The sequence below is a fragment of the Simplicispira lacusdiani genome (assembly GCF_003604195.1).
Lineage (GTDB): Bacteria > Pseudomonadota > Gammaproteobacteria > Burkholderiales > Burkholderiaceae_C > Simplicispira > Simplicispira lacusdiani.
The window spans coordinates 1-107,532 of sequence record NZ_QXGR01000013.1; the positions used below are offsets into that span (position 1 = coordinate 1).

Sequence of the window (107,532 nt, forward strand, 5' to 3'; positions counted from 1 at the left end):
CCGAACCTCTCCTCGTATTCCTCGTAGGCCGCGTAGATCTCCTCCGCGCTCTTGTCCGGGTGGTAGTTCAGCGTGAACAGCAGGTTGTCCAGGGCGATGCGGTAATCCGGCTTCAGCTCCAGTGCGCGGCGCAAGGCCGCGATGCCTTCATCCAGCATGCCCAGCACGTTGTACACGCCGCTGACATAGTTCCATGCAACCGCGAAATCCGGCTGGATGGCGAGCGCTCGCTCAAAGGCCTCGCGTGCCTGGCGCAACCTTCCGGCCTGCGCCAGCGCCAAGCCAAGGTTGCTGTACGCCTCGGCATGCCCGGGATTGAGCTGCACCACGCGCATCAGGACATCAATGGCCTCGTCGGTCCTTCCGTGCTCATACAAGGCATTGCCCAGATTGCTCTGCGCTTCAAGATCATTGGGCAACAGCTGGGCCGCCTTCCGCTTGGCCAGCAGCGCCTCATCGATTTTCCCCAGCGGCTGCAACATGGCGCCCCAGGCCTTCCAGGCAAAGCCACTGTCCGGGAAATCGGCCACCATGGCACGCGCCAGCTGCTCCCCCTCGGCATAGGCGCCACGCTGGAACATCCCAGCCAAGGCCTGCATGGCCTTGCGCGTGGGTGCCTCGGCATGGCGGCGGCTTGCATTCGCCACGGGCTCCGTGCCCTGCGCGTTCTCGGCGGCCTGCGTTACGCCCCCCTCCTGCACGGTGGCAATACGCTCCAGCAAGGCGTTGGTCACCGCACGGTTCAGACCCGCAGCCTGTGCCATGGGCAGCAGTTGCTGCACCATATCGGCATGCCCCACTCTCAGCAATGCATCAAGGTAGCTGAACCAGAATTGCGCATTGGCCGGATTGGCGTTGAGCGCCGCCTCCAAGTGGGGCAACGCCTCCTGGGGGCGCATGAGTTGAACCGCGAGCAGCACCCCCAGGTTGTGGTGCGCATCCGAGTGCTCGGGCGACAGTTCCAGGAGGTCGCGGTAGCAGCGTTCGGCCTCGACATACTCCCAGGCCTTGTGGTGTGCAATGGCACGCGCCAGTATTTCATCGAGAGCGGGGGTTTCTCCCGGTTCTCCGGAAACCAGCGGCAGGGAAGATTCAATCATCAGCGTGGTGGCGGCAGAGTGGCGTATGCCTTGAGAATATGCACTCTGTCGAGCACAGAGAACCGGAGTTGTGGTCTTTTTCCCACTTACCTTCCCCCATCGGCCTGCTGGTACTTCTCCAGAATCGGCACCAACACACTGCCGTTTTTCCAGAATTTCTGGTGATCCGATACATTGGAAGCACGGACTTTGACCCACGACAACCTAATCAGGCGGTTTTGAACAGCGCTTGTTGGCGCCCATCACCACTGCAGACTCTGCCAAAATCACCCCATGTTCGTCATCATTGGTTACATCGTCGCCTTCGGTTGCATCTTCGGGGTGTACATACTGCACGGCGGCAACATCGCGGTGATCCTGAAAGCGTTGCCCTTCGAGACCGTCACCATCCTGGGCGGCGCTCTGGGCGCCTTCGTGGTCAACAACCAGCCCAAGGTGCTCAAGGCAACCATGGCGGCCATTCCCATGGCGCTCAAGGGCTCCAAATACACCAAGGCCCGCTATATGGAGCTGATGGCCATGCTGTATGACATCCTGCAGAAAGCGCGCAAGGAAGGCCTGATGGCTATCGAAAAGGATGTGGAAGCCCCCCATGAATCGGAAATCTTCAAGAAATACCCCACCGTGGGGTCGGACCACCATGTGATCGAATTCATGACGGACTACCTGCGAATGATGGTGTCCGGCAACCTCAATGCCCACGAGATCGAGGCCTTGATGGACAGCGAAATCGAAACCCACCACCAAGAAGCCCATGCCCCGGTCGCAGCGCTGGCCCGTCTGGCGGGTGCCCTGCCTGCTTTCGGCATCATTGCCGCCGTGCTGGGCGTGGTGAACACCATGGGCTCGGTGGGGCAACCCCCGTCGGTGCTGGGCGGCATGATTGGCTCGGCCCTGGTGGGCACGTTCCTGGGCATCTTGCTGGCCTACGGCGTGGTGGAGCCCCTGGGGGGCCTGGTGGAGCAGAAGACCGAGGATGCCGCCAAGGAGCTTCAATGCATCAAGTCGACCCTGCTGGCCAGCATGCAGGGCTACAACCCGGCCACGGCCATCGAATTTGGCCGCAAGGTGCTGTTCTCAGGCGACCGCCCCAGCTTCACCGAGCTGGAAAGCCATGTGAAGGGCAAGAAGTAAGCACAGACCGATATGGCCGAAAAGAAACTCCAGCCCATCATCGTCAAGCGCATCAAGAAGGGCGGTCACGCGGCGCATGGCGGTGCCTGGAAGATCGCCTACGCCGACTTCGTGACGGCCATGATGGCCTTTTTCCTGCTGATGTGGCTGCTCGGTTCCACGGCCAAGGGCGAACTGCAGGGGATTGCCGATTACTTCAACGCCCCCCTCAAGGTGGCCATGGTGGGTGGCGACGGCGCGGGCAACAGCTCCAGCATCATTCCTGGCGGCGGCAATGATCTGAGCAAAGTGCACGGACAGGTGAGGCGCTCCGATTCCGATGTAGATAAACAGCGGCGCATGACACCCGAGCAGATGCGCGCCGAGATGGCCCGCCAGGATCAGGCGCGCATCAAGGCGCTGCAGGCCAAGATCGACTCCATCATCACGGCCAATCAGGTCCTCAACGAATACCGCTCGCAAATCCGGATGGATCTGACACCCGACGGTCTGCAGATCCAGATCGTGGATGACCAGAACCGCCCCATGTTCGACAGCGGCAGCGCCCTGGTCAAACCCTACATGCGCGACATCCTGCGGGGCATCGGCTCCTCTCTGGCCGGCGTGGAAAACAGGATCAGCCTGGCGGGACATACCGATGCCGTGCCCTATAGCAACAGCGATCGGGGTTACAGCAACTGGGAATTGTCCGCCGATCGCGCCAACGCCTCACGGCGCGAATTGGTGGCCGCCGGCATGCCCGACTCCAAACTGGCACGCGTGGTCGGCCTGGCCGCCAGCGATCTGCTGGAGCAGGAAAACCCGCGCGCGCCCTCCAACCGGCGCATTACGATCACGGTTCTGACGCGGGAAGCCGAAGAACGGCTGCTGGGCAAAAGCATCTCAGGCCTCCCTGCGGCACAATTGCCCGAAGAAAAGAGCGAGAATCCCCCCACCGACGGGAAGAGGTAACAACTTGTCACCCTCTTGCTCATCCATGACAATTCACACAGTAATTTCCGACCGAAAGGGTCCCAAGTGACCACAGCCCTTCGCTTCCTGATCGTTGACGACTTCTCCACGATGCGGCGCATTGTTCGTAACCTGCTCAAGGAAAGCGGGTTCACCGAGGCCGACGAGGCCGAGGACGGCGTCGCCGCGCTGAACAAGCTGCGCAGCAGCAAGTTCGACTTCGTCGTCACCGACATCAACATGCCGAACATGAACGGCTTTCAGCTGCTGGGCGAAATCAAGGCCGACGAAAAGCTGAAGCACCTGCCGGTGCTCATGGTCACGGCGGAAGCCCGCAAGGAAGACATCGTTGCCGCTGCCCAGGGCGGTGCCGCCGGCTACATCGTCAAGCCCTTCACCAAGGCGACTCTGGAAGAAAAGGTCACTCTGATCATCAAGAAAGCTGGGCTGTGAGGCGCCATGGACACCGACAACACCCTGCCTGAGTCCGCTCCTCTGCCGGATGGAGATGTTCACCAGAAGATCGGGGCGCTCACGCGCCAGCTCCACGACGCCCTCAAGGAACTGGGGTATGCCGACCAATTGCGCGGCACCATGGGCGAATTGCCCGATGCTCAAAGCCGCCTGTCCTATATCGCCCGCCTGACGGGCGAGGCCGCCGAGAAGGTGCTGACCCGGGTCGAGCATGCCAAGGCCCAGAACGACCACCTGGCGGCGGAGTCCCGCCGAATGATCACGGCGCTGGTCAAGGACCCGGTGGCCGCCGTCGCCAAGGGCGAGATCATGAACTACCTCACCGACGTGGAGCAAATCACCAAGGTTTCGGATGAGCATCTGACGGAAATCATGATGGCCCAGGACTTCCATGACCTGACCGGCCAGGTGATTGCGCGCGTGGTGACCCTGGCAGCGACCATCGAGCAGCAACTGGTGCAGTTGGTGATCCAGACTGCGCCACCAAATGCCGTTCCACCTCCCGTCGAACCGCAGCGCGAGCATCTCGCCGGCCCGGTCGTCGACCCGGAGAAAACCCCCGACGTCGTCACCGACCAGTCGCAGGTGGACGACCTGCTGGCCAGCCTCGGTTTCTGAGCGCCACGCCACCAGCACGGAATAAGAGCGGGCCAGCCCCGCCTTTTCGGGCTTTAGATTCCGGCCCCCCTCGCGACAATGGCATGACACCAGCCGTCATGCCACCATGGAATCGAGCCAAGATCGCAGTCTTCCCGCCACGGAGCGAAAGCTACAGAAAGCACGCTCCGACGGCCAGGCCGCACGCTCACGCGACCTCTCCCACCTGGCCATCCTCGGCACGGGAGCCGCTGCCATGCTGGTCTTTGCTCACCCGCTTTCCGACCAGTTGCTCCGCGCCCTGGAGCAGCAACTGAGATTCGATTCCACCACGGTCCTGGCCACCGGCAGCATGCTGACCCGCCTGCAAAGCATGGCGGCCGTGGGCATCATGGTGAGCGCCGTTTTTGCCTTCCTGACGGGGGCCGCGGCACTGCTCAGCGCCATCGGCGCTGGCGGCTGGGTTTTCAGCTTCAAGCCCATTTCGCCCCAGTTCAACCGCCTGAACCCAATCTCCGGCACGGCCAACCTGTTCTCCAAGCAACAGATGGCCACAGTGGCCAAGATGGTGTTGATGACGGGTATTCTTTCCGCCGTCGCCTGGAAGCACCTGGACGGCAGCATCAGCCAGGTGGCCTTGCTGGTTCTGCAGCCCTCGCCAGCCGCCCTCCAGCATGTCGCGAGCTGGCTGACATCGGGCCTGGGCATGCTGCTCCTGGTGGTGTTCCTCGTCGCGCTGGTCGATGTACCCCTGCAAGCCTTCTTCTTCAAGGACCGCCTGAAGATGTCGCACGAGGAAGTCAAGCAGGAGCACAAGGAATCCGAGGGCAATCCCGAAATCAAGGGCAAGCTGCGCCAGCGCCAGCGCGAGATCGCCGATCGCGCCAGCATCACGGCGGTTCCGAAGGCCGATTTCGTGGTCATGAACCCGACCCACTATGCCGTGGCACTGAAATACGACGACCAGACCATGCATGCTCCCCAGGTCATCTCCCGGGGCACGGATCTGGTGGCCCTGAAGATCCGCGAGATCGCCAAATCGCACAGCGTGCCGGTTCTGGAGTCGCCTGTGCTGGCACGTGCCCTCTACGCGCACGCCGAACTCGACCAGCCCATCCCGGCCACGCTCTACACCGCCGTGGCACAAATCCTGGCCTACGTCTACCGGCTCAAGGCCGCCATGCGCGGCGAAGGCCGCATGCCCGAAGCGCAACCCGATCCCTACGTGCCGCCGGAACTCGATCCGCTGCACAAAGCACCTCACCAAGGTAAGCAGCCATGAACCTCTCCCTGAAATCCGCACAGCAATGGGCCGGCGCCAATGCGTCCGCCGTCCAGGGACTTTCCGCGCCGCTGCTGGTGGTCGCCATCCTGGCCTTGATGGTGCTGCCGATCCCCGCATGGATGCTCGACACCTTCTTCACCATCAACATTGCCGTGGCATTGATGGTGATGATGGTGGCCGCCTACATGCTCAAGCCGCTGGATTTCGCGGCGTTCCCCTCCGTATTGCTGCTGACCACGTTGATGCGCCTGTCCCTCAACGTGGCATCCACCCGCGTGGTGCTGCTCGAAGGCCACACCGGTCCGGGCGCTGCAGGCGCCGTGATCGAGGCCTTCGGCCACTTCCTGATCGGCGGCAACTTCGCCGTCGGCCTGATCGTGTTCGCCATCCTCGTGGTGATCAACTTCATCGTGATCACCAAGGGCGCAGAGCGCATCGCCGAGGTTTCCGCACGCTTCACCCTCGACGCCATGCCTGGCAAGCAGATGGCCGTCGATGCCGACCTGAACGCCGGCCTCATCGACGAAGCCGAAGCCAAGCGCCGCCGCGCCGAGGTGCAGGAAGAAGCCAACTTCTTCGGCTCCATGGATGGCGCCTCCAAATTCGTGCGCGGTGACGCCGTGGCCGGCATCCTGATCCTGCTCATCAACATCGTCGGGGGCTTCGCCATCGGCATGCTGCAGCACGGCTTGTCCGCATCCAAGGCCGCCGACACCTACATCCTGATGGCGGTGGGTGATGCCCTGGTGGCCCAGATCCCCGGCCTGTTGATCTCGGTGGCGGCGGCCATGGTGATTTCCCGCGTGGGCAAGGACTCGGACATGGGGCAGCAGATCGTGCGCCAGCTGTTCACCTCGCCACGCGTGCTGGGCATCACGGCCGGCATTCTGATCTTCCTGGGCCTCATCCCCGGCATGCCCCATATCGTGTTCCTGAGCGTGGGCACCTTGCTGGGCTACATGGCCTGGGTGCTGATGCAACGCGCCAAGGCTCCCCCACCCGTGGAGGCGCCAGCCGCCCCGGTGGGCGACGGCGAGGCCACCTGGGACGATCTGCAACCCGTGGATCTGCTGGGACTGGAGCTGGGCTATCGCCTGATCGCCCTCGTCGACAAGTCCCGCCAGGGCGACCTGCTCACGCGCATCAAGGGCGTGCGGCGCAAGTTCGCCCAGGAAGTGGGCTTCCTGCCGCCCCCCGTGCATGTGCGCGACAACCTGGAACTCAAGCCCAGCGGCTATCGCATCACGCTGCGCGGTGTGGTGGTGGGCGAAGGGGAGGCCTTCCCGGGCATGCACCTGGCTATCAACCCCGGCGGCATCACCACGCCCCTGATCGGCACCCCCACCACCGACCCGGCCTTCGGCCTGCCCGCGCACTGGATCGACGAACGCCAGAAGGAAGCGGCGCAAATGGCCGGTTTTACCGTGGTTGATTCGGAAACCGTGATGGCGACACATTTGTCACACTTGATGCAAGTGCAAGCCGCCAAGCTGCTCAGCCGGACAGAAACCCAGCAACTGGTGGAGCACGTGGCCAAGCTGGCCCCCAAACTGATTGAAGAAGTGGTTCCCAAAATGGTTTCGATCGCAACGTTCCAGAAAGTGCTGCAGCTGCTGCTGGAGGAATCGGTGCACATCCGCGATATCCGCACCATCATCGAAACACTCGCAGAATTCGCCGGCAGCATCTCCGACCCGGTGGAACTGGCGCGCCGCGTGCGCATCGCCCTCTCGCCGGCCATCGTGCAGCAGATCTATGGCGCGACCCGCGAACTCAACGTGATCGCCATCGAACCCGGCCTGGAGCGCCTGCTGGTCCAGGCCCTGGGCAACGCCGCCGGTCCGGCACTGGACCCGGGCGTCGCCGACATCCTGACGCAAAAGGCCGCCGAGGTCGCGCTCAAGCAGGAAGAAATGGGCCTGCCGGCCTGCCTGCTGGTACCCGACCAGATCCGCGGCGCCATCTCCCGCCTGGTGCGCCGCGTGGCGCCCCGGCTCCAGGTGCTCGCCCACAGCGAGATCCCTGAAACCCACACGATCCGCATCGGCCCCATCCTTAAAGGAGCATCGGCATGAACATCAAACGCTTCCACGCTGCCACGTCCCGTGAAGCGCTGGCCAAGGCGCGCATGGCGTTCGGAGAGGGCACGCTCATTCTGTCCAACCGCCCTACCGCCAACGGCGTCGAGGTGGTGGCCACCGCCGAAGACACGCTCGGAACGCTCGACCAGGGCGCAGAAGCCCGCCTGGCGGAGCGCCGCCCCGAGCCCGCCAGCGCACCCGCCGCGCCGCGCCGCTCGCTGCAGGAGCGCGCGGCCCTGGAAACACGCAATCCGGTGAAGGAAGACACCGAGCAGCTGGCCATGAGCACGCTCTCGTTCCAGGACTACGTGCGCGAGCGCATGCTGCGCCGCCGCCATGAAGCCCTGCAGGACACCTCGCCCCTGGCCTCCGCCCTGCAGGAGCGCGAAACGGAGCTCCCGCGCGAACGCGTGGCCGCGCCGCAAGTGGTGCGCCACAATCCACTGCGACCCACCCAGCCCCCCGTCCAGCACGAGATCCCGGTGGCCCGGAGCACGCGCCGGGAGGCACCCGCACCGACCCTGGCAACGCCCGCCGTGCCCCCCCAGGCGCTCATGCAGGAACTCCAGGCCATGAAGGACCTGATCGAGGACCGCTTCAACACGCTCTCCTGGCTGGGCCAGGCGCGCCAGAACCCGATCCAGTCGAATCTGATGCTCAAGATGATCCGCGCCGGCTATTCGCCCTCGCTGGCACGCGCCATCCTGGAGCGCATGCCCGAGGACATGGACGCCGCCGAATCGGTGCGCTGGCTGATGGAAGTGCTGGAGCGCAACCTGCGCACCGATGCCGGCGAGCGCCCTCTCTACGAAGAAGGCGGCATCTACGCGCTGGTGGGCTCCACCGGCGTGGGCAAGACCACCACCACGGCCAAGCTGGCAGCGATGTGCGCACGCATCCATGGCCCCGGCAGCGTGGGCCTGATCACGCTGGACACCTACCGCGTGGGAGCCCACGACCAGCTCCGCACCTATGGCCGCATGCTCGGCATCGTGGCCCATCTGGCCCACGACCGCGCCGCCCTGCAGGACTTGCTGGGCCTGCTCGGCAGCAAGAAGATGGTGCTGATCGACACCACGGGCGTGGCGCCTCGCGACCCGCGCAAGCGCGACATGCTCGACGTGCTGAATCTGCCCCACGTCAACCGCCTGCTGGTGCTCAACGCCGGCTGCCACGGCGATACCCTGGACGAAACGCTCACCGCCTTCAAGACCGACGGCTCGCAGCAGGCCATCCTCTCCAAGGTGGACGAAGCAGTGAAACTGGGCCCCTCGCTTGATGCCCTGATCCGCCACCAGATGGTGCTGCGCGGCGTAACCAACGGCCAGCGCGTTCCCGAGGACTGGGAGGCTGCCGACGCGCACAAGCTCGTCAGCGCCTCGATGCGCTCCCCCGTGCGTTCGGCCTTCGATCCCATCGCATCGGACCTGAACTTCTTCTTCTCGCACACGCCCGACCACCTGCATGAAAAGGGGCTCGTCGATGCTTGATATCGGTTTCCACCAAGGCATCAGCCTGCACAGCCACACGCCGCAGGACGAACTGCGGCTGGTGGCGGTGGCCAGCCCGCAGGACGAGGCATACAGCCTGGAGACACTCTGGCATGTCTGTCTGCACCTGCAGCGGCTGGGCTACCCGGTCGTGGTGCTCGACGGCACGGCCCGCGAGAGCGACGCCACCCCTGGCCTGAAGGACCTGCTCGCGCACGACCCCTGGAGCGTCGGTGCCGGCTTGGGCGGCCAGGGCGACACCTCCACCCTCGCCGTCCTCCCCGCCGCACTGGGGCTGCAGGCCCTGGCCCGCCATCCCCGGCAGCCGGCACAACCGCTGCAGGTTCTGCAGCCGCTGTTCCGCCGCTATGCCATGGTGGTACTGCATGCCCCGGTGGCCACATTGGCTTCTCCGCTGATGGCCGGCACCCTGACCGCCCCCCTGCTCATCATGGCGCCGGGAAAAGCAGGCGTGGTGAACAGCTACCGGCAGCTCAAGCACCTGGCGCTGCATGCCGGCCTCGCAGGCATGGTGGCCTGCGTGACCCATTCCGACACCCCCGGCCAGCGCCAGTTGGCCGACGACAGTCTGCGCTCCCTGCGCCTGTGTGCCAGCCAGCACCTGGGACAGCAGATACGCACATCCTCGATCCAGGCCGGCAGCCCGCAAGATCTGCAGCGTCTGGCCTTGCAACTGCTGGAAAACGCGTGCACCATCAGTGCACCGGGGGCGGCATCTGCGCTACCATCCCATTTCACGGCAGACATTCCCGCGCACATCGTTCAGAGCCATTGAAGTGACATACACAGCCAAAGGCCAGCTTGATCGCGATGCGATGATCCGCCAGTATGTTCCGCTGGTCCGTCGGCTTGCGCACCACATGATTGCCAAGCTGCCGGCCAATGTGGAGTTGGACGACCTGATCCAGGTCGGGATGATCGGTCTGAGCGACGCACTGACACGCTATGAGGTGAGCCAGGGCGTTCAGTTCGAGACCTTCGCCACACAGCGTATCCGCGGCGCCATGCTCGACGAGCTGCGCGACAGCGACTGGATGTCCCGCAGTTCGCGCAAAAGCCAGAAAGACATCGAAAAAGCCGTGCAGCGGCTGGAGCAGAAGCTCGGCCGCAGCCCGCTCGAATCAGAAATTGCCGTGGAACTCGATATGACCCTGGCCGATTACCAGAGCCTGCTTAGCAAGGTGCGCGGGACCCAGTTGGTGTACCTGGAAGACATGTCGCGTGGGAACGACGATGACGAGGGGTTCCTGGAACGGCACGAAGTGGCCGAATCCGGCACGGACCCGATGTCCCTGCTGCGCGACCAGCGCCTTCGCTCTTCCCTCGTCAGTGCCATCCAGTCGTTGCCCGAACGCGAGCAGTACATCATGGGCATGTACTACGAGCACGACATGAATCTCAAGGAAATCGCCGCAGTCCTGGGCGTGACTGAATCGAGGGTTTGCCAGCTGCACAGCCAATCCATCGCCCGCCTTCGGGCCAAGATGCGCAGCCATTGAGACCGCCAGACGGCAGCCCTTCCGGAGACCGACGCCAGCCTCGTGCTGGCGTTCGCATTTCAGCCCGTCGAACGGTAGATGCGTGCGACCGCGCCACCGGGACCCGCCCCGGTCTTGCCATAAGTCGATGCGGTATCCGCCTGGGGCAGGATGCTGGCCACCTGGCGATCCACCAGGGCCGTGACACGGGCCAAATTGTCTCGCTGCACGGTCAGTTGCTCGCTGATGCGCTGGATGCGCGCCGCCATTTCCACGGGCAGCGGCGGCTGGCCATGCATGCCTTCCATGACCCGGGAAAAATCCGCAACCGCCTGGCGCAGTTGCGCGCTGCCTTTTTCCAGCGCCACAGGATCTCCTGCCAGCATGGCGGAAGACACTTCCGCCAGCAGTTTCTCGACAGCTTCCAGGGCCAGATTTGATTGCATGGTATTTGGCGCAATACTCCGATGGTGTCAGTGTACGCCGTTGTCGTGCCTGGAGCGCTGCTGCAGGCGCCCCAGGGGGAGAGGGGCTATTTCAGTCCCGGGCGCGGGACAGGAATTCCTCGGTGTTCGCGAGCATCTTGTCGGCGACCACCTCGGCATTGACCTTGAAGGTGCCGTTTTCGATGGCCGCGCGCACAGCCTTGACCTTGCCGGCATCGAAATCACCCTGGCTACGACTGGTTTGGTCCAGGGCCCGGGCCGCATTCGAGAACGTGACGGGCACACCGGCAGCCGCGGCCGACGCATTGCGTGCCGCAACCCCTTCAGCCGCCGGGGCAGCTATCTTTGCCTGCTTCGCAGGCGCTGTCTGCGCCAATGCGCCTGGCAGCTCCGGTTTTTGTCCAATCTTCATCGCTCTCTCCACTACCCCTTGCAACATGGGGCTCGGTAGCAATGTTTTCGACCCGTCGAGCGCAGACTTTAGCGGTAGAACGCAAAAAAAACCTAGAGATTGATGGTTATTGTCCCATCGTTATTCACAATGCCTGTTACGATTTTCCCATTATCCATTTTCACGCGCACAGTCTGCCCTACAGCCCCCGGGGCCATCGCCTGCCCTGCGGCGCTGATGGCATAGCCCTGACCCTGCGCGATCACCCGCACCTGGGCGCCGGCCTGGAAGACCTGGGGCGCCCGCAGCATGGCCTGGCGCAGCGCCTGGCCAGCCCGCAGCTGCCGTGACGCCACTTGCCCCACCCAGAGAGACGTGTCAGCCAGGATGGGGGATTGCTCGGCAGCCCAATCGACTTCCACCTCGACCGCATCGGCAGCGGTGAGCACGGCTCCCGCGGGCACATCGCCTGCCAAGGCCCAGGCCGGACCGAAAGCCTTGACCGTCACGGGCAGGTAAACGTTCCAGCGCGTCACGCCTTCCGTGCAACGCAATCCCAGGCGGGTGCGCCCCCACAGGCGCGCCCCGGGGGGCAGGTATGGCTCCACACGGGCACAAGGCGCCAAACGCAGCCGTTCGTCCAGCGTTCCGACACTCACCTCCATGCGCAGCGGCGAGGAGCCCACCGGATTGCGTTGCAGCGCGTCATCCAGCCAGCGCTGGGTGACCTGACCGAGGTCCATCTGCGCCCGGGCGGGCGCCAGGGCCAGCAGAAAAGCCAGTCCCAGGACAGCCCGGAGCAACCCAGGAAGACGGCGCGACCCAGCGCCCTGCGGCGAGGCCTGTGGTTCTAAGCGATGGGACGGCATGGCGGACCTCCTGAAACATGCAAGACCTGCGCGCGTGCGACAGGCCATTGAACTATAGGCAGCCAGTACACCACCGAAGCGCCGAACTGCGGGCCAATCCCCGCTTTCTTCCCGCTTTAGAAAAAACCGGGCATTTTCATAATCGAGCCACGCCAGAAGCCCATTCCCGCCCTCTGGCACGAGCAACCCAGGACCTGTGAGGCACCCATGCTTGACAAGATGACCCAACAGCTGAATTTCCACGGTAACGCGCTGGTGCTGCGTGCCGAGCGCCAGCGTGTCATCGCGAGCAACATCGCCAACGCGGACACCCCGGGCTACGTCGGCCGCGACATGAACTTCGCCTCGGCGCTGAAAGAAGCCACCGGCCTGGAATCCGCCAGCCGCCTGCCCGCCTCGGAGAGCGCGGGCATGCGCAGCGGCGCCACCGTCCAGCGCCATATGCCGCTCTCGACCCAACTTCCCAGCAGCAGCCTGCCTGGCAAGCTCGGCTACACCGTGCAGACCCAGCCCGCGCTGGACAACAACACCGTGGACCTGGACCGCGAGCGCGCCAACTTCGTGGACAACTCAGTGCGCTACGAGGCCACCCTGCGTTTCATCAACGGGAACGCCAAAACCATGCTGAGCGCCATCCAGGGCCAATAAGCAGCCATTCCAAGCGAGCATTGCCATGTCGATGTTTTCCATCTTCAACGTCTCGGGCAGCGCGGTCAGCGCGCAGTCCCAGCGCCTGAACACCGTGGCCAGCAACCTGGCCAACGTCGATGCCGTGGCCGGCCCCGACGGCAAGGCCTACAAGGCGCGCCAACTGGTGTTCCAGACCCAGTCCATGGGCCCTGAAAACGCCACCGGCGTGCGCGTCACCGGCATCAAGGAAAGCGAGACGCCCGGACGCCGCGTGCACGACCCCAGCCACCCGGCCGCAGACGAGCAGGGCTACGTGACGCACTCGAACGTGAACGCCGTCGAGGAGATGGTGAACATGATTTCCGCCTCGCGCTCCTACCAGAACAACATCGAGGTCATGAACACGGCCAAGACGCTGTTGCTCAAGACCCTGCAGATGGGCCAGTAATTTTCCAGGACCAGCCACCATGATCAACAGCGCCACCTCCGCCACCTCGGGCACTTCGGGGACGGGCACCTCCACGGCCAAGACCGGCACCGCGAACGACGCCACGGCCGCGCAGGACCGCTTCCTGAAGCTGCTCGTGGCCCAGCTCAACAACCAGGACCCGATGAACCCGCTGGACAACGCCCAGATGACCTCGCAGATCGCGCAGATCAACACGGTCACCGGCATCCAGCAGCTCAACGAAACCGTCAAGGGCCTGGTCAGCCAGTTCTCCACGCAGCAACTGATGCAGAGCAGCGCCATGGTGGGCCGCCAGGTGCTCGTGGAAGGCAATACCCTGGCCCGCGACAGCGAAACCGGCAAGGCCACCGGCGCCTTCGATCTGGCGGGCTCCGCCGCCAGCGTCACGGTCCAGGTGCTCAACGCGGCCGGCAAGGAAGTGGGCACCGTGGAAATGGGCTCGCTGCCCGCCGGGCGCTACAACTTCGCCTGGGACGCATCCAAGTACGAGGGCGACGACACGCTGCGCTTCAAGGTCGTGGCGAACAACGGCCAGACCGCCGTGGGTTCCACGGCGCTGGCCATCGACAGCGTCACCGCCATCAGCATGGACAACGGCACCCTGCAGATGCAACTCTCGCGCGGCGGCATGACCACGCAATCGGGCATCAAGGCCATTCTGTAATTTTCGATCTTCCTCAGGAGCAACACCATGGCTTTCCAACACGGCCTCTCCGGACTGAACGCCGCCAGCAAGAACCTGGACGTGATCGGCCACAACATCGCCAACGCCAACACCACGGGCTACAAGTCCTCGCGCACAGAGTTCGCGGACATGGTGGCCTCCTCCATGGGCGCCGGCGGCGGCAGCAACTACGGCATCGGCGTCGAGGTGGCGGCCGTGGCCCAGCAGTTCTCCCAGGGCAACATCACGGTCACGGGCAACAACCTCGACGTGGCGATCAACGGCAACGGCTTCTTCAAGGTGCAGCAGCCCGACGGCTCGGCCGCCTACACCCGCGCGGGAAATTTCAAGCTCGACAAGGAAGGCGACATGGTGACCAACGACGGTGCCCAGGTGATGGGCTTCCGGGTCGACACGACCACCGGCATCGCCACCTCCGAGCCGCAACCCCTGAGCTTCCCCACGGGCGCGCCCATCCAGGCCCGGCAGACGGGGACGGTCACGGCCACGCTGAACCTGGACGCGCGCGCCAACGACGCCGCGGGCTCCGCAGGCCCACCAGTCATCCCCCCCACGCCGCGCTCGACCTACGGCACCTCGATCAATGTGTACGACACCCAGGGCGTGGCCGTCCCGGTCAACCTGTACTTCGAGAAGAACGGCTCGAATACCTGGGACGTGTACACCCAGCTCGACGACCCCACCGCCGTCCCGCCCGTGGTGGCCGCGCCCATCGGCCAGGTCGTGTTCGACGGCAACGGCGTGTACGACGCCACGGCCAGCACCGTGCCGATGACCGTCACCGTGGACCCCGCCACGACCAACCCCAACAACCCGCCGGCCCCCTGGCCCGTGACGATCGACTTCTCCAGTTGCACCCAGTTCGGCAGCAAGTTCGCCGTGGCCGACCTGTCGCAGGACGGCTATGCCTCGGGCGACCTCACGAGCATCAACATCTCGAACGACGGCATGGTCATGGCCAGCTACTCCAATGGCGTGACCCGTGCCGAAGCGCAGGTCGCGCTGGCCAACTTCCGCAACCCGCAGGGCCTGCTGGCCGTGGGCGGCAACAACTGGGTGGAATCCTTCGATTCCGGCCCCGCCGTGCTCGGCAAGCCCGGCGACGGCAACTTCGGCGTGCTGCGCTCCGGGGCGCTGGAAGATTCGAACGTGGACCTCACGGCCGAGCTGGTCAACATGATGACCGCCCAGCGCGCCTACCAGGCCAACGCCCAGACCATCAAGACGCAGGACCAGGTGATGTCGACCCTGGTGAACCTGCGCTGATAGCCCTTCATTCCTGAACGCCCGGAGCCCCCATGGACCGCATCATCTACACCTCCATGACCGGCGCCAACGCTGCCGCGCACCGGCAGGCGGTGCTGTCCAACAACCTGGCCAACGTCTCGACCAACGGTTTCCGCGCCGAGATGTCGACCTTCCGCTCCGTGCCCATCCAGGGAGAAGGATCGACCACGCGCGTCTTTGCCCTGGAAGCCACCTCCGGCCACCGCGACACGCCCGGCCCGGTGCAGCGCACCGGCCGCAACCTCGACGCCATGGCCATCGGCAATGCCTGGTTCGGCGTGCAGGGGCTCGACGGCACCGAGGCCTACACGCGCAACGGCGGCTTCGAGGTCTCGGCCACGGGCCAGCTGCTCACGACCACCGGCCTGCCCGTGCTCTCGGACGGCGGAGCGCCCATCGACATTCCGCCGGGCGCCGAAGTCTCGCTCGGCTCGGACGGCACCGTCACCGCCAAATCCCCGGGCCAGCCCGCCGCCGCCGTGGGCCGCCTCAAGCTGGCCACGCCCGCGCTGGACGACCCGCTCAAGCGCGGCGACGACGGCCTGTTCCGCCCGGCATCGGGCAACCCCCTGCCCAACGACGCCAACGCGCGCATGCTGGCCGGCGCCATCGAGGGCTCCAACGTGAACCCCGTGGAATGCATGGTCGGGATGATCGCCGCCTCGCGCCAATTCGAGCAGCAGATGCGGCTGCTGCAGACCGCGGAAACCAATGACAAGACCGCCAGCCAGCTGCTGGGCATGAACGGCTGACGCCCCCGGGCCAACGCCAGAAGGAGCCACCATGATCAATTCCCTGTGGATCGCCAAGACCGGCATGTCTGCCCAGCAGACCCAGCTCGACGTCATCTCGCACAACCTCGCCAACGTCTCGACCACCGGCTTCAAGCGCAACAACGCGGTGTTCGAAGACCTGATCTACCAGAACCTGCGCCAGGTGGGCGCCAACACCACCGAGCAGAACCAGCTGCCCACCGGCCTGCACCTGGGCCTGGGCGTGCGCACGGTGGCCACCAGCCGCAACTTCACCCAGGGCACGCACCAGGAAACCAAGAACAACCTGGACGTGGCCATCAACGGCAACGGCTTCTTCGAGGTCACCATGCCCGACGGCACCATCGGCTACACGCGCGACGGTTCGTTCCAGGTCGATGCCCAGGGGCGCCTGGTCACCTCCAGCGGCCTGCCCGTGGCCAACGGCATCACCATCCCCCAGGGCGCCACCAGCGTGAGCATCAGTGCCGACGGCGCCGTCTCGGCCATCGTGGCGGGCAACACCGCGCCCCAGCCACTGGGCAACCTGGCCATGTCCAGCTTCATCAACCCGGCCGGCCTGGAACCCATCGGCCAGAACCTGTTCAAGGAATCGGCCGCCTCCGGCCAGCCCCAGCAAGGCACGCCGGGCACCAACGGCCTGGGCTACATCCGCCAGGGCTTCCTGGAAGCCTCCAACGTCAACGTGGTGGAGGAGCTGGTCAACATGATCCAGACCCAGCGCGCCTACGAGATGAATTCCAAGGCCATCCAGACCTCCGACCAGATGCTTGCCAAGCTCGGCCAGCTCTGAGCCGGCCCAGGACCACCGCACGGGACCCCGCCATGAAACACCTCCTCGCCTCCCTGACCACCCTGCGTGCCGGCGGCATCGCCTTGGCGGCGGCGCTGCTGCTGCCCGGCTGCGCCAGCCTGTCGCCCGCGCCCCCGGTCGACATCCTGCCCACCACGCCCCCACCCCTGGCGACAGCCCCCCGCATGGCCGCACCCGTCACCGGCAGCCTGTACAGCCAGGCCAGCTACCGCCCGGCCTTCGAGGACCGCCGCGCCCGCATGGTGGGCGACAACGTGACCATCATGATCGTGGAGAACGTGACGGCGAGCCAGAAGTCCTCCTCCACGGTGGACCGCAACTCCGAAGTCTCCGCCGGCATCACGGCCCTGCCCTTCGTGAGCAAGACCTTCACCGACAAGACCGCGCTGGGCGCCAACTCGGCCAACACCTTCGCCGGCAAGGGCGGCACGGAAAGCGCCAACACCTTCTCTGGCTCGATCACGGCCACGGTCGTCGACGTGCTGCCCAACGGCCACCTCGTCGTGACCGGCGAGAAGCAGATCGGCGTGAACCAGAACGTCGATGTCCTGCGCTTCTCGGGCACGGTGGACCCGCGCACGCTGCAACCTGGCAGCATCGTCAACTCCACCCAGGTGGCCAACGTGCGCGTGGAATCGCGCGGCCGCGGCGCCCAGAACGAAGCCCAGGTCATGGGCTGGCTCGGACGCTTTTTCCTGACCCTCCTCCCCTTCTGAGATCCGGGGCCCAGCCCAGGCCCCAGGACTCTCATAAAGATAGCACCTAGCGCTTGCCAGATAAGCGCTAGGTGCCATTTTTATCCTCAATCCATCGGGACCAGCACCGCCATCCAGGCGCCGCGCGCGGTCCGCTCCGGCGCAGGCAATAGACCGGTGAACCCGCCGCTTTTCGGGTTTTATTTCCCGCCGGCTGCTCCCACAATGGAGGCCATGAAAGCCTCGTCCCATTCCCTCTTGCCACGCGCGCTGCGCATCTTCTGGTCCTTGCTGGCCATGGCGATGCTGTGCGCGGCGGGCCCGGCGCATGCCCTGCGGATCAAGGAAGTGGCGGCGGTGCAAGGCGTGCGCAGCAACCAGCTCACGGGCTATGGCCTGGTGGTGGGGCTCGATGGCACGGGCGACCAGACGACGCAGATGCCCTACACCACCCAATCCATGCAGAACTATCTGCAGAACATGGGCATCACCCTCCCGGCGGGCGCGACGAGCCAGCTGCAGCTCAAGAACGTGGCCGCCGTGATCGTCACGGCGCAGCTCCCGGCCTTCGCCCAGCCGGGGCAGATGATCGATGTGAACGTCTCGTCCATGGGCAACGCCAAGTCGCTCAAGGGCGGCATGCTGATGGTCACGCCCTTGCGCGGCGCCGACGGCGAGATCTACGCCCTGGCCCAGGGCAACCTGGTCGTGGGCGGCGCGGGCGCGTCTTCGGGCGGCAGCAAGGTGCAGATCAACCACCTGAGCGCCGGCCGCATCCCCCAGGGCGCGCAGGTGGAGCGCTCGGTGCCCACCCCGCTGCACGAGGGCGACTCGATCACGCTGGGCCTCAACGCCTCCGATTTCCAGACCGCGCGCCGCGTGGCCGACGCCATCAACACCCGCATGGGCGCGGGCCGCGCCACGGCCCTCGACGGCCGCACCGTGCAGGTCCAGGCGCCCACCGCGCCCGGCGCGCGGGTGAACTTCATCGCCGAGCTGGAGGAGCTGCCGCTGGAGTCCATGACGCCCTCGGCCAAGGTGGTCATCAACGCCCGCACCGGCTCGGTCGTGCTCAACCAGGCCGTGACCCTGGGCCCCTGCGCCGTGGCGCACGGCAACCTGTCCATCGTCATCAGCAGCCGCCCCGTCATCAGCCAGCCCAACCCGCTGTCGCAGGGGCAGACGGTGGTGTCGCAGCAGAGCGACATCCAGATCAACCAGGAGCCAGGCAACATCATCCAGGTGCCGCCCTCGGCGCAGTTGACCGACGTGGTGCGCGCGCTCAACGCGCTGGGCGCCACGCCCCAGGACCTGCTGGCCATCCTGCAGGCCATCAAGGCCGCCGGCGCGCTCAACGCCGAGCTGGAGGTCATCTGATGTCCGCCCCCCGCCCCACGCTCGCGAAGCCCCTGCCCAAGGAGTGCTGAACCATGGCCCTCTCCCTGCCCGCCGCCAGCAGCACCAGCACCACCAACGCGCTGGCCGCCGATGCCCGCTCGCTCAACCGGCTCAAGCTCGACGCCAGCCAGAACAGCCCCGAAGCCACGCGCGAGGCCGCCAAGCAATTCGAGTCGCTGTTCATGCGCGAGATGATCAAGAGCATGCGCGAGGCCACCATGAAATCCGGCCTGCTCGACGGCGCGCAGGGTGACCTGGGCACCGACCTGCTGGACCAGCAGCTCTCGGTGCAGATGGCGGGACGCCCCGGCGGCCTGTCGGAGGCCATCGCGCGCCAGCTCTCCCAGGTGATGGCGGGCGGCGAAGTCAACCTGGCCGCCCCTTCCACGCTGAGCCTGGGCCAGGCCGCGCCCCGGACCGCGCCCGCTCCGGCGGTGACCGCTCCCACCGGCCCGGCCCCCAAGGGACGCGACGACTTCGTGCAGTTCCACAGCAATGCAGCCGAACGCGTGGCGCAGGCCAGCGGCATACCGGCCAGCTTCATGCTGGGCCAGGCCGGACACGAAACCGGCTGGGGCAAGAGCGAGATCAAGAATGCCGACGGCTCCAGCTCGTTCAACCTGTTCGGCATCAAGGCCGGCAAGGGCTGGACCGGCAAGGTCGCCGAGGTCACCACCACCGAATACGTGGACGGCGTGCCCCGCAAGGTGGTGGCGAAATTCCGGGCCTACGACTCCTACGAGGACTCGTTCCGCGACTATGCCCGCCTGATCAACAACAACCCCCGCTACGAGCAGGCCCGTGCCAAGACGCATTCGGCCGTTGCCTATGCCGCCGAACTGCAGAAGGCCGGCTACGCCACCGACCCGCAGTACGCCCGCAAGCTCGGCGGCGCCATCCAGAGCGCGCTGCGCGCCATGGCCTGAAACCGGGAGCTGAACCATGAGCCTACTCAACGTCGGGTCCCGGGCCCTCCTGGCCAACCAGGTGGCACTGCAGACCGCGGGCCACAACATCGCCAACGTCAGCACGCCCGGCTACTCGCGCCAGAACGTGGTGCTGCAGACCGTGCAGGGCCAGTTCACGGGGGGCGGCTACATCGGCAAGGGCGTCGATGTGCAGACCGTCCTGCGCAACCACAGCGAACTGCTCACGCGCCAATCCACGGCGGCGGCCTCCGTGGACGCGGGCGACACCGCCCGCATGGCGCGCCTGCGCCAGTTGCAGGACGTCTTCAGCGGCGGCTCCAGCGGCATCGGCGCCTCCATCAACGACATGATGAACGCGCTCTCCGACGTGGTGAGCGCCCCCACCGACCTCACCGCGCGCAGCGTGGCCCTCACGCGCATGGACGAAATGGCCGCGCGCATGCGCGACGCCTCGCAGCGCCTGGACGAGATCGGCTACACCGTGGCCGAACAGCTCAAGGGCAGCATGGTCGCGGTCAACAGCCTGGCCAAGAACATCGCCGGCATCAACGAGCAGATCGCGCGCGCCAAGGGCAACGGCCAGCCCGCCAACGACCTGCTCGACCAGCGCGACCAGCTGATCCGCGAACTCAACCAGCACATCCAGACCTCCCAGGTGGCCGCCGACGACGGGACCGTGAGCGTTTTCGTGGCCGGCAGCCAGCCCCTGGTGCTGGGCAACAAGGCCGCCACGCTGTCGATCGACGACCCGGCCGATTTCGGCGCCGGCAGCGGCCAGAAGGTGCTGAACTTCCTGGCCCCCGGCTCCGCCACCAAGGTGGAACTCAACGAAAGCATGCTGGGCGGTGGCGAGGTCGCCGGCCTGCTGCGCTTCCAGAACAGCGACCTGGCCGAAGGCCGCAACCTGCTCGGCCGCATGGCGGTGGCCATCAGCGAGTCCATGAACACGCAGAACCGGCTGGGCCTGACCCTCGACGGCCAAGTGGGCGAAAACCTGTTCGCGCCCATCAGCCTGGGCGACGCCGTGCGCAGCAACTTCAACACCTCGGCCGTCACCATGGGGCTGACGGTGACCGACCCCACGGCGCTGCAGGCTTCCAGCTACACCGTCAGCTTCACCGCCGCCGATGCGGGCTCGGTCACGCGGCACTCGGACGGCAAGGTCTTCACCTTCGATGGCTCGGGCCTGCCCCCGGTCACGGTGGCGGACGTCTTCACGGCCCAAGGCCTGGGCGTCACCCTCTCCGGCCCGCCCAATGCCGGCGACCAGTTCATGATCACCTCGCTGCAGGGTTCGGCGGCGGAGCTTCAGGCGTTGCAGTATTCGCCGGTGGACTTGGCGGCGGCCAACCCGGTCAACGCGGCCATGGGCCCCAACAACTCGGGCACGCTGCAGATGGTCGGCCTCAAGGCGCTGACCAACCCGCCGGGCGCCACGGCCCCCGTGACCATCACCTTCACCGGCCCGAACACTTTCACCCGCTCGGACACCGGCGCCGTGGTGCATGCCTACACCTCGGGCCAACCCATCAATTACGACGCGCTCACGCCTCCCACGGGCTGGTCGGTCACCGTCAGTGGCGCGCCCAAGGCGGGCGACACACTGACCATCGACAACGCCCTGGCGCCCGCCTACGGCGACTGGTACAAGCGCGACGCCGGCAACGCCAGCGCGCTGATGGGTTTGCGCGACGTGCCCATGTTCGACGGCGCCACGCTGTCCGACGGCTTCGCCGGCGCCATGGCGCAGATCGGCACGCGCACCCAGAGCGCGCAGTTCGCGGCCGAGCTGTCCTCGGCCATCGCCGCCAACCTGGAGCGCGATCGCACGGCCGTCTCCGGCGTCAACCTCGACGAGGAGGCGGCGCGCCTGATCCAGTTCCAGCAGGCCTACCAGGCCTCGGCCAAGATGATCCAGATCGCGCAGAATATCTTCGACACCCTGATCCAGGGGCTGACGCGCTGAACGACTGAACGGAGTCCGCCATGAGCAACGCACTCTACCGGCTGAGCACGGCCAACCAATACGACATCGCGCTGCGCAACATCGGCCAGCGCCAGACCTCGCTGTCCAACCTGCAGGAGAACCTCACCTCGGGCAAGCGCGTGGTCCGCGCCAGCGACGACCCGGTGGCCGCAGCCCAGGCCGAGCGCGCCATCACCCGCATGTCGCGCAACGAGACCGATCTGCGCGCGCTCGACATGCAGCGCAACACCATGGCCCTGGCGGAATCCACCCTGGGCGAGGCCGGCGATGCCATGCAGGCGTTCCGCGAACTGGTGGTGAGCGCCGGCAACGGCACGCACACCCAGACGGAACGGGACGCCATCGCACAGCAGCTCATGAGCCTGCGCGACCAGATCATGAGCTACGCCAACCGCAAGGATTCCAACGGCCTGCCGCTGTTCCAGGCGCTGGGCAGCGCCCAATCGCCCTTCGCGGGCGCCGCGCCCACGCTCAATTTCGCCGGATTGCCCGGGCAGCACGCCAGCGGCAACACCCAGATCGCCAAAGTGCTCGACGGCGAGGCCGCCTGGATGAGCGTGCCTACGGGCAACGGCGTGTTCGAGGTATCGCTGGGCGCCGCCAACACCGGCAAGGCCTGGGCCGACGTGGGCCAGGTCACCAACCCCTCGGCCCTGACCGGCAACGACTACAGCATCACCTTCTCCGTGGTCGGCGGCGTGACCACCTACGATGTCGTGAACACCACGACCGCGACCCCCGTGCTCTCGGGCCAGCCCTACACCACGCCGACCACCATCGCGTTCGACGGCATGTCGCTCAAGATCACGGGCGCGCCCAACAACGGCGACAGCTTCGACATCGCCCCCAGCCAGCAGACCAACGTCTTCCAGGTGCTGGAAAACGCCATCAGCACGATCCAGAACGGCGGAAACATCGACGGCAGCACCGACTACGGCAGCCTGACCCACGGCATCACCCGGGGCCTGACGGAACTCGACTCGTCGATGAACCGGCTGCAATCCTCGCGCGGCCTGGCCGGCGACCTGCTCAACCGCGCCGACCGCATCGAAGGAGAGATGGACATCCGGGGCGTGCAGCTCGAAGACGACCGTTCGCGCGCCGAGGATCTCGATATGATCAAGGGCATTTCCGACTTCCAGAACCAGCAGGTCGGGTACGAAGCCGCGCTGAAGTCCTATGCCCAGGTGCAGCAACTCTCATTGTTCAAATTCATCTAAGGAACCTGTGAACAGGTTCTAACGCGTCATGGTCCAATCCGTCCTGGGCAGTCTGGTTCTCGGCTACCGTCCTCTCTGGGGCCGCTCGCGTTCCCTGGCCGGCATCCAGCTGTATGTGCGCGGCGAGGGCGTGGCCCAGGTCGATGCCCCCCACCTGCTGCGCACCCTGCAGGAAATGTGGACGGCCAGCTCGCCACCGCTGCTGATCTCCCCCCAGACCCGGCAACTGCTGTGCGACATGCTGGAGCATGCCCCGCGCGGCACGCCCTGGATCGACGTGCCGGGCGACTGGCTCGCCGATTCCGCCATCTACTCCCGCGTGCAAGCGGCCCACCAGCGCGGGCTGCGCCTGGTCTGGCGCGGCGAACTGGGCCGCCTGCCCGAGCCCGAGATCGCGCGCTGCTTCGACAACAGCCTGTTGAGCCTGCGCCCCGAGGACGCCATGGCCGCCCTGCAGGCCGCGCCCCCGTCACGTCCGGGCAGCGCCCCCGTTCCCGCGCATGGCACCAGCCCGGTGCTCGACGGCCAGATGTACGAGAACATCGCCAGCCGCGCCCTGGTCTCGCACTGCCTGGACCAGCACAACGCCGTGGCCGTGGCCGGCTGGCCCACCGAAGACGTGCTCTACAGCCTGCGCCACCAGCCGCTGCAGCCCTCCCACGCCATACTGCTCAAGCTGCTCAAGGCCATCGAGGCCGAGCAGTCGCTCGAAGCCTTCGAGGACATCATGGGCGAGGACCCGCTGCTGGCCTACCGCTTCATGGTCTACACCAACTCGGCCTCGCTGGGCCTGCGCACCGGTATCGACTCGCTGCGCCGGGGCTTGGTGATGATGGGCTACGGCTCGATCAAGCGCTGGCTGTCCGACCAGCTACCGCACGCCAGCACCGAGATGGACCTGCGCCCGGCGCGCGAATCCATGGTGCTGCGCGCCCGGCTCACCCAGCACCTGCTCGAATCGGGCCTGCAGAAAGACCTGCGCAGCGAGGTCTACCTGTGCGGGCTGTTCTCGCAGCTCGACGACCTGATGGGCGAGCCCATCGGCAACATCCTGCACCGCATCCCGCTGTCCGAGCGCGTCTACGACGCCATCGTCACGCGCACCGGCCCCTACGCGCCCAGCCTGGAGATGGCCTGCGCGCTCGAAACCGACGACGCCAGCGCCATCCGCCAGTTGTGCGAGGACAACGAACTGGACCAGGAAGAAATCAACCGCGCGCTGCTGCGCGTGCTCTCCAGCCTCGAAGTGGCACGACCCGCCCACTGATCCGCAGCAGACGGTCCACCGCCACGCACTTTGCAAGCGGGCGCGGCCCAGACCAGCGGCCACCGCGCAAGGGCCGCCCCGCCGCGCTGGTGGCGTCCCGCATCGCGCAGCGATGCGAGAGAGGGGAAGGCGCGCAGCGCCACAGGGGGAGTCACTTCACCTGCTCGCGCACCCGCTCGAACACCCGCCAGAACGCCGCCTCCTGCGTGGTCGTGAAATTGATGCGCATGAGCGTGCTGGGCTGGCGGCTGGCATGGAACAGCGCGCCCGGCGCCAGCAGGTAGCCCTCGTCCAGCATGCGCTGGGCCAGCACGTCGGTGTCCACGCCCACGTCCACCCAACCGAACAGCCCCGCCGGTTCGGACACGAAACGGCAACCCGCCTCCAGCGCCAGCTGCACGCTGCGCGCGCGCGCCTGCGCCAGGCGCAGGCGCATGCGCTCGGCGTGGCGGCGCAGCTGGCCCTGGTCGATGCACAGCGCCATGGCCTTTTCCAGCACCGAGGGCGTGGTCAGCGTGGACAGCAGCTTGGTGTCGAGCAGGCGCTCCACCAGGTCCGGCGGCGCCGCCAGAAAGCCCACGCGCCAGCTTGGCGCCAGGATCTTGGCGAAGCCACCCACGTAGATGGTGCGGCGCAGGCCGTCGAGTGCCGTCAGGCGCGTGGCATGGTCGGGCGCGATATGGCTGTAGGTGTCGTCCTCGACGATGTGGAAGCCGTGCTGCTGCGCCAGTTGCAGCACCTGGTGCGCGCTGCCCGGCGAGAGGCAGTAGCCCGTGGGGTTGTGCAGCACGCTCACGCTGACGAACAGCTTGGGCGCGTGCACTTCGCAGTAGCGCGCCATCACCTCCAGGTCGGGGCCGTCGGCGCGGCGCGGCACGGGCAGCACGCGCATGCCCAGGGCATCGAGCCGGGCGAACTCCACCGACCAGCCCGGCTCCTCGACCATCACCGGGTCACCGGCCTGGAGCAAGGTGCGGCTCACGATGTCGAGCGCCTGCGTGGCCCCCACCGTGGTCATGACCTGCCCGGCGCGCGCCGGCACGTTGAGGTCGGCCAGGCGCCGCGCCAGCGCCTGGCGCAGCCCGGCGTCGCCCATGGGCTCGCCGTAGTTGAGCGCGCCGTCCTGCAGCGCGCGGCTGCCCACGATCTTGCGCAGCGCCGCCGGCATGAAGCGCGCCTCCTCCAGCCAGGTGGCCGGCATCACGCCCGCGCCCGGCTGCGGCTGGCTGGATGCCTGGTGGAACATGCCCCGGATCAGCGCCGTGGCGTTGATGTGCGAGCCCGAGGGCAGCGGGCCATCCAGCGAGCCCGCTTCGCCCTCTTCTTGCGCTATGTTTTTAGTAGCTGCCTCCGCGCGTCCATATTGCCCTGGATGCTCTTTTTGCATCACATCCCGCACATAGAAGCCGCGCTGCCGGCGCGACTCCACCAGCCCCTGCGCCAGCAACTGGTCGTAGGCCGCCACCACGGTGTAGGGGCTCACGCCCTGCTGGCGCGCGCAATCGCGCACCGAGGGCAGGCGCGCGCCCGCGGGCAGCAGGCGCGAGCGGATGCGCTCGGCGAAGCGGTCGGCCAATTGCTCGGTCAATGTGCGGTGGGCGGTGCGGATCAGCATGGCGCGGCATTCTCCGGGTGTACCGATGACTGCACCAGCACAGTTTGTGTGTTTGTCGGATTCACTGTATTGGCACTGTAGCGGAAATCGCCCGTACAGTGGCTGCAATACCGCGAACACCCGCCTGCATTCCCCACCCGCCATGCCCTTCGCCGAATTCACCGCCCTGCTGCTGCTCGCCACGGTCATGAGCTTCTCGCCCGGCCCGAACACCACGCTCTCGACCGCGCTGGCCGCCAACCGGGGCCTGCCGCACGCCATGCGTTTCGTCTGCGCCGTGCCCGTGGGCTGGTCGGCGCTGCTGCTGCTGTGCGCTGGCGGCGTGGGCGCCCTGGTGGTGGCCGCGCCCCTGCTGCGCCTGGCGATCAAGGCCGTGGGCATCGGCTACCTGCTGTGGCTGGCCTGGAAACTGAGCCAGACCGCGCGCCTGGCCGAGGCCGATGGCGCGCGCCTGAACGTGGGCTTCTGGCAGGGCACGCTGCTGCAGTTCGTCAACATCAAGGCCTGGTTGCTGGCATTGACCATCGTCGCGGGCTGGATCGCCGGGCGCGGCGACGCCCTGCAACGTCTGGCCGTCGTGCTGCCGGTGATGCTGCTGTTCGCGTTTTTCAGCAACCTGGCCTATGCCGCCACCGGCGCGCTGCTGCGCCAGTGGCTGGCCCAGGGCCGGCGTCTGCTGTGGTTCAACCGCGCCATGGCCGGGGTGCTGACCGCCACCGCCGCCTGGATGACGACCGCCTGACCCTTTCCGCCCCACCACCGTCCGGAGCCCGCCCATGAGCACCTCGCCCCCCGCCAGCGCGCCACTGCGCCCCGGCCCCGCACCCGGCCTGCACCGCCAGGAAACCCGGGGGCTGGCCCTGGGTCTGCTGGGCGTGGCGATCTTCGCCCTCACCCTGCCCATGACGCGCCTGGCCGTGGGCACGCCCGAGGCGCCGCAGATGTCGGGCCTGTTCATCGCCATGGGGCGCGCGGCCGTGGCGGGCGTGCTGTCCGCGCTCTTGCTCATCGCGCAGCGTGCGCCCTTGCCGCGCCGGGCCGACTGGGGGCCGCTGGCCCTCACGGCGCTGGGCGTGGTGTTCGGCTTTCCGCTGCTCAGCTCCATCGCCATGCGCAACGTGGGCGCCGTGCATGCGAGCGTGATCGTGGGCGCGCTGCCGCTGGCCACCGCCGCCGTGGGCGCGCTCTTGCACCGCCAGCGCCCCTCGGGCGCCTTCTGGGCCTGCGCGCTGCTGGGCTCGGCGCTGGTCGTGGGTTTCGCGCTGCTGCGCTCGGGCCAGTCGGGCCTGGCGCTGCACCCGGCCGACCTGCTGCTGCTGGGCGCCGTGCTGTGCGCCGCCGTGGGCTATGGCTACGGCGCACGGCTGTCGCACCACATGCGCGCCGACGCCGTGATCTGCTGGGCGCTGGTGCTCTCGCTGCCCGCCACGCTGCCGTTGGCATGGCTGTCCTGGCCCCAGGCGCCGCTGCCAGGCACGGCCTGGGCCGCCTTCGGCTATGTATCGGTGTTCTCGATGTGGCTGGGCTTCTTCGCCTGGTACCAGGGCCTGGCGCTGGGAGGCACGGTGCGCGTGAGCCAGGTGCAGCTCATCCAGCCCTTCCTGGGCATGCTGTTCGCCGTGCCGCTGCTGGGCGAGCGCCTGGACGCGGTGAGCCTGGGCTTCGGCCTGGCAGTGATGGCAACCGTTTTGGCGGGAAGACGCATGCCCGTGCGCGGCAAACCCTGAGCCGGAAAACAGACCGGGAGGTTAAGCTATTGGCCCGGCGCCCGACCCCGGGCCGCCGCCCGGCCACACAATGGCTTTTCATAGGAAACTGGCTGCGCCCCACCCCCTGCGCACACATTGGAGAAGACTGGAAATGACGAACTGGACCCTGGCCGCACGCGCCGCGAAGATGAACCCCTCGGTGATCCGCGAGATCCTCAAGGTCACCGAGAAGCCCGGCATCATCAGCCTGGCCGGGGGCCTGCCCTCGCCCAAGACCTTTCCGGTCGAGGCCTTCGCCAAGGCCTGCGAAGTGGTGCTCGGCCACGACGGCGCCGCCGCCCTGCAATATGCCGCCAGCGAGGGCTATGCCCCGCTGCGCCAGGCCATCGCCGAACACCTGCCCTGGAACGTGGACCCCGACCAGGTGCTCATCACCACCGGCTCGCAGCAGGCGCTGGACCTGATCGCCAAGGTGCTGATCGACGAGGACAGCCGCGTGTTGGTCGAAACCCCCACCTACCTCGGCGCGCTGCAGGCCTTCACGCCCATGGAACCCCAGGTGGTGAGCGTGGCCAGCGACGACGAAGGCGTGCTGATCGACGACCTGGCCGCCAAGGTGGGCAGCGGCGCCGGCAAGGCGCGTTTCCTCTACGTGCTGCCCAACTTCCAGAACCCCACGGGCCGCACCATGAGCGATGCGCGCCGCGCCGCGCTGGTGGAAAAGGCCGCGCAGCTGGGCCTGCCGCTGGTCGAGGACAACCCCTACGGCGACCTGTGGTTCGACAACCCGCCGCCCGCCCCCCTGACGGCACGCAACCCCGAGGGCTGCATCTACATGGGGAGCTTCTCCAAGGTGCTGGCGCCGGGCCTGCGCCTGGGCTACGTCATCGCGCCCAAGGCCGTGTTCCCCAAGCTGCTGCAGGCCAAGCAGGCGGCCGACCTGCACACCCCCGGCTTCAACCAGCGCATGGTGGCCGAGGTCATCAAGGGCGGCTTCCTCGACCGCCACGTGCCCACCATCCGCGCGCTCTACAAGCACCAGCGCGACGCCATGCTCGAAGCGCTGGAGCGCGAGATGGCCGGCCTGGGCGTGGAATGGAACAGCCCGCAGGGCGGCATGTTCCTGTGGCTGCGCCTGCCCCAGGGCATGAACGCCATCGAGCTGCTGCCCGAGGCCGTGGAGCGCAACGTGGCCTTCGTTCCCGGCGCCGCCTTCTATGCCGACAATGCCGACGTGCGCACGCTGCGCCTGTCGTTCGTGACGGCCAGCGCCGCGCAGATCAACACCGGCATCGCCGCGCTCGCCGCCGCCATCCGGGCCCGCCTGGGCCAGGGCTGACCGCCATGCTGCGCCTCTGGGGCCGGATCACCTCGATCAATGTGCGCAAGGTCGTCTGGACCGCGCAAGAGCTGAACCTGCCCCTGCAGCGCACCGACGCCGGGGGCGCCTTCGGCCTGGTGCGCGAGCCGCGGTACCTCGCGCGCAACCCCAACGGACTGGTGCCGCTGATCGAGGATGGCGACGTGGTGCTGTGGGAATCCAACACCATCGTGCGCTATCTCTGCGCCCGGCATTCACCCGGCGGCCTCTACCCCGAGGCCCTGCCCGCGCGCTTCGTGGCCGAGCAGTGGATGGACTGGCAACAGACCGCGCTCAACCCGGCCGGGCGCGGTGCCTTCATGCAATGGTTCCGCACGCCGGCCGCGGAGCGCGACGCCGCCCAGATCGCCCGATCGGTCGCGGCCACCGAGCCGCTGCTGGACCTGCTCGACGCCCACCTCGCCCAGCAGCCCTACCTGGCGGGCGAACACTTCACCATGGCCGACATCCCCGCCGGCTGTGAAATCCACCGCTGGTGGGGCCTGCCGCAGGAGCGGCCGCACCGCCCGCATCTGCAGCGCTGGTACCAGGCGCTGTGCGACAGGCCCGGCGCGCGCGGCGTGCTGGACCAGCCGCTGGCCTGAGCACCTTTGAACCGGGAGCACCACCATGCACGCCCGCCCCTTCCAGCAGATCGACGTCTTCAGCCGCCGCCCCGGCGACGGCAACCCGCTGGCCGTGGTCCTGGAGGCCGACGACCTGCAAGACGCCGACATGCGGCGCTTCGCCGCCTGGACCAACCTGTCGGAAACCACCTTCCTGCTCCCGCCCACCGAAGCCGGCCTGGCGGGCGGCGCCGACTACCGCGTGCGCATCTTCACGCCCGGCGGCGAACTGCCCTTCGCCGGACACCCCACGCTGGGCACCTGCCACGCTTGGCTGCAGGCCGGCCACGCGCCGCGCGTGCCCGGCTGCATCGTGCAGGAATGCGGCCTGGGGCTGGTGCGCATCCAGCAGCAGGACGACCTGCTGGCCTTCGCCGCCCCGCCGCTGCAGCGCAGCCAGCCCAACCCAGCCCTGCTGGCCCTCGTGACCGGCGCCCTGGGCCTGCGCCCACAGCAGATCGTGGCGGCCCAGCTGCTCGACAACGGGCCGCGCTGGCTGGCGCTGCTGCTGCCCAGCGCCGAGACCGTGCTCGGCCTGCAGCCCGACCATGCCCGCCTCAAGGACCTGGGCCAGGACGTGGGCGTGGTCCATGTGGCGCCCACGGCCAGCGACATCGGCCAGCCCGGCGTCACCGTGCGCGCCTTCGCCGCGCCCATGGGCAACCCCGAGGACCCGGTCACCGGCAGCCTCAACGCCAGCCTGGCGCAATGGCTCATCGCCGAGGGCCTGGCGCCGCGCCAGTACCTCGTGGCGCAGGGCGAATGCCTGGGCCGCGCGGGGCGCGTGCACATCGCCCAGGACGACGATGGCCAGGTCTGGGTCGGCGGCCAGGCCGTCACCTGCATCCAGGGGACGGCGCTGCTGTGACCTCCTGACCCCCCTCCACTGCCAGGCATGGCCCCAGGCCAGCCCCCGGCGTGCCCGTTGATCTTTGTCACCACAGGAGTTTTTCATGCGCCAGCGCCCCTTCCAGCAAGTCGATGTGTTCACCGCCACGCCCTACCTCGGCAACCCGCTGGCCGTGGTGCTCGACGGCGAGGGCCTCTCCACCGAGGCCATGCAGCAGTTCACCAACTGGACCAACCTCTCCGAGGCCACCTTCGTGCTGCCGCCCACGCCCGAGGGCCGCGCCGCCGGGGCCGATTACCGCGTGCGCATCTTCTGCCCGGGGCGCGAGCTGCCGTTTGCCGGCCACCCCACGCTGGGCACCTGCCACGCCTGGCTCGCCACGGGCGGCCAGCCCCGGGTGCCCGGGCGCATCGTGCAGGAATGCGGCGTGGGCCTGGTGCCGCTGCGCCAGGACGGCGAGCGCCTGGCTTTCGCCGCGCCGCCGCTGATCCAAAGCGGCCCGCTGGCCGAGGACGACGTTGAGCGCATCGCGCGCGGCCTGGGCGTGGCGCGCGCCGACATCCTGCAGCACGCCTGGTGCGACAACGGGCCGCGCTGGCGCGGCGTGCTGCTGCGCTCGGCCGAACAGGTGCTGGCGCTCAAGCCCGACCCCGCCGTGCTGGCCGGCCTGGACGTGGGCGTGGTGGGCCCGCGCGGCAAGGTGGGCGTGGTGGGCGCGAGCGATGCCGAAGGCATTGCCTTCGAGGTGCGCGCCTTCTTCCCCGGCAACAACGGCCTGGCCGAAGACCCGGTCACCGGCAGCCTGAACGCCGCGCTGGCGCAGTGGCTCATCGGCGCGGGCCTGGCGCCCACGCGCTACGTGGCCAGCCAGGGCACGGCGCTGGGGCGTGCCGGGCGCGTGCATGTGGAACAGGATGGCGAGCAGATCTGGATCGGCGGCAGTTCCGTCACCTGCCTGCGCGGCGAGGTGCGGCTGTGAGCAGCCCGGCGCCCTGCGTGGACCACCTGGTGGTGCTGGCCGCCGACCTCGCCAGCGGCGCGGCCTGGTGCGAGCGCACGCTGGGCGTGGCCCCGGCGGCGGGGGGCGAGCACCCGCTCATGGGCACGCATAACCGGCTGCTCAACATCTCCAGCCCCGCCCACCCGCGCGCCTACCTGGAAATCATCGCTATCAATCCAGGAGCTATTCCCGCAATACCCACGGGCCACAAACGCTGGTTTGACATGGATTCCGAGGCCCTGCGGGCACAGGTGGCGCGGCACGGCCCCCAGCTCATCCACTGGGTGGCCGCCGTGCCCGACGCGGCGGCGGCCCACGCAGCGCTGGCCGCGCAGGGGCTGGAGCGCGGCGAGATCCTCCGCGCCAGCCGCGCCACGCCGCAGGGTCTGCTGCAATGGCGCATCACCGTGCGCCCCGACGGCCAGCGCCTGCTCGATGGCTGTCTGCCCACGCTCATCGAATGGGGCGAGCACCACCCCTGCGACACCCTGCCCGCCAGCGGCGCCACGCTGCAGTCGCTGGCGCTGCAGCACCCCGACGCCGCCGTGCTGGGCGCCGCCTGCCAGGCGCTCGGACTGGGGCAGCTGCCCGTCGGGCCCGGCCCGCAGCCGCACATCACCGCCACGCTGGCGACGCCGCGCGGCCCCGTCACCCTCCTGTCCTGAACCCGGAAAACCAGCCCATGACCGACCTCCTCCCCTCCCTTGCCGACATCGAAGCCGCCGCCGAGGTGGTGTACCGCGACTTCGCGCCCACGCCGCAGTACCGCTGGGGCCTGCTGAGCGAGCGCCTGGGCGCCGACTGCTGGCTCAAGCACGAGAACCATACGCCCGTGGGCGCGTTCAAGATCCGGGGCGGGCTGACCTATTTCGACCAGCTCGCGCGGCGCGGCCAACTGCCGCGCGAGGCCGTCAGCGCCACGCGCGGCAACCACGGCCAGAGCATGGGCTGGGCCGCGCGCCGCCACGGCGTGGCCTGCACCATCGTCGTGCCGCGCGGCAACTCGGTGGAAAAGAACGCCGCCATGCGCGCCCTGGGCGTCACGCTGATCGAGCACGGCGACGACTTCCAGGAAGCGCGCGAACATGCCATGCGCCTGGCCCAGGAACGCGGCGCGCACATGGTGCCCAGCTTCCACCCCGACCTGCTGCGCGGCGTGGCCACCTACTGGTGGGAATTCCTGCGCGCCGTGCCCCAGCTCGACGTGGCCTACGTGCCCATCGGCCAGGGCTCGGGGGCCTGCTCGGCCATTGCCGCCAAGCGCGCGCTGGGCCACGGCGTGCGCATCGTCGGCGTGGTCAGCCGCCACGCCACCACCTACGCCGACTCCATCGCCGCCGGCCGGGTGATCGAAGCGCCGGTGACCACGCAACTGGCCGACGGCATGGCCTGCCGCGTGGCCGACCAGGCCGCGCTCGACATCCTGCGCCCGCACCTCGACCATGTGGTGCAGGTCAGCGACGCGGAAGTGGCCGCCGCCATGCGCCACCTGTTCACCGACACGCACAATGTCGCCGAGGGCGCAGGCGCGGCGGCCTTCGCGGCGGCGCTGCAGGAAAAGGACCGGCTCGCCGGCCAGGCCGTGGGCCTGGCCTTGACCGGCGGCAACGTGGACGCCCCGGTGTTCGCCGGGGTGTTGGGCGCGCGCGACTGAGCTACATTTTTGATAGCGCCCGTCGCCCGCGTGACAAGCGGCAATGGCGCCCTTTGGCCACAATCGCGCCCATGGGAACCCTCTACCTTGTGCGCCACGGCCAGGCCTCGTTTGGCGCGGACGACTACGACCAGCTCAGCCCCCTGGGCCGCCAGCAGGCGGTACGCCTGGGCGAGTACTGGCGCGAACGCGGCCAGCGCTTCGACGCCGTGCTGCTGGGCACGCTGCGCCGCCACGGGCAGACGCTCGAAGGCATCGCCGAGGGCCTGCCGGGCCTGCCCGCACCCATCGCCCTGCCCGGCCTGAACGAGTACGACAGCCACGCGCTGATCCGCGCCATCCACACCGAGCCGCTGCAAAAGCCCGACACCCCCGAGCTGTACCGCCACCACTTCCGCCTGCTGTGCGACGCCATCGCGCAGTGGATGGCCGGCGTCATCAGCCCGCAGGGCATGCCGAGTTGGGAGGATTTCGCGGCCGGCGTGCGCGGCGCGCTCGACAAGGTGCGCCACGACCACGCCGGCCAGAACGTGCTGCTGGTGAGCAGCGGCGGCCCCATCTCCACCGCCGTCGGCGAGGTGCTGGGCACGGCGCCCGAGGTGACCATCGCGCTGAACATGCGCATCCGCAACAGCGCGGTGACGGAGTTCAGCGTCAACCCCAAGCGGATGATGCTGCAGACCTTCAACACCTTGCCGCACCTCAACGAGGCGCAGCATGCGGGGTTGATCACGCATGCCTGATTTCCGTCCCTCCGCCTGACGGTAAAGCGCTTCTAGCTATTGTTTTTGTAGTTACCGGCTGTGCTTTGGTTGAGGCCTTAGGCCGGGATGTGCCCCCGGCGGGGCACCTTCTTTTCTTGTCTCGCCAAGAAAAGAAGGCAAAAGAAGGCGACCCCAAGTCTGCGACCCCTGCGCGTTGCGAAGGGGCAAACCTGCGCCGGTGCGCTTGGGGGCCGAGCGCAGCGATGGCCCGTAGGGCTGTTCGATGGGTTCCCTTCTGGCCGTGCCGAGAAGCGCAGCGCAGGGGGTGGGCATGCGTGCCGCAGGACACGCATGCTTCGTCAACTGACTCGCCGTGGTTGTTCGAGCGCAGCGCGCCAGCGCGTAGCGAGTTCCACGGCGCGCCCCCTGCGCGAGCATCGCAGGTTGCCCCCACGCGCAGCGTGGGGGACACGGACAGCAGGGTCGCCTTTCTTTTGCTTACTTTTCTTTGGCGAAGCAAAGAAAAGTGAGTCGCCCGCCGGGGCGACATCCCGGCCTCCGCCCTTAGCAAAAGCCCTGCGTTAACTATAAAAAAGATAGCTATCAGCGCTTGACCAGCAAGCAAAATCCCGCAAATTCAGGAGAAATCACCCTTCCCCACCACCGTCCCCACCGGCAACGCACACAACTCCTGCAACAGCAGCGCCAGTTGCACCGCCGCCGCCTCCACCACCGCCTGCCCTTTCTCCGCCGTCGCCCCGGCCGCATTGCCCACGGCCCCGGCAGGGTGGTAGTCCTGCATGGCCCAGCCCATCTTGGCGCTCTTGCCGTTGCCCAGCAGGGCGTAGCGCCCGGCGCGATCCTGCGAGGTGGAGCGGAAGTCCTGCGCATGCTCCATGCGCACCGTGGCGGGCGCCAGGTGCAGCATCATCGAAGTCTCGATCTCCCCGGCGTGGATGCCGAAACGGTGCTCCTCGGCGCTGAACAGCGCCTGCACCGCATCAGGCAGCGGCAGGCTGAACCAGCTGCTGCTGTAGGTCAGCAGGCCATGGTGCTGGCGCAGCTCGCGCGCCACGATGTCCATCACGCTGACCTGACCGCCGTGGCCGTTGAGCAGCAGCAGCTTCCGCACCCCGGCGCGCGCCACGCAGGCGCCGATCTCGGTCCACAGCGCGACCACCGTGGCGGGCGCGAGCGACAGCGTGCCGGGATAGGCCAGGTGCTCGGTGCTCAGGCCCACCACCTGCGGCGGCAGGAACAGCGCGGGCAGATCTGCAGGCAGTTGCGGCAGCGCGGCATCGACCACGCCCTGCAGCAGCGTGGCATCCACGCTCAACGGCAGGTGCGGCCCGTGCTGCTCGATGGCGGCCACGGGCAGCACGGCCACGGCCTGCGCGGCCAGGGGGCTGTCCCGCAATTGCGCGAAGTCGCGCGTGGTGAGGTCGGCCCAGAAGCGCGAAGGCAGGGAGAAGGCGGCAGCGGTCATGGCCGCCATGGTAGTGCAGGCGTGCCACGGCAGGCCAGCCCCGAAGCGCCGTCAGCGCTGCAGCCAATACAGCAGGTGCCCGGCACCCAGCGCCAGCAGCAGCCCCAGCGCCCAAGTGCTGGAGCGCGTGCACAGACCCCGGCGGCGCTGAAGCGCCGCCAGCACCACGCCCAGAAGCAGCACGGCAGCCCACAGCCCGGCCAGCACCACCCAGACCACGCCCACGAAGGTGCAGCCAAAGCTCTCGCAGCGCATTTGCCAAGTGCTCCAGGCCAGGATGGCCAGGCCCACGGTGGCGGCCAGCAGCCCGCTGCCCGCATGGCGCAGCACCCCGGTCCAGGCGCGCTGCGCGCGGGACGGTGGGGGGGCCGCGATGGCCGGATCGGTCGCCATGCTCAGGCCGGGAGAACGATTTCGTCCTGGTGGTTGGCGATGTGGAAGGCGTGCGCCCGGGCGTACTGCGCCTTGTCCAGCCGCCCATAGGCAAAGTGCGGCGCCAGCGCGCCACCATGGCCCTCGAAGCGCGTGATGGCCGCGCGCAGCCGCGCCGTGGAGGCCGCCAGGTCGCCCGGCAGGGCCAGCGCGGGCGCGCCGGGGATGGGCTCGTCCAGCCCGTGGCTCATGCGGCCGCGCCACTGGAAGACGGCGAAGGCCGCCGCGCCCACGGTGCTCTGGAACAGCGCACCGCGCGGCTGGGGATAGCCGTCCAGGCTCATCTCGATGCTTTGCGCCAGGTGCTCCAGCACGGCTGGCAGGGGCCAGGCGCCGATGGCGCGCGCCTCCTTGGCGGCGGCCACGCGGTCGAGCCAGCGCAGCGCGTCCTGCAGGCTGTCCACCTTGGGCAGGTCGGCCCGGGCTGCGAGAGGAGTCAGGGCCAGCGGCGCCTGCAATAGGGTGCGTCGTTTCATGCCGCGCATCGTAGGGCTTCGGGCCATTTCCTGCACGGAATGCGCGCATCAATTAATGTCGTCTTTCATCCTCTGCAGATGTCTAAATGCGCGATCCAAGCTTGGAGAACTTTGTTTTGCTCGCTCAACGCTCCAAGAGGACTTAACAAAATTGCATAAATGCAAGTTGTACCCTGGGCCTTGCCGTGCTTGATTTGTCCGCGACACCGCTTCATCTCTAATCTGTCTCTGCTTTGATTTCGCCAACGCTTGCAAAACGGCGCTCTTTGCATCGAGAACTTCATCCGGCAGACGGGGCAGCTTTCGCTTCTCAACATGCAGCCCAGCCGCAAATCCTTCTTGATCCGCCAAGAGCCAACTCTCAGCCTCATTAACTGCCAATCGCAAAAGCAAATTCTTGTGGCTGCGCACTGGGGCATGCATCTGAAGCCACTCTTTGACGCATCGTCCATCAGTGTCAGCGATGCACAACACAGGCTGAACATACTGAGCTTGCTCTACATAACGAGGTAGTGCCGGTATGAGCTTGGTGACACCCTTGGTGTCTATCGATGGCCCGGCCATTGACCATCCCGGTAGCGCTGCTGCCACGAGTTTTTCACCCAAAGCACAACACAACGCATCCTCGCCGACGACAAGGATACGCATCACACCAACAACCCCAACTGCTGAATCCCTTGAGGCCTGGTTTTTGGGAGTAGCACTTCTGCGGGAGTCAATCCATGCTGCAGTTGTTCAAGCTCATGTTCGCTGGGCTCCCGAACTGTCGACCCGTTCTCTCCTGGCTCGATCAGCAGCGATTGACTGTCACCATCCACGTTCTGGAGCAAGATATCGCTGTGCGTGCTAATCACAACTTGTCGCGAAGAGACTCGCCGCTTGCGGTCACGCAGTACACGATCGATCAATAGCGGAATGTGTGCAACGATAGCGTCGTTCAGGGATTGCTCCGGCTCTTCCAATAACAAGAGTCCCCCTGCATCCTGCAGCGCCCAAAGCAATCCAATCAAACGCAGCGTTCCATCCGACAACTGGTTTTCGCGCTGCCAAGAACCGTGGACTCGCCAGTGCGTGAAATTTGCCTCTAGGTGCCATAGACCCGATACTTGGTCCTGTTCAAAGCGCAATTCCGAAAACAACGGTACGGCACTCGAAAGGGCCTTTTGAATTCGTTTCAAACGAGCATCTCGCGTTTTCCTTGGCGTTTGAGCGATGCGCTGCATCAGTCCTTGCCCAAAAGGGTCGCTCTCAGGTATACGCGCACCGATCTCATCCCCATGTTTCAACAACTGCGGCACCAAATGCAAATAAGTTGTAGAAGCAAAAAACTCAGCAAGAGCACGGAAAGACAGATTGCTTCCAATTTGCTCCAAATGAGTCTGAGTCAATCGCTCAGGGTCACCTTCGTCTTCCGCATTGTTCGGACGGTCGAGCAGTAGCCTGCCGTTTTTTTCTACACGCTCCTCTGACACCAACACGCGTTGCTGTCCCTTTCCTTCGGACTTTAGCCCCAGCACATAACGCCACCGCGTTGGTGTTGCTCCGCTGTCATCTATCAGTTCCAATTCAATACGCACCTCTGGATCACGGCGAGCATGCAGGCTCCGCAGTTTGGTCAAACCGCCACGATCTTTGAGTGCCTTTTGTACGCCACCGCCGTCGGTCTGGGCTACGGTTCTGAGGAAGCGAAAAACGTCCAGAAGATTCGACTTCCCTGACGCATTTGCGCCAAGGACATGAGTACGGGCGGCCAGAGGAATGTCCGCTTCACGAAAGTTGCGCCAATTTTTTAGCTTCAGGCGTGTAATCTGCATAGCAATCTCCAACCGCAATCTGGTCAGGCAGCAATCTTATTCGCACGACATTGATCCATGACTCACGACCTCTTTCGACAAGACGCTTACCTGCGCGAATGCGGCGCGCGCGTCACCGCCGCGTCCGAGGCCGGCATCGAGCTCGACCGCACCGTGTTCTACCCCCTGGGCGGCGGCCAGGCGGGCGACAGCGGCGCGCTGGTGCTGGACGATGGCGCCCTGCTCGCCATCGCCGACACGCGCAAGGCCAAGGACGCCGAGGGCCAGCCCACCGGCGGCATCTTGCATGTGCCCGCGCCGGGGCAGGAGGCGCTGCTGGCGCGGCTGGCCCCCGGCCAGGCCGTCACCGCGCGCATCGACGGCGAACGCCGCCACCGCATGATGCGCCTGCACACGGCCAGCCACCTTCTGTGCCATCTGGTGCCGCACCTGGTCAACGGCTGCTCGATCACGCCCGACTACGCGCGCCTGGATTTCGCCACGGCCGAGCCCATCGACAAGGAGCAGCTCACCGCCGGGCTGGCCGCGCTGGTGGCGGCCACGCACCCGGTGACGGTGGCGTCGATCAGCGACGCCGAACTCGACGCCAACCCTCAGCTCGTCAAGAGCATGAGCGTGCAGCCGCCGCGCGGCACGGGGCGCATCCGCACCATCCGCATCGGCGCCGAGGGCGGAGCGCTGATCGACCTGCAGCCCTGCGGCGGCACGCACGTGGCCCACACCGCCGAGATCGGCGCCGTGGCCGTGACCAAGGTCGAGAAGAAAAGCGCCACCACGCGCCGCGTGGTGCTGGGCTTCGTGGCCTGACCGACAATACGGCCTGCGCCACGGCGGGCCCTCCCCTGCGCACAGCCCCGGAACCAAAGCGCGCCGCCGCGCTCCCACAGGACGACCATGTCCCGCTCCAGCCTCCACCGTTTTTTCAACGCTCTTGTTTTCATAGCTGCCGCCGCAGGATGGACAAGCGCCAACGCCCAATTTAGCAATAACCCTGCCGCCGCCACGGGCAGCGTGGTGACCACGCCCCAGGTGCGCGCCGAACTGCTGGCCCACGCGCCCGAGGGCGTGGCCCCGGGCCAGCCCGTGTGGCTGGGCCTGCAGCTCACGCACCAGAAGGACTGGCACACCTACTGGAAGAACCCCGGCGATTCCGGCCTGCCCACCGAGCTGACCTGGCAGCTACCCGCCGGCCTGGACGTGGGCGAGACCGCCTGGCCCGTGCCCCAGCGCATCCGCGTGGGGCGCCTGGCCAACTTCGGTTACGACGGCCAGGTGCTGCTGGCCGCGCCGCTGCAGGTGCCCGCCGGCTTCAAGGCGCCCGCCAGCGGCCAGGTCGAGATCCGCCTGCGCGCCACCTGGCTGGCCTGCCGCGTGGAGTGCATCCCCGAGGAAGGCAGTTTCATCCTCCAGTTGCCGGTGCGCGGCTCCACGGCCATGCACGGTGCCGCCTTTGCCCAGGCCCAGGCGGCCCAGCCCGCGCCGCTGCAGGGCCAGAGCCGCCTCACCGTGGACGGCGAGCGCCTGCAACTGAGCGTGAGCGGCCTGCCCGACAGCGTGCGCGGCCGATCGCTCGAAGTCTTCGCCGAGACCCCGGCCGTGCTGGCCCCCGCCGCCGAGCACGGCAAGGACTGGACGCAGGCCTGGCAGGGCGACACCTGGACGGCCAGCCTGCCGCTCTCGCCCGACCGCGGCCAGAGCCTGGCGCAACTGGCGCTGCTGGTCGCGCCGCTGCCGGGCCAAGGCAGCCCGCTCCCACCGGGCACGCCGCGCGGCTGGCACACCGTGGCCGCCATCGACGGCCAATGGGCCCCGGCCGCGCCGGGCGCTGGTGTCTCGCCCGCGCTGGCGGCCGCGCTCGAAGCCAACCAGGCGGGCGCCGGCCCCACGGCGGTGACGGGCTCGCTGCTCGCGGCCCTGCTCGGCGGACTGGTCGGCGGGCTGCTGCTCAACCTCATGCCCTGCGTGTTCCCGGTGCTGGCCATCAAGGTGATGGGCTTTGCGCGCCACGGCAACCACCAGCGCGCGCAGCGCCTGGGCGGCGTGGCCTACACGGTGGGCGTGGTGCTGTCGTTCCTGGCGCTGGGCGGCCTGCTGCTGGCCCTGCGCGCGGCGGGCGAGCAGCTCGGCTGGGGCTTCCAGCTGCAGTCGCCCGCCGTGGTGGCGCTGCTGGCGGCGCTGTTCACCCTGATCGGGCTGAACCTGGCGGGCGTGTTCGAGTTCGGCCAGTTCGTGCCCGGCCGCCTGGCCACGCTGCAGGCGCGGCATCCGGCGGGCGACGCCTTCCTCACCGGCGTGCTGGCCGTGGCCATCGCCTCGCCCTGCACGGCACCTTTCATGGGCGCGGCGCTGGGCTTCGCCATCGACATGCCGGCGCCGCAGGCGCTGGCCGTGTTCGGCGCCCTGGGCGTGGGCATGGCCCTGCCCTACCTGCTGGCCGCCTGGGTGCCCGGCGTGGCGCGCGCCCTGCCGCGCCCCGGCGCCTGGATGGACACCTTCCGCCGCGCCATGGCCTTCCCCATGTTCGCCACCGTGGTGTGGCTGGTGTGGGTGCTGGGCCAGCAAAGCGGCATCGACGGCGCGGGCGCGCTCCTGGCGCTGCTGGTGGCGGCCAGCAGCGTGGTGTGGTCGCTCACGCTGCGCGGCCGCACGCGCGCCATTGTTGCTTCTGTTTTGATAGCATTCGGCGCTTGGTTGACGGCCGCCATTGGCCCGAATGTGCTCAAGCCCGTGGAGGCACCCATGCCCATCGCCGGGGCCGCCGGCGCCACCTGGCAGCCCTGGTCGGCCCAGCGCGTGCAGGAGCTCACGGCCGCCGGCAAGCCGGTGTTCATCGACTTCACCGCCGCCTGGTGCGTGACCTGCCAGTACAACAAGCGCAACGCGCTGCAGGATGCCAGCGTGCTGGCCGACTTCGCGAAGAACGAGGTCACGCTGTTGCGCGCCGACTGGACGCGCCGCGACAGCGCCATCACCGCCGCCCTGGCCGAGCTGGGCCGCAACGGCGTGCCGGTGTACGTGCTGATCATCCCCGGCCGCGTGCCCGTGGTGATGAGCGAGATCCTCAGCGTGTCGGAGCTGCGCACGGCGCTGGCGGCGCTCTGACCCGGCCGACAAGCCCCCAGCGTCCCGCAGGGTCTTGTATTCAGTCTGTCACACCCGGTTGGTGCAATGGCGGCAAGCCATCGGCGCCCTCTCTCGCGAGGGTTTCGGTGCGCTTGCTTTTTCAACACCACCGGAAATGTTCCCATGAAAAAATCCCTGATCGCCCTGGCCGTGCTCGGCATGGCCGCGGGCATCGCCTCGGCCCAGTCCAATGTTTCGCTGTACGGCCGTATCGACGCCGGCCTGGGCAAGGCCTTCGGCGGCAAATCCCAGATGCAGAGCAGCTACAAGGAAAGCACCATGTGGGGCGTGCGCGGCCAGGAAGACCTGGGCGGCGGCCTGAAGGCATCGTTCAACTTCGAGCAGGGCGTGAATATCGAAGACGGCTCCCTGACGGGCGGCGCCAGCGGCGCCTGGAACCGCGCGGCCTGGCTGGGCCTCGGCGGCGGCTTTGGCGAATTCGCCATGGGCCGCATGACGACGCCGCAGAACCGCGCCATGGGCGTGTTCGACCTCAACGGCACGGCCAACACCACCTCGGCGCTGAAGAACCTGGGCCTGGAAGCCGATGGCTCCCTGGGCGGCTCGCGCGCCAACAGCCAGTTCCTGTACACCTCGCCCAATCTGGGCGGCTTCCAGGCCCGCGCCTCGGTGATCCTGAAAGAAGACAAGGCCGCGCCCGCCGCTGGCGCCGCCGACACGCGCAAGGCCTCGTACCAGCTGGCCGCCAGCTACAAGACCGGCGCGCTGAACCTGGGCGCCGTGGTGCAGAGCAAGATGGCCGAAGGCGCCAACAACCGCACCGGCTATGCCCTGGGCGCGCGCTACGACTTCCCGTCGTTCGCGGTGAGCGCGCTGTACACGCAGGATGAGTCCAAGAGCACGGGCAAGGGCTTCGGCCTGGGCGTGGTCATGCCCTTAGGCGCCTGGGTATTGGGCGCCCAGGTGGCCCGCGTGACGGACAACCCCAACCCCGCCCGCGACGGCGCCACCGCCTACGAACTGTTCGCCAATTACTATCTGTCCAAGCGCACCATGCTCTACGCGGGCTACGGCGGCCTCGACAGCGCCGGCAAGGTGGTCAAGGGCACGACCGGCTCCAACACCTTCGGCCTGGGCCTGGTGCACAAGTTCTGACGCCGGCGGCCCGCCGCGCGGACAAAAAAAGAGCGGCTCCACAGCCGCTCTTTTTCCTTCACTCGCGATGAAAGGCCGGCCCGCGCCGCATGCACCCGCAGCCCTCCACCAAGAGTGCCCCGTGCCTCGCGGCCCGCCTGCCGCCGCCATGGTGCGCCCGGCGCGTGACAGAGCCATGACCTTCACCCCCAGCGCGTGCACTTCACCGCCACCGCCGTGGCGATGCCGTAGAGCACCATGGCGGCCGCGACGAGCAGGAAATAGCTTCCCGCACCCTGCTGGCTGCCCGCCAGCCACGCGCCGATGGCCGCCACCAGCAGCAAGCGCACGCTGCCCGCCAGCACCGGCCCGAGCACCTTGCCCGAGCCCTGCGCGGCGAAGTACAGCGTGAGCCCGAGTCCGAAGAAGGGAAACGCCGGGCCGGCGGCGCGCAGGTACTGGCGCGCATGGCGCAGCACCTCCTCGTCGGCGCTGAACAGTCCCGCCCAGAGGTCCGGCGCCACGGTGACCACCAGGCCGATGAGCCCCAGGTTGGCCGCCGACAGGCCGGCCGCCGTCCAGGCGATGCGCCGCGCCCGCGCGATGTCGCCCGCGCCCACCGCCATGCCCACCATGGGCACCGCCGCCACGCCGATGCCGAAGGCCACCGGGATCAGCAGGAATTCGAGCCGCTGACCGATGGAATAGCCCGCCAGCGGCAGCACGCCCAGGTGCGCGACCAAGCCGGTGACCACCAGCACCGTCAGCACCGACTGCACGGGCGAGATCAGCGACACCGCGCCCACGCGCAGGATGTCGCCGAACATGGCGCGCTGCACCGCCACACCGCGCAGGCGCAATGTGAGCCGCCCCTGGCCGCTCACCAGGAACCACAGGAAGAACAGCACGCTCGCGGCCGTGGCGATGATGTGGCCCACGGCCACGCCCACCATGCCGAACGAGGGCACCGGCCCCCAGCCCAGGCCGAGCGCGCCGCCCAGCACGATCTGCAGCAGCGCCGCCGCGACGATGGCGATCGACGGCACGCGCATGTTGCCCGTGCCGCGCAGAATGGAGGCCAGGGTGTTGCTCAGCCACACCAGCAGCGCACCGCTGAACAGCACGGCCGAATAGCGCGCGGCCTCGGCCAGCACCGCGCCCGTGCCGCCCAGCCAGCGGTAGAACAGCGGCCCCCCGGCGAGAAACACCAGGCTGTAGGCCAGCCCCGCGCCCGCGCCGATCAGCAGCGCATGGAAGGCCAGCGCATTGGCGCGCGGCACATCCAGCGCGCCCAGGGCACGGCTGACCGCCGACGACACGCCGCCGCCCATGGCGCCGGCCGACATCATGCCGGTGAGCATGGCGAACGGGAACACCAGGGCCATCGCGGCCAGCGGCGTGGTGCCCAGCCGGCCCACGTAATAGGTCTCGGCGATGCCCACGAGCACCGTCATCGCCATGGCCAGCACGTTGGGCAGCGACAGCCGCACCAGCGTGGAGAGGATGGGGCCTTGCTGCAGGCGGATGATGTCTAACGATTGCATATGCAATGATTGTATATGCAAACAAAAGAGCACGTAGCACCGGCCCGCGCTTGCGTACACTGGCATGCATGAGCCGCACCCCCGACACCATCAGCACCCTACGCGACGTGCTGGCGCGCTGCCGCACCATCGCGGTGGTGGGCCTCTCGCCGCAGTGGCACCGCCCCAGTTTCTTTGCCGCCAAGTACATGCAGGCGCATGGCTACCGCATCGTGCCGGTGAACCCGGTGGTGGCGCGCGAAGGCGGCCACATCCTGGGCGAGCCCTGCCACGCCAGCCTGCACGAGGCCGAGCAGGCCATCGCGCGCCAGGGCGGGCGCATCGACATGGTGGACTGCTTCCGCAAGAGCGAGGACATCCCGCCGCTGGCCGAGGAGGCCGTGGCCATCGGCGCGCGCTGCCTCTGGCTGCAGCTCGGCGTGGTCAACGAGGCCGCCGCCCAGCGTGCCGAGGACGCGGGCCTGCAGGTCATCCAGAACCGCTGCGTGAAGATCGAGCACGCACGCCTGTTCGGCGGCCTGGGCTGGATGGGCGTGAACACCGGCGTCATTACGGCCAAGCGGCTGCGTCAGCTCCCTTATTGATAGCTACAAGCGCTTTACCAGCAAGCGCTGGAGCCACTTTTGACTCATACATCATGGCCCACACCCCTTCTTCCGGCGACCACGCCTACGGCTTCGGCACCCGTGCCATCCACGCCGGCGCCCAGCCCGACCCGGTGACCGGCGCGCGCGCCACGCCCATCCACCAGACGACCAGCTTCGTCTTCGACGACGCCGAGCACGCCAGCAGCCTGTTCAACCTGCAGACCTTCGGCAACGTCTACAGCCGCATCAGCAACCCCACGGTCGCGGTGCTGGAGGAACGCATCGCCAACCTGGAGGGCGGCCGCGCCGCGCTGGCCTGCGCCAGTGGCATGGCCGCGCAGATGGCGGCGCTGCTGGCCATCCTGAAGGCCGGCGACCACATCGTGGCGGCAAGCACGCTCTACGGCGGCACGGTGGGACAGCTCGGCGTGGGCTTTTCCCGCCTGGGCATCGAGACCACCTTCGTTGATCCGTCCGACCCCGCGAACTTCGCGCGCGCCATGCGCCCGAACACGCGCGCCGTGTACGGCGAGACCATCGGCAACCCGCTGGTCAACGTGCTCGACATCGCGGCGATCGCCGACGTGGCGCACGCGCATGGCGTGCCGCTGGTCATCGACAACACCGTGGCCAGCCCCTACCTGTGCAACCCGCTGCAGTGGGGCGCCGACATCGTGGTGCACAGCGCCACCAAGTACATCGGCGGCCACGGCACCACCATGGGCGGCGTGGTGGTGGAAGGCGGCAAGTTCCCCTGGGACAACGGCAAGTTCCCCGAGATGGTGGAGCCCAGCCGCGCCTACCACGGCGTGAAGTTCTACGAGACCTTCGGCGACTTCGGCTACACCATGAAGGCGCGCATGGAGGTCAACCGCACCTTCGGCGGCGTGCTCTCGCCGCTCAATGCCTGGCTGCTGCTGCAGGGGGCCGAAACGCTGCATCTGCGCATGCGCGAACACTGCCGCAACGCGCTCAAGGTGGCGCAATTCCTGCAAGGCCACCCCCAGGTGCGCTGGGTCAACTACCCCGGCCTCCCCGGCTCGCCGCACCACGCGCTGGCGCACAAGCAGTTCCGCGCCGTCGATGGCGCGCCAGGCGCCTCGGGCATCCTCACCTTCGGCATCGAGGGTGGGGCGGCCGCAGGCGAGAAGTTCATCGACGCCTGCGAGTTCCTGAGCCACCTGGCCAACATCGGCGACGCCAAGACGCTGGTCATCCACCCTGCATCGACCACGCACCGCCAGCTCAGTGAAGAGGAGCTGGCCCGCGCAGGCGTGAGCGCCGACATGGTGCGGCTGAGCGTGGGCATCGAGGACGTGGACGACATCCTCTGGGACATCGACCAGGCACTGGCCCGCGCCACGGCATGAAGCAACACCCCCTGGGCCGTGCCAGTGCCATGGGCCCCGGACGATGCGACGCACCACGCAGCGGAAAGCCCCACTCGATTTCCTGGAACCGCCTCTGAGACAATGACGCCCATGAGCACCTCCTTCGCCCCCCTCACCAACGACACCTTCCTGCGCGCTTGCCGCCGCCAGGCCACCGACTACACCCCCCTGTGGCTGATGCGCCAGGCGGGCCGCTACCTGCCCGAATACAAGGCCACGCGCGCCCAGGCGGGTAGCTTCATGGGGCTGGCGATGAACGTGGACTTCGCCACCGAGGTCACGCTGCAGCCGCTGGAACGCTTCCCGCTCGACGCCGCCATCCTGTTCAGCGACATCCTCACCGTGCCCGACGCCATGGGCCTGGGCCTGTCGTTCGCCGAGGGCGAGGGCCCACGCTTCGCCAAGTCGGTGCGCAACGAGGCCGACGTGGCCGAGCTGGCCGTGCCCGACCTGGACAAGCTGCGCTATGTGTTCGACGCCGTCACCAGCATCCGCAAGGCCTTGAACGGCCGCGTGCCGCTGATCGGCTTCTCGGGCAGCCCCTGGACGCTGGCCTGCTACATGGTCGAGGGCAAGGGCAGCGACGACTACCGCCTGGTCAAGACGCTGATGTACAGCCGCCCCGACCTGATGCACCGCATCCTGGCCGTGAACGCCGACGCCGTGGCCGCCTACCTGAACGCCCAGATCGACGCGGGCGCCCAGGCCGTGATGATTTTCGACAGCTGGGGCGGCGTGCTCGCCGATGGTGCTTTCCAGGACTTCAGCCTGGAGTACACCCGCCGCGTGCTGGCACAGCTCAAGCGCACGGGCGTCGATGGCCAGGACGTGCCGCGCATCGTCTTCACCAAGGGCGGCGGCATCTGGCTCGACGACATGAAGGACATCGACTGCGAGGTGCTGGGCCTGGACTGGACGGCCAACCTCGGCAAGGCGCGCGCCATCGTCGGCGGCCAAGTGGGCGGCCCGGGCAAGGCGCTGCAGGGCAACATCGACCCCAACGTGCTGTTCGCCCCGCCCGCGCAGATCGTCACGCAGGTGCACGCCGTGCTCGACAGCTTCGGCAAGCCCCACACCGACCGCAGCACCACCGGCCCCACGCACATCTTCAACCTGGGCCACGGCATCAGCCAGTTCACGCCGCCCGAGCATGTGGCCGCACTGGTGGAGGCCGTGCACAGCCACTCGCGCGCGCAGCGCTAGGCGTGACACGGGGCCCGCGCCCGGGCCCACTTATGCACACAACCGCTGCCGCCGGCCCCCCTCCCGCGGCAGCGGGCGCCTGGCCCCGCATCGGGTCCCTCGCCTTGGCAGCCCCTTGCAAGTACCTGATTCACAAGGATCTTTTGGGTTGCCGTTTTGCCGTGCAAATTGTCGAAAGCCCGTGTTTTCAAGGGCTGGCGGGCGCTGTGCAGCGGATATCAACAAAGTTATCCACAAGAAACCGGGATGATTTCAAAAAACCCATCCACGGCAAGCACTTGCGGCCGATTGCCAAAAAAGTGAGTGAACTCAAACATGGGGATGACGTAAATCCAGCAAACTGCCGCTGGCTGACGCTTGCGCCACCACCCCACTTGTGCACACCAACGGTGCCACCACCTCCAGGGCCTTTGTCAACCCGCCTGGAAGCCGCATCGCCTTGTGAGAACCTATTGATTCCAAAGGTTTTTTTCGCAATATCGCGCGACCGTCGCCGCACCGGGACAGCGGCGCGACCCAGGCCCGGCGGGCGCTCCGGCAAGGATGTCAACAAAGTTATCCACAGATGGCCGGGGGAAAATGCGGAAAATCAAGCCCGGCCCTCCCGAACCTGAACCCCGCCCCTCGCCGTGACACCCTCGCCCTCCACCGTGCAGGTCGCCGTGCACACCCCCTCGCACAGCGGGGTGGGTGACCTGCTCGACTACGCCAGTGAGCGCCCGCTCGCGCCGGGCACCTTGGTGCGCGTGCCGCTGGGCCCGCGCGAGGTGCTGGGCGTGGTGTGGGAGGGCGCCAGCGCGCCGCCGCCCCCAGGCCGCGCCCTGCGCCCCGTGGCCGCCGTGCTGAACGGCATCGCGCCGCTGGACGCGCCCTGGCGCCGCCTCGTCGCCTTCGCGGCGCGCTACTACCAGCGCAGCCTGGGCGAAATCGCGCTCGCGGCCCTGCCGCCGCAGCTGCGCGACCTCGGCCCCGAGCAGCTGGCGCGCCGCCTGCGCCGCCCGGCCCAGGAGTCCGAGCCCGCATTCGCTACATTTTTGATAGCGCTTAGCGCAGAACAGGAAAGCGCCCGGACCGAAATTCTTTCCAAACCCGGCCCCTTCCTGCTTTTCGGCAGCACCGGCAGCGGCAAGACCGAGGTCTACCTGCGCTGCGTGCAGGCGGTGCTGGAGCAGGACGCGAATGCCCAGGCGCTGGTGATGGTGCCGGAGATCAACCTCACGCCGCAGCTCGAAGAACGCTTCACGGCCCGCTTCGGCGCGGGCGCCGTGGTCTCGCTGCACAGCGGCATGACCAACCCGCAGCGCCTCAAGGCCTGGCTAGCCGCGCACAGCGGGCAGGCGCGCATCGTGCTGGGCACGCGCATGGCGGTGTTCGCCTCGCTGCCGGGCCTCAAGCTCATCGTCGTGGACGAGGAGCACGACCCCAGCTACAAGCAGCAGGAAGGCGCGCGCTACTCGGCGCGCGACCTGGCCGTGTGGCGCGGCCGCGAGCAGGGCGCCAAGGTCATCCTCGGCTCGGCCACGCCTTCGCTGGAGAGCTGGCACGCCAGCCGCCCGCCCACGCCAGACGACCCCGAGGGCGGGCGCTACCAGCGCCTGCTGATGCCCAGCCGCATCGGCGCCGGGGAACTGCCGCGCGTGCGCCGCGTGGACATGAACCACCAGCCCCGGCGCACCGTGTTCTCGGCCCCGCTGCTGGCGGCATTGCAGGAGCGGGTGGAACGCGGCGAGCAGAGCATGATCCTGCTCAACCGGCGCGGCTACGCGCCCGTGCTGCACTGTGCCGACTGCGGCTGGAAGAGCGACTGCCCGCACTGCAGCGCGCACCAGGTGTTCCACAAGCTCGACCGCACGCTGCGCTGCCACCACTGCGGCTTCACGGTGCGCGTGCCGCGCGCCTGCCCGGGCTGCGGCAGCCCGGACATCGTGCCCATCGGCCGGGGCACGGAGCAGCTCGAAGAGCAGCTCGGCGAGCTGCTCGCCGCCGTGCGCCGCCCCGACGGCAGCCCCGTGCGCATCGCCCGCATCGACGCCGACACCACGCGCGCCAAGGGCGCGCTGGAAAGCCAGCTCGCCCAGGTGCACGCCGGCGAGGTGGACGTGCTCGTGGGCACGCAGATGATCGCCAAGGGGCACGACTTCCGCCGCATCACCCTGGTGGCCGCCGTGCAGCCCGACGGTGCCCTGTTCAGCAGCGATTTCCGCGCGCCCGAGCGCCTGTTCGCCCTGCTGCACCAGGCCGCCGGCCGCGCCGGGCGCGACGCTGCCTACCTGGCCGCGCAAGGCACGCGCTGCGAGATGTGGGTGCAGAGCTTCCACCCCCAGCACGCGGTGTTCGAGGCCCTGCGCACGCACGACTACCCGGCCTTCGCCGCCCAGCAACTGAAGGAACGCGAGGAGGCCGCCATGCCGCCGTTCGCCTTCCAGGCCCTGGTGCGCGCCGATGCCCGCACGCAGGCCGTGGCCCAGGGCTTCCTCGCCGCCGCGAGCAGCGCCGCGCACGCCCACGGCCTGCCGGGGCTGGACCAGGTCTCGCTCTACCCGCCGGTGCCGCTGACCATCCAGCGCGTGGCCAACGTGGAGCGCGCCCAGATGCTGCTGGAAAGCGGCAGCCGCACGGCGCTGCAGCGCTTCCTGGCCCACTGGCAGCCGGTGCTGCAGGCCACGCGCGGCCAGCCCGAGCACAAGGGGCTGGTGCGCTGGCTGGTCGATGTGGACCCGCTGACGATCTGATCCCACGCCCGCCCCTGCGCTTGCGGCGTGCACGGCCCACACCAGCGGCCACCATGCAAGGGCCGCCCCGCCGCACCGGTGGCGCAGCCACTCAGGGGGGAGTTCCCAGCTCCCGCTCCATCTGCACCACCAGATGGGCCTCGTAGCGGTCCCACAGCATGGGAATAACGAAGGGCGCGGCGCCGCTGGCGGGCGGCATGGCGGCGTCATCGGGCGAGAGCACGCGCGGCGGCGAGATGTCCAGCGCATCGCCGAAATGGCGGCGCGCCTGGCCCGACATCTGGTTGGCGATCTCGCCCACGATGTCGCGGTGGCTGGCGTCGGTGTAGTCGCTCTCGCCGATGGACAGCAGCACATGCGTGAGCAGGCCGCGCGGCGCCGAGAACGTGACACTGCCCCGGTAGCGCCCGGCCAGCTCGATGCGGCCCTGGAAATCGTTCCAGACCATGGGCTCGGCGCCATCGAGCAGGTAGGCGGTGCGCACGGCGGCCTGGTGCCCGGTGGTCTGGGCGAAGAAGCCCAGGGCCGCGTCGGAGAACACTTTCACGTCCTCCACCTGGAGACGGTTGCCGCTCATGCCATCAGCTCCTGCAGGGATTCGACCATTTGTTCATCGGAAAAGGGTTTGAGCAGAAAGCCGTGCGCGCCCCGGGACAGGGCACGCAGGGCGGTGGCGCGGTCGCCCAGGGCCGACACCACCAGGATGCGCGCGCCCGGCAGCACGGTGCGCAGCACCTCCAGACAGGCCGGGCCGTCCATCTCGGGCATGGTCAGGTCCATGGTCACGAGGTCGGGCCGGTGCTGGCGCGCCAGCGCCACGGCCACGCGGCCGTTCTCGGCCTGGGCCACCACCCGCACGCCGCCCAGGCGCGCGTCGCCGGCCAGGCGGGCGATGCGGCTGCGGAAGACCTGCGAGTCGTCCACGACCATCAGCGTGGCGCCATTCATGCCGCCTCCGCGCCGAAACGGAGCACGAACTCGGTGGACACGCTGGGCCGCGTCAGCACCTTGAGGCGGGCGCCGGCCCGCTCCACGGTCTGGCGCACCACCGACAGGCCCACGCCCCGGCCCGCGTGCTCGGTGACCTCGGTGGCGGTGCTGAAATGCGGGTCGAAGATATGGCCCAGCACCTCCTGGTCGCTGAGCTGGGCGGCGTCGCCGCGCAGTTGCGCGATGCGCTCGCGCAGCTGTGGCACGACGATGCCGCGCCCGTCGTCGCTCAGGCGCACCTCGATGCCGCCGCCCTCTTGCGCGCAGATGTCCAGGCGCAGTGCGCCCACGGACGGCTTGCGCAACTGCGCGCGCTCCTGCGGCGACTCGATGCCGTGCACCACGGCATTGCGCACGAGCTGCGGCAGGGCCTCGCGCAGCGCGCGCTCGACGCCGGCCGGCAGCGCGCCCTCGGGCACGCGGGCCGTCAGCTCCACCTGCTTGCCCAGCGACAGCGCCACGCGCTGCGCCAGCGCGCGCAGGTTCTCCACCATGGCGCCCAGGGTGCCGCTGTCGCGCGGCGCCTCGCGGCCGCCCGCCGTGGGCTGGCCGATGCGCAGGAAGAAGCGGTGCAGCCGCTCCACCTGCTCCTGCAGGCGCGCCAGCTCGACCACGACGGGAATCAGCGCCTCGCCGCCAATGCGCGGCTGGCGCCGCAGCGGCGCCAGGGCGTTTTCCATCTCGTGCGCCTGGCGCGCGATGGCGGCCGAGCCCAGCGCGGCGGCCTCGCCCTTGATGCCGTGCACCAGGCGCGCTGCATCCTCGACCAGCGCCTCGCAGGCGCCGGGCTCGCGCCCCACGTTGCGCAGGGCCTGGTTCAGGTCGGCCAGGCGCTCGCGCGCGCCGAGCAGGAAGTCCTGCAACAGCAGCGGCTCCTGCTCCAGCACCACGAGCAGGTCTTCCACGTCGTTGCGCGCGGCCTGCTGCGTGGCCGAAAGCTCGCGCTCCAGCCGCACCTTCTGCGTCACGTCGAACACGGTCACCAGCAGCTCCTTGATGCGGCCCGCCTCGCGCACCTGGCTGATCTGGAAGGTGAGCCAGCGCGGCTGTGCCAACGGGTCGTCCACGGGCTCGATCGGCACCTCCTGCAGCGGATCGAGCTGGGTCAGCAGCGCGGGCTTGACCTTGGGGTCGAACAGCAGGTCGAGGTAGCTGAGCGCCTCGTCGGCGCGCGCGGGCTCCAGCATGCGCCCGAGCAGCTGCCGGAAGTCGTCGCCCGGGCGCACCGGGCGCATGAACAGGCGCTGCGTGGCGGCCGAGATCTGGGTGCCGATGCGGCCGTCCGCGCCCACCAGCAGCAGGCCTTCCGAGACGGTTTGCAGGATGTCGTCGGTCTCCTGGCGCGCGGCGTCGGCCACGCGGTCGGCGGCGCGCAGACGGCGCACGAACTTGAAGACGATGAAGATGAAGTTGAGCAGCGCCAGCACGATGGCCGCCACCTGGATGGAGCGCATCAGCCCGGTCTTGTGCCGCGCGGCGGCCTCCACGGCGCCGGCCAAGTCATCGCTCAGGCCCATCAGGCGCACATTGCGCGCCACGGCCTTGGTGGAGGCGAACTCCACGTCCTCCAGGCGCGGCGCGGGCACGGTGAGCACCGGCGCGATCGCCTCGTCGAGCGGGCGCCACTCGCCCTCCAGGCGGCGCAACAGGGCACGCAGCGGCTCGGGGTCGAGGCCGAACAGGCGCAGGTCGCCCTCCGAGGCCATGGACTTGCGCAGCGCCACCAGCCCCTGGTTGAAGGCCGCCGTGCCCTGGCCCAGCTGCGCCATGCTGGTCTGGACCAGCAGGCCGTCGCGGGTCTCGATCTGCAGCGTCAGCAGCGACTTGGTGATCTGCTGCGTGAGCATGCGCAGCTCGCCAGCGGTGTTGATGCGGCTGGCGTCGCGCTCCAGTTGGATGGAGGCCAGGAAGTTGAAGAACAGAATGCCCAGGTCGAGCACGATGAACAGCAGGATGGCCAGCAACAGGTCGCGGTACTTGCCCAGGCCCAGGGATGCTTTCATGAAAGAAACGCATGAGTGGAGACCGTGTCATGCTGCAGCGCAATAGTGACGGCCGCGTGACGCAACCCTGTCGCGGACAGAGGCTTGGCGATGACCGCTCCGCGCATGCGTCCGGCGCGGCCGCCTGGATCGAGCCCCATCGCGGACCGGCCAACCGTTCAGGCGCGATCTACGGCAGTGGCGCGGCGTGCCCGCCTAGAGATGGAAATCGCCCGCTGCCTCCGGCTGGTACAGCACCTTCTCGATCCGGATATGGCAGGTCCGGTTCGGAATCCGCCAACTGAAGGCATCGCCCTCCCTGTAACCCAGGATCGCGGTGCCGATGCCGGAGCAGACCGACAGCTTCCCGGCGCGGTCGTCCGCATCCTCGGGGTAAACCAGCGCCACTTCCAGCGCCTCGTCGTCCACCTGCAGCAAGGCCTTGGAGTTCATGGTGACGACATCCTCCGCCACGTTCCATGGATCGACGACGATGGCCCGCTCGATCTCGTGCTCCAGCTCAAAAACATCCGAGCCGCGTTCGACCTCGACCAGGCTCCGAAGCCGGGCCTTGTCGATCTCGGTGATGTAGATGTCTGCGGCGTGCACCGCTGGGCTTTCGCGCAAGAGCCTGAGATAGCGCTCCGAGGGCATGGCCAGCGACTTCATCGCCGGCGTCTCGCTGTCCAGCAGAAAGCCGCTGTGCAGGAAGGCCTTCAGCGATCGGTCATTGTCCGGGTGGATCTTGGCGATCAGCTTCTCGGCCCGCATGTCGAAGAAGGCGAGCTTCATGCCTTCGCGGATGGCGCTGGCACCGAGCTTGCGGCCCCAGTTGTCGCGGTTGCCGATGACCAGGACCATTTCGCAGTCCGGGCCCGACTTGACGAGGCGCACGAAGCCGACCGGCACGTCATGCTGGTCGTAGGCCATGAAGAAACGGCCGCCCTGGTTGAACAGATGGGTCAGGATCGGCAACTGGACGCGCCCGATCACCTGCTCGATGAAACGGGAGACATGGCGCGAATCGCTGAGGTAGCGGGTGACGTCCTCGTCCTCCAACCAGTCCATCAGCGTCAGCGCGTTGGCCCGGGTGATCTCCGGGCACAGAGCAATGAAAGGCTTGTTCATCTTCACCACCTTTGGTTTCAAGAATGAAAGCCTTTCATGGCCACGGCCACGACGGTTCTTTCGGCTAGAGATTCATTTTAGGTCAGCAGCGCCACCGCCCCCGAGAAGCTCAGGAACGCCAGCGCGGTGGACACCAGGATGATGCGCGCCACGCGCCCGTTGTTCGCGCCGAACTTCTCGGCCAGCAGCGACACATTGCTCGCGCTGGGCAGAGCCGCCAGCAGCACCAGCACCGTGAGCGCGAACGGCGTGAGCGGGACGCCCAGGGTGATGGCGGCCGTGCCCGCGCCCCACACCAGCAGCGGGTGCAGCAGCAGCTTGGCCAGGGCCACGGGCACGTAGTCGCGCACGGCCACCTGCTCGTGCTGGTTCATCTGCGAACGCGCCAGCACCGCGCCGATGGTGAACAGCGCCACGGGCGAGGCGGCGTCGGCCAGCATGGCCACCGTTTTGTCCACCGGGCCGGGCAGCTTCACCTGCAGGGCCGAGGCCAGCGCGCCCAGGCCGATGGCCCAGGGCATGGGGTTGGTGGCCATGCCCCGGAAAGCCTGGCGCAGCGCCACGCCCACGCCGTGCGTGCCCGCGCCATCGAGCCGCGAGAGCGCGATGCACAGCGAGGTGGTGATAACCATGTCCACCACGATGGTCACGATGGCCGGGCCCGCGCTTTGCGCGCCCAGCAGCGCCACCAGCAGCGGTACGCCCATGAAGCCGGTGTTGGGGAAGGCGGCCACCAGGGCGCCGAAGGCCGCGTCGTTCCAGCCCATGCGCGGGCCGCGCGTGGCAAGCACCGTGCCGGTCACCATCACCAGCGCGCACAGCAGGTAGACGCCGGCCACGGCCGGGTCGAGCAGCTGCGCGATGGGCGTGCTGGCACCGAAGCGGTAGAGCATGCACGGCAGCGCGAAATACAGCACGAAGGTGTTGAGGCCCGGAATGGCCGGCTGCGGCAGCACGCCGCGCCGCGCGGCCAGGTAGCCGCAGAGCACGAGCGCGAAGAACGGAAAGGTGACGAGCAGGACGGAGAGCACGGAGCCCATTGTGACGCCCGCCCGCGCGGGCAGGCTTGCAGGGGGCTGGCAGCGTGCCAAGGTGCGGCATGCCGCCGCTGCACATGGCGGGGCGACCGTGGACGCATGCCTAGCATGCCGGTACCGCCCCACCGGTCCAGCCTGGGCGCGCTGGCGCCATGCCAGGGGCGCGGTGCATACTGCGCAGGTTTCGCCCTGCTGCACACCCATGACATTTTCCGACGCTTCCCTCCGGTCTCCGACGTGGGCCGCCGCCGCGGCCGCCGTGGCGAGCCTGCTGGCCAATGGCATTTGGCAGACGTGGTTCTCCCAGGCCGACGGCATGACGGCCTTTGTGCTGATGTTCGCCTGCCTGCTCGGCTGGCCGCTGACGACGGGGCTGATCCTCATGCTGCTGGAAGGCGTCATCAGGCTCTGCGATGACCGCACCGTGCTGCGCCTGGCCTTGCTCTCGGGCGTGCTCGCGGCAACCCTCGCCGTTTACGGCATGCCCCGCCTGTGGAACCTGCTGGTGTGCGCCGCCGTCGCCATCACCGTGGGGCTGCGCGTGCAGCGCGCCGCGCAGGACGAGGCCGACCTGGAGAGCCTTTGAATGGCCACCCGGGAAGCACCGCCGCCGGGGCTGCTCGACGGCTTTTCCGCGCCACTGTGGGAGCGCCTGCGGCTGGACCGGTTGCGGCCGCTGTCGATCGTGCGCGGCCAGCACCGCGGCCATGACTGGATGGCCATCGATCTGGAGCACGTTGCCACGGGTCTGTTCTCTACCGGCAGGCCAAGGACCGACACCACCACCGTGTTCGTGGTGCGCCTGCCTCGCAAGTCGTCCGGGTGGTATCTGCCGGACGACCGCATCACGGCCACGCAGCAGGTCTGCGTGGACGATGGCCATGTCTACGCCGCCGCGCTGGGCCAGCGCCCGCGCGTGCGCGACTGGCGCCGCTGGCTGGACACCGCCATCGACGCAGCCGAGGAAGTGGTGCGCACCGAAGGCCAGCGCCCGGCGGCGGACACCGCCCAAGCCGCGCGCCCCTGGAACCCGCACGACCAACGCTGGGTGCTGTTGTGGGCAGTGTTGACGGTGCCCCTGGCTTTCATGGTGCTGGCGGTGCTGATGCACGCCTTCCAGGAATGGCGCAGCCTGGGCGCCATCGTCTGGTGCGATTCCCGCACGCACCTGGGCTCCACGCTGCGCGGCTGGAAGGCAGCGGCCTGCTTCGGCCTGCTGCTGCTGCCACTGGCGGGCCTGTTTCAGCTCGCGCGGACCAGCGTGGCGCACATCCATACACCGGGTTTCGCACTTCGGCTGAACCTGCAGGGCGTGGCGCTGGCCGGTGTGTCGCTGCTGGCGCTCTATGCGCTGCAGAAGCTGTTGGCATCGGCGAGCGGCCCGTGCTGAGCTGACCCTTTTTTAGGCGTTTTTGAGCCAAAGAGCTTACGGGACATACGCCGCTAGCTATTGAAAAAATAGCATCCGAACCGGCGGCGCGGTGGACACCGGCATGGTGCGCGCACGGGAACGCTGAGGACGCCCGCCCGGGCAGGCTTGCAGGGGGCTGGCAGCCGCCCCCCGGGGCCGGGGAGTCAGCGGAGCTTGAGCGCCTCGGCCGCGCACTTACGCGTGGCGCCACGCCCGCTGGCGCGCAGCATGCGGATCGTGCCCGGTACCCCACGGGGGTTTGCCGCCATGCGAAAAACAGTCGCCGGGGGCGCCGGTATCATTGCGCGCTCCGTTCCCCCTCCCTCCCGCTTTTCCCCTCCCCCATGTCCGCAGGTCTCAACCTCGCCCAGCTCCAGGCCGTCCATTACACCGAGGGGCCCTGCCTCGTGCTGGCCGGCGCGGGCTCGGGCAAGACGCGGGTGATCACGCACAAGATCGCGCACATGATCGAGCGCGGGCTGGAACCCCGGCGCATCGCGGCCATCACCTTCACCAACAAGGCCGCAGCCGAAATGCGCGAGCGCGCCAAGGGCCTGATCGGCCGCGCCGCCAAGGACGTGCTGGTGTGCACCTTCCACGCGCTGGGCGTGCGCATGGTGCGCGAGGACGGCAAGGTGCTGGGCCTCAAGCCCCAGTTCAGCATCCTCGACCAGGACGACGTGACCAGCATCCTCAAGGACGCCGCCGGCGGCACCACCGACGCCGCCACCGCGCGCCAGTGGCAGTGGACCATCAGCCTGTGGAAGAACATGGGGCTGAACGCCACGCAGGCGCTGGCCCAGGCCAAGGACGACCATGAGCGCAGCATCGCGCTCATCATGCAGCGCTACGAGGAGCGCCTGGCGGCCTACCAGAGCGTGGACTTCGACGACCTGATCGGCATGCCGCTGAAGCTGCTGCGCGACTTTCCCGAGGTGCGCGCCAAGTGGCAGGCAGCCCTGGGCCATGTGCTGGTGGACGAATACCAGGACACCAACGCCACGCAGTACGAGCTGCTCAAGCTCCTGGTAGGCGAGCGCGGGCGCTTCACCGCCGTGGGCGACGACGACCAGAGCATCTACGGCTGGCGCGGCGCCACGCTGGACAACCTGAAAAAGCTGCCGGTGGATTACCCGCAGCTCAAGGTCATCAAGCTGGAGCAGAACTACCGCTCCACCTCGGCCATCCTGCGCGCGGCCAACAACGTGATCGGCCCCAACCCCAAGCTGTTCCCCAAGACGCTGTTTTCCGAACTGGGCGAGGGCGAGCCCGTGCGCGTGGTCGACGCCGACAGCGAGGAGCACGAGGCCGAGCGCGCCGTGGCGCGCCTGCAGGGCCTGCGCGCCGCCGCCAACCCGCCGCCGGACTGGAAGAGCTTCGCCATCCTGTACCGCGCCAACCACCAGGCCAAGCCGTTCGAGAAGGCGCTGCGCAAGGCCGGTATTCCCTACAAGGTGTCGGGCGGCACGAGCTTCTTCGACCGCGCCGAGATCCGCGACCTGTGCGCCTGGTTCCGCCTGTGGAGCAACCAGGACGACGACCCGGCCTTCTTGCGCGCCATCGCCAACCCCAAGCGCGGTATCGGCCACACGACGCTGGGGCAGCTCGGCGAGTTTGCCACCCAGCACAAGAGCAGCCTGTTCGCCGCGCTGTTCTCCCCCATGCTGCCGGCCGCCCTGCCCCGGCGCGCGCTCGACGGCCTGCACGAGTTCGGCCGCTATGTGAACGACCTCGAATACCGCGCGCGCCAGACTCTTGGAGCAGAGAACGCCCGCGCCTTCCTCACCGAATGGCTGCAGGAGATCGGCTACGAGAAGCACCTCTACGACGGCGAGGACAGCGAGAAGGTGGCGGCCGCGCGCTGGAGCAATGTGCTGGAGTTCTGCGACTGGATGGCGCAGCGCGCCGGCGGCCAGATCGACGACACCGCCGGCGCCACCACGCAGATGGAAACCAAGAGCCTGCTGGAGGTGGCGCAGAACATCGCCCTGCTGTCCACGCTGTCGGACCGCGAGAAGGAGCAGGACGTGGTGACGCTCTCCACGCTGCACGCCTCCAAGGGCCTGGAGTGGCCGCACGTCATCCTGGCCGGCGTGACCGAGGGCATGCTGCCCTTCAAGCTCGACGACGACGGCGGGCGCCAGCAGAAGGTCAGCGATGAAACCCTCTCGCGCCTGCAGGAGGAGCGCCGCCTGATGTACGTGGGCATCACGCGCGCCCAGCGCTCGCTGGCCGTGAGCTGGACCAAGAAACGCAAGAAGGGCCGCGAGATGGTGGCCGCCCAGCCCAGCCGCTTCATCGCCGAGATGGCGCTGTCCGCAACCACCGCGCGCGAGGACCCGCGCGAAAAGCTCAAGGCCCTGCGCGCCGAATTCGCGCGCAAGGCCCAGGCCGCGAATACCGCGCAGCCGACCTGATTTTGCTACTGTATCCATAGCTTGCAACGCTTGACCAGTAAGCGCTGCAAGCCGATTTCATACCAAACCGCAGGATTCACCATGCCCCTTCGCTCCCTGCACCGCACCGCCACCCTCCCCGCCGCCCTGGCATGGGCCCTGGCGGCCCCGCTGGCCCAGGGCCAGACCCCGGCCGCGCCCGACGCCGCCTGGCGCCGTTGCGCGGCCCTGGGTGACGACAGCGCGCGCCTGGCCTGCTTCGACCAGTGGGCCGGCCAGCAGGCCTGGCAGGCGCCGGCGGCCAGCGGCACGGTGGCTGCACGGCAGCCCGCGCCGCCATCCGCCGAGGCCTCGGCGCCCACCACGCCACCAGAGCAGGAGGCCCAGGCCAGTGGCTGCCGCTCGCCACGCTATTCCAATCTCTCGCGCTTCTGGGAGCTGGAGCCGGGCAGCGACTGCGGCACCTTCAGCTTCCGGGGCTACCGGCCCATCACCGCCTCGGTGGTGGCATCGAGCAGCGTCAACCGCCAGCCCTCCTCGGCCACGCCCGACCACACGCCCGCGCAAGCCACGCCCTACCGCGACACCGAGGCACGGCTGCAGCTCTCGGTGCGCACCAAGATCGCCCAGGGCCTGCTCACGCATTCGGAATCCCGGGGCAAGGATTCGCTGTGGTTCGGCTACACGCAGCAGTCGTACTGGCAGGTGTTCACGCCCACGCTCTCGCGCCCCTTCCGCAACACCGACCACGAGCCCGAGGTGATCTACGTCTACCCCACGGACGCGCAACTGCCCTGGGGCTGGCGCTGGCGCTACAGCGGCATCGGCGTGGTGCACCAGTCCAACGGCCAGAGCCTGCCGCTCTCGCGCAGCTGGAACCGCGCCTACCTCATGACCGGCATGGAGCTGGACAACCGCTGGGTGGTTGGCGCCCGCCTGTGGAAGCGCATTCCCGAAGACGCCAGCAGCGACGACAACCCGGGCATCAGCGACACCGTGGGCCGGGGCGAGCTGTCGGTATTCTGGAACCCGAACAAGGACCACACCCTGGGCGCCACGCTGCGGCATTCGCTGTCGTCCACGGGGCGCGGCTCGGTGCGGCTCGAATGGCTGCAGACGCTGGGCACCGGCCTGGGCGGCGGCAAGAGCAACCTGCGCCTGCACACCCAGTTGTTCAGCGGCTACGGCGACAGCCTGGTGGACTTCAACCGCCGCCGCACGGTGTTCACCGTGGGCCTGAGCCTGGTCGATTTTTGAGCCCGGACAACAAACCGTTACTTAAATCGCCCCTGGTTTCTTGAACTTGTAACAGGCAGCCGCGACAATGGCAGCCGCACCCCGGTGCGGCTGCGCCAGACCGCGTGAAACACCCCCGGAAAAGAGCCTGTTTCACGCCGTTTTCCCCGGCATTGCCGCCGTGGCATCGCCTCGACAATGCCGCTCAAGAGGAAGACAACCATGGACATGCAATACCAACTCAAGGCCGGCAGCTACTACCTGTACGACATGCGCGAAGCGCCCAGCGTCGTCACGGGCGAGCGGCGCTTCAAGCTCAAGACGGATACCGTGGCCATCGCCTTCGACCTGCACACCGGCGAGGTGCACCAGCATGGCAGCCCCACGCGCATCCAGTCGTGGGCGGCCAACACGCGCCGGCGCCTGCGCGCCGCGGGCGCCCAGGACGTGGCCAACGACATCGTCGTGGTATCGGGCCCGCTGCCCGTGGACGAACTGAACAAATGCCTGTGGATCAGCGGCTACGTGCGCCGCATGTTCAAGCGCCTGGCCACGCTGCCGCACGGCAAGCTGCAGCGCCCCGCGGAACCCTTCCGCAAGGCCGCCTGAGCCAGCCTGCCCTGCCAGCCGGCCGCCGCGAGGCGCGCCGGCTTTTTTGCGGTCAAGCCGCAGGCTCTTCTTCCTCGCCTTCGTCAAACTCGACCACCTCGGCGTGCTTGACGATGGTCACCGGCACCGGGCTGGCATGCACCAGCTCCTGCGACACCGAACCCAGCAGCGCGCTGCTCAGCGCGCCCTGGCCGCGCGCGCCGATGACCACCATGTCGCAGCCCGTGCTCTCGACGATGTCCACCAGCGTGTGCGCGGGGTCGCCCACGCCCACCTCGGTCACGTAGTCGAGCCCGGCCGCGTCGAGCAGGGCGCGGGCCGGGGCCATCAGGTGCTCGCCGGCCTCGATGCTGGCGGCGGCGATCAGGTCGGGGTCGCGCGAAACCACCAGCTCGTACAGCGAGGCCGGCTCCTGCACATTGGCCAGCACGAAGTCGGCCTGCAGGCCGTCGCGCGTGAGCTGCACGGCGTGGTGCACGGCATCGAGCGCGAGTTCCGAGCCATCGACGGCAATGAGGATTCGGGGCATGGCAGTTCCTTTTGTGATGTGTTTGGCCCAGTGTAGCGGCCCCGGGCGGCCCTGGAACGCCTGCGGCGCGGCCGCGCCCATCTGGGACAATCACGCCCATGCTGCAGTTCCAGATCCTCACCACCGACCCCTCCAGCCACGCCCGGCGCGCCACCCTCACGCTCAACCACGGCGTGGTGCAGACACCCATCTTCATGCCCGTGGGCACCTACGGCACCGTCAAGGGCGTGATGCCGCAAAGCCTGCACGACATGGGCGCGCAGATCATCCTGGGCAACACCTTCCACCTGTGGATGCGCCCGGGCCTGGACATCATGCAGAGCTTCGGCGGCCTGCATGCCTTCGAGCAGTGGAACAAGCCCATCCTCACCGACTCCGGCGGCTTCCAGGTGTGGAGCCTGGGCGACATGCGCAAGATCACCGAGGAGGGCGTGCACTTCGCCAGCCCCGTGAACGGCGACAAGCTCTTCATGTCGCCCGAGGTGAGCATGCAGATCCAGACCGTGCTCAACTCCGACATCGTGATGCAGCTCGACGAGTGCACGCCCTACGAGACCAAGGGCCACCTCACCACCGAGCGCGAGGCACGCCAGTCCATGGAGATGAGCCGCCGCTGGGCGGTGCGCTCCAAGGCCGAATTCGAGCGCCTGGGCAACCCCAATGCGCTGTTCGGCATCGTGCAGGGCGGCATGTACGAGAACCTGCGCCAGGAGTCGCTCGAAGCCCTGGTGGAGATGGATTTCCCCGGCTACGCCGTCGGTGGCGTGAGCGTGGGCGAGCCCAAGGACGAGATGCTGCGCATCATGGCGCACACGCCCCACCGCCTGCCCGCGCACAAGCCGCGCTACCTCATGGGCGTGGGCACGCCCGAAGACCTGGTCGAAGGCGTGGCCCAGGGCGTGGACATGTTCGACTGCGTGATGCCCACGCGCAACGCGCGCAACGGCACGCTGTTCACGCGCTACGGCGACCTGAAGATCCGCAACGCCCGCCACAAGGCCGACCACCAGCCGCTGGACACCAGCTGCACCTGCCACGCCTGCGCGGGCAAGGACGGCGTGGCCTGGGACGCTGGCGGGCGCGGCGGCTTCTCGCGCGCCTACCTGCACCACCTGGACCGCTGCGGCGAGATGCTGGGCCCCATGCTCACCACCGTGCACAACCTGCACTACTACCTGAACCTCATGCGCGAGATCCGCGAGGCGCTCGAAGCCGGGCGCTTCAGCGAGTTCCGCGCGCAATTCAAGGCGGACCGGGCGCGCGGCGTCTGAGCCTTTGCGCGCGCCCGGCGGGCCACGCGCAAGCCGGTGATTACCCCATGGCCCGCCCGTCGGGCCCTGGGCAGAATCAGCCGCCATGCACGACTCCCCCGAACTGCGGCAGACGCTGGAGCTGGCCTTCAACCTGGCCCCGGTGGGCATGTGCGTGTCGCGCCACCGCACCATCGAGATCTGCAACGAAGCCTTCTCGCAGATGTTCGGCTTGCCCCAGGACCGGCTCATGGGCCAGTCCATGGCCTGCCTCTATCCTTCGGTGGAGGAATTCACCCACATCGGCAACCTGGGCCTGCCCGTGATGAAGGCCACGGGCAGCTACAGCGACGAGCGCATCATGGCCCGCTCCGACGGCTCACTGTTCTGGTGCCATGTGGCCGGCCGCGCCCTGGACCGTGCCGATCCCTTCGCCCATGCGGTGTGGATGTTCGAGGACATCTCGCAGCGCCGCCCGGTCAGCGCGGACCTGACGGTGCGCGAGCGCGAGATCGCGCAGCACATCGTCACCGGCGCGACCAGCAAGCAGATCGCGCGCATCCTGAACATCAGCCACCGCACCGTCGAGGCGCACCGGGGGCGGCTGATGCGCAAGCTGGGCACGACCACCACCGGGGAACTGGTGGCCATGCTGCTGGGCAACCCCGCCAGCTGAGGCCGCTCCAGCGGCAACGCTCACTTCATCAGGCGCCCCGAGCGTCCGATGACCGTCACCTCCACATAGCGCGAGCCCACGCGGTTGCTCGGCGAGAAGTTCACGGTGATGCCACCCAGGTCGTATGGCCCCAGGGTTTCCAGGGCCTTGAGCACCTTGGCGCGCGTGGGCGCCGGGCCCGCGCGGCGTAGCGCCTCCACCAGCACCTTGGCGCCCAGGAACTGCTCAAAGCTGGTGTAGTTCACATGCTCGTCGGGCGCGTATTTCTTGAGCAGCGCCTGGTATTCGCGCACCACCGGCAGGTTGGGCAGGTAGGGGAAGGGAACCACCTGGCTGATCCCCAGGCCGTGCGCGTTCTTCAGCCCCGCGAGCTTGACGATCTCGGCCGGGTCGACCACCGAGATGTTGTAGAGCTGCGCCCCGCCGCCGGCCTCGCGGTAGCGCTGGATGAAGGCCGAAGCGGGCTTGTTCACCGCGATCATGATCACGGCCTGCGCGTCGGACTGCATGATCTTGGCCACGGCGCCATCCACCTGGTCGGTGTTGCGGTCGTAGGGAGCGGCCGCCGAGAGTTCCAGGCCCCGCTTCGCCAGCGCCTTCTGCACGCCTTCGAGCCCGGCCTTGCCGAACCCGTCGTCCTGGTACATGACGGCGATGCGCGCCATGCCCAGCGTGGTCACCTGCTGCACCATGTGCTCGGCCTCGTCGGCGTAGCCCGCGCGCACATGGAAAATCCAGGGGTTGAACGGGTTGCGCAGCGGCTCGCCCCCGGTGTACGGCGCCACCAGGGCCGCGCCGCCCTGCTCCAGCACGCCATCGCTCAGCAGCTTGCCCACGTTGGACGTGCCCGCGAAGCCGTACAGCGCCACCAGGTCCGGGTTGGACAAGAACTCACGTGTCAGGCGCACGGTATCGTCCACCCGGTAGCCATCGTCGGCCACCCGCACCGTGATCTTCTGGCCGTGCACACCCCCCGTGGCGTTGACATGGCGGAAGTACAGGCTGCCGCCCAGCACCATCTGCTTGCCCGTGCTGGCCAGCACGCCCGACAGCGGCGCGATCTGGCCGATGACGATGTCCGCCGCCTGTGCCGGAAGCCAGGGCAACGCCAGCGCCAGGACGGCCAGGCATGCGCGCCCTGCATGGCGCACGGTCCGGCGCAGCCGGGACCAGGGAGGGGAGTCGTTCGGGGCGCGGGTGGTACGCAAAGTCCATTCGTGGTGCTGGCTCATCGCTGTCTCCTGTGACTGGGGTGCGAGAGCCTATGACGCCTCACCCGGACGGCGCCATTCGTGCAGTTACTTCATCGGGATTGCCTGCATGTAGTTCCACGTATTGACCGGCAGCGGTCACGCCATCACGACGCGGTTGCGTCCCAGGGCCTTGCCTTCGTAGAGAGCCTCGTCGGCGCGCCGGACCGCCGCCTCCACGGACTCACCCGGCCGGCAGACGGTGGCGCCAATGCTCACGGTCACCCCGGCCGCTCCCTCGAAGACGGCCGCCCAGGCGGTGGTTTCGACCCGGGCACGCAACCGCTCCAGCACCTCGCTGGCTTGCGCTGCGCTGGTGCCCGGCAGCACGAGCAGGAACTCTTCACCGCCGTAGCGCCCCACGCCGTCCGTGGCGCGGGCCTGTTCCCGCAGCAGGGTGCCCAGCGTCCGCAGCACGCGGTCGCCGCTGTCATGGCCGAAGTCGTCGTTGATGCGCTTGAAATGGTCCACATCGAGCAACGCCACGCTCAGGGGCAGGCCCTGGCTCTCGGTCTGCGCATGATGCCAGCGCAGGGCTTCCATGATGCCCCGGCGGTTGGCCACGCCGGTCAGGTCGTCGCTGCGCACCAGGTCCTCGATGCGGGCCAGCGCCTGGCCCAGCCGGTACTGCACGCCCCGAAAGTAGGTCACTAGCCCGATGCAGCGCGCCACCGCGCCCAGCACCACGCCCACGGTCAGCAGCTGACCCGCCAGGGTGGTGGTGGGCATGCGCATCTCCGGCCCCATCCAGACGATGCCCGCGCCCGCGCAGGCCAGCGTGAGCACCCAGGTCACGGCGAAGCTGGTGCGGCTGCGCGCCAGAAAGCCGTCGGCGCTGAACGCGATCAGCATCACCAGCGCCTGGAACGCCAGTTGCGGCGCCGCCACCAGCAGGCCCAGCGCGCCGAGGATGGAAACGCCCTGGTGCACCACGAACAGGCCGGGATCGCGCTGCCGATGGTTCCAGCCGCTGGCATAGGCCCAGGTGATGAAGCCCATGCCGGCACCCACCCAGGCGCCATACAGGGCTATGACCCGCCATGGCGCATAGCCCGCCCAGCTGTAGCCCACCAGCAGCGCGAAAGCGTAGAGGTGGCTCAGCAGCACCGATTGATGCAACTGCCAGGTACGGCGATGCCAGCGCTGGCGGTGCGCGGCGCCGTCGGCGTGCGCGGAGGGCGGTGTGGGTGCCCACAAGTGCGGGGGCTGGCTGCTGCGGCGTTCCATGGGCGATACGGCGGCGGGGGCACCACCCGGGGCCCCGATGGATAAAACACCCATTCTCCCTGTTGGGATGTCGTCCTTCATGGCGGAAACATGCTGGGCGCCATACGCGATCCATTCTGCGCGCTGGCGCCATGGACCGGGCTCTTGTGACAAAGGCGCGCACGCTGGCTTGCGCACCCGGGCGGTCAAAAAAAAGCCCCCGCCATGCGCGATGGCGGGGGCCTGTGGCGCGCGGCGCGGATCAGTCGCGCAGCTCGGGGGGCAGCGTGCCGCCATTGGCGGCGATGCTGCGCATCACCTGCTTGTGCAGCCAGATGTTCCAGGCCGCGGAACCCGGCTCGTCGCTGCCGCTGTACAGCAGTTCGCTGGCCAGCTCCTTGCGCGCGGCCAGGCTGCTGTCCAGGCCCAGCAGCTTGAGCAGGTCCACGATGGAGGTACGCCAGTTCAGCCCCTTGGCGCCCGGCATGGCGTCCAGGATGGGGGCCACGTCACCCAGGGGGATAGGCGGTGGTGCCACGGGGGCTGCGGGAGCCCCTGCCGCGGACGGTGCGGCAGGCGGTGACGCCACCACGACTTCAGCGGCTTTGGCCGACGGAAATATCTTGGCAAAGATGTTGGAAAAGAAACCCATATCTGCTCCCGAAGTGATGTTGGGGTGGGGTGCGAACACTGGCCCCCGGGGCATGATCCCGGGGACCAGCGGCCTTTGTATCACGTCGGTGTGGCAGGCTCTGTAGGCGCGGGCGCCGCCTTCTGGCTGGACGCGCCGCACGCATGGCAGAACCGCGCGAACGCGCTCTTGCGCGTGCCGCAGGGCCCGCAGCGGTCGAACAGGCCGATGCCGCAGTGCGGGCAGAAGTCGATCTTGTCGTTCTTCAGGTCCACGGGACGCTCGCAGCCCGGGCAGACGTTCTTGGCCAGGCGCGCCAGCGCCACGTCGTAGCTCAGCTCCTTGCGGCGCTCCTGGTCGGGCAAGGATTCCGCCTGCTTCTGGCGTTCCAGGTAGCGGTTGAGCGCCAGGATGGCATAGCGCCCCACCAGCACCGTGATGCCGATGCCCACCACGTAGCGCACATAGCCGCCGTAGCTCGGCAGATAGGGCACGAGTTCGACGAAGAAGGCGAACAGCGCGAAGAAGATGAAGCCCCAGACGAAGGGCCAGTAGGTGCCCTTGCGCTTTTTCACGAACAGCCAACCCGCCGCCACCAGCAGCGGCAGCGTCAGCGCCAGGCGGTAGAGGAACACGCGCAGCTCGACGCGGCGGCGCTCGGTGGTAAGTTTTTCATAGGCCGCCGATTCGAGCTTGTTGAGCTGTTGCTGCGCCGCCGTGGCCGCCTGGCGGGCGTCGAGCAGCGCCTGCTGCTGGGCCTCGACGGCCTGCTGCGTGGCGCGCTCGGCCTGCTTGAGCGCATCGAGCGCCTGGGTGCGCGCCAGCACCTCGGGGTCGTGCTCGGCGCGCTGCGTCACGCTGCGCGCGGCCAGCCAGTTGTTGAAGGTTTCGCGCTCGGCTTGGCTCTCGCTGCGCGCCTTGCTGCGCTGCAGTTGCGCCTGCTCCAGCGCGGTCTGCGCCTCCTGCTGCGCCTGCTGGCTGCCCTGCACCCGATCGCGCAGGGCCTGGGCCACCGACTTGTCGAGGAAATCGTCCACGCGCAGCGGCGCCTCGACCTTGGGCAGATCGCCCACGATGGTGCCGCCCAGGCCGATCAGGAAGCCGGCGAACACCACCGCCACCAGCCACAGGCCACGGTGGAACCACTTCTCGGACAGTCGCAATGCTTTGCTCATGATTTCCCCATTGGTTGGATCACTACCAATTTGATAGCTGATAGCGCTTGACCGTCAAGCGTTAGAGGCCGATTTGATTCAATATTTCACGGAAAACACCACGGGCTTGGACGCCAGCCGCGCCCGCTCCAGCCAGGCCAGCACCGAATCGACGGTGACGGTTTCGATGCGGTCGGCAAAGCGCTGCTCGCCGGGGTGGTCGTCGAACGCGATGTTGGCCGCGCCCATGCGCCCGCCCAGCCGCGTGAGCGCGCCGATCTTCAGCACGCTGGGCTGGTAGCCCTTGAACTGCAGCCAGGCCTGGGCCTGGTCGCGCGTGCGCACGCTGTCGGGCTCCATGGCCAGGGCCAGGGTCTCCAGCGCCCACTGGTTGGACTGCTGGTACTTGCGCCCCCAGGCGTAGCTGACCATGCTGTAGGGCGCATGCTGCAACGCACGGACGCGCGCGCCATCCTCCAGCACCGGCAGCAGGCGCTGCTGCACCTCGGGCGTGGGCACGGCCCAGACGGCCTCGTAGCGCCACAGGTCATCGAGGAAGAACTCGCCCAGCCCCTGGCGGTACAGGTGGCCCACGGCGCTGCCGCACTCGTTGAGCTTGTGCACCACGCGCCAGGGCCCCTCGGGCGTCTTGTAGGCCCAGCCCAGGTGCGAGTAGCGCAGGCCGTACTTGCCCAGGTCCTGCCCGGCGCGGCCCAGCACCACCACGCGGGTGCCGGTGCGCGCGTGCTCGGCGTCGAGCGCGGCGGCCGTCTGCTGCGCCAGTTGCATGCCGCGCTCGATGAGCTGGGGCGTGGGCTTGCGCGCCTCGCAGGAGCGGCCCGCATGGGCCGGCGCGGCGGCCAGCATCAGCGCCGCCAGGGCGAGCGCGGTGAGGGGGACGGTGCTACGTGCCATGGCAGTGCTCCTCAGAGGCGTTCGTTGTGCAGCAGGGCGCGGCCCAGGGCGTTGGGCACGAAGGCCAGCACCTCGCCCGCCACCGACAGCACCACGCCGGTGCCGATCACGCTGCAGGCCACCACCGTGCCCACACCGTAAGCGGAGGCCGCCACACCGCGCCCTGCCACCTCGACGCTGACGCGCGCACCGTCGGAGGCGCGCTCCAGCACATATACCGTGCCCACGGCCGAGGCCTCAATGGACTTGACGGTGAGCACCGCCCCGGCCACCGACAGCGCCGCCGGCAAGGCAACCACCGCGCCGGACGCCGCAGCGCCCACCGAGGCCGTGCCCACGACCGAGGCCACGGGCAACAGGGAGAGCGCGGCCGAGGCCTCGCTCTGGGCCCGCGCCGGGGCTGACACCAGGGCACAGGCCAGGCCCGCCGCCAGCAGCAGGCGGGCCAGGGTTTTGTTCAGCAATGCAGTCATGGTTCACTCCTTGGGTTCGTACACATCATTCGGCACTGGCGGCGGTGCGGGTGGCCTCGCGGCGGCCCTGCAGACGCGCTTCGAGCAGGTCGGCCTCGTGGCGGTCGCGCAGCATCTTGGCCAGCGTGAAGGCGGTGGTCACCAGGTACAACCAGCTCACGCCGAGGAAGGCCTTGTAGGTCGCGTTGATGTCCATGCCCCACAGGCCCCAGCCGGTCAGGCCCATGGCGACGGCGAAGCCGCCCCAGACGACCAGCTTCCACAGCGGGGTGTCTCCCGCATCCCGGCGACTGCCTGCGTTGTCGCGCACGAACTTGGCCAGCGCGAACACGGTGGACAGGCAGAAGACATAGCCCATCACCATGAACACCTGCTCCAACGGCTCGCCCGGCAGCCAGGCCAGGCCGACGGCGCAGAGGAACACGGCGATGCCGAAGGAAACCCAGACCTGGAGCTGCCAGGCACGGGTATCACGCTGGACGACGATGGGAGCGGAGGACATGGCGGTCTGGGCACTGGGGCCGTGGTGGAACATGGGCCGCATGGTGCCGGTGCGGCGCCGCGCTGTCCGTGTCTGGATGACAAAGCGCTCCCGTACAACCCAATAAGTATCGTTTTTCGATACTTTTCTTCCACTCGCCTGGCGCAAGACCCTGGACCCCAGACGGCCGGCGCGTGCGCGACACCCCTGCGCCGCGGGCCTCTTTCACAATCGCCGCTCGCGCGCCCCGCGCGCAACCACCCGAGAAAGAGACATGCCATGACCAAACCCTTTGACCTCGTCGTCCACGGCGCCACGGGCTTCACCGGCCGCCTGGTGGTCGAATACCTGCTGCAGCGCTACCCCACTGGCAGCGGCCTGCGCTGGGCCATGGGCGGGCGCAGCGCCGAGAAGCTCGCCGCCGTGCGTGACGAACTGGGCGCTCCGGCCGACACGCCGCTCGTGGTGACCGACACCGGCAACCCCGCCAGCCTGCAGGCACTGATGAACAGCACCCGCCTGGTGCTGACCACCGTGGGCCCCTACCAGCTCTACGGCAACGAACTCGTGGCCGCCTGCGCGGCTTCCGGCGTGGACTACGTGGATCTGTGCGGCGAACCGGCCTGGATGCGCCGCATGATCGACGCGCACGAGGCCACGGCGAAGGCCAGCGGCGCGCGCATCGTGTTCTCGTGCGGCTTCGACTCGATCCCGTTCGACCTCGGCGTGTTCCTGCTGCAGAGCGAGATGCGGACCCGCTTCGGCCAGCCCGCGAGCCGCGTGCGTGGCCGCGTGCGCAAGATGAAGGGCACCTTCTCGGGCGGCACGGCCGCCAGCCTCAAGGCCACGCTGGCCGCCGCCGCCAGCGAGCCGGGCGTGCTCGACCTGCTGCGCGACCCGTTTGCGCTCACACCCGGCTTCACCGGCCCGCGCCAGCCCTCGGGCAGCAAGCCCATGGTGGACGAGGCGCTGGGTGCGGACATCTGGGTGGCACCGTTCGTCATGGCGGCCATCAACACGCGCAACGTGCACCGCTCCAACTTCCTGCTGGGTCATGCCTACGGGCAGGACTTTGTGTACGACGAGATGCTGGTCACCGGCCCCGGCGCCAAGGGCGAGGCCTTTGCCAACGCGGTGGCGTCCGACAAGTCGCTGGGCTCGGACAGCGGCCCCAAGCCGGGCGAAGGCCCTTCGCGCGAAGAGCGCGAGGCCGGGCACTACGACGTGCTGTTCCTCGGCGAGGATGCCCAGGGCCACCGCCTGCGCGTGGCCGTGACGGGCGACCGCGACCCCGGCTACGGATCGACCTCCAAGATGATCGCCGAGGCCGCCGCGTGCCTGCTGGAGAACCGCGGCACGCCCGGGGGCATCTGGACCACCGCCCCGGCGCTGGGCCAGGCGCTGATCGATCGGCTGCAGGCGAATGCCGGACTGACGTTCAGCGTCGAATAACTCACGCCTGCAGCAGCCCCGCCACGCGCGCCTGCAGGGCCTCGGGCTGCGCCTGTGCGGGCGGCACGGGCGCGCCCACGTTCAGCCCCACGCGGTTGAACAGGCCGCGCCGGAACGGCCGCACCATGGCGCCGCCCTGCTCGATGCGGCTGAAGTACGAGCCCCACAGGTTGGTCAGCGCCATGGGGATCACCGGCACGTCCAGCCCGTCGGCGCGCGCGCGGTCCAGGATCTTGACGATGCCGCCCTTAAACGGCTGCAACTGCCCGTCGCGCGTGATGCCGCCCTCGGGGAAGATGGCCAGCAGATCCCCCTCGCGCAGCACCTGCGCGGCGCGCTCGAAGGCGGCCTCGTAGGTCTTGGGGTCCTCCTTGTAGGGCGCGACCGGGATGGCCTTGGCCAGCTTGAACAGCCAGCCCAGCACCGGGATGCGGAAGATGCGGTGGTCCATCACGAAGTAGATGGGGCGCGGGCTGGCGGCCATGAGCAGCACGGCATCGACAAAGCTCACATGGTTGCAGGCCAGCACGGCAGAGCCTTGCGCGGGCAGGTACTCATCGCCCTGCACCTTGAAGCGGTAGACGAAGCGCGACAACACCCAGGCCACGAAGCGCAGCAGGTACTCGGGCACGAGCAGGAAGATGTAGAACGCCACCACGGCGTTGGCCAGCCCGGTGAACAGGAAGATCTGCGGCACGGTGAAGCCCGCACCCAGCAACGCGCCCGCGATCAGCGAACTGGCAATCATGAACAGCGCGTTGAGGATGTTGTTGGCCGCGATGATGCGCGCGCGGTGCGTGGGCTGGGCGCGCATCTGGATCAGGGCGTACATGGGCACGCTGTACAAGCCTGCGAACAACGACAGCAGCGCCAGGTCCAGCATCACGCGCCAGTGCGCGCCCTGCTCCAGGAACGCCGCCAGGCCCATGATCTCGGCGGGCGGCAGGCTGCGCGAGGCAAAGTACAGGTCGATGGAGAACACGCTCATGCCGATGGCACCCAGCGGCACCAGGCCGATCTCCACATGCCGGCGCGAAAGCACCTCGCACAGCAGCGAGCCGATGCCGATGCCCACCGAGAACACCACCAGCAGCAGCGAGGCCACCTGCTCGTTGCCGTGCAGCACCTCCTTGGCGAAGCTGGGAAACTGGCTCAGGAACACAGCGCCAAAGAACCACATCCAGCTGATGCCCAGCAGCGAGCGGAACACCACGAGGTTCTGGTGCGCCAGCTTGAGGTTGCGCCAGGTCTCGCTCACCGGGTTCCAGTTGACCTTGAGCCCTGGGTCGGTGGCGGGCAGCGAGGGGATGAACTCGGCCACCACCCGCCCCACGATGGCCGCGCCCACGCAGGCAAAGCCCACATGGTGCGCGCCGATCTCGGGCACGGCGATGATGAGCCCGCCCGCCACGTTGCCCAGCAGGATGGCCACGAAGGTGCCCATCTCCACCATGCCGTTGCCGCCGGTCAGCTCGCGCTCATTGAGCACCTGCGGCAGGTAGGCGAACTTGACCGGCCCGAACAGCGTGGAGTGCAGCCCCATGAGGAAGGTGCAGCCGAGCAGCACCGGCACGTTCTGCGAGAAGAAGCCCCAGGCGGCCAGCGCCATGATGGCCATCTCCAGGCGCTTGACGAAACGGATCAGCACCTTCTTGTCGTACTTGTCGGCCAGTTGCCCGCTGGTGGCCGAAAACAGCAGGAACGGCAGGATGAACAGCGCGCCGATCACCAGCCCGGCCATGGCGGGCTGCAGCCAGGCCACGTTGATCTGGTAGGTCACCATCACCGTGAAGGCGAACTTGAACAGGTTGTCGTTCGCGGCGCCGGAGAACTGCGTCCAGAAGAAGGGCGCGAAGCGCCGCTGGCGCAGCAGGGCGAACTGGTTCGGGTCCTCGTGCGCGCTGGCGGGGGCGCCGGTGCGGGGGGTGGCGTGGCTCATGCGTTGCTCCTCGGTTCCATCGTGGTGATCGGGCTCGCCTGCGGTCATGCGCAGGCCCGGCCCATTTCTTCTGGCTGGCCTGGGGCGCCATTCTGCACGGGCGCCGTGACGGCCCCGCGCAGGGCCGCCAGCACGGGCAGCGCCGCGCCGGCCGCGCCCAGGTGTTTGAGGGTGTGGCCCGACACCCATTGGCCGGTGGCGGCGAACACCGCGTGGTCGGCCGCCTCGAACAGCTTGGCCGCGCCGTACCAGGCGATCACGGCAAGGAGGTTCAGCGCCAGCGCGCCTGGGCGCCGGGGCAGACAGGCCAGCACCAGCACCACCAGCATGCCGCCGAGCTGCACCACGGCCCAGGGCAGCAGGTCGCCGGCATGCGCCCACCAAGCCACGGCCAGCGGCCCGGCCAGCAGCACCACCACGGCGCAGGCCCGGCCGGCGCGCGGACTCACGCGGCCGGCCGCCGCCAGGCCCAGCAGTCCGGCGAAGGCCACGGCCATGCCCAGCCGGTCCCACAGCAGGCCGGCATCGTCGGGCCGGCCGTGGTACCAGGCCGAGCCCAGGGCGGTGCACAGCAGGCCCCCGCAGAACAGCGCGGCCAGGGCGCGCGTGGTGCCATCGAGCGAATCGCCCTGGCGCCGCAACAGCGCCAGGCCCCAGGCGCCCGCCACGGCGAACGGCAGGTTGCTCAGCACGTCGAGCGCGCAGGGCAGGCCCCACAGCGTGCGCTGGTCGGCAAAGCCATGCTGGTGCGGGCTAGCGGGCAGCACGGGGCCAAAAACGGCCAGGGCCAGCAGCGCCAGGGCGGCCCAGAGCAGGCCGGTTTCGGCGGGGGTGCGGCGGCGCCGGGGGGAGGAGGAATGGGACATCGGATGCGGCATGGGGTCTCCGGGTGCAGGGGTTGGCATGGGCGCAGTCTGGTCGCGGCACCGGATTCGCCCCCCTGAAAAGTTGCAGCAGACGCCACCACATCCACTTTCGGTATCCGTATTCGATACCAAACCAGCATGGCGCGGGTGGCCCACCGACGGCCGATGTCCGGCGGAGGCATGATGTGGGTCAAGGCAATACTCCCCCGGAAATCCGTACAGTCCCTCCCTATGCACACCTTCCGAAACCTCCGCCTCCTGGGCTCGCTGGCCTTGCTGCTGGCCGCTTTCACCGCCCAGGCCCAGACCCTGTCCTGCCCGTCGCAGGAGCAAATGCGCCAGGTCAACGCCTGCCCCACCGAGGAGCAGTTGCGCGCCAACTTCCACGGTTTTTGTGGCGACGACAGCAAGGCCTACCAGGGCCAAACCGGCCCCTGCAGCGACTACCAGGTCTTCCGCCGCCTGAAGAACACCGCGCTGTGGGAGTCCGCCGATGGCGCCTTCGACGGCTACCTGTCGTGCGAAGCCCCCGCCCCGGTCATCGCGAAATCAAGCCTGACGGCCCTGCGCGTGGCGAAGAAGGGCCCCATCACCGCCGTGGTCTGCCACTACGGCCCGGACGTGCAGCTCACGCACCGCACGCGCAAGGCCTGCACCGTGCCGGCCTCGTGCGCCAGCGATCCGGCCCAGTGCCAGGCCGTCTGCGAATGAAGGGCTGACAGGGGCGGTGGCGGGTCTCCATAATCGGTGCCCATGAGCACCACCGCCGACCTCGTCACGGCCCTGAAGAAGGAACTCAAGGCCGCCCAGATGACCTACGCCGACCTGGCGCAGCAGCTCGGCATGGCCGAGTCCAGCGTCAAGCGCATGCTGGCCAAGGGTGACATGCCGCTGTCGCGCATCGACGCGATCTGCCGCGCCCTGGCGCTCGATTTCGCTGACCTGGCGCGGCGCGTGGCCGACAACCAGCCACTGCTCCAGGAACTGACCCAGGAGCAGGAAAAGGCCGTGGTCAGCGACAAAAAGCTGCTGCTGGTCGCCATCTCGGTGCTCAGCCAGTGGACGCTGGAGCAGATCGTGGCCACCTACCGCCTGAGCGAGGCCGAGGGCATCAAGTACCTCGCGCAGCTCGACCGCATCGGCATCATCGAGCTGCGGCCGCTCAACCGTTACCGGCTCAAGCTGGCCAAGACCTTCCGCTGGCGCCCGCACGGCCCGGTGATGAACTACTTCCGCGAGCATGCGCTGCTCGACTACTTCGCCGGCGGCTTCGACGGCCCCGGCGAAGGCGTGCTGCTGGTGCACGGCAGCATCAGCCGCGCCTTGGCGCCCGCCTTCATGGAGCGCATGCAGCGCGTGGCCCAGGACTTTGCCCAGCAGCACCTGGCCGACCAGCGCCTGCCCCAGGCCGAGCGCGAGGGCTACACCCTGCTGCTGGCCCTGCGCAGCTGGGAATTCGAGGCCTTTGCCCACATGCGGCGCTGAGAAGCCCTGCGCCTACGCCTGCATGCGCCGCCACTAGCTATTATTTTGATAGCTTTTGGCGCTTTACCCATGGGCCTCAGAGGCCAAAAATACCTGAAAATCGCGCCATTTCCGTGCCTGCGGCGCCCTTGCGCGCGCCCCTTGACGCCACAAACAGAAATAACTATTCTTTAAATAACAATTTTTGTTAACTTAAAGATAGCAAATGAAAACCACCCGCCAGCAGCAGGAAGCCACGCGCCGCCAGATCGTGGTCAGCGCGGTGGATCTGATGACCCGCCAGGGCTTCGACGGCACGACGATGAAGGACATCGCACGCGCCGCCGGCATTGGCGACGCCACGATCTACAAGTACTTTCCCACCAAGGACCGCATCGTGCTGGGCTACCTTGACGCGGTGGTCCAACAGGCGCTGGCCGACACCCTGCAGACGCCCGGCTTCACCGACTACCAGTTGCAGGAAAAGCTCCAGCGCCTGACCGACGCCGTGCTCGAACACCTGCTGCCCGACCGCGAGTTCGTGGCCCAGGTGCGCGCGCTGGCCCGGCGTTCCCCCTTGACCCTGCTGGCCGAACCCCTGGCGGCGCGCCAGGCCCTGCGCGAGGCCGTGACCAGCTTCCTAGAGGCCGCCGAGGCGGCGGGCGAGATCGAACCCTGCGACTTCAAGGGCATGGCCGGGGGGCTCTACACCGACTACCTGGTCGGGGTGGTGAGCTACTGGCTGGCCGACACCTCCGACGAGTTCGCCGACACCGCACAGCTGGTGGACCTGTCGCTGGGCGTGCTGGTGCAGACCCTGCGCAGCGGGCTCATCAACCGCGTGCTGCAGTTGGGCGGCTTCGTGCTGCGCAGCCAGATGGCGCGCCTGGCCCAGCACGGCAGCGGCTTGCTGGGCGTTCTGCACATGGCGCAGCAGGCCATGGGCAGCCCCCCGCGCACAGCCACGGCCCCCACCGCGTCGCCCCAGGCCGCGCCCCCCCGTGCACCGCGCAAGCCGCGCGCCACGGCCGCAGCGGGCACCCCTGCCACCCCGCGCAGAAAGAAGGCCGCATGAGCTCCCCCGCCACCGTGAAATCCATCGCCATCCCGCCCGGCACGGCCATCCACGCCGCCGTGTCCGGCGCGCAGTTCTTCGATGCCTACGAGGTGGCCGATCGCCATCCGGCCCGCACGGCGCTGCAGACCTGGCTGGACGTGGTGGCCCGCACGCCGCGCTGGACGCAGCAGCTCATGGCCCTGCGCAACCGGCTGGTGCGCCTGGTGGGCCTGAAGGACCTGGGCCAGTTGCACGACACGCACCCGCTCGCCAGCGGCCGCATCCCCAGTGACGCGAGCAGCTACCGCGTGGGCGACCGCGTGGGCATCTTCCTCATCCGCCACCTCAGCGACACCGAGGTGGTGCTGGGGCAGGACGACAAGCACCTCGACGTGCAGGTGTCGCTGAGCAAGCACTGCCGGGGCGATGCGCCCGCCACGCTCGCGGTCAGCACCGTGGTGCACATCCACAACGCGCTGGGGCAGGCCTACATGGCGGTGGTCACACCCTTCCATCGCCGCATCGTGCGCGCCATGCTGCAGCGGCTGGCGGACCATGGCCAGCGCTGACGCGCCGCGCACCAGCCGGCTCGCGCGCGGCGCCATCACGGGCGTAGCGGCCGCGCGCATCGGCGCCGCCCACCTGGGGCAGCGCCTGCGCACGCCGTCGCCCCAGGCACAGGCCGAGCACGAGGCCGCCGTGGGCCGCATCCTGTTCGGCGCACTGGGGCAGTTGCGCGGCACCGCGCTCAAGGTCTCGCAGCTGCTGAGCATGCACCCCACACTGCTGCCCGAGGGCGTGCGCCACGAGCTGGCGCGCGCCCAGCACCAGGCGCTGCCGCTCAACCGCGCCCTGGTGGGGCGCGTGTTCCGCCAGGCCTTCGGGCAGGAGCCCGAGGCGCTGTTCGCGCAGTTCGAGCCCACCGCCTTCGCCGCGGCCAGCCTGGGCCAGGTGCACCGCGCGCAATTGCCGGGCCAGGGCCTGGTGGCGGTGAAGGTGCAGTACCCCGGCATCGCCGCCACCATCGCCAGCGACATGCGACTGGCGCGCGCCACGCTGCGCGCGCTGGCGCGCACCGACCTGCCCCTGCCCGCCGACCGTGTGGTGGACGGCGTGATGGACGAGATCGAGGCCACGCTGCTGCGCGAGGTGGACTACCTGCACGAGGCCGAGCAACTGCAATGGTTCGCCGAGCACGCCGCGCTGCCCGGCGTGGCAATGGCGCGGCCCGTCCTGTCGCACACCAGAGCCCAGGTGCTCACGCAGCAGTACCTGCCCGGCCTGCACCTGGACGCCTGGCTGGCGACCGAACCGGCCCAGGCGCTGCGCGACCGGGCCGGCCAGCACCTGTGGGACTGGTTCATGCACTGCATCTTTGGGCTGGGCCGGGTGCATGCCGATCCGCACCCCGGCAACTTCCTGTTCGCGCCCGATGGCACGGTGGGCGTGCTCGACTTCGGCTGCACGCGTGAACTCTCGGAAGATTTTCGGACACAGGTGGCACGCGCCTGGTCGGCGCTGCTGCGCCCTGCGGCCGACCCGCAGCGTGATGCCGTGGTGCTGCAGGCCTACCAGGCGCTGGGGCTGGTCGGGCCCGACCTGGCGCTTGCAACCTACAGCGCCGAGCTGGCCCCTGCCTTGGCCGACATGCAGGCCTGGCAGCTGGAGCCCTTCACCCAGGCCGTCTTCGACTTCAGAGCCAAGCGGCCGCCCCCCATCACGCCGCCGGAGCACCAGCGCGTGCTGGGCCGCCACCTGGCGCAGGTGCCGGGCGAGATGCCCGCGTTCGATCGCATGTGGATGGGACTGATGCACCTGCTCACGCGGCTGGGTGCCCGGGTGCGCACCCGCACCGCCGCCATCCCTGGCACGCCCGCCGAAAGGACATCGCCATGACCCTCCCGCCGTCCGCCCCCCGGCGCGGGGCCGTGCCCCGGCGCCGCGCATGGAAAGGCCTGTGGCTGGTGGCCGTTGCGGCGGTGCACACCGTCTTTGCCGCCATCGTCTTTCTGCCCCAGTGGCAGGACATCGTGCGACGCGGTGTGTTCGACAGCGTGGGCAGCGACCCGCTGCGGGGGGCCGTGGCGTGGTTCGGCCTGTTCGGTGCCGCCCTCGCGCTGCTGGGCTGGGCCATCGTGCTTCTGGAGCGCTCCCCTGCCCCTGCACCCACGGCCCTGCGACCGCTGGGCATGGGCGTGCTGGCGCTCACGCTGCTGGGGCTCGTGCTCATGCCGGCGTCGGGCTTCTGGCTCGCGCTCCCAGCGGCCCTGGCACTGTGCCGACGCACGCCCCAGGCTTGGCGTTCATGATCGATGGAGAACCCCATGAACCATCCCCTCCTGCTGGCAGCCGCGGGTCTCGCGCTGATCGGCCTGGTCCATTCCGTGCTGGGCGAAATCCTGGTCTTTCGCACGCTGCGCACTCGCGGGGTGGTGCCCACGGCCGGGTACCCGGTGTTGCGCGAGCGGCAGGTGCGCATCCTATGGGCCTCCTGGCATCTGGTGACCGTGCTGGGTTGGGCCCTGGGCGCACTGCTCTGGCGCCTGGGGAGCGGCCCCTGGGAGAAGGGTCTGGCGGCGTGGGTCGCCAACACCACGACGCTCGCCGTGCTGGCCTGCGCGCTGCTGGTGGGTTTCGCCACCCAGGGCCGGCACCCGGCCTGGTGCGCCTTGCTGGTGGTCGGTGTCTTGGTGGGCTGGCGCTGACGCAATGTGCGAAATATCACGGCAACGCCGCCGGATCGCGCCACGGGATACACGCCTACACAACTCTTCGCCAGACGGCTACATTGGCTTTACGCAATTCCCGCACGATAGAGCTTCCGGTTCCGCGAGGAATCCTTTGTGAGGAGATCTCCATGGCACGCACCACCCTGGCCGCCGCTTCCATCGCCCTGCTGGCGCTCTGCGCATTCGCGGCCCCCGCGCAGGCCAGCACCACCGCCACCATCGTCATCCAGACGGCCCCACCGCCACCACGCTACGAGGTGGTGCCAGCGCCCCGGCGCGGCATGGTCTGGGTGCCCGGCCACTGGGAGTGGCGCGGCCACCACCATGTCTGGGTGGACGGCTACTGGCTCAAGGCCCGCCCCGGCTACCGCTACCACGCGCCCGTGTGGGTGGAGCAGGGCGGCCAGTGGCATCTGCGCCCCGGCAGCTGGGACCGCGACCACGACGGTATCCCCAACCGCCACGACCCGACGCCCGACGGCCGCTCCATGCCGCAGCGCCCCTACGCCGACCGGGACCGCGACGGCGTGCCCGACCACCGGGACCGCGACCGCGATGGCGACGGCATTTCCAACCGCCACGACCCGACGCCCGACGGCCGGGGCCGCCACCGGGGCGACCGCGACCGTGATGGCGTGCCCAACCGCTATGACCGGGACCGCGACGGCGACGGCATCTCCAACCGCCACGATCCGACACCCGATGGCCGGGGCCGTCCGCGCGGCGACCGGGACCGCGATGGCGTGCCCAACCGCTACGACCAGCGGCCGGGCAATCCCTACCGCAACTGACGCACCGCGTGGCGCGCGCGGCCGGCACTCCATAAGCATCTGTTGTGGCGCATAAGCCAGCGCGCGCCCCTAGAATGGCCGCTGCAGGAGAGCAGGCGGCGCGAGCCGCCTCACCGAAGGCGCAAACTCCCATACACGCTCAGGTACCGTACTGCACCATCATCAAAGCCGTCTGGAGAGCCGCCACGCCCGTGGCGCACCGAAGGAGCAAGCCCCGCGCCGTGTTGGCGCGGCGTGAATCTCTCAGGTAACAGGGACAGGGGGAGCGGCAGCTTGGCAGACGCGCCAACTGCACGCTATGAATACAGTAGCTGCTCACGCACGCCCACCAAGCGCTAGAACCCTAAAAGGCTCTAAATCATGCGCGTGATCGTTCTCGGCGCCGGCTTGCTCGGCGTCACCTCGGCCTACTACCTGCAGCAAATCGGCCACGAAGTGACCGTCATCGACCGCCAGGCCACGCCCGGCGCGGAAACCAGTTTCGCCAACGGCGGCCAGATCTCGGTCAGCCACGCCGAGCCCTGGGCCAACCCCAGCGCTCCGCTCAAGGTGCTGCAGTGGCTGGGCCAGGAAGACGCGCCCCTGCTGTTCCGCCTGCGCGCCGACATGCGCCAGTGGCTCTGGGGCCTGCAATTCCTGCGCAACTGCACGCCCGCGCGCACGCGCCACAACATCGAGCAGATCGTGAGCCTGGGCACCTACAGCCGCGGCGCGCTGCAGCAACTGCGCCGCGACACGGGCATCCAGTACGACCAGCGCACGCAGGGCATCCTGCACTTCTACACCGACCCCAAGGAATTCGACGGCGCCCTGGCCCCAGCCGAGCAGATGCGCCAGCTCGGCTGCGAGCGCCAGGTCATCAGCGCCGACGAGGCGGTGCGCATCGAGCCCGCGCTGGCCCACATCCGCCCGCAACTGGCGGGCGCCACCTACACGGCCGAGGACGAATCGGGCGATGCCAATCTGTTCGTGCGCGAGCTGGCCCGGCTCTGCGAGCAGGCCGGCGTGCGCTTCCAGATGGGCGCGCACGTCACGGCGCTGCGCACGGCGGGCGGCGGGATCGACCATGTGGAGCTGACCAACGCCGAAGGCCGCTTCGAGCGCGTGCGCGGCGACGCCTACGTGCTGGCCATGGGCTCGTTCAGCCCGCTGCTGGCCCAGCCGCTGGGCATTCGCCTGCCCATCTACCCGGCCAAGGGCTATTCGGTCACCATGCCGGTGAAGGACGCCCGTCTGGCGCACCAGGTGAGCCTGACCGACGACGAATTCAAGCTGGTGTTCTCGCGCTACACCTCGGCCAGTGGCGACCGCCTGCGCATTGCCGGCACGGCCGAGCTGAACGGCTACGACCGCAACCTGAACCCCGCGCGCTGCGAGGCCATCGTGCGCCGCGTGGAGCAGCTCTTCCCCGGCGCGGGTGACACAACCCAGGCCGAGTTCTGGACCGGCCTGCGACCTGCCACGCCCAGCAACGTGCCACTGATCGGCCGCACGAAGCTGCCCAACCTGTTCCTCAACACCGGGCATGGCACGCTGGGCTGGACGCACTCCTGCGGTTCGGGCAAGGCACTGGCCGACATCGTGAGCGGCCGCGTGCCGGAAGTGGACTTCGCCTTCACCGGCATGCCGCAACAGCCCCAGCCCCGGCTGCTGCCCGCGACCTGAGGCTGGGCCAGGCCACGCTCACAGCGTCTGCGCGGCCTGGCCGAGCTGCGCACGCATGAAGCGCTCGCAGTCCGGCCCGGTGAGGGGGCGGCTGTACAGGTAGCCCTGTATCTCGTCGCAGCCCTGCGCGCGCAGAAATTCCTTCTGCTCCTCGGTTTCGACGCCCTCGGCGATGGTCTTGAGGCCCAGGCGGGCCGCCATGCCGATGATGGCGCCGATGATGGCCTTGTCCTCGGCCACGACGATGTCGTGCACGAAGGATTTGTCGATCTTGAGCTTGTAGACCTGGAAGCGCTTGAGGTAGCTGAGCGACGAGTAGCCGGTGCCGAAATCGTCGATCGACATGCGCACGCCGCGCGCATGCAGGTCGGCCATGATGGCGATGGCGCGATCGGGATCGTTGCTGGCCACGCCCTCGGTCAGCTCCAGCTCCAGGCATTCGGGCGGCACGTCGGCCTCGTCCAGGATCTGGGTCACCAGGCCCGGCAGGTTGGGGTGCCGGAACTGCACCGCCGAGATGTTCACGGCCATGGTGACCGGTGGCAAGCCCGCGGCGATCCACTGGGCGAGCTGCTGCACGGCGGTGCGCAGCACCCATTCGCCGATGGGCAGGATCAGGCCGCTCTTTTCCGCGATGGGAATGAACTCGGACGGCGAGATCCGGCCCAGTTCGGGGTGCTCCCAGCGCAGCAACGCCTCGACGCCGACGGTGCGCCCCGTCTTGAGGCTGCGCTGGGGCTGGTAATGCAGCGCGAGCTGGTCGCGCTCCAGGGCCCGGCGCAGCGCGCCTTCGAGCAGCAGGGTGCGCGCGGAATGCGCCTGCATGTCGGGGGAATAGAAGCGGTAGGCATTGCGGCCATCCTGCTTGGCGCGGTACATCGCCACGTCGGCGTGCTGCGACAGCGATTCGAGGTCGAGCCCGTCGTCGGGATAGATGGCGATGCCCAGCGAGGGCGTGACCATCAGCTCGTGCTCGCGGATCTGGATCGGCGCCGCGATGGAATCCAGCAGCTTGCGCGCCAGGTGCGCCGCGCCGTCGGCGTCCGTGCCGGGCAGAACGAGCACGAACTCATCGCCGCCCATGCGCGCCACGGTGTCCTGCTCGCGCACCTGCTGGCGCATGCGCCGCGCCACGGCGATCAACAGCTCGTCGCCAATACCATGGCCCAGCGAATCGTTGATGTTCTTGAAATGGTCGAGGTCCAGGAACATCAGCGCCAGCGATTCGTCGTTGCGCTGCGCCATGCTGACGTCGTGCGCGAAGCGGTCGCTCAGCAGGGCGCGGTTGGGCAGGCCGGTCAGCAGGTCGAAGTGCGCCATCCAGCGGATGCGCTGCTCGTCCGCCTTGCGCTGGCTCACGTCGGAGAAGATGGCGATGAAATGCGTGGCCTCGCCCTCGGCATTGCTGACGCGGCTGATGGTGAGCCACTGGGGGTAGATCTCGCCGTTCTTGCGCTGGTTCCAGACCTCGCCCTGCCAGAGATTGTCGGAATGGATGCGGCGCCACATGGCGGCGTAGAACGAGGCATCGTGCCGGCCCGAGGCCAGGATGCGGGGGTTGCGGCCGCGCACTTCCTCGGGCGTATAGCCCGTGATCGTGGTGAAGGCGGGGTTCACCAGCAGGATCTTGTGGTTGGCATCGGTCACCATGATGCCGTCGTTGCTGTGCGAGAACACCTCGGCCGCCAAACGCTCCTGGGCCTCGGCCTCCTTACGCCGGATGGCGCTGCCCATGTAGCGGCAGAGCATTTCCAGCAGAGCGATCTCGTGGGCGCCGACCTCGTCCTTGCGCCGGCGGTGCACGTCGAGCACCCCCAGGAGCTGGCGCGTGTCCGACAGGATGGGCAGGGTCCAGCAGGTCGTCAGGCCGGTCTGCCGCGCCATCGAGAACAGCACCGAGCGCAGGTGGCTGTTGGCGAGCTCGGGCGCGTCCTCGGCGGGCGCGCTGAATTCGATCAGGCCCCAGGGTCCGTCGCCGATGTCGACCGGCAGCACCTCGCGCGCATCGTCGAGCAGGCCCACCATGGCATTGGCCACGCGTGGCACGATCTGTCCCGTCTGCGGATCAATCAGCCAGACAACACCCCGGTCGAACGGCAGCAGGTCTTCGAGTTTGGTCACCAGGCGCTGCAGGATCTGGTCGATGTCGAGATCGCTGGCGATCAGCTCCAGGGCGAACGATCGCAGCGCCTCCCGCTGCTGCGCCTGCTGCTGCGCGGTCAGGTCCATGATGGTGCCCGTCACGCGCACCGCGCGCCCCGCGCTGTTGCGCGAGACGAAACCACGCGAGAGCACGGGCACGTAATACCCTTCCTTGTGGCGCAGGCGCAGCTCCTGCACCACCACGTTGTCATCGGAATGCAGCACCCGTTCGTAGATCTGCCGAACCCGGGCCAGGTCCTGCGGGTGGATGCGGGACTCCCACTGCACGGCGCCGCGAGGCATGTCCTCGACGCCGTAGCCCAGCATGTGCCAGCCCTGCGGGGAGTATTCGAGGCGCTGCTCCACCAGGTCCCAATCCCAGGGGGCGTCGGTCGATCCCTTGAGGGCCAGTTCCAGCTGCAGCTGGGAATGGCGCAGCAGTTCCTCGGTACGCTTGCGCAGAGCCTCGTGCTCGAAGTAGCCCAGCGCGAAATCCACGTCCGAGGCCATTTCGGACAGCAAGGCCCGTGCATCCTGGTCGAAGGTGCCGGCTTCGCCCGCCACGAGCACGAAAACACCCGTCACCTCGCCGTTGCGGTGCAGGGGGATGGCCACCGTGGGCGCGGCATTCGGAATGTCGTGGATCCAGACCGGCCGGTCTTCGCGGATGGCCGTGCAGGCGCTGCCCATGCCCGGCATCTGGGCACTGTGGATCACCCCCGTGCCAAAGGAGGCCGCCACGGCCACGCCGCCAGCCGCGTCCCGGGTGCCGATCCAGGCCGCGAGCATGCCACCGAGGGTGACCGCCGTCTCGCAGATGCGCGAGAACAGCGCCTCCTGGGTATTGCACTGGACGATGGCCTGGTTGCAGGCGCTCAGCGCCGCATACAGCTGGGACTGGCGCTTGATCTTGATCTCCGCCAGACGGCGCTGCGTGATGTCCTGGAGCATGACGATGCAGCGGCCCTCACCTCCATCGCCGTCCAGCGTGCGCAATTGCAGGTTCACGAAGGCCTCGGCGCCGTCGCCGCGCCGGATGCGCCGGTCCACGGTGTAGGCATCGATCTCGCCACGCATGAGGCGATCGACGCCCTGCAGGTCCTGCGCCAGATCGACCGGGTCGACCAGATCCGCCCAGCCCAGCTGCTCCAGTTGCTCGGCGGAATAGCCGACGATGCGGCAGAAATGGGTGTTGAACCGCCCCCAGCCCGGCCGGCTCAGGTCGGCCGTGGCGATGCCGATGAACGGCAGCGAATAGAAGCGCTCCATGAGCTGGTCCGAGCGCGCCTGCTGCGCCAGCGTCTCCAGCTGCTGGGCCCGCCGCACCTGGCGCCAGAACAGGCTCAGCACCACGGCCAGCGCGATGATGGCCAGGGTCGTGACCGCCGTGACCCACCAGGCCAGCACATGCACCGATTCCAGCACCTCGGCCCGGTCGATCTTGGCCACCACGCGCCAATCGGTGCCGGCCACGGGGCGGTAGGCGGCCAGCACCGGCACGTCGCGGTGGTCCCGGCCCTGCACCAGCCCCGGTTCGCTCGCGCGCAACGCGATCGCCGCCGGCAGCTTTTCGCTGGACATCGGCAGGCGCAGTTTCATGGCGGTGCCGCTGCGGTGGCGCAGTTCGTTCATGAACACCGCCTGGTCGTCCTCCCGGTTGACCAGCAGGGTTTCACCGCTGGGGCTGGAGGTGGGCCAGGTCTGGATCACGGGAAACAGGAAGCGGTCCGGCGAGATGCCCATGAGCACCATGCCCACGAGCCGGCGCTCCGGCCCGCTGACATCGTGCACCGGCAGCAGCCAGCGCAGTTGCGCCTTGCCCTGGGCGTTGGCGAACAGGTCCAGGCGCACGGCCTGTCCCCCCTGCTGCAGCCGGGACACCAGGGCTTCATGCTGCGCGACGACCCCCATCTGCCCCTCGATGGATGCCCAAACCTGGCCATCCAGGCCCACCAGATCGATGGTTTCATAGTCGAAGGCCGTGCGCAGCAAGGCAAACCGCTGCAGCACGGCCGCCTGCTGCGCGGCGCTGTGCGCCGGATCGGCGATCAGCTGCACCACATGCTGTGCGAACACCGCATCGGCGGCCAGCACCTCCGCGTTCTTCTGCCGCTCACCCAGCCAGCTTTCGATCTGGTCGGTCTTGAGCCGCGCGATGGCCGCGAGGTTGGCGTAGGCCTCGTCCTCGGTCTTGGGGCCCTGGATCTTGACCACCATCCAGCCGGTCAAGGGCAGCAGCAGGGCCAGGGCGGTCAGCAGCAGGACGAACTGTTTCGTCGCTGCCGTGCCCGCGTTGCGTATGTTCATGGACAGGCGCTGGCTCAACGGTTACCTGGCCTGCGAGCCATCGGCCGACAAGGACAGGGGCGGCGCCGTGGTCGGCAAGGCGCTGGTGGCGGCCTCCATGCGGCCGAGCTTGAACACATCCACCCCGGCCACCAGGTCCTGGGCCTGCAGCTTCAGGCTGTCGGCGGCGGCGGCCATTTCCTCGACCAGCGCGGCATTTTGCTGCGTGACCTGGTCCATGTGGGTGACGGCCTCGCCCACCTGGGCCACGCCCAGGCTCTGCTCGCTGCTGGCCGCGCTGATCTGGCTCATGAGGTCGGTCACGCGCCGGATGGCCTCGACCACCTCGGTCATGGTGTTGCCGGCCTCGTCCACCTGCGCCGTGCCCTGCTCGACGCGCTGCACACTGGCGTTGATCAGGTCCTTGATTTCCTTGGCGGCCTCGGCCGAGCGGCTGGCCAGGCTGCGCACCTCGCTGGCCACCACGGCGAAACCCCGGCCCTGCTCGCCCGCGCGGGCCGCTTCCACGGCGGCGTTGAGCGCCAGGATGTTGGTCTGGAAGGCGATGGAGTCGATCACGCCGATGATGTCGGCGATCTTGCGCGAGCTGTCGTTGATGCCCTTCATGGTCTCGACGACCTGCGACACGACGGTGCCGCCCTTGACGGCCACCGTGCTGGCGCTCATGGCGAGGCTGTTGGCCTGGCGGGCATTCTCGGCGTTCTGTTGGACCGTGGAGTTGAGTTCCTCCATGGAGGCCGCCGTCTGCTCCAGGGCGCTGGCCTGGCTTTCGGTGCGCGAAGCCAGGTCATGGTTGCCCTGGGCGATCTGGATACTGGCCGTGGCCACGGCGTGCGAGCCCTGGCGCACATGGTTCACCACCGCGCCCAGCTTCTGCTGCATTTCGATCAGCGACTTGATCAGCATGCCGATCTCGTTGGTGCCGTAGACATGCATCTCGGTCGTGAGGTCCCCGGCCGCCACATGGTGGGCCATTTCCACGGCCTCGCGCATGGGCACGGTGATGCTGCGAACGAACACGAAGACCATTCCGCAGGCGCCCACCACGAACAGCATCAGCAGGCCCAGCGTGCCATAGGCCAGCCACTGCGCCTGCACGACCCGGTCCTGGAGGGAGCGCTCCAGCACCTCGGTCGCCTGGCTGTTGAAGGCGTAAATGCCGTCGATCGTGCGCGTGAAATCGTCGAAGTACGCCTCGGCCGTGAGCTTGAATTCCTGGGCATTGATGAGCCCGTCCTCGGCCATCTTCAGCGTGCGGTCGATCTGCTCGCGCTGCTTCTGCGACGCGTCCTGCAGCGCCTGGCGCATGGCCGGGCTGGCATCCGTGGCCTTGGCCAGGTTGCGGAAGAAGTCGGCCTGCGCCTGCAGAGCCTGCCGGTGCAGGCCCTGCATCGCGGCGCGGCCCTCGGGCGGAAGGGCGCCCTGGGTCAGGAAAGCGGCGCCGCGCGCGCGCATCTGGCCCATGTACTCGGTCAGCACCATGGCCTTGACCAGCGTCGCCTGCGTGAGCATGTGGGTATCGAGGCGAGAGTCGAGCGACAGGCCGAACCCGTCCATCACGGCCTCGCCCACCAGGAACTGGCGTGAGATCAGTTCGGTGTGGCGGCGCGTGCTCTCGGCGGCCTGGATCTGCTTGCCGGCCACCCCTTGCTCCAAGGCCACCCATTCCTGGCGGCGCTCAGCCCAGAGCGCGGACACCTGCTGCGGCGCCTTGGCGTCCTTCAGTCCCTGGTCGACCTTTTCCACGGCCTGGGCCAGCGTCTGTGCGATGCCTGGGCGGCGCTGCGCCAGCTTCTCATTGCCGCTGAGCGCACTGGCCGACAAGCCACGGTGCGTCTGGGTGAACTGGATGACGCGATTGATCGCGCCGAGCACCTTGCCGCCTTCGACCTGGCGCTTGGCCTGGGCGACGTCGTCGAGCGCGTAGCGCATGTACAACCCCGTGGGGATCGCCACCATCACGAAGGCCACGAAGCCTTGGATGAGGAATTTCTGAGCCAGGCTCAGGCGGTGCAGTAAAGACATGGGATGTATCGGGGTTAAGGATAACAACACCGGTTGGCCGAAGCACCGAACAAGGCACCAGGGGAGGATCACCCGGAGATTGGTATGGCACTCTGCAACCCGTCAAGGTTGCGCTGTGCTGTGGGCCCACCCTTCATGCCAAAACCAATTGTTACTATAAATAAGAACTCCTCTTACCACAACGCCTAAAAATTGGTATCAGGAATACCTGTAAACCGGTAGCCCGCCCGACAGGGTTCTGCAAGCCCTGCCGCGACGGCACGGAAGCGGCCGGGACTCAATGGCGCTCGCCGCGTTCGTTGTTCACCACATAGCGCGTGAGCGCCGCCACGCTGTGCCGGCCCAGCTTGCGCATGATGTTGCGCCGATGCACCTCCACGGTCGACGGCGCGATGCTGAGCATCTCGGCGATCTGGCCCGAGGTGCAGCCCTCGGCCACGAGCTTGAGCACCTGGCGCTCGCGCGCGCCCAGCACCGCTGTCGGCTTGGCCAGGCCACCCTGCCCGACCAGCGCGCCCGTGACCACGCCCGCCACGTCGGGACACAGATAGGTCCGCCCCCGCAGCACGGTACGGATGGCGCGCAGCAACTCCTCGCTGGCCTCGGCCTTGGTCACGTAGCCACTGGCTCCCGCATTGAGCATGTCCAGCACATACTGCTGGTCGGAATAGGCCGACAGCGCCACCACCTTCACCTGTGGCAGCACGGCCCGGAGCCTGCGCGTGATTTCCGTGCCGTCCATGCCCGGCATGCTGATGTCCATGCAGACAATCTGCGGGGCGGTATCGCGCGCCAGGTCCATCACCTGCGTGCCGTCACCCGCCTGCCCCACCACTTCCATGTCGGGCTGCGAATGCAGCAGATGGCACAACGCCTCCCGGAACATCTGGTGGTCGTCGGCCAGGAGAACGCGTACCTTGGGGGTGGAAGCACTGTGCATGGGGTCAAATTTCAACACAGATCCGCGTGCCGTGGCCGGGCACGGACTGCAGGGTGAAGCGCCCGCCCGCGAATTCGGCCGTCTCGCGCATGTTGATCAGCCCCAGGCCCGCCGTGTGCCGCGACTTCATGGCCTGCTCCACGTCGAAACCCACGCCATCGTCGGAGACGATCACCAGCAGCGGGCTGGCATCGAACTGCAGCAACACCGTCACGGTGCGCGCCTGGGCATGCTTGGCGCTGTTGGTCAACGCCTCCTGGACGATGCGGAACAGCGCCAGTTCCAGATCGTGCGCCAGGCGCACCTCGCCGTGCGGACACTCCACGTTCACCTGCAGACCGGTGCGCCGGGCGAACTGCTGCGCGTAGCTCTGCACCACGCCCAACAAGCCGCCGCAGTCGATCGCTGGCGGGTGCAGTTCGGCGCAGATTTCCCGCACGCTGATCGTGGTGTCCTCGATCAGCGCCTGCGTGTCCTCGACGCGTCCCGCGAACTCCGCCGTGGAGCGCTCGGCCGGCGTGGCTTTCGTGATGATGTCCAGGTTGATGCGCAACGCCGCCAGGTTGGGGCTGGTGCGGTCGTGCAGCTCGCGCGAGAAGCGGCGCCGGATTTCCTCCTGCGACTGCACCATGCGCCGCGACAGCTCCTCGATATGCAGCGACAGCCGCAGCCGCTCCTGTTCCAGGCGCTTGCGTTCGGTGATGTCGGTCCCCACGCCACGGTAGCCGCAGAAACGTCCCTGGACATCCAGGATGGGGGTCCCGCTGACCGCCCCCCAGCGCTCCTTGCCATCGGGCCCCAGGCGCAGGATCTCGAAATCACGGAAGGGCTGGCGCGCCTCCAGAATGGCGCGGTGGCGGTCCCAGTCGGCCGGCGTCAGGTTGAGCGCGGGCAGTTCCCAACGCGTCTTGCCCACGTAGTCCTCGCCTGGAATGCCCGTGCCATCCAGCACCCGGCCATCGAAACGCACGAAGCGGTAGTCGGCATCCTGCTCCCAGTACCAGTCCGAGGACAGGTCGGCCAGGGTACGGAAGCGTGCCTCGCTCTCACGCAACCCCGCCTGCGCGCGATCGCGCGCATCGAGCATGCCGTTGAACTGCTGCGCCACGGCCCACAGCTCCCGGGGGCCCGAGGCCATCTGCACGCGGGTGGCGGTCTGGCCCGCGGCCACATCGGCGGCGGCCCGGCTCAGGGCTTCGATGGGCCGCACGATCCCCCGGCCGATGCGCAAGGCCAGCGCCAGCGCCAGCGCAAGGATCAGCAGCGCCAGCAGGCTGCCTGCCGTGAAAGCGGCATTGGCGTCTGCGAACACATCCGCCGTGGGCACGCCGGCCACCACCGTCCAACCCGCCTGCTCCACCGGTGCGAAGGCAAACAAGCGCTGCACGCCATCGGCGCTGGTGGCCACGGCACCCTCGACCGAACGCGCCGAAGCGAGAGGGAACCACTCGGCGGGCACGGGCCTGCCGATCCAGTCCTGGCTGTCGCGGGAGCGCAGCAGGATGCGGCCGCTGCGGTCGTACACCACCACCAGCGCACCCTGGGGCAGCCCCCCCAGCAGGCGCTCGCCCAGTTGCACCAGATCCATCGGCAGACTGATCAGCCCGGTGGCGCGGCCACCGGCATCCTTGACCGGATGGAACAACACCGAGATCCAGCGCCCCGACAGCGGGCCGAGAGTGCCATCGCCCACGGTCATGCCATGGCTGCCCACCGCTTCGTGGAAGCCGGGAATCGCCCGCAACTGCTCACGCGTGATCTTCTTGTCCAGGAAAGAACAGTCGTTGTCACCCGCGAGGTCCTGCACGACAAGGTTGGTGAACTCGGGATACAGCTTGACGAACTCGCCGATGATGGGATCGCAGGACTGCGCGTCGAGCGCCATGACCATGGGTCTCTGGGCGATCCGCCCGAGCACCGCCGCATGGTCGCGCAGCAGGTTGCCCAGGCTGCTGGCCGTGGCATGGGCCATGATGCGCACCCGCTCGGCGGCGAAGTGGCGCGCGGCCTGGCGGCCATTTTCCAGATGGTAGAGCAGGACCCCCAGCACGGGCAGCAGCACGGCCACCAACAGCAGCATGAGCTGCATACGCACCGACAGACGGTAGAAACTCCGCACCAGCACCCACTCCCATTCGGTTGCCCAGACAAGGGGTAGGAGTATGCCCGCATGGCAACCCCCACGGCCGGGCGTGCGCCGGGTGTCAGCGCTCGGCAGGCAGGGGGGCGCCGCCCGTGGCGTGCGCGACGAAGCTGGCCAGCGCGCGCAGGTCCTGCTCGCTCAGCCGGTCGGCAAAGGACGGCATGACACCGATACCCGAACGCAAGGCGCGCAGGACACGCGCGGCATCGGGCTTGAGATCGTCCAGCACCGGACCGATCTGCCCCTCGGAGCCGGCCGCCGCCAGGGTATGGCACACGGCGCAGGCGGGCTGCACGGTTCCGAACAGCACCCGGCCGCGCTCCAGCTCGGCCGGCCCGGCGGCCTGGGCTGCGCCGCAGGCCGCCAGCAGCAGGCCCGGCAACGCGGGCGGCATCGCGCGCGCCACCTCAAGCCACCGTGACGGTGACAGCGTGGTCGCGCCAGCTCGTGTTGTTGTAGCCACCCAGGTTTTCCTCGCGCTCGGCCGGTTGCACATTGCCCGCCGCGTCGGTGGCGCGGCTGGCCAGCACATGGGTGCCCGCCGCCAGTTGCACGGGCAGGACGAACTGGCGCCAGGCAAAGCGCCCGAGGTCCGGCCCGACGAGCTGGGCCTTCTGCCAGGTCTTGCCGCCATCCGCGGAGACCTCCACACCCTGCACCGCGCGCGTGCCGCCGAAGGCCACGCCGTGGACCTGGACCAGGCCGGCCTTCACGGGCCCCTGTTCGGACAGCGGGCCGTTGATCCAGGACTTGACCGTCATCTCCCAGACCGAGGGCTGCTCAGGGCTGGCCTTGGTGCCGGGGGGCGACATGCGGTAGCCGTGCGACATGATGCGCGCCGCCGACTGCTCGCGCGTCAGCGCCAGGCGCTTGACGTACTTGATGTTGTTCACGCCCTGGTAGCCCGGCACGATGAGGCGCACCGGACCGCCGTGCGCCAGCGGAATCGGCTCGCCATTGAGTTCCCAGGCCAGCACGGCGTCTTCGAGCGCCTTGATGGGCACCGAGCGCTCGACCAGCACGCTCAGCGGATCAACGCCCTCGGGCAGCTTTTCGCCACCGGTGCCGGTGAGGTAGGCCATGCCCTCGGCCGCGCCGCCCAGCGCCGCCACCACCTGGCGCACCGGCACGCCGCTCCAGAGCGCGCAGCCGGCCGCGCCCACGCTCCAGGGCGTGCCGCTGGGCTTGCTCGGGAAGAAGCCGCGCCCGTTGCCCGAACACTGCAGCACCGTGGCCACGGTCTCGACACCGAGGGTCTTGAGCTCGGCCAGCGTGAGCACGCGCGGATTCTTCACGCCTTCGATGGCGACCGTCCAGGCATCGCGGTTGTCGAGGATGGCAGCGTCGGGCGCGGGCAGGTTGTTGCGCACATAGAGCTGGCTGGTGGGCGTGATGACGCTGGTGCCGAACGCCGAGCGGCGCGTCTCCAGCGTGCTGCTGCTGTGCACGATCAGGGCCTTGGGGTCCTTCCAGCCCGCATACGCCGGCAAGGGCTTGGCGGCCACCTGGGCACGCGCCAGGCCACTCCAGCTGGCCATGCCCAGGGCTCCGAGGGCGGCGGCGCTTCCCGCAAGCATGTGGCGGCGCGGCATGGACAGGGCGTTTTTCATGGTCGTTCCTTCAGGTAAGGGGCACAGGACTGGTGAAACCCGGCGCGCGGCGGCTACGGCCTCGGCGGGAAGAGCGAGGCCATTCTGTACCGCCTGAAAGTTCAGCAAAACATTGATGGCTGTCAAAAAATGTAAGAGTTGCGAGAGCAAATGAAACATCGGTCGCGTCCATGGCTGGCTGGTGCATATTCAAAGGCATCGAGGTCCCGGCCGGCAGTTCTCTGCAACGGTCCTGTCCTGTCGAACGCTCCTGCGGCCCCGCAGGCGGCGGACCGGGGCCGCGCCCCGACCGCCTACCGCAACGCCCTGGAACGCCCATGAACACCAGCCCTGGCTTCTTTTCCTTCCGCACCGCCCTGGCGGCCCTGTGCCTGCTGGGCGCGGTATCCCTGGCACGGGCCGAGATCACGGCCATCGTGGCCGTGGAGCCCACCGCCCGCAAGGCCGCGCACACCATCCTGCGCAGCGCCATGGAATCCGGCCTGGCCAAGGCCGCCGCGCAGAACGCCGTGGTCACGACGAGCGACGATCTGGCCGACGTGATGCGGGCCACGCGCAGCGCGGGCTACGACATCTTCATCGGCCCGGCGCAGGTGGCGGCATCGGCACTGCAGCGCGGCTACGAGCTGGTGGGCTCCACGCACAAATCCGAGCAGTACCTGCTGGTCGGCACGCCGCAGGTGACGGCCGTTGGCGCCATGAAGGAGCGCCGGATCTACCTGCCGCAACAGGACTCCCTCTACACCTACATGGCGCGCGGCATGCTCAACGAAGCGGGCTTGTCGTTCAAGGACCTCAAGGCGGTGCAGCACGAGAAATTTCCGCAGGCCGGACTCACCGCCATCACGCTGGGCTCGACCGACGCCACCGTGGTGCGCGCCGATGAATGGGCCGAATGGCTGGCCGCCCATCCCGGCGGCGCCCATGTGCTGGCCACCAGCCAGCCCGTGCCCGGGGGCTTCACCGTGGTCGTGAAGAAAGACCTGCCCGCCGAGGTGCGCGCCCGGCTGGCCCAGTGGTTCGGCAGCGCCAGCCTCCAGGCCGGCCTGGCCGCCGTGGCCCTGCGCCCCGAAGCCAAGGAGTACCAGCGCGTGGCCGAACTGGGCCTGTTCACGCCGTCGAGCCTGCCGGGCGTGCGGCGCGTCACCGCCAAGGAAGCCCAGCAGCTGCAGGGCCAGGGCGCCGTGATCGTGGACACGCGCACCGAGAAGGAGTTCAAGGCCAAGCGCATCAAGGGTGCGCTCTGGGCCGCCTACGTGGAGAAAAGCCTCAAGGACGTGGCATTCAACGCCAGCCAGGACGATTTCAGCGCGCTCGCCAAGCTGCCCCAGGCCGGGCCCGGCCAGCCTGTGATCTTCGCCTGCAACGGCGCCGAATGCTGGAAGTCGTACAAGGCCGCCAAGGTGGCCGCCGCCAAGGGCTACAAGACGGTGTACTGGTTGCGCGGCGGCCTGCCCGAATGGGACGCCGACGGCCTGCCCACCGAGGGCGGCTGACCACCCGCCGGCCGCTCAGTCGGAGCAGAACACCGTCAGCACGCCCGTGTAGCCATACAGATGGCGGTGGGCGATCTCGCCCCCGGCGAAGAAACCGGCCAGCGGCACATCGCCCAGCGCGTGGCGCACGATCTGCAGTTCGGCGCCAGGCCCGCCGAAATGCGGCCCGCCGCGGCCGGAGCAGCTCACGTAGAGGGCGCCCACGATGTGGCGCGGCCGCGGGGGCGGGCCGGGCGCCAGGTCCTCGCCGGCACCGGCGGCCTGGGGTTCCCGCTCCACGTCCAGTTCCTCGCGGATCTCGGCGCAGATGCGCACGAGGTCCGCGCGGGCGGCCGCCACGTTGCGCTGGCAGAACGCCAGACGCATGCCGGGCTCCACCATATCGGCCAGCGCCACGCCGTGGCGCGCACCGTCCAGGCCGATGATGTGGCGCACCCGCGTATCGGTACCGAAATGGCCTGTGCGCCCCCGGGCGGGCGTGGCGTCGGCGTCCATGAGCCCGGCCAGCGTCGCGCGCACCCGGTCGATGGTCTGCTGCGGCACCCCCTCCAGCGTCACGCCCAGCGTGTGCAGCAGCACATCGAGCGCGGGCTCGCCGTCGAGCTGCAGCACCACGTTGTCCTTGGCCGCCGTGATACGGTGCGTCGGCCCCACGGGCTGGCAACCCTGGGTCACGCGCGACAGCAGCGCCACGCCGGAACCAAAGGCCACGCCCGAAAGCCCGCCGCCGAACACGCCGCTGGCCGCGCCCTGCCCGGCCAGGTTGCCATCGCCCCCCACGGCGAACTGCACGCTGGCACCCCGGCTGGCCGACAGGCCGCCGAACACATAGCCGCTGGTGGTGCGCTCGGCCATCTCGGCGATCAGGCCCGCCACATCGGGGGTGCCGCCGTCGGCATGCACCAGCGCCGTGTGCGCCACGAAGCCGGAGCTGCCCGAGCGCGGCAACGGAGCCACGCCGGAGAACACGCGGTACTGGTCGCCAGGCAGCTCCAGCAGCATCACCACCAGCGCCGGCTCGTCGAAATACTCCGCATTGCTGGCGCACACCCCCACGCCCACGGTGCCGCTCCAGTCGGTCACCTCGGGCAGTTCCGCGCTCAGATGGTCGAGCAGGGCCTGGGCCTCGCCGGCATAGTGGTCCGTGATGTAGAGCAGGCCCAGCGTGGGAGCCTGCGCGTAGCCCGGCAGCGCCATCTGCGCGCGCAACTGGGCCAGCGCCAGGGCGGCCGCCATGCGCCACTGCGGATGGGTGGCATGGCCGGTGGGACAGAGTTTCATGGGCAGCCTCGCCTGCTGCGGCCGACGCGCGCCGGCTAGCGCGCCGCGCCCGCGCGCGTGGCCGTCTTGCGGGGTGCCGCCTTCTTGGCCGCAGCCTTGCGGGCCGGCGCCTTGGCGGGCGCCTGGGGTGCGGGCGCCTGGGGTGCGGCCGCCTTGGGCGCGGCGCGGCGCGCGGCGCCCTGCACGCTCTGCACGCCCTTGGCCGCCATTTGGCTGGCCATGCCAGTGGCCGTCTTGAAAGCCTCCTTGGCCAGACCGGTGGCCATGTGCCGGGTGGTGTCGAGCGCGGTCTGCTTGGCCGCGTCCTTCATGGCGGTGGCGGCGATCTGCTGGAACTGCTGCGTCAGCGCGCCCCACCACTGCATGGGATCGACGATGCTCGCGGGCGCGCTCGCGGCCTTGGCCTTGCCCTTGGCGGTGGTCTTGCGCGCAGGCTCGGCGGCCGGCTCCGGCGCGGCCTTCTCGGCCACGCGGCTGGCGGCGCCGGAGACGGCCTGGGCCGCACTGGCCAGCGTTTCGCCGGCCTTGTGCACCCCCTCCATCACGGTGTCGGCCGTCTTGAGCTTGAAGGCGTTGGCCACGTCGCCCATGCTGAAGTTCATGCCCTTGAGCGTGGCCAGGGTCATCTTCTGCACTTCCAGGGCCTGGATGGTGGCGGCCAGCGCGCGCGAGTTCTGCTCCAGCCAGAACTGCACGGCCTTGAGCTCCTCGATGCGCTTTTCCAGCTCTTCCACGCTGATGGTGGGCGCCACCCAGTTCGACAGGTTAGGTAGCTGCGGGATGCTGCCCGAGGCGCCCTTGGCCAAGTTCTGCAGGAAGTCGAAACCGGGCACGAATTTGCCGAAACCGATGGGGGATGTGTCGCTCATGGCCGCTCCGCTGGGTTGGGTGTCAACAAGGATGCGGACAGCTTACTCCAACCACGGCCGGCCGTGGTGCGCGAGACGCCCGGGTTCAGTGGCCGTGCTGCATGCCGGCGCCATGGCCCCCATGCGCCATCGGGGCCTGCGCGGCCACGGGCACCTGCAGCTGCAGCTTGCTCTCGGCGCCCTTGGCATCCTTGAACACCAGGGTCAGCGGCACGGTGGAGCCCTTGGCCAGGGGCGCCTTCAGGTCCATCAGCATGACGTGGTAGCCGCCGGGCTTGAGATCCACGGCCTTGCCTGCGGGCAGGTCCAGGCCGGGAACGGCGCGCATCTTCATGACATCGCCTTCCATCTTCATCTCGTGCACCTCGGTCACGCCAGCGGCGGGCGACTCGGCGCGCACCAGGCGCGTGGCCTCGCTGGCGGTCAGGCGCATGAAGGCGCCGGTCGCTTTCTGGCCCTGCACGCTGGCGCGCGCCCAGGCGCCCTCGGCGGCCACGGGGGCGGTCTGGGCGTGGGCGGCGCCCGCCAGCAGGGCGGCGGCGAACAGCAGGGGGGTGGTGATGCGTGGCAGGAACATGGTTTTCTCCGGTGAAAAAAGGGGGGAACTCGTGGTGAAACACAGGGTGCCTGCCTGCGCTCGAAGCGCCAGGACACCACTGGATTCAAAGTCAAAATCGGTGCTGACGCCCGTCTACAAAGCGTCAGAAGCTATAAAAACAATAGCTTACGCCACGGGAGGCCCGCGCGCCGGCAACGGCGCGGCCGGGCCACCGGAAGCGCCCGACACGGACAGCGGCACGGGCTCCCGCGCGACCAGGCCCGGGGCAACCAAGGCCGGCAGCAGAACAGCCGGGGGAGCAGCGGAGGGGGTGCACAAGGGGCAATCGAGCGCATGGCCGCCGGACGGCAACGCACCCAGGTCGCCCTGCACCATGTAGCGCACCTGGCCCGAACCCGAGCAGATGCGCTCGGCCGAAGAAGAAACCACGAAAGGCGAAGCCACCGCGGCGCCGGCCGACAGCGCAAACCACGCCAGCATGCAGCAGGCGAGCCAGCGGAGGCGGCGCAAGGGGTCCATGCGGCCATTGTAGGAGCCGCCCCTGCCCATGGGCCACCCACGCCGCCAATGCTTGACTTCCATCAAACCACGTTGTCCCCGGCATCCAGCCGCCCGCGCAGGCCGCTGGCACGCTGGGTGCGCTGCGCCACGGCCTGGGCCAGCAGGCCAGGCTGTGCCGCCGCCAGCGTGAAGGCCTGGCGCGCGCGCGTGATGCCGGTGTAGACCAGCTCGCGCCCCAGCACGGCGCCCGCGCGCGGCGGCAGCACGAGCACGGCGTGCTCGAACTCCGAGCCCTGGCTCTTGTGCACCGTCATGGCGAACGCGGTCTCCACATGGGCCAGCCGCGCCACGCCGACCGAGCGCAGCTGCGGCCCGTCGGCGAAGTAGACGCGCAGGCCGCCGCCCGGCGCGGGCAACACGATGCCGATGTCGCCGTTGAACACGCCCAACGCCGCATCGTTGCGCGTGACCATGACCGGCCGCCCCGCGTACCACTCGCCGCGCGCGCCCAGCAGGCCCGCGCCGCGCAGCGCGGCCTCGACCGCCTGGTTGAGCCCGGCGGCACCCCAGGCGCCCTCGCGCACCGCGCACAGCAGGCGGAAGCGCTCGAACGCGGCAAGCACGCCCAGCGCCCAGTCGGCATGCTCCTGCGCACCCTCGGCACCGCGCGCCATGCAGGCCAGGTAATCGCGGTAGCTGGCCGGCGCACCGGGCCGGCCGTGCAGCGCCAGGTGCACCACGGCGTCGGGCGCCACCCCTTCCAGGGCCTGCAGCGACTGGGTGGCATCGTCGGCCAGGGCGCGGCGCGCACCCAAGGCGTCGCCCCGGTTCACCGCCAGCGCGAGCTGGCCGATGGGGCCGCCGAAACGCCGGCTCTCGCGCAGCATCACCGTGTGCTGGGCCAGCGCGGGCGCGGTGCCGCTGGTGTCCAGATACTCCGGCGGCAGCACTTCGCCGGCCGCCACGCGCGCGAAGCGCGCCGTCTCCGCGCCATAGCGGCCGGCCTCGGCGTCACGGCACAGGTCGCCCAGCACGGCACCGGCCTCGACCGAGGCGAGCTGGTCCTTGTCGCCCAGGAAGACCACGCGCGCTCCCGGGGGCAGCGCGTCGAGCAGCGCGGCCATCATCTCCAGGTGCACCATGGAGGCCTCGTCCACGATCAGCACGTCCACGTCCAGCGGGTGTGCGGCATCGTGGCGGAAGGCGCGCGTGTCCGGCCGCGCACCCAGCAGCGCGTGCAGGGTGCGCGCCGCGCCCATGCGCTGGGTGAAGGCGTGCAAATCCAGGTCCGCGCCCACGCGCTGTTGCAGGCTTTCGAGCGCGGCGTCGATCGATTGCTTGAGCCGCGCGGCCGCCTTGCCCGTGGGCGCGGCCAGGGCCACGCGCAAGCGCTCGGGCTGCGGGTCCATGGCCACCAGCAGGGCCAGCAGGCGCGCGGCGGTGTAGGTCTTGCCGGTGCCCGGCCCGCCGGTGATGACGGCCAGGCGCGAGCGCAGCGCCACGGCGCAAGCCAGCTTCTGCCAGTCCACGCCGCGCGCCGGCGGCGCCGTACCGGCGGCCGGTGCGAACAGCCGGTCGAGCCACTGGCGCACCAGGACTTCGTCCACGGGCAACGGCGCGGCCGTGCGCTCGGCCAGCGCATGCGCCACATGGGTTTCATAGCCCCAGTAGCGGCGCAGGTAGAGCAGCGGTGCCTGCAGGCTGCCACCCAGCACCAGCGGCTGGCCGCTGTCGGCGTCCTGCGCGGCATGGCGCACCACGGGGCTGGCCTCCAGCGCGGCCAGCCAGTCCGGCAGCCCGCGCGGCAGCGTGGCCCAGAAATCCTGCAAGGCGCCTTGCGCCTCCTGCGGCCAGCCCAGCACGGCGCCAGGCTCGCGCACCAGCGGAGCCAGCGGCAGACAGGTGTGGCCACGCCCCTCCATGTGCGCCAGCAGGGCCGTGGCCACCAGCAGCGCGGGCGACGCCCGTGGATCGAGTTCGGCCACGAAATCGGCCAGCGCGCTGTCGAGCCGGCGCAGCCAGCCGGCCTCGCTCCATGCGCGCAGGGTATCGAGCGTCGCGTTCATGCGCCCTCCTCCGCGCTCTCCAGCAAGGCGTCAAGCGCGTCGAGCAGCGCCAGTGGCGGCGCCACATGGCGCACGCCCCGTTCAGGGCCATCGATGCCGCGCAGGAAGAAATACAACGCGCCACCGAGGTGCCGCTCCGGCGCATAGGCCGCGCCGAGGCGCGCGCGCAGCAGCCGGTGCAGTGCCAGCAGGTACAGCGCGGCCTGCACGTCGTAGCGGTGCGCGGCCATGGCGGCGTCGAGCGCCTCCCGGGTGTAGGCCCCGCCGTGATCCCCCAGGTGGTTGGACTTGTAGTCGAGCACCCAATAGCGCCCGCCATGCTCGAACACCAGGTCGGCGAAGCCCATGAGCATGCCGTGCAGCTCGCGTTCGGGAAGACGCGGGCGCTCCAGGCCGCCCAGCAGGTGCGCGCGGCACAGCACATCGACCTCGGCGGCGCGCAGACGCTGGGCGGGCAGCCAGAACTCCATCTCGGGCAGCAGGGTGCCGAGCGCGCACAGGGGCGCGCCCACGCCCGCCAAGGGCGTGGCAGCCACCGCCGTGAGCCACTGCACGACCTCGTCGGCGCGCTCGCCATGGCCCGCATGCTCGCAGCGGCGGCGCAGGCGCGCGGCCAGCGCGGGGGCGTCCGCCAGCGCGAAACCCTCGCCCGCCAGCCATTCCAGCTGCTCATGCAGGAAGTTGCCGGCCAGCGCGCCGCGCGGGAAGCGGTGCCAGGCCGGCATCGGCGCGGGTTCGGCGAACAGGTCGCCGGTGCGGCCCGGGGGCAGGTCTGGCACGGCCGGGCGCTCGGGCAGCGGCGTGGTGCCCGGCTCCGGCGCGGCCCCCAGCCCGGTTTCGTCGTCCGCCGGGCGCGGCGCCTGCGTGGGCGATAGCGGCACGGCCTCCTGCGCGGCCGGCCGCACCAGCTGCGAGAAGCTGCCGATGCCCCAGCGCCGCTCGAACGTGGCGGCGTAGGCGGGCTGCTCCCGCAACGGCGCCGGCTCGTCGCGCGCCGCCAGCGGCGTGCGCGCCACCGCGTCCGGCAGGGCGCGCAGCACGATCTGGGGTTGGTCCTGCGCCAATGCCTGCAGGTGCGCGAGCCAGTCGCCGGCCTGCGTGGGCGCGGCACCGCCCATCAGATAGCCGGCGGCGCTCCGGTGCGTGCGGCACTGCGCCGCATTGCCCACCTGCAGCGCGGCAAAGCCCAGCCACAGCGCATGGCGCGCGCGCGTGAGCGCCACGTAGAGCAGGCGCAGGTCTTCGCGCAGGCGCTCGCGCTCGGCCTGGGCCAGCACGCCATCGTCGAGCCGCAGGTGCAGGGCGCGCCGGCCCTGTTCGTCGGCCAGGTGCACATGGGCCGTGGTCCGGCGCGACACCTCGCGGAAGCTGTAGGCGAACGGCAGGCAGACCACCGGGTACTCCAGCCCCTTGCTCTTGTGCACGGTGACCACCTGCACGAGGTCGGCGTCGCTCTCCAGGCGCACGACTTGCTCGTCACCGCCGTCGCCGCCCTCGTCCCTCTGGGTCTGCAGCCAGCGGATCAGCGCGTGCTCGCCGTCGAGCTGCGCGCTGGCACCTTGCAGCAGCTCGGCCAGGTGCAGGACATTGGTGAGACGCCGCTCGCCGCCGGCTTCGCCGAGCCAGCGCGCGGGCAGGTCGAACAGGTGCAGGGTCTGGCGCAGCATGGTCAGCACGCCCTGGGTCTGCCAGATGGCGTGGAGCTGGCGCAGTTGCAGGCTGCGCGCGTCGAAGGCCTCGTCGCTGGTGGCCAGCCAGGCCAGCTCGTCGAGCGACAGCCCCAGGGTGCGCGTGGCCAGGCCGGCGCGCGCCTTGCGCACATCGAGCGGGTCGGCCACGGCGTGCAGCCAGTAGAGCAGGTCGCGCGCCTCGTCGCTGGCGAACACCGAATCCTTGTCCGACAGGTAGACCGAGGCCACGCCCCGCCGCCGCAGCTCGCGCCGCACGGCCTCGGACTCCTTGCGGTCGCGCACCAGCACGGCGATGTCGGCCGGGCGCAGGCGCGCGAAGGGCTGGTGCGGCCGCGCGAAGCCGGCCTGGCCATCGTTCAGCCAGGCGACGATCTGCTCCGCGCACAGCGCGGCGAAGCGCTGGCGGTGCCCGGGCGCGCCGCGCAAGGCCAGGTCGTGGTGGATGGACAGCGCGGGCACCGGGCCCGCGGCCGTCTGGAACTGCTCGGCACGGCCGCGCGCGCCCACGGCGACGAAGGGCAGCGGGTTGTCCTGCGCGGCGTCGCCGCGGAACTGGAACGCCCCCTCGCCCGGGCGCGCCTCGGCGCGCTCGAAGCAGTGGTTCACGGCCGCCACCAGCGCGGCGGTGGAGCGGTGGTTGGTGCCCAGCACATGGTGGCGCCCGGCGGTGGCGCGGCGCGCGGCGAGATAGCTGTGGATGTCGGCGCCCCGGAAGCCGTAGATCGACTGCTTGGGGTCGCCGATGAGCAGCAGCGCGGTCTGCGGGTCGTTGTCGGCCACGCGGTAGAGCCGGTCAAAGATCCGGTACTGCAGCGGCGAGGTGTCCTGGAACTCGTCGATCAGCGCCACCGGGGTCTGCGCCGTGATGCGCGCGCGCAGGCGCTCGCCGCTCGGCCCCGCGAGCGCCTGGTCCAGCCGCTGCAGCATGTCGGCGAAGCCGAAGGTTCCGGCCTGGCGCTTGAGCTGGGCGGTGCGCGCCTGCACGCACGCGGCGGCATGCAGGCGCAGGGCCGTCGCGGCATCGGGCAGGGCTTCTTGCGCGGCCTGCAACGTGGCCAGCGCCGCGAAGTGCGGGGGCAGGGGTGCGGGCAGCGCACCGCCCTTGCGGGCATCGCGCAGGCCCTCGGGGTCCAGGCGGTTCCAGGTCGCCGGGGTCCATTCCAGCAGGTCGGGCTCGGGGCCGCCGGCCCAGGCGGCGAGCTGGTCGAGCCACTTGGTGTAGTTCGCGGGTTTGAGCTTGGTGCCGTTCCAGTCGGCCTTGCAGCGGGCCATCTGGTCGTCGAGCCAGTGCTGCATCTCGCGCGCGCGCTCGCTCCACCCGGCCTTGAGCGCGGCGATGGCATCGCGCCGCGCCTGCCGCTGGCGCTGCACGCAGTCGGCCAGGCTGCCCTGGCCCGCGCCCTCGGGCAAGTCCTGCGCCGCCAGGGCGCGCATGTCGGCGACCAGCGCGTCCACGCCGCTCCAGACGCCGAGCACCGCGTCGAGCACCTCGCCCGCGAGCGGGTAGCACTGCTGGCGCCAGTAGTCCTGCGCGGCCTGGGTCTGCACGGCGCGCTCGTCGGCGGCGAGTTCCTCGTCGAACAGGTTGCCGCTGTCGAAGGCGTGCTCGCGCAGCATGCGCTGGCACCAGGCGTCGATGGTGTGCACGGCCGCGTCGTCCATGCCCTCGGCGGCCAGTGCCAAGCGCCAGGCGGCCTGGGCGCGTTCGGCGCCCTCGGGGTAGTCCGCCAGCAGCCGCGCCAGGAAAACGTCGTGCGCTGGCACGGGCGCCTCGCCCCGGAAGCAGCGCGCGGCCTCGATCAGGCGCGCGCGGATGCGGTCGGACAGCTCGCGCGTGGCGGCGCGCGTGAAGGTCATCACCAGGATTTCGTCCGGACGCAGCGCGCGCGGAAAGCCCTGCGCGCCACCGTGGCCCAGCACCAGGCGCAGGTAGAGCGCGGCGATGGTCCAGGTCTTGCCCGTGCCGGCGCTGGCCTCGATGAGCTGGCTGCCATGCAGGGGAAAAGTGATCGGTTCGAGCGTGGCGGGGATCATGTGCCGGCCTCCACGGCGGGTTCGGGATGCGGCTCGGCGCGCACCTGCCGCGCGGCCCAGTCGGCCAGCGGCGCGCAGACGGCCTGCGCCAGCGCCTCGAAGCGGCCGTCCTCGGCCAGGGTCTCGAAGTCGGGGTAGAAGCGCGCCAGGCCGGGGTCGGCCGCCTCGCCGTCCAGTTGCCAGCCGCCCTCGTAGGCGCTGGCGGCATCGTTGCCGGACACCCAGGCCAACCCGGTGCGCGGCGCCAGGGGCAGCGGGCCCTGCATGCCCTCACGCCACACGCGCAGCAGTCCGCCCAGCGTGGCACGGGCCTCGTCCACCGCCAGCGGCGGGAAGTGCAGCGTGGCATCGCGCCCCACGAGCAGGCCGCGCACGGCACGGCCGCTGGCCGCCGCAGCCAGGCTGCGCAGCCAGGGCACGAGCAGCGCGTCGGCGCGCGGCAGGCCCTTGCGCGCATCCTGCAGCAGGCGCGAGGGCGTGCAGTCGATCCAGACCGGCAGTCCGTCGCCGCCCTGGCGCAGGTGCTCCAGCCAGTCTTCGAGCAGCACCGCGCCGGCTTCGGGCGAATTTTGATCAAAAATGGCCATGGCGCCCGTATTACCTGCGCCATCAGCTACCGTTTCTATAGCACCACCCTGCACCTCCACCCCGCAGCGCAGCGGCAGGCGCTCGGCGGCGGCAGGGTGCTGCGCCTGGGCCTGCCGCCAGGCCTGCAGCAGGGGCAGCAACTGCCCGGCCAGCCGCGCCTGGGCACGTTCGCCCAGACCGCCCAGCGGCAGACGTCCGGCGCGGTGCAGGCGTTGCAGGCGCTCCAGCAGCAGGGGCTCCAGGGCGCTCTCGGCGTGTTCCTGCAGGTCGGCCTGCACACCATCGAGCAATTCGCGCAGCAGGCCGTATTCGTCCAGCCCGGCGAGGCCGAAGGATTCGTGGTCTTCGCCCTCCTCCTCGCCCGGATCTAACACCACGCCCAGGCGCTCGCGCAGGAAGGCCTTGGCCGGGTTGCGCAGGAAGGCCGCGAGCTGCGCCACGGTGAGCGGCACGCGCGGGTCGGGCACGAAGGCGGGCACGGGCGGCACGGCCTGCGGCACATCGCCACCGCCATGCGCGGCGCGCCACTCGCGCGCGTGGGTGAAGAGCCGCGCGTCGCCCTCGAAGTAGCGCCGGCTGAAGGGCTGCAGCGGGTGCTCGGTGGTGCGCTGGGCCAGCACCCCGCCGCTCCAGCCCGCATCCAGGTAGTCGCGCAGTTGCGAGACCAGCACCGAGGGCGGCTGCGCGCTGTTGTCGCGCACGCTGCGGCCGGTCCAGCTCACGTAGAGCACGCGCCGCGCGGCCAGCAGGGCTTCGAGCATGAGCTGGCGGTCGTCGCTCTGGCGCGAGCGGTCGCCGGGGCGCGCCTGTCCGGCCAGGGCCATGAGGTCGAAGTCGCTGCGCGGCGCGCGGCGCGGGTAGTCGCCGTCGTTCATGCCGAGCAGGCAGACCACCTCGAACGGGATCGCGCGCATGGGCATGAGGGTGCAGAAGGTGACGCCGCCGGCGCGGAAGCGCTGGCGCGGCGCGGGTTCTTCCAGCGCCTCCAGCCAGGCCTCGCGCGCCACGGACAGCGGCAGCTCGCCCGCGAAACCGGCCTGCGCGCAGGCCTCCTGCCAGGTGGTGAGCGCGGCGTCGAGCGCCTGCAGCACCTGGCGGTCGGTCTCGTCGGCGGGCCGGGCGATGCCCGCGAGCAGCGCGCGCGCGCGCACGGCCCAGCCTTCGGGCGTGGCCGGCGTGGCCGAGGCCAGCCACCAGTGTTCGAGCTGGCCCAGCAGGCCCGCGAGCGCGCCCGCGAGCCCGGCATCGAGCCCGCCAACCTCGCCATGGGGCTCGATGCCGGCGAAGGCGGCATCCCCGCCCGCATAGCCCAGCAGCATGCGGCGCAGGCCGAAGGCGGCGGTGTTCTGGTCGCCGCAGGCGTCCAGGCCCAGGTCCGCGCGCTGCGCCGCGTTCAGGCCCCAGCGGATGCCGGCGCCGGCCATCCAGCGCGCCAGCAGCTCGCGGGCCTCGGGCGCGACGCCGAAGCGCGCCGCGATGGCGGGCACGTCGAGCAGATCGCGCAGCTCGCTCAGGGTGCAGCGCTGCTGCGGCAAGCGCAGCAGCCATTCGAGCGCGGCCACCAGCGGGTGGCTGGCGCGCGCGCTCAGGTCGGCGATGTCGAACGGAATGTGGCGCGCGTCGCCGCGCGGGTACTGGCCGAAAACGGCGCGGATGGCGGGCGCCACGGCGTCGATGTCGGGCGCCATGACGACGATGTCGCGCGGGCGCAGCGGCGCACCGCCCGGGGGCTGGGCCAGCAACTGCAGCAGCTGGTCGTGCAGCACCTCGACCTCGCGCAACGCGCTGTGCGCGATGTGGAAGACGATGGAACGGTCCCGAGGGTCGGCCGCGCGCCGGTCGTGCTCGGCCAGCGGCACCAGGTCGCGGATGCGGTTCTGCACCTGCGCCAGCAGCGGCGCATCCGGGGCCTCGTCCTCGTCGAACAGGTCCACGCGCGGCACGGCGAAGCGCGCCATGGCCTGCCGAGCGTCGTCGAAGGCGTCGAGCTGGCGCACGAAGTCGCGCCCCTGGCGGCCCCAGGCCGCCAGCAGCGGGTGCGCATGCAGGTGCATCTGCTCCAGCGGCAGCGCGGCCAGGTCCAGCCCGCCGCGCAGCGGATGGCGGCGGCGCGCCAGGCGCAGCAGCTCGCGCCCGTCCATGATGTCGGCCCAGTGGAAGCGGCAGGGGTTGGGAATGGCCAGCAGCACCTGGCTGTGGCCCGAGAGCGCGGCCAGCAGCTCCAGCACCGGCAAGGGCACATGCGCCATGCCGAACAGCACGATGCGCCGCGCCACCGGGCGGGCGGGCGCGCCGCCCGCCTGCAGGGCGTCGAGCGCGCGCTGGTGGATGGCGGGGCGGATGGCGGCGTGCTCGCGCTCGTCCAACGTGGCCAGCACGGCGCGCCACAGCAGGGGTTGCCAGCGCTGGTCGGGCGGCACGTCCAGGTCGGGGCGGCCGGGGGCGGCCAGCCGGTCGCGGCCCAAGGCCCAGTCGCCCAGCCAGTCGGGCCGGTAGACTTGGTACTGGTCGAACAGGTCGGCCAGGCGCGTGCACAGTTGCAGCAGGCGGTCGGGGTCGCCGGGCCGCAGGAAGCCGGCCACGGGCTCGAAGCCGGGCTCGTCCAGCAAGCCGGGCAGCAGGCGCAGCAGGCGCCAGGTGAGCGGCGTCTTGTCCACGGGCGACTGGGCCGGCACCTGGGCGCGGCCCAGCACCTGGCGGTAGGTGCGCCAGAGGAAGCGCGAGGGCAGCTCCACGCGCGTGGCCGCGCAAATGCCGCCCTCCTGCGCCAACGCCATCTTGAACCACTCGGCCATGCCGTTGCTCTGCACCAGCACCACGTCCTCCTCCAGCGGCGCCAGCGGATGGCGGCGCAGCCACGCGGCCACGGCATCGGCCAGGCGCTCGGTGCGGTTGCTGTGCAGGGCGAGCAGGCCGCTCTGCAAGAAGGGGGCGGGGTCCAGGGGTTCGGTCATCGCATCGGTGCGGCATTCACGGAGCGACAGTATTGCATCCGTGCGCCGAGGCCCGTCGCCGGCCACGCTTTCAATCCGCCACCATGCGCACCTGGTTGCGCCCCTGGCGCTTGGCTTCGTACAGGCCCGCGTCGGCCCGCTTGAGCACCTCTTCCGGCGAGGTGTCCGAGGCCTGGAACTCGCTGAGCCCGGCGCTGATGGTGGCCCCGGGCCCGGGGCCACCCAGCTCGGCCAGGGCCAGCGCCATCTGCAGGCGCAGCCGCTCGGCGATGTCGGCGGCATCCTGGGGCCGGGTGTAGGGCATGAGCACGACGAACTCGTCGCCCCCCAGGCGCGTGGCGATGTCGGTGGCGCGCAGCTCGCCCCGGCAGACCTGGGCCGCCAGGCGCAGGGCCTCGTCACCGCAGCCATGGCCCTGCTCGTCGTTGATGCGCTTGAAGTGGTCGATATCGAACAGCAGCACCGAGGTGGGCGTGCCGTAGCGCACGAAAGCCTCGTGGTGGCTGGCCAGGGTTTCCATGAGGCGGCGGCGGTTGGCCAGGCCGGTCAGTTCGTCGGTCTCGCTGAGCTGGCGCAGGCGGTGCTCCAGATCATGCCGCTCGGTGATGTTGCTGGCCACCCAGAGCACCGCGCGCTCGCCGCGCACGGTGAACGCCAGGGGCTGGACGCGCCCCTCGAACCAGATGGTTTCCTGCGGCCCCTCGGCGGGCAGGCCCTTGATGTCGCGGCCGCTCAGGCCGTACTCGACCACGTGCAGCCGTCCGCCCGCGAGCGTCTGGTGGATTTCCTGCAGGAACCAGGCGGCCTTGTCGGGCGCGAGCACATCGGCCATGCGCTGGCCCACGAGGCCCGTGCCGTCGTGGTAGTAGCGCGCGTCGGTGCCGCCGAAGACGGCCGCGTAGAGGCCGCTTTCCGTCAGCACGAACGCCGGGTCGGGGAGCGCCGCGAGAAGCGCCGACATCTGCTCGATGGAAAAGCCTGGCACGTTCACCCTTGCAATGCATCACTTGCCCGCAGGGTAGCGGAAAGCCGTTTCCGTTGCAGCCCACGGGCTCACATGCCCGAATAGTTGGGCCCACCGCCCCCCTCGGGCGTCACCCACACGATGTTCTGCGTCGGGTCCTTGATGTCGCAGGT

The 107,532-nt window shown here is 69.1% G+C and carries 96 protein-coding genes and 1 riboswitch; of the genes, 55 read left to right on the forward strand and 41 right to left on the reverse strand.

The features are described from left to right. A partial coding sequence (locus tag D8S75_RS15520) for a tetratricopeptide repeat protein (RefSeq protein WP_119967265.1) occupies nucleotides 1-1,100 on the reverse strand: 1,100 nt, incomplete at its 3' end. 273 nt (nucleotides 1,101-1,373) lie between these two features. Here D8S75_RS15520 and motA point away from each other — a divergent pair. The 9 genes from motA to D8S75_RS15565 all read left to right on the forward strand — a co-directional run bounded on the left by motA (nucleotide 1,374) and on the right by D8S75_RS15565 (nucleotide 10,632). Then, nucleotides 1,374-2,234 carry a flagellar motor stator protein MotA gene (gene motA / locus D8S75_RS15525; RefSeq protein WP_119967266.1) on the forward strand — a complete coding sequence of 287 codons (861 nt, stop codon included), beginning with the start codon at nucleotides 1,374-1,376 and terminating at the stop codon, nucleotides 2,232-2,234. Between the two features lie 12 nt (nucleotides 2,235-2,246). Continuing rightward, complete coding sequence (motB, locus tag D8S75_RS15530; protein ID WP_119967267.1) at nucleotides 2,247-3,185, forward strand: flagellar motor protein MotB; 939 nt, start codon at nucleotides 2,247-2,249, stop codon at nucleotides 3,183-3,185. 66 nt (nucleotides 3,186-3,251) lie between these two features. Continuing rightward, nucleotides 3,252-3,638 carry a chemotaxis response regulator CheY gene (gene cheY, locus D8S75_RS15535; protein ID WP_119967268.1) on the forward strand — a complete coding sequence of 129 codons (387 nt, stop codon included), beginning with the start codon at nucleotides 3,252-3,254 and terminating at the stop codon, nucleotides 3,636-3,638. Nucleotides 3,639-3,644: 6 nt separating this feature from the next. Continuing rightward, nucleotides 3,645-4,277, forward strand: a complete 633-nt coding sequence (locus tag D8S75_RS15540) for a protein phosphatase CheZ (protein WP_119967269.1) — start codon at nucleotides 3,645-3,647, stop codon at nucleotides 4,275-4,277. Between the two features lie 106 nt (nucleotides 4,278-4,383). Next, nucleotides 4,384-5,538 (forward strand): EscU/YscU/HrcU family type III secretion system export apparatus switch protein, encoded by a 1,155-nt coding sequence (locus D8S75_RS15545; protein ID WP_119967270.1) that lies wholly within the window; start codon nucleotides 4,384-4,386, stop codon nucleotides 5,536-5,538. Beyond that, the gene (gene flhA, locus D8S75_RS15550; RefSeq protein ID WP_119967271.1) at nucleotides 5,535-7,616 is read left to right on the forward strand and encodes a flagellar biosynthesis protein FlhA; all 2,082 of its coding nucleotides are present in this window, start codon (nucleotides 5,535-5,537) and stop codon (nucleotides 7,614-7,616) included. Before D8S75_RS15545 ends, flhA begins: the two co-directional genes overlap by 4 nt. Further along, nucleotides 7,613-9,112, forward strand: coding sequence for a flagellar biosynthesis GTPase FlhF (flhF, locus tag D8S75_RS15555; protein ID WP_119967272.1), 1,500 nt, complete (start codon nucleotides 7,613-7,615; stop codon nucleotides 9,110-9,112). The genes flhA and flhF overlap by 4 nt, the downstream gene beginning before the upstream one ends. Then, a complete protein-coding gene (locus D8S75_RS15560; protein WP_119967273.1) occupies nucleotides 9,105-9,908 on the forward strand; it encodes a hypothetical protein in 804 nt (267 codons plus the stop codon). The genes flhF and D8S75_RS15560 overlap by 8 nt, the downstream gene beginning before the upstream one ends. Before the next feature lies 1 nt (nucleotide 9,909). Then, nucleotides 9,910-10,632, forward strand: a complete 723-nt coding sequence (locus D8S75_RS15565; protein ID WP_269814005.1) for an RNA polymerase sigma factor FliA — start codon at nucleotides 9,910-9,912, stop codon at nucleotides 10,630-10,632. 59 nt (nucleotides 10,633-10,691) lie between these two features. Here the strand turns inward: D8S75_RS15565 and D8S75_RS15570 are convergent, their stop codons facing one another. The 3 genes from D8S75_RS15570 to flgA form a co-directional block, all read right to left on the reverse strand. After that, on the reverse strand, nucleotides 10,692-11,057 hold the full coding sequence (locus D8S75_RS15570) for a hypothetical protein (protein WP_119967274.1): 366 nt from the start codon (nucleotides 11,055-11,057) through the stop codon (nucleotides 10,692-10,694). Nucleotides 11,058-11,148: 91 nt separating this feature from the next. Next, on the reverse strand, nucleotides 11,149-11,469 hold the full coding sequence (gene flgM / locus D8S75_RS15575) for a flagellar biosynthesis anti-sigma factor FlgM (protein ID WP_119967275.1): 321 nt from the start codon (nucleotides 11,467-11,469) through the stop codon (nucleotides 11,149-11,151). A gap of 92 nt (nucleotides 11,470-11,561) precedes the next feature. Further along, on the reverse strand, nucleotides 11,562-12,317 hold the full coding sequence (flgA, locus tag D8S75_RS15580) for a flagellar basal body P-ring formation chaperone FlgA (protein ID WP_119967276.1): 756 nt from the start codon (nucleotides 12,315-12,317) through the stop codon (nucleotides 11,562-11,564). A 207-nt stretch (nucleotides 12,318-12,524) separates the two neighbouring features. Between flgA and flgB the strand changes: the two genes are divergently transcribed. The 12 genes from flgB (at nucleotide 12,525) to D8S75_RS15640 (ending at nucleotide 24,471) form a co-directional block, all read left to right on the forward strand. Further along, nucleotides 12,525-12,965 carry a flagellar basal body rod protein FlgB gene (gene flgB, locus D8S75_RS15585; protein ID WP_119967277.1) on the forward strand — a complete coding sequence of 147 codons (441 nt, stop codon included), beginning with the start codon at nucleotides 12,525-12,527 and terminating at the stop codon, nucleotides 12,963-12,965. A gap of 25 nt (nucleotides 12,966-12,990) precedes the next feature. Continuing rightward, nucleotides 12,991-13,395, forward strand: coding sequence for a flagellar basal body rod protein FlgC (gene flgC / locus D8S75_RS15590; protein WP_119967278.1), 405 nt, complete (start codon nucleotides 12,991-12,993; stop codon nucleotides 13,393-13,395). 19 nt (nucleotides 13,396-13,414) lie between these two features. Further along, a complete protein-coding gene (locus tag D8S75_RS15595) occupies nucleotides 13,415-14,080 on the forward strand; it encodes a flagellar hook assembly protein FlgD (RefSeq protein ID WP_119967279.1) in 666 nt (221 codons plus the stop codon). 27 nt (nucleotides 14,081-14,107) lie between these two features. Continuing rightward, the gene (gene flgE / locus D8S75_RS15600) at nucleotides 14,108-15,367 is read left to right on the forward strand and encodes a flagellar hook protein FlgE (RefSeq protein ID WP_119967280.1); all 1,260 of its coding nucleotides are present in this window, start codon (nucleotides 14,108-14,110) and stop codon (nucleotides 15,365-15,367) included. 32 nt (nucleotides 15,368-15,399) lie between these two features. Next, entirely contained in the window at nucleotides 15,400-16,140 is a 741-nt protein-coding gene (gene flgF / locus D8S75_RS15605; protein WP_119967281.1) for a flagellar basal-body rod protein FlgF, read from the forward strand. A gap of 31 nt (nucleotides 16,141-16,171) precedes the next feature. Then, entirely contained in the window at nucleotides 16,172-16,954 is a 783-nt protein-coding gene (gene flgG / locus D8S75_RS15610) for a flagellar basal-body rod protein FlgG (protein WP_119967282.1), read from the forward strand. Nucleotides 16,955-16,986: 32 nt separating this feature from the next. Beyond that, nucleotides 16,987-17,691 carry a flagellar basal body L-ring protein FlgH gene (locus D8S75_RS15615; protein WP_119967283.1) on the forward strand — a complete coding sequence of 235 codons (705 nt, stop codon included), beginning with the start codon at nucleotides 16,987-16,989 and terminating at the stop codon, nucleotides 17,689-17,691. Nucleotides 17,692-17,904: 213 nt separating this feature from the next. Next, nucleotides 17,905-19,047 carry a flagellar basal body P-ring protein FlgI gene (locus tag D8S75_RS15620; RefSeq protein ID WP_198673226.1) on the forward strand — a complete coding sequence of 381 codons (1,143 nt, stop codon included), beginning with the start codon at nucleotides 17,905-17,907 and terminating at the stop codon, nucleotides 19,045-19,047. A gap of 53 nt (nucleotides 19,048-19,100) precedes the next feature. After that, nucleotides 19,101-19,994: a flagellar assembly peptidoglycan hydrolase FlgJ gene (flgJ, locus tag D8S75_RS15625; protein WP_119967285.1), complete on the forward strand. Its 894-nt coding sequence runs from the start codon at nucleotides 19,101-19,103 to the stop codon at nucleotides 19,992-19,994. A 16-nt stretch (nucleotides 19,995-20,010) separates the two neighbouring features. Further along, nucleotides 20,011-21,963, forward strand: a complete 1,953-nt coding sequence (flgK, locus tag D8S75_RS15630; protein ID WP_119967286.1) for a flagellar hook-associated protein FlgK — start codon at nucleotides 20,011-20,013, stop codon at nucleotides 21,961-21,963. Nucleotides 21,964-21,983: 20 nt separating this feature from the next. Next, nucleotides 21,984-23,204 (forward strand): flagellar hook-associated protein FlgL, encoded by a 1,221-nt coding sequence (gene flgL / locus D8S75_RS15635; RefSeq protein WP_119967287.1) that lies wholly within the window; start codon nucleotides 21,984-21,986, stop codon nucleotides 23,202-23,204. Nucleotides 23,205-23,232: 28 nt separating this feature from the next. Then, on the forward strand, nucleotides 23,233-24,471 hold the full coding sequence (locus D8S75_RS15640; protein WP_119967288.1) for a YuxH family protein: 1,239 nt from the start codon (nucleotides 23,233-23,235) through the stop codon (nucleotides 24,469-24,471). Between the two features lie 151 nt (nucleotides 24,472-24,622). Here D8S75_RS15640 and D8S75_RS15645 read toward each other — a convergent pair whose 3' ends face one another. Next, on the reverse strand, nucleotides 24,623-26,086 hold the full coding sequence (locus D8S75_RS15645; RefSeq protein ID WP_119967289.1) for an aminotransferase-like domain-containing protein: 1,464 nt from the start codon (nucleotides 26,084-26,086) through the stop codon (nucleotides 24,623-24,625). 142 nt (nucleotides 26,087-26,228) lie between these two features. Here D8S75_RS15645 and D8S75_RS15650 point away from each other — a divergent pair, with 142 nt between their 5' ends. The 9 genes from D8S75_RS15650 (at nucleotide 26,229) to D8S75_RS15690 (ending at nucleotide 34,028) form a co-directional block, all read left to right on the forward strand. Beyond that, a complete protein-coding gene (locus D8S75_RS15650) occupies nucleotides 26,229-26,828 on the forward strand; it encodes a LysE family translocator (protein ID WP_119967290.1) in 600 nt (199 codons plus the stop codon). A 34-nt stretch (nucleotides 26,829-26,862) separates the two neighbouring features. Then, on the forward strand, nucleotides 26,863-27,813 hold the full coding sequence (locus tag D8S75_RS15655; RefSeq protein ID WP_119967291.1) for a DMT family transporter: 951 nt from the start codon (nucleotides 26,863-26,865) through the stop codon (nucleotides 27,811-27,813). 133 nt (nucleotides 27,814-27,946) lie between these two features. After that, nucleotides 27,947-29,134, forward strand: a complete 1,188-nt coding sequence (locus D8S75_RS15660) for an aminotransferase-like domain-containing protein (protein WP_119967292.1) — start codon at nucleotides 27,947-27,949, stop codon at nucleotides 29,132-29,134. A gap of 5 nt (nucleotides 29,135-29,139) precedes the next feature. Beyond that, on the forward strand, nucleotides 29,140-29,760 hold the full coding sequence (locus D8S75_RS15665) for a glutathione S-transferase family protein (RefSeq protein WP_119967293.1): 621 nt from the start codon (nucleotides 29,140-29,142) through the stop codon (nucleotides 29,758-29,760). A gap of 25 nt (nucleotides 29,761-29,785) precedes the next feature. Next, nucleotides 29,786-30,649 (forward strand): PhzF family phenazine biosynthesis protein, encoded by an 864-nt coding sequence (locus D8S75_RS15670; RefSeq protein WP_119967294.1) that lies wholly within the window; start codon nucleotides 29,786-29,788, stop codon nucleotides 30,647-30,649. Between the two features lie 85 nt (nucleotides 30,650-30,734). Next, nucleotides 30,735-31,610 (forward strand): PhzF family phenazine biosynthesis protein, encoded by an 876-nt coding sequence (locus D8S75_RS15675; protein ID WP_119967295.1) that lies wholly within the window; start codon nucleotides 30,735-30,737, stop codon nucleotides 31,608-31,610. Then, nucleotides 31,607-32,296 (forward strand): VOC family protein, encoded by a 690-nt coding sequence (locus D8S75_RS15680; protein WP_232829071.1) that lies wholly within the window; start codon nucleotides 31,607-31,609, stop codon nucleotides 32,294-32,296. The genes D8S75_RS15675 and D8S75_RS15680 overlap by 4 nt, the downstream gene beginning before the upstream one ends. Before the next feature lie 17 nt (nucleotides 32,297-32,313). Further along, nucleotides 32,314-33,285 (forward strand): threonine dehydratase, encoded by a 972-nt coding sequence (locus tag D8S75_RS15685; RefSeq protein ID WP_119967296.1) that lies wholly within the window; start codon nucleotides 32,314-32,316, stop codon nucleotides 33,283-33,285. 71 nt (nucleotides 33,286-33,356) lie between these two features. Next, entirely contained in the window at nucleotides 33,357-34,028 is a 672-nt protein-coding gene (locus tag D8S75_RS15690; RefSeq protein ID WP_119967297.1) for a histidine phosphatase family protein, read from the forward strand. A 598-nt stretch (nucleotides 34,029-34,626) separates the two neighbouring features. Here D8S75_RS15690 and D8S75_RS15695 read toward each other — a convergent pair. Genes D8S75_RS15695 through D8S75_RS15715 form a run of 5 tightly spaced genes read right to left on the reverse strand, consistent with a single transcriptional unit; the run spans nucleotide 34,627 to nucleotide 38,197 of the window. Next, complete coding sequence (locus D8S75_RS15695; RefSeq protein WP_119967348.1) at nucleotides 34,627-35,475, reverse strand: creatininase family protein; 849 nt, start codon at nucleotides 35,473-35,475, stop codon at nucleotides 34,627-34,629. Nucleotides 35,476-35,526: 51 nt separating this feature from the next. Continuing rightward, nucleotides 35,527-35,868: a hypothetical protein gene (locus D8S75_RS15700; protein ID WP_232829072.1), complete on the reverse strand. Its 342-nt coding sequence runs from the start codon at nucleotides 35,866-35,868 to the stop codon at nucleotides 35,527-35,529. Between the two features lie 2 nt (nucleotides 35,869-35,870). Beyond that, a complete protein-coding gene (locus D8S75_RS15705) occupies nucleotides 35,871-36,383 on the reverse strand; it encodes a DUF1569 domain-containing protein (RefSeq protein ID WP_119967350.1) in 513 nt (170 codons plus the stop codon). Nucleotides 36,384-36,431: 48 nt separating this feature from the next. Beyond that, nucleotides 36,432-37,031, reverse strand: coding sequence for a hypothetical protein (locus D8S75_RS17520; RefSeq protein ID WP_157982667.1), 600 nt, complete (start codon nucleotides 37,029-37,031; stop codon nucleotides 36,432-36,434). Continuing rightward, nucleotides 37,031-38,197 (reverse strand): AAA family ATPase, encoded by a 1,167-nt coding sequence (locus tag D8S75_RS15715; RefSeq protein WP_119967299.1) that lies wholly within the window; start codon nucleotides 38,195-38,197, stop codon nucleotides 37,031-37,033. The genes D8S75_RS17520 and D8S75_RS15715 overlap by 1 nt, the downstream gene beginning before the upstream one ends. Before the next feature lie 57 nt (nucleotides 38,198-38,254). Here D8S75_RS15715 and D8S75_RS15720 point away from each other — a divergent pair, with 57 nt between their 5' ends. The 3 genes from D8S75_RS15720 (at nucleotide 38,255) to D8S75_RS15730 (ending at nucleotide 42,436) form a co-directional block, all read left to right on the forward strand. Next, the gene (locus tag D8S75_RS15720; RefSeq protein ID WP_119967300.1) at nucleotides 38,255-39,004 is read left to right on the forward strand and encodes an alanyl-tRNA editing protein; all 750 of its coding nucleotides are present in this window, start codon (nucleotides 38,255-38,257) and stop codon (nucleotides 39,002-39,004) included. An 87-nt stretch (nucleotides 39,005-39,091) separates the two neighbouring features. Beyond that, complete coding sequence (locus D8S75_RS15725) at nucleotides 39,092-41,299, forward strand: protein-disulfide reductase DsbD family protein (RefSeq protein ID WP_119967301.1); 2,208 nt, start codon at nucleotides 39,092-39,094, stop codon at nucleotides 41,297-41,299. Between the two features lie 144 nt (nucleotides 41,300-41,443). Next, nucleotides 41,444-42,436 (forward strand): porin, encoded by a 993-nt coding sequence (locus D8S75_RS15730; RefSeq protein ID WP_157982668.1) that lies wholly within the window; start codon nucleotides 41,444-41,446, stop codon nucleotides 42,434-42,436. A gap of 182 nt (nucleotides 42,437-42,618) precedes the next feature. Here D8S75_RS15730 and D8S75_RS15735 read toward each other — a convergent pair whose 3' ends face one another. Continuing rightward, on the reverse strand, nucleotides 42,619-43,959 hold the full coding sequence (locus tag D8S75_RS15735) for an MATE family efflux transporter (protein ID WP_119967303.1): 1,341 nt from the start codon (nucleotides 43,957-43,959) through the stop codon (nucleotides 42,619-42,621). Between the two features lie 68 nt (nucleotides 43,960-44,027). Between D8S75_RS15735 and D8S75_RS15740 the strand changes: the two genes are divergently transcribed. The 4 genes from D8S75_RS15740 (at nucleotide 44,028) to priA (ending at nucleotide 49,872) form a co-directional block, all read left to right on the forward strand. Continuing rightward, on the forward strand, nucleotides 44,028-44,543 hold the full coding sequence (locus tag D8S75_RS15740; protein WP_119967304.1) for a CoA-binding protein: 516 nt from the start codon (nucleotides 44,028-44,030) through the stop codon (nucleotides 44,541-44,543). A 53-nt stretch (nucleotides 44,544-44,596) separates the two neighbouring features. Beyond that, nucleotides 44,597-45,916: an O-acetylhomoserine aminocarboxypropyltransferase/cysteine synthase family protein gene (locus tag D8S75_RS15745; RefSeq protein WP_119967305.1), complete on the forward strand. Its 1,320-nt coding sequence runs from the start codon at nucleotides 44,597-44,599 to the stop codon at nucleotides 45,914-45,916. Between the two features lie 111 nt (nucleotides 45,917-46,027). Beyond that, nucleotides 46,028-47,140, forward strand: a complete 1,113-nt coding sequence (gene hemE / locus D8S75_RS15750; protein WP_119967351.1) for a uroporphyrinogen decarboxylase — start codon at nucleotides 46,028-46,030, stop codon at nucleotides 47,138-47,140. A gap of 629 nt (nucleotides 47,141-47,769) precedes the next feature. Beyond that, on the forward strand, nucleotides 47,770-49,872 hold the full coding sequence (gene priA, locus D8S75_RS15755) for a replication restart helicase PriA (protein ID WP_119967306.1): 2,103 nt from the start codon (nucleotides 47,770-47,772) through the stop codon (nucleotides 49,870-49,872). 91 nt (nucleotides 49,873-49,963) lie between these two features. On the opposite strand, the gene D8S75_RS15760 is transcribed toward priA, so the two are convergent. The 5 genes from D8S75_RS15760 to D8S75_RS15780 all read right to left on the reverse strand — a co-directional run bounded on the left by D8S75_RS15760 (nucleotide 49,964) and on the right by D8S75_RS15780 (nucleotide 55,003). Next, nucleotides 49,964-50,449 (reverse strand): chemotaxis protein CheX, encoded by a 486-nt coding sequence (locus tag D8S75_RS15760; protein ID WP_119967307.1) that lies wholly within the window; start codon nucleotides 50,447-50,449, stop codon nucleotides 49,964-49,966. Continuing rightward, nucleotides 50,446-50,820: a response regulator gene (locus D8S75_RS15765; protein ID WP_119967308.1), complete on the reverse strand. Its 375-nt coding sequence runs from the start codon at nucleotides 50,818-50,820 to the stop codon at nucleotides 50,446-50,448. Before D8S75_RS15765 ends, D8S75_RS15760 begins: the two co-directional genes overlap by 4 nt. After that, nucleotides 50,817-52,865, reverse strand: a complete 2,049-nt coding sequence (locus D8S75_RS15770) for an ATP-binding protein (RefSeq protein ID WP_119967309.1) — start codon at nucleotides 52,863-52,865, stop codon at nucleotides 50,817-50,819. Before D8S75_RS15770 ends, D8S75_RS15765 begins: the two co-directional genes overlap by 4 nt. 195 nt (nucleotides 52,866-53,060) lie before the next feature. Next, nucleotides 53,061-53,972, reverse strand: a complete 912-nt coding sequence (locus D8S75_RS15775) for a bifunctional GNAT family N-acetyltransferase/nucleoside diphosphate kinase regulator (RefSeq protein ID WP_119967352.1) — start codon at nucleotides 53,970-53,972, stop codon at nucleotides 53,061-53,063. 77 nt (nucleotides 53,973-54,049) lie between these two features. Beyond that, the gene (locus D8S75_RS15780) at nucleotides 54,050-55,003 is read right to left on the reverse strand and encodes an AEC family transporter (protein ID WP_119967353.1); all 954 of its coding nucleotides are present in this window, start codon (nucleotides 55,001-55,003) and stop codon (nucleotides 54,050-54,052) included. 208 nt (nucleotides 55,004-55,211) lie between these two features. Here D8S75_RS15780 and D8S75_RS15785 point away from each other — a divergent pair, with 208 nt between their 5' ends. The 5 genes from D8S75_RS15785 (at nucleotide 55,212) to D8S75_RS15805 (ending at nucleotide 60,661) form a co-directional block, all read left to right on the forward strand. Further along, nucleotides 55,212-55,595 (forward strand): hypothetical protein, encoded by a 384-nt coding sequence (locus D8S75_RS15785; RefSeq protein ID WP_157982669.1) that lies wholly within the window; start codon nucleotides 55,212-55,214, stop codon nucleotides 55,593-55,595. Next, a complete protein-coding gene (locus tag D8S75_RS15790; RefSeq protein ID WP_119967311.1) occupies nucleotides 55,596-56,399 on the forward strand; it encodes a hypothetical protein in 804 nt (267 codons plus the stop codon). Between the two features lie 365 nt (nucleotides 56,400-56,764). Next, nucleotides 56,765-58,837, forward strand: a complete 2,073-nt coding sequence (locus D8S75_RS15795; RefSeq protein WP_119967312.1) for an ATP-dependent helicase — start codon at nucleotides 56,765-56,767, stop codon at nucleotides 58,835-58,837. 81 nt (nucleotides 58,838-58,918) lie between these two features. After that, complete coding sequence (locus tag D8S75_RS15800) at nucleotides 58,919-60,073, forward strand: phospholipase A (protein WP_119967313.1); 1,155 nt, start codon at nucleotides 58,919-58,921, stop codon at nucleotides 60,071-60,073. A gap of 201 nt (nucleotides 60,074-60,274) precedes the next feature. Continuing rightward, a complete protein-coding gene (locus tag D8S75_RS15805; RefSeq protein ID WP_119967314.1) occupies nucleotides 60,275-60,661 on the forward strand; it encodes a hypothetical protein in 387 nt (128 codons plus the stop codon). Nucleotides 60,662-60,713: 52 nt separating this feature from the next. Here D8S75_RS15805 and D8S75_RS15810 read toward each other — a convergent pair whose 3' ends face one another. Then, complete coding sequence (locus D8S75_RS15810; RefSeq protein ID WP_119967315.1) at nucleotides 60,714-61,190, reverse strand: universal stress protein; 477 nt, start codon at nucleotides 61,188-61,190, stop codon at nucleotides 60,714-60,716. 98 nt (nucleotides 61,191-61,288) lie between these two features. On the opposite strand from D8S75_RS15810, the gene tgt reads away from it, so the two are divergent. Continuing rightward, nucleotides 61,289-62,461, forward strand: a complete 1,173-nt coding sequence (tgt, locus tag D8S75_RS15815; protein WP_119967316.1) for a tRNA guanosine(34) transglycosylase Tgt — start codon at nucleotides 61,289-61,291, stop codon at nucleotides 62,459-62,461. A gap of 85 nt (nucleotides 62,462-62,546) precedes the next feature. After that, nucleotides 62,547-63,116, forward strand: a complete 570-nt coding sequence (locus D8S75_RS15820) for a LuxR C-terminal-related transcriptional regulator (protein WP_119967317.1) — start codon at nucleotides 62,547-62,549, stop codon at nucleotides 63,114-63,116. A gap of 20 nt (nucleotides 63,117-63,136) precedes the next feature. Here the strand turns inward: D8S75_RS15820 and D8S75_RS15825 are convergent, their stop codons facing one another. From D8S75_RS15825 to D8S75_RS15855, 7 genes are all read right to left on the reverse strand, one after another. Next, on the reverse strand, nucleotides 63,137-64,348 hold the full coding sequence (locus D8S75_RS15825; protein ID WP_232829073.1) for an ABC transporter substrate-binding protein: 1,212 nt from the start codon (nucleotides 64,346-64,348) through the stop codon (nucleotides 63,137-63,139). A gap of 117 nt (nucleotides 64,349-64,465) precedes the next feature. Then, nucleotides 64,466-65,593, reverse strand: coding sequence for a GGDEF domain-containing protein (locus D8S75_RS15830; RefSeq protein ID WP_232829074.1), 1,128 nt, complete (start codon nucleotides 65,591-65,593; stop codon nucleotides 64,466-64,468). A 241-nt stretch (nucleotides 65,594-65,834) separates the two neighbouring features. Continuing rightward, nucleotides 65,835-66,224, reverse strand: a complete 390-nt coding sequence (locus D8S75_RS15835; protein ID WP_119967319.1) for a DUF3597 domain-containing protein — start codon at nucleotides 66,222-66,224, stop codon at nucleotides 65,835-65,837. Nucleotides 66,225-66,304: 80 nt separating this feature from the next. Beyond that, nucleotides 66,305-67,378 carry a zinc ribbon domain-containing protein gene (locus D8S75_RS15840; protein WP_119967320.1) on the reverse strand — a complete coding sequence of 358 codons (1,074 nt, stop codon included), beginning with the start codon at nucleotides 67,376-67,378 and terminating at the stop codon, nucleotides 66,305-66,307. A 78-nt stretch (nucleotides 67,379-67,456) separates the two neighbouring features. Then, nucleotides 67,457-68,272 (reverse strand): DUF2145 domain-containing protein, encoded by an 816-nt coding sequence (locus D8S75_RS15845; RefSeq protein WP_119967321.1) that lies wholly within the window; start codon nucleotides 68,270-68,272, stop codon nucleotides 67,457-67,459. Between the two features lie 11 nt (nucleotides 68,273-68,283). Further along, on the reverse strand, nucleotides 68,284-68,745 hold the full coding sequence (locus D8S75_RS15850) for a hypothetical protein (protein WP_119967322.1): 462 nt from the start codon (nucleotides 68,743-68,745) through the stop codon (nucleotides 68,284-68,286). A gap of 25 nt (nucleotides 68,746-68,770) precedes the next feature. Next, nucleotides 68,771-69,247 (reverse strand): YiaA/YiaB family inner membrane protein, encoded by a 477-nt coding sequence (locus D8S75_RS15855; protein ID WP_119967355.1) that lies wholly within the window; start codon nucleotides 69,245-69,247, stop codon nucleotides 68,771-68,773. A 258-nt stretch (nucleotides 69,248-69,505) separates the two neighbouring features. On the opposite strand from D8S75_RS15855, the gene D8S75_RS15860 reads away from it, so the two are divergent. Further along, the gene (locus D8S75_RS15860; protein ID WP_119967323.1) at nucleotides 69,506-70,678 is read left to right on the forward strand and encodes a saccharopine dehydrogenase family protein; all 1,173 of its coding nucleotides are present in this window, start codon (nucleotides 69,506-69,508) and stop codon (nucleotides 70,676-70,678) included. Between the two features lies 1 nt (nucleotide 70,679). Here D8S75_RS15860 and D8S75_RS15865 read toward each other — a convergent pair whose 3' ends face one another. Together D8S75_RS15865 and D8S75_RS15870 are read right to left on the reverse strand one after the other, a co-directional pair. Continuing rightward, nucleotides 70,680-72,617, reverse strand: a complete 1,938-nt coding sequence (locus D8S75_RS15865) for an MFS transporter (RefSeq protein ID WP_119967324.1) — start codon at nucleotides 72,615-72,617, stop codon at nucleotides 70,680-70,682. A gap of 44 nt (nucleotides 72,618-72,661) precedes the next feature. Next, the gene (locus D8S75_RS15870; RefSeq protein ID WP_119967325.1) at nucleotides 72,662-73,495 is read right to left on the reverse strand and encodes a hypothetical protein; all 834 of its coding nucleotides are present in this window, start codon (nucleotides 73,493-73,495) and stop codon (nucleotides 72,662-72,664) included. A gap of 219 nt (nucleotides 73,496-73,714) precedes the next feature. Here D8S75_RS15870 and D8S75_RS15875 point away from each other — a divergent pair, with 219 nt between their 5' ends. The 9 genes from D8S75_RS15875 (at nucleotide 73,715) to D8S75_RS15915 (ending at nucleotide 81,189) form a co-directional block, all read left to right on the forward strand. After that, nucleotides 73,715-74,194 (forward strand): hypothetical protein, encoded by a 480-nt coding sequence (locus D8S75_RS15875; protein WP_119967326.1) that lies wholly within the window; start codon nucleotides 73,715-73,717, stop codon nucleotides 74,192-74,194. Nucleotides 74,195-74,236: 42 nt separating this feature from the next. Next, nucleotides 74,237-74,968 carry a helix-turn-helix domain-containing protein gene (locus D8S75_RS15880; RefSeq protein ID WP_119967327.1) on the forward strand — a complete coding sequence of 244 codons (732 nt, stop codon included), beginning with the start codon at nucleotides 74,237-74,239 and terminating at the stop codon, nucleotides 74,966-74,968. A 205-nt stretch (nucleotides 74,969-75,173) separates the two neighbouring features. Further along, entirely contained in the window at nucleotides 75,174-76,022 is an 849-nt protein-coding gene (locus D8S75_RS15885; protein WP_119967328.1) for a TetR/AcrR family transcriptional regulator, read from the forward strand. Further along, nucleotides 76,019-76,573: a DUF2867 domain-containing protein gene (locus tag D8S75_RS15890; RefSeq protein ID WP_119967329.1), complete on the forward strand. Its 555-nt coding sequence runs from the start codon at nucleotides 76,019-76,021 to the stop codon at nucleotides 76,571-76,573. The genes D8S75_RS15885 and D8S75_RS15890 overlap by 4 nt, the downstream gene beginning before the upstream one ends. Next, nucleotides 76,560-77,900 carry an ABC1 kinase family protein gene (locus tag D8S75_RS15895; protein ID WP_119967330.1) on the forward strand — a complete coding sequence of 447 codons (1,341 nt, stop codon included), beginning with the start codon at nucleotides 76,560-76,562 and terminating at the stop codon, nucleotides 77,898-77,900. The genes D8S75_RS15890 and D8S75_RS15895 overlap by 14 nt, the downstream gene beginning before the upstream one ends. After that, nucleotides 77,897-78,313, forward strand: a complete 417-nt coding sequence (locus tag D8S75_RS15900; protein ID WP_232829075.1) for a DUF6463 family protein — start codon at nucleotides 77,897-77,899, stop codon at nucleotides 78,311-78,313. The genes D8S75_RS15895 and D8S75_RS15900 overlap by 4 nt, the downstream gene beginning before the upstream one ends. 15 nt (nucleotides 78,314-78,328) lie before the next feature. Beyond that, nucleotides 78,329-78,709, forward strand: a complete 381-nt coding sequence (locus D8S75_RS15905; RefSeq protein ID WP_119967331.1) for a hypothetical protein — start codon at nucleotides 78,329-78,331, stop codon at nucleotides 78,707-78,709. Between the two features lie 152 nt (nucleotides 78,710-78,861). Then, a complete protein-coding gene (locus D8S75_RS15910; protein WP_119967332.1) occupies nucleotides 78,862-79,524 on the forward strand; it encodes a YXWGXW repeat-containing protein in 663 nt (220 codons plus the stop codon). Between the two features lie 162 nt (nucleotides 79,525-79,686). Next, nucleotides 79,687-79,794: riboswitch (glycine riboswitch) on the forward strand. A 90-nt stretch (nucleotides 79,795-79,884) separates the two neighbouring features. After that, nucleotides 79,885-81,189 carry a D-amino acid dehydrogenase gene (locus D8S75_RS15915; protein ID WP_119967333.1) on the forward strand — a complete coding sequence of 435 codons (1,305 nt, stop codon included), beginning with the start codon at nucleotides 79,885-79,887 and terminating at the stop codon, nucleotides 81,187-81,189. Between the two features lie 18 nt (nucleotides 81,190-81,207). Here D8S75_RS15915 and D8S75_RS15920 read toward each other — a convergent pair whose 3' ends face one another. The 6 genes from D8S75_RS15920 to sorT form a co-directional block, all read right to left on the reverse strand. Beyond that, nucleotides 81,208-85,638 (reverse strand): EAL domain-containing protein, encoded by a 4,431-nt coding sequence (locus D8S75_RS15920; RefSeq protein WP_119967334.1) that lies wholly within the window; start codon nucleotides 85,636-85,638, stop codon nucleotides 81,208-81,210. A gap of 21 nt (nucleotides 85,639-85,659) precedes the next feature. Continuing rightward, nucleotides 85,660-87,663, reverse strand: a complete 2,004-nt coding sequence (locus tag D8S75_RS17885) for a methyl-accepting chemotaxis protein (RefSeq protein WP_119967335.1) — start codon at nucleotides 87,661-87,663, stop codon at nucleotides 85,660-85,662. Between the two features lie 277 nt (nucleotides 87,664-87,940). Next, nucleotides 87,941-88,603 carry a response regulator gene (locus tag D8S75_RS15930; RefSeq protein ID WP_119967336.1) on the reverse strand — a complete coding sequence of 221 codons (663 nt, stop codon included), beginning with the start codon at nucleotides 88,601-88,603 and terminating at the stop codon, nucleotides 87,941-87,943. Nucleotides 88,604-88,607: 4 nt separating this feature from the next. Further along, nucleotides 88,608-90,692, reverse strand: a complete 2,085-nt coding sequence (locus D8S75_RS15935; RefSeq protein WP_119967337.1) for a PAS domain S-box protein — start codon at nucleotides 90,690-90,692, stop codon at nucleotides 88,608-88,610. Nucleotides 90,693-90,807: 115 nt separating this feature from the next. Continuing rightward, a complete protein-coding gene (gene sorU, locus D8S75_RS15940; protein ID WP_119967338.1) occupies nucleotides 90,808-91,140 on the reverse strand; it encodes a SorU family sulfite dehydrogenase c-type cytochrome subunit in 333 nt (110 codons plus the stop codon). A gap of 13 nt (nucleotides 91,141-91,153) precedes the next feature. After that, nucleotides 91,154-92,356: a SorT family sulfite dehydrogenase catalytic subunit gene (gene sorT, locus D8S75_RS15945; protein ID WP_119967339.1), complete on the reverse strand. Its 1,203-nt coding sequence runs from the start codon at nucleotides 92,354-92,356 to the stop codon at nucleotides 91,154-91,156. A 317-nt stretch (nucleotides 92,357-92,673) separates the two neighbouring features. Between sorT and D8S75_RS15950 the strand changes: the two genes are divergently transcribed. Then, nucleotides 92,674-93,852: a rhodanese-like domain-containing protein gene (locus D8S75_RS15950; protein ID WP_119967340.1), complete on the forward strand. Its 1,179-nt coding sequence runs from the start codon at nucleotides 92,674-92,676 to the stop codon at nucleotides 93,850-93,852. A 15-nt stretch (nucleotides 93,853-93,867) separates the two neighbouring features. On the opposite strand, the gene D8S75_RS15955 is transcribed toward D8S75_RS15950, so the two are convergent. The 9 genes from D8S75_RS15955 to D8S75_RS17970 form a co-directional block, all read right to left on the reverse strand. Further along, nucleotides 93,868-95,133: an FIST signal transduction protein gene (locus D8S75_RS15955; protein ID WP_119967341.1), complete on the reverse strand. Its 1,266-nt coding sequence runs from the start codon at nucleotides 95,131-95,133 to the stop codon at nucleotides 93,868-93,870. Between the two features lie 35 nt (nucleotides 95,134-95,168). Further along, nucleotides 95,169-96,002, reverse strand: a complete 834-nt coding sequence (locus D8S75_RS15960) for a PhaM family polyhydroxyalkanoate granule multifunctional regulatory protein (protein ID WP_198673227.1) — start codon at nucleotides 96,000-96,002, stop codon at nucleotides 95,169-95,171. A gap of 85 nt (nucleotides 96,003-96,087) precedes the next feature. After that, the gene (locus D8S75_RS15965; RefSeq protein WP_119967342.1) at nucleotides 96,088-96,579 is read right to left on the reverse strand and encodes a copper chaperone PCu(A)C; all 492 of its coding nucleotides are present in this window, start codon (nucleotides 96,577-96,579) and stop codon (nucleotides 96,088-96,090) included. Nucleotides 96,580-96,726: 147 nt separating this feature from the next. Next, a complete protein-coding gene (locus D8S75_RS15970; protein WP_119967357.1) occupies nucleotides 96,727-97,080 on the reverse strand; it encodes a DUF2946 family protein in 354 nt (117 codons plus the stop codon). 62 nt (nucleotides 97,081-97,142) lie between these two features. Next, nucleotides 97,143-99,128, reverse strand: coding sequence for an exodeoxyribonuclease V subunit alpha (recD, locus tag D8S75_RS15975; protein ID WP_119967343.1), 1,986 nt, complete (start codon nucleotides 99,126-99,128; stop codon nucleotides 97,143-97,145). Continuing rightward, a complete protein-coding gene (gene recB / locus D8S75_RS15980; protein ID WP_119967344.1) occupies nucleotides 99,125-102,853 on the reverse strand; it encodes an exodeoxyribonuclease V subunit beta in 3,729 nt (1,242 codons plus the stop codon). The genes recD and recB overlap by 4 nt, the downstream gene beginning before the upstream one ends. Further along, nucleotides 102,850-106,395: an exodeoxyribonuclease V subunit gamma gene (gene recC / locus D8S75_RS15985; protein ID WP_119967345.1), complete on the reverse strand. Its 3,546-nt coding sequence runs from the start codon at nucleotides 106,393-106,395 to the stop codon at nucleotides 102,850-102,852. Before recC ends, recB begins: the two co-directional genes overlap by 4 nt. A gap of 70 nt (nucleotides 106,396-106,465) precedes the next feature. Next, nucleotides 106,466-107,380, reverse strand: coding sequence for a GGDEF domain-containing protein (locus tag D8S75_RS15990; protein ID WP_232829076.1), 915 nt, complete (start codon nucleotides 107,378-107,380; stop codon nucleotides 106,466-106,468). 68 nt (nucleotides 107,381-107,448) lie between these two features. After that, nucleotides 107,449-107,532 (reverse strand): 4Fe-4S dicluster domain-containing protein (locus tag D8S75_RS17970; RefSeq protein ID WP_157982626.1); only part of this gene is annotated, 84 nt, incomplete at its 5' end.

Coding starts and splice junctions, on each gene's coding strand:
- D8S75_RS15760 (WP_119967307.1), bottom strand. CDS start 50,449: ATGAGCGGCAACCGTCTCCAGGTGGAGGACGTGAAAGTGTTCTCCGAC.
- D8S75_RS15740 (WP_119967304.1), top strand. CDS start 44,028: ATGAGCCGCACCCCCGACACCATCAGCACCCTACGCGACGTGCTGGCG.
- D8S75_RS15615 (WP_119967283.1), top strand. CDS start 16,987: ATGAAACACCTCCTCGCCTCCCTGACCACCCTGCGTGCCGGCGGCATC.
- D8S75_RS15800 (WP_119967313.1), top strand. CDS start 58,919: ATGCCCCTTCGCTCCCTGCACCGCACCGCCACCCTCCCCGCCGCCCTG.
- D8S75_RS15835 (WP_119967319.1), bottom strand. CDS start 66,224: ATGGGTTTCTTTTCCAACATCTTTGCCAAGATATTTCCGTCGGCCAAA.
- D8S75_RS15840 (WP_119967320.1), bottom strand. CDS start 67,378: ATGAGCAAAGCATTGCGACTGTCCGAGAAGTGGTTCCACCGTGGCCTG.
- D8S75_RS15665 (WP_119967293.1), top strand. CDS start 29,140: ATGCTGCGCCTCTGGGGCCGGATCACCTCGATCAATGTGCGCAAGGTC.
- D8S75_RS15705 (WP_119967350.1), bottom strand. CDS start 36,383: ATGAAACGACGCACCCTATTGCAGGCGCCGCTGGCCCTGACTCCTCTC.
- flgM (WP_119967275.1), bottom strand. CDS start 11,469: ATGAAGATTGGACAAAAACCGGAGCTGCCAGGCGCATTGGCGCAGACA.
- D8S75_RS15930 (WP_119967336.1), bottom strand. CDS start 88,603: ATGCACAGTGCTTCCACCCCCAAGGTACGCGTTCTCCTGGCCGACGAC.
- D8S75_RS15950 (WP_119967340.1), top strand. CDS start 92,674: ATGAACACCAGCCCTGGCTTCTTTTCCTTCCGCACCGCCCTGGCGGCC.
- recB (WP_119967344.1), bottom strand. CDS start 102,853: ATGATCCCCGCCACGCTCGAACCGATCACTTTTCCCCTGCATGGCAGC.
- D8S75_RS15660 (WP_119967292.1), top strand. CDS start 27,947: ATGACGAACTGGACCCTGGCCGCACGCGCCGCGAAGATGAACCCCTCG.
- D8S75_RS15825 (WP_232829073.1), bottom strand. CDS start 64,348: ATGAGCCAGCACCACGAATGGACTTTGCGTACCACCCGCGCCCCGAAC.
- D8S75_RS15620 (WP_198673226.1), top strand. CDS start 17,905: ATGAAAGCCTCGTCCCATTCCCTCTTGCCACGCGCGCTGCGCATCTTC.
- D8S75_RS15695 (WP_119967348.1), bottom strand. CDS start 35,475: ATGACCGCTGCCGCCTTCTCCCTGCCTTCGCGCTTCTGGGCCGACCTC.
- D8S75_RS15785 (WP_157982669.1), top strand. CDS start 55,212: ATGACATTTTCCGACGCTTCCCTCCGGTCTCCGACGTGGGCCGCCGCC.
- D8S75_RS17885 (WP_119967335.1), bottom strand. CDS start 87,663: ATGTCTTTACTGCACCGCCTGAGCCTGGCTCAGAAATTCCTCATCCAA.
- D8S75_RS15770 (WP_119967309.1), bottom strand. CDS start 52,865: ATGAAAGCATCCCTGGGCCTGGGCAAGTACCGCGACCTGTTGCTGGCC.
- D8S75_RS15655 (WP_119967291.1), top strand. CDS start 26,863: ATGAGCACCTCGCCCCCCGCCAGCGCGCCACTGCGCCCCGGCCCCGCA.
- D8S75_RS15730 (WP_157982668.1), top strand. CDS start 41,444: ATGAAAAAATCCCTGATCGCCCTGGCCGTGCTCGGCATGGCCGCGGGC.
- motA (WP_119967266.1), top strand. CDS start 1,374: ATGTTCGTCATCATTGGTTACATCGTCGCCTTCGGTTGCATCTTCGGG.
- recC (WP_119967345.1), bottom strand. CDS start 106,395: ATGACCGAACCCCTGGACCCCGCCCCCTTCTTGCAGAGCGGCCTGCTC.
- D8S75_RS15900 (WP_232829075.1), top strand. CDS start 77,897: ATGACCCTCCCGCCGTCCGCCCCCCGGCGCGGGGCCGTGCCCCGGCGC.
- D8S75_RS15860 (WP_119967323.1), top strand. CDS start 69,506: ATGACCAAACCCTTTGACCTCGTCGTCCACGGCGCCACGGGCTTCACC.
- D8S75_RS15795 (WP_119967312.1), top strand. CDS start 56,765: ATGTCCGCAGGTCTCAACCTCGCCCAGCTCCAGGCCGTCCATTACACC.
- D8S75_RS15870 (WP_119967325.1), bottom strand. CDS start 73,495: ATGCCGCATCCGATGTCCCATTCCTCCTCCCCCCGGCGCCGCCGCACC.
- flgL (WP_119967287.1), top strand. CDS start 21,984: ATGAGCAACGCACTCTACCGGCTGAGCACGGCCAACCAATACGACATC.
- D8S75_RS15855 (WP_119967355.1), bottom strand. CDS start 69,247: ATGTCCTCCGCTCCCATCGTCGTCCAGCGTGATACCCGTGCCTGGCAG.
- flgF (WP_119967281.1), top strand. CDS start 15,400: ATGGACCGCATCATCTACACCTCCATGACCGGCGCCAACGCTGCCGCG.
- D8S75_RS15830 (WP_232829074.1), bottom strand. CDS start 65,593: ATGGAACGCCGCAGCAGCCAGCCCCCGCACTTGTGGGCACCCACACCG.
- D8S75_RS15905 (WP_119967331.1), top strand. CDS start 78,329: ATGAACCATCCCCTCCTGCTGGCAGCCGCGGGTCTCGCGCTGATCGGC.
- tgt (WP_119967316.1), top strand. CDS start 61,289: ATGCTGCAGTTCCAGATCCTCACCACCGACCCCTCCAGCCACGCCCGG.
- hemE (WP_119967351.1), top strand. CDS start 46,028: ATGAGCACCTCCTTCGCCCCCCTCACCAACGACACCTTCCTGCGCGCT.
- D8S75_RS15965 (WP_119967342.1), bottom strand. CDS start 96,579: ATGTTCCTGCCACGCATCACCACCCCCCTGCTGTTCGCCGCCGCCCTG.
- D8S75_RS15865 (WP_119967324.1), bottom strand. CDS start 72,617: ATGAGCCACGCCACCCCCCGCACCGGCGCCCCCGCCAGCGCGCACGAG.
- D8S75_RS15895 (WP_119967330.1), top strand. CDS start 76,560: ATGGCCAGCGCTGACGCGCCGCGCACCAGCCGGCTCGCGCGCGGCGCC.
- flhF (WP_119967272.1), top strand. CDS start 7,613: ATGAACATCAAACGCTTCCACGCTGCCACGTCCCGTGAAGCGCTGGCC.
- D8S75_RS15650 (WP_119967290.1), top strand. CDS start 26,229: ATGCCCTTCGCCGAATTCACCGCCCTGCTGCTGCTCGCCACGGTCATG.
- flgG (WP_119967282.1), top strand. CDS start 16,172: ATGATCAATTCCCTGTGGATCGCCAAGACCGGCATGTCTGCCCAGCAG.
- D8S75_RS15935 (WP_119967337.1), bottom strand. CDS start 90,692: ATGCAGCTCATGCTGCTGTTGGTGGCCGTGCTGCTGCCCGTGCTGGGG.
- D8S75_RS15715 (WP_119967299.1), bottom strand. CDS start 38,197: ATGCAGATTACACGCCTGAAGCTAAAAAATTGGCGCAACTTTCGTGAA.
- flgA (WP_119967276.1), bottom strand. CDS start 12,317: ATGCCGTCCCATCGCTTAGAACCACAGGCCTCGCCGCAGGGCGCTGGG.
- D8S75_RS15920 (WP_119967334.1), bottom strand. CDS start 85,638: ATGAACATACGCAACGCGGGCACGGCAGCGACGAAACAGTTCGTCCTG.
- D8S75_RS15820 (WP_119967317.1), top strand. CDS start 62,547: ATGCACGACTCCCCCGAACTGCGGCAGACGCTGGAGCTGGCCTTCAAC.
- D8S75_RS15540 (WP_119967269.1), top strand. CDS start 3,645: ATGGACACCGACAACACCCTGCCTGAGTCCGCTCCTCTGCCGGATGGA.
- D8S75_RS15915 (WP_119967333.1), top strand. CDS start 79,885: ATGCGCGTGATCGTTCTCGGCGCCGGCTTGCTCGGCGTCACCTCGGCC.
- D8S75_RS15775 (WP_119967352.1), bottom strand. CDS start 53,972: ATGAACAAGCCTTTCATTGCTCTGTGCCCGGAGATCACCCGGGCCAAC.
- D8S75_RS15910 (WP_119967332.1), top strand. CDS start 78,862: ATGGCACGCACCACCCTGGCCGCCGCTTCCATCGCCCTGCTGGCGCTC.
- D8S75_RS15670 (WP_119967294.1), top strand. CDS start 29,786: ATGCACGCCCGCCCCTTCCAGCAGATCGACGTCTTCAGCCGCCGCCCC.
- sorT (WP_119967339.1), bottom strand. CDS start 92,356: ATGAAAAACGCCCTGTCCATGCCGCGCCGCCACATGCTTGCGGGAAGC.
- D8S75_RS15960 (WP_198673227.1), bottom strand. CDS start 96,002: ATGAGCGACACATCCCCCATCGGTTTCGGCAAATTCGTGCCCGGTTTC.
- flgB (WP_119967277.1), top strand. CDS start 12,525: ATGCTTGACAAGATGACCCAACAGCTGAATTTCCACGGTAACGCGCTG.
- flgE (WP_119967280.1), top strand. CDS start 14,108: ATGGCTTTCCAACACGGCCTCTCCGGACTGAACGCCGCCAGCAAGAAC.
- D8S75_RS15545 (WP_119967270.1), top strand. CDS start 4,384: ATGGAATCGAGCCAAGATCGCAGTCTTCCCGCCACGGAGCGAAAGCTA.
- D8S75_RS15560 (WP_119967273.1), top strand. CDS start 9,105: ATGCTTGATATCGGTTTCCACCAAGGCATCAGCCTGCACAGCCACACG.
- D8S75_RS15805 (WP_119967314.1), top strand. CDS start 60,275: ATGGACATGCAATACCAACTCAAGGCCGGCAGCTACTACCTGTACGAC.
- D8S75_RS15970 (WP_119967357.1), bottom strand. CDS start 97,080: ATGGACCCCTTGCGCCGCCTCCGCTGGCTCGCCTGCTGCATGCTGGCG.
- D8S75_RS15765 (WP_119967308.1), bottom strand. CDS start 50,820: ATGAATGGCGCCACGCTGATGGTCGTGGACGACTCGCAGGTCTTCCGC.
- D8S75_RS15745 (WP_119967305.1), top strand. CDS start 44,597: ATGGCCCACACCCCTTCTTCCGGCGACCACGCCTACGGCTTCGGCACC.
- D8S75_RS17520 (WP_157982667.1), bottom strand. CDS start 37,031: ATGCGTATCCTTGTCGTCGGCGAGGATGCGTTGTGTTGTGCTTTGGGT.
- D8S75_RS15880 (WP_119967327.1), top strand. CDS start 74,237: ATGAGCACCACCGCCGACCTCGTCACGGCCCTGAAGAAGGAACTCAAG.
- D8S75_RS15645 (WP_119967289.1), bottom strand. CDS start 26,086: ATGCTGATCCGCACCGCCCACCGCACATTGACCGAGCAATTGGCCGAC.
- D8S75_RS15810 (WP_119967315.1), bottom strand. CDS start 61,190: ATGCCCCGAATCCTCATTGCCGTCGATGGCTCGGAACTCGCGCTCGAT.
- flhA (WP_119967271.1), top strand. CDS start 5,535: ATGAACCTCTCCCTGAAATCCGCACAGCAATGGGCCGGCGCCAATGCG.
- D8S75_RS15685 (WP_119967296.1), top strand. CDS start 32,314: ATGACCGACCTCCTCCCCTCCCTTGCCGACATCGAAGCCGCCGCCGAG.
- flgK (WP_119967286.1), top strand. CDS start 20,011: ATGAGCCTACTCAACGTCGGGTCCCGGGCCCTCCTGGCCAACCAGGTG.
- flgC (WP_119967278.1), top strand. CDS start 12,991: ATGTCGATGTTTTCCATCTTCAACGTCTCGGGCAGCGCGGTCAGCGCG.
- sorU (WP_119967338.1), bottom strand. CDS start 91,140: ATGCCGCCCGCGTTGCCGGGCCTGCTGCTGGCGGCCTGCGGCGCAGCC.
- flgJ (WP_119967285.1), top strand. CDS start 19,101: ATGGCCCTCTCCCTGCCCGCCGCCAGCAGCACCAGCACCACCAACGCG.
- D8S75_RS15845 (WP_119967321.1), bottom strand. CDS start 68,272: ATGGCACGTAGCACCGTCCCCCTCACCGCGCTCGCCCTGGCGGCGCTG.
- D8S75_RS15725 (WP_119967301.1), top strand. CDS start 39,092: ATGTCCCGCTCCAGCCTCCACCGTTTTTTCAACGCTCTTGTTTTCATA.
- D8S75_RS15885 (WP_119967328.1), top strand. CDS start 75,174: ATGAAAACCACCCGCCAGCAGCAGGAAGCCACGCGCCGCCAGATCGTG.
- D8S75_RS15720 (WP_119967300.1), top strand. CDS start 38,255: ATGACTCACGACCTCTTTCGACAAGACGCTTACCTGCGCGAATGCGGC.
- D8S75_RS15735 (WP_119967303.1), bottom strand. CDS start 43,959: ATGCAATCGTTAGACATCATCCGCCTGCAGCAAGGCCCCATCCTCTCC.
- D8S75_RS15675 (WP_119967295.1), top strand. CDS start 30,735: ATGCGCCAGCGCCCCTTCCAGCAAGTCGATGTGTTCACCGCCACGCCC.
- D8S75_RS15875 (WP_119967326.1), top strand. CDS start 73,715: ATGCACACCTTCCGAAACCTCCGCCTCCTGGGCTCGCTGGCCTTGCTG.
- D8S75_RS15690 (WP_119967297.1), top strand. CDS start 33,357: ATGGGAACCCTCTACCTTGTGCGCCACGGCCAGGCCTCGTTTGGCGCG.
- D8S75_RS15640 (WP_119967288.1), top strand. CDS start 23,233: ATGGTCCAATCCGTCCTGGGCAGTCTGGTTCTCGGCTACCGTCCTCTC.
- D8S75_RS15850 (WP_119967322.1), bottom strand. CDS start 68,745: ATGACTGCATTGCTGAACAAAACCCTGGCCCGCCTGCTGCTGGCGGCG.
- motB (WP_119967267.1), top strand. CDS start 2,247: ATGGCCGAAAAGAAACTCCAGCCCATCATCGTCAAGCGCATCAAGAAG.
- D8S75_RS15570 (WP_119967274.1), bottom strand. CDS start 11,057: ATGCAATCAAATCTGGCCCTGGAAGCTGTCGAGAAACTGCTGGCGGAA.
- D8S75_RS15595 (WP_119967279.1), top strand. CDS start 13,415: ATGATCAACAGCGCCACCTCCGCCACCTCGGGCACTTCGGGGACGGGC.
- D8S75_RS15955 (WP_119967341.1), bottom strand. CDS start 95,133: ATGAAACTCTGTCCCACCGGCCATGCCACCCATCCGCAGTGGCGCATG.
- D8S75_RS15790 (WP_119967311.1), top strand. CDS start 55,596: ATGGCCACCCGGGAAGCACCGCCGCCGGGGCTGCTCGACGGCTTTTCC.
- D8S75_RS15890 (WP_119967329.1), top strand. CDS start 76,019: ATGAGCTCCCCCGCCACCGTGAAATCCATCGCCATCCCGCCCGGCACG.
- D8S75_RS15700 (WP_232829072.1), bottom strand. CDS start 35,868: ATGGCGACCGATCCGGCCATCGCGGCCCCCCCACCGTCCCGCGCGCAG.
- recD (WP_119967343.1), bottom strand. CDS start 99,128: ATGAACGCGACGCTCGATACCCTGCGCGCATGGAGCGAGGCCGGCTGG.